The organism is Glycomyces sp. NPDC021274, assembly GCF_040641195.1.
Classification (GTDB): domain Bacteria; phylum Actinomycetota; class Actinomycetes; order Mycobacteriales; family Micromonosporaceae; genus Glycomyces.
In genome coordinates, this window is record NZ_JBFADC010000001.1 from 171769 (window position 1) to 284803 (window position 113035).

A 113035-nucleotide genomic window follows, 5' to 3' on the forward strand; every position below is an offset into this window, starting at 1 on the left:
GCGTCGAGTTTCTTGCGGCGCTGGCCCAGCTGGGTGAGCTGGGTGTCGACCGCCTGGAGTTCGAGCAGTCGGCGCTGATCGAAAAGGTCGGCTTTCAACCTAGTTCACCCCGGTTTTCTGGTGGATGGTCCACGGATCGGTGTCGAGGTCGGAGACGAGGACGTCGTCGACCAGACGGGACAGTTGCTCGGCAACGATATCGAGCCACGGTCGCTCGGTGGCCCAGTGGGCGGCGTCGATGAGTGCCGGGCCGCTCCGGGCGAGGTGCTCGCTGGCCGGGTGGTGGCGCAGATCGGCGGTCAGGTAGGCGTTCGCGCCGGCCGCGGCGGCGTCCGCGAGGTACGAGTCGCCGGCCCCGCCGCAGACGGCGACGGTGCTGATGAGCTGCCCGCCGTCACCCGCGGCGCGGACGCCGCTGACGGTGGGCGGGAGGGCTTTCGCGGCGCGTGCGAGCAGTGCGTCGAGGGTGAGCGGTGCGGGCAGGCGGCCGATGCGGCCGATGCCGCGGCCGGTGCCGTGGTGCTCGGCGTCGGCGAGCGGCCGCAGAGGCCTGAGGTCGACGAGGCCGAGCCGGTCGGCGAGGGCGTCGGAGACGCCCGGGTTGGCGACGTCGGCGTTCGTGTGGGCCACGTAGAGGCCCATGCCGGACTCGATGAGGGTGTGGACGAGGTCGCCCTTGTAGTCGGCGGCGGGGTCGAGGCTGGAGACCCCGCGCAGGAGGAGGGGGTGGTGGGCGACGATGAGGTCGCAGTCGCTCTCGATGGCCTCGATGACGGTGGCGGGCACGACGTCCACGACGCACAGGATCCTGCGGACCGAGTTGCCGCCGCGGCCGCAGACGAGCCCGACCCGGTCCCAGTCCTCTGCCCAGTGGCGCGGGTACAGGTCGTCGAGTGCAGCGGTGATCTCGCTGAGCGTGCGCATCTTTGCAGTTTAGGACGGTGTCCGGAGCTCGAGCAGCGTGGCTCCGGACACCGTCGCAACGCACCTTGCCGGTGCAGCCGATGGGCGGCTAGTTCAGGGCGCCGACCTCCTCGGCGAGGCGGCGCAGGTCCGGGGCGGGTTCGCCCTTGGTGCGGTGCAGGATCTGGTCGATGAGCTCGATCGCGACCGGGCGGCAGCGGACCTCGGCCGGGGCGTGGCGGTCGGCCGTGACGAGGTGGCGGCTCGCCCGTTCCATGTCCCCCACCTGGACGCACGCCCGCGTCATGTCGAGGTGGTGGTGCGCGCGCCGCTCGGCCACGAGGTCGGCCAGCGCGGCGGGCGGGATGCGGTCGTGGACGGCGAGGGCGTCGGCGCCTTCGCCGAGTTCGACGAAGGCGGCGGCGCGGTGGAGCAGGACGTTGGTCGGTCCGAAGGACGTGTAGTAGTAGTTGGCGTCGCGGCCGAGGATGTTGGCGGCGCGGGAGGCGCTGTCGAGCAGGTCCTCGCTGGTGGTGCTGTCGCCGGCGAGTGCGGCGGCCATGGCGCCTTGGAGGAGGAGCGCGCCGTAGACGCTGATCTGGGCGGGTGTGGAGTGCTCGCCGCCGGTCTCGGAGATGAGGCCGTGGGCGACTTGGACGTTGAGGTCGAGTGCGGCCTGGTGGCGTCCGAGTGCCCTGAGCGCGTTGGCGACCCGGGTCGTGGCGATGCCGGCGAGGAGCGGGTCGTTGCCGCGGTTGGCGGCGGAGATGGCGCGGTCGGCGGCGAGCCAGGCGAGTTGGGCCTCACCGAGTTTGCGCAGGACGGTGGAGGCGATCTGGTAGACCTGCGTCATGAGTTCGGCGGCGTCGGCGCTGGTGCCGCCGACGGGTCGGTCTTCGGCGACGGGCGTGTCGCGCAGGAGCTGGATGAGCGAGCGGGCGACGACCGGGTAGTGGCCTTTCTCGAAGGCGAGCCAGCAGTAGTTGACCGATCCGCGGAGTTCGGGGATCGGGGTGGAGTCGATCGGGGCGGCTTCGAGGAAGCGGCCGAGGCGTTCGTAGCGTTCGAGGGATTGGCGGATGGATTCGACCTCGACCTGGTCGAGGCAGCCGCCGAGCCCGGGGCGGCGTTTGGGTTCGCGGCCGAGCAGCTGCCCGGCGTCGATGCTGAGGGCTTCGGCGAGTTCGGTGATGACCGAGTACTTGTCGAGGCGGCGGACGCCGCGTTCGATCTTGTCGACCCAGCTCTTGGACTTGCCGATGCGGTCGGCGAAGACCTGCTGGGACATGCCGCGGCGTTGTCGCCAATAGGCGACGCGCCGCCCCATGGGTTGCGTTTCGGACTCCATGTCAGACCCCACCGTCTATAGGAGTTGGATGCGGATTGTCGGGACGTGCTGCTGTTCGGTTGTGCGGCGGCCGTTCCTCCGGCCATGAGGCGCGGCCGCCGTGTCGGAGCGCCGGCGGTTGTCAGCTGTGCTCGGTTGTCTTGACCCCGCACGGTCCGGTCCTCTTCGAGCGGTGCTCTTTGGAGGCTCGGGTGTCGCCTTTGGCGCTCCGACCCTAACTGTTTACCGTCTTTTTCCTTCCGGCACAACGGCCGCCAGCTGCCAAGATGACGCTGCGCTTGAATCCGCTTACAGTCTGACTCGATCGCGCGGGCGGGTAGCCGGTTATCTGGGGTTATGCCGGGTTTCGGTCGCCCGAACGCGGGAAATCTGCACATGCAACGTGTCGATTCAAGGGCCTGCATCGTTGTGTCAGATATGAGACACAACCGAGTCATCGCGCGCCGCGAACATCGACGCGCCTTCCGCAGGGCCTTCCTGACGGCCGCCTTCGCCACCGCGGCGGCGGCCGCGCTGGGCTATGCGATCGCCTTCTCCCCGCTCGCCGGGTGGGTGACGATGGGCCTCGCGGCCGCGGTCGCCGCGACCTTCTGGGTCGAGTCGCGCGCCGGCCGGGCCGCCACGGCGCCGCCGGTCACCCCCGTCTACTTCATGAAGGAGTAGGCCGGGTGCACGGGCAGCGGCGGCCGCTCCACCAGGCGGCCGCCGCGTCCCGGTCCCGGATCAGTTGAGGCGGACCACCAGGCACTTGCCGCCCTGGTAGACGCCGCCGTCGACGTTGAGCACCAGCCCGTCGCAGTAGCGGCGGGCCTGCGTCACCTGGCTGGGCGCCAGCTCGGTCGTGTCGGGGATCGTCGAATGGCCGTGCACGAGCTCCTCGCCGCCGAACGAGCGGAGCATCCCGCGCACCCGCGCGGGCCCGTCGACGCCCATGAACTCGTGGCGGCGGGTGAGTTCGCGGAACAGCTGCCACCACTCCTCCGGCTCGTCCCCGGCCATGATGGTGCGGACCGCGGAGTTCACCGCCTCCTCACTGCGGCCGTACCCGAGGTAGGACTCGGTGTCGGCGTGCACGAGGAGGACGTTCCCGGCGACGTGGAGCACGCGCCGCGTCTCGAGCCACTTCACCTCGTCGTCGGTGAGGTCGCCCAGCTCGTCCTCGAAGCCGCCGTTGAGGACCCACCAGTGGAGGAACTGGCGGTCCTGGCCGTCGACGTCGGTGAAGGCCACGTCGCCGAAGCGGCGGGAGCCGAGCAGCAGCACCTCGTGGTTGCCGATGAGCGTGTCCACGTGCCCGCCTTCGGCGGCCGCCTGCCCGGCGAGCCGGCGCAGCAGACGCACGACCGCCACGCCCTCCTCGCCGCGGTCGAACAAGTCCCCGAGAATCCACAATCGAGCGGAGCCGCCGGTCCACTTGGCGTCCCCGTCCACCAGTCCCCGGCCTCGCAGCGACTCGACGAGCGCGTCGTAATGGCCGTGGATGTCGCTGGCCACGTATAGCGGACTGGATTCAGACATGGGCTCGATATTAATCCGGCACGGCCCCGTTCGGTGAAGTTGCGGGCCGCTCCGTTCCCGGGCCCGGCGCCCGGCGGCCCTATCGCGCTTGCCGGACGGCTAGGGCCCGGAATAGGATTCGGCCACCACCGTTCTTTCGGCGACAGCCGATGGGCCCCTCCGCGGGCCCGCCGACCGCCGCCACCGCCGGCGCCGGTTCGACCGCAGCGAGGAGCCTCCGTGACCGAGAACCCGTTCCTGTCCCCATCCGACCTCCCCTACCAGCTCCCGCCGTTCGCGGCGATTGCGACCGAGCACTACCTGCCCGCGTTCGAGCAGGGCATGGCCGAGCAGCTCAAGGCCGTCGACGACATCGTGGACAACCCGGAGGCGCCGACCTTCGCGAACACCGTGGTGGCCCTGGAGCGGTCCGGTCTCGGCACGCTCAAGCGGGTCGCGCTCGTGTTCTTCAACAAGGTCTCCTCGGACACCGACGACGACCTGAACGACATCGAGTCCCAGATCAGCCCCAAGCTCGCCGCACATGCGGACAAGATCCTGCTGAACGCGGCGCTGTTCGCGCGCATCGAAGCGGTCTGGGAGCAGCGCGCGCAGCTGGGCCTCGACGAGCAGGACGAGCGGCTGCTGGAGCGGTACCGGACCGAGTTCGTGCGCGGCGGCGCCGCGCTCGACGCGGACGGGAAGGCGCGGCTCTCCGCGATCAACACCGAGCTGGCCGAGCTCGCCTCCAAGTTCAACCAGCAGATCCTCAGCGACATCAACGACGCGGCCGTGCACGTCACCGACCGCGCGGAGCTCGAAGGGCTCGGCGAGGACCAGATCGGCGCCGCCGCCGCGGCCGCCAAGGAGCGCGGCCTCGAGGGCTGGCTCATCACGCAGTCGAACTTCTCGCGCCACCCGCTCCTGGAGGACCTGAAGGACCGGGGCCTGCGCGAGCGCCTGTACAAGGCCACGATCGGGCGCGGCGCCGCGAACGCCGCCACACTGCTGCGCATGGTGCGGCTGCGCGCCGAGAAGGCGCAGCTGCTCGGGTTCGAGCACTTCGCCGCGTACATCGCCGCGGACCAGACCGCGGGGGACGCCGGGATCATCGCCGAGCGCCTCGCCGGGCTCGCCGAGGCCTCAGTGCGCAACGCCCGCCGCGAGGCCGCAGAGCTGCAGGAGGTCATCGACGCCGACGGCGGCGGCTTCCAGCTCGCCGCGTGGGACTGGTCGTTCTACGCCAAGCAGGTGCGCCAGGCCAAGTACGGCTTCGACGCCGAGGCCCTCAAGCCCTACCTCGAGCTCGACCGCGTCCTCGTCGACGGCGTCTTCTACGCCGCCGAACAGGAGTTCGGCCTCACCTTCGCCGAGCGCAAGGACCTCGTCGGGTACCACCCCGAGGCGACGGTGTGGGAGGTCTTCGACGGCGACAACCCCCTGGGCCTGTTCGTGGGCGACTTCTTCACCCGCGACTCGAAGAAGGGCGGCGCGTGGATGAACCCGCTCGTCGTCCAGTCCGAGCTCACCGGCGACAAGCCGGTGGTGGTCAACAACCTCAACATCGTGAAGCCCTCCGAGGGGCAGCCCGCGCTGATCACCGTCGACAACGTGACGACGCTGTTCCACGAGTTCGGGCACGCCCTCCACGGGCTGCTCTCGGCCTGCCGCTACCCGAAGACCTCGATGACCTCGACGCCGCGCGACTTCGTCGAGTACCCGTCGCAGGTCAACGAGATGTGGGAGGACTGGCCTGAGGTCACCGCGAACTACATGCGGCACTACGAGACCGGTGAGGCCGCGCCGGCCGGGCTGATCGCGCAGTGGAAGGCCGCCGGGCAGTTCGGCGAGGGCTTCGCGTCGACCGAGTACCTCGGTGCGGCCCTGCTCGACCAGGCCTGGCACCGGCTCACCCCCGAGGAGGTGCCGGACGGCGGCGACGACCCGCACGCGGCCGTGGAGGCCTTCGAGCGCAAGGCGCTCGAGGACGCCGGGATCTACATGCCCGAGATCGCCCCGCGCTACCGCTCGGGCTACTTCGCGCACATCTCGATCGGCTACGCCGCCGGGTACTACTCGTACATCTGGTCCGAGATCCTCGACGCCGACACGGTGGAGTGGTTCAAGGAGCACGGCGGCCTCACCCGCGAGAACGGCGACCACTTCCGCGCCACCCTGCTCAGCAAGGGCGGCTCGATCGACCCGATGGAGTCCTACCGCCGCTTCCGCGGCCGGGACGCGCTGATCGATCCGCTGCTGGAGCGGCGCGGCCTGCAGTAGCAGACAGACGTGTGTGGGGCCCGAAGCTTTCGCTTCGGGCCCCACACATTTCCGACATATACGATATGTCCCCTAAGGGACCCCTGGTTCAACACTACGCGACGGGTACGACACGAACCGTTCGCGAGGAACCCTCAGTTCCCTACAGCGCCATGGCCTTCTCCCAAGGCGACGGCACCGGGAAGTACGACTCCAGGAAGCGCCGCATCATGGTCGAGCGCTCCTCCACCAGGTCCTCGGGCAGGCCGGCGTCGTTGATGCAGAACGTGTCGCGGTCGCGCCGCTCCAGCAGCAGCTCCAGCCGCTCGGCCACGTCGGGCATCCCCAGCTCCACGTAGGCGTCCTGCGCCTCGCCGTGGACCGCGCGGCCGGTGAAGCACGCGTAGTAGTGCTGCAGGGTCACCGTCGACACGTCCGTGACGTTCCGGAAGGCGCTCTGCGCGGTCCGCGCCAGGTCCTCCTCGAACTCCTTCGCGACCTCCGCGAGCACGCTGCGCTGCAACGGGTACGGCACGTGCTTCATCATCCGCGAGATCGTCCGCCCGAAGGCCCGCTGCAGCAGCGCCCGGTCGTTCTTGAACGCCGCGTTCGGCGGCGAGTCGGCCGTGCTCACCGGGTCCATGCCGATGAACGTCTGCGCCGGGAAGAACCGCGCGATCCCGCTCGGCTCGAAGAACAGGCGCGGGTCCACGGGCTTCCCGACGAACATGTCGTCGTTGAAGTACAGGAAGTGCTCCGAGAGCCCCTCGATGCGGTGCAGCTGCGTCTCGATCGCGTGCGAGTTGAAGGTGGGCAGGCAGTCCGGGTCGTCGAACAGGTCCCGGTGGTCGACCACGGTGATCCCCGGGGCGTCCGCGTCGAGCCAGTGCGGGCGCTGCCGGTCGGTCACCAGGTACACGTGCCGCACCCAGGGCGCGTTCAGGTGCAGGGAGCGCAGCGAGAACCGCAGCTCCTCGCGGTCGTGGAAGCGGGCCGCGTTCGCCGATTCGGCGTGGTACGGCGACTGGTCGGCCTCGGCGCGGCGGCGCAGCCACGCGTGGTCGGCCCCGTCCACCCACGTGTACACGACGTCGATCGGGAAGTCGACGAGGTCGAGCCCGGGGCGGGCGAACTCCGGCCGGGTCGAGACGCGCGGCAGGGCGGCGCGCGGACCGGATGCCAGGGCCGTGAAGAGGCGCCCGGGCGCTGAGACCCGGGCGCCGTCGTCGCGGACGACGGGACTGATCCGGTTGTGCCTGGGGGCCAGGAGGTGCCCGTCGCCGGTGCCGGACCAGAACTCGACGTCGCAGCCGCTGTCGGCGCCGAAGAGGAGGTCGTGCCCGGGGTCGGACCACAGCCAGGAGGCGCGGACCAGCGGCACGTCGCCCATGTCGGCGCTGCGGGCCCACTGCGGGCGGTCCAGGCCGAGCTCCGATTCGCGGAAGGCCGGCTCGGGCACCGAGAGGCGCCCGCCGGTGGCGTCGCAGAGGATCGCGAGCGCGGTGCAGGCGCGCTGGCGGTCGGCGGCGTTGACGGCGAGGACGGGCCTGGTCAGGCTGAAGCCGGGGACGGCGAAGTGGTCGACGCCGGCGGCGGTGAGGATCGCGGTGACGATCTCGAGGTTGCGGCGCCAGACTTCGAGCGGCGTGGGCTCGGCGAGCGTGTAGGCGGGGCGGATCTCGCCCTGGTGCAGGAGGTGGGCGACGTCGAGGTCGGAGAAGTACCCGTACGGCTCGGTGACCTCGGTGCGGTGCTTCGCGGAGGGCGGCTCGACGGGTCGGGGGGCGGTGAGTTCCGCCGCTTCGTCAAGCGGGGGAAGGAATTCCGTAGCTCGGGTTGCGATGCGACGGTCATTGTCTGCGAACAAATCGACACCTCCTGACACGTACGGCGTGCGCCGTTGCGGGGTGGACCGGGACTGGTACCGGCAGGTGAAAGGCAGGTCGTCGCTGACCACGCCTGAACGTCACGTGGCCGGACATTGACACTGATACCAACAGTAGGCCACATGCCAGTGACAGAATGGTGTCAGATTCGCTTCCGGTGCGTCAACCGCAACGGGCGCCGCCTGAGGCGACGCCCGTTCACAGATTGAGTTCGCTACTCCCCCAAGGGGATTCGGGCGATGTGTTCCCAGGTGTAGGTGCTGGCGCCGTCGGATTGGATGACTCGGACGAGATCCACTCCACTGACGGTGATTTCGGTCCTACCTGGTCGAACGTCGCGGAGCTTGTTCTGGATGGCGCCGCGGCTGGTGTCGGCGTCGACGTCGGCGGACCGGTAGGAGAGCGAGACGTGGCCGGGGCCGCCGCAGGGGCGGCCGTAGTCGCCTTCGACGATCTCGTTGACGGCCTCCACGCAGGCGTTCACCAGCCTGCGGAACTCGGTGTCGGGGAAGGTGTCGAGCATGATCGCGCCGGTCGCGGCGAGCGCGGGGCCGATGGTGAGCGGGAAGGCCTTGATCTCGGCGGTCTTCTCGCGGAGCCGGTTGACGAGCTTCTCTCGGGTGGAGTCGTCGATCGATGCGGCGTCGCATTCGACGGAGGCGACGGTGGCGTGGAGCCATTCGAGCGGGACGTGCCGGTCGCCTTCGGCCCGGTCGATGACCTCGCGGTACGACTCGGCGACCGCCTTGACCTGGTCGAGGTCGGTCAGGTACACGTGGAGTTTGGTCCACCCTTCGGGCCAGCGCTGCCCCGAGTTCGGGGCTTTCGGTCCGGTTGCGGGTGCAGATGTGTTCACTGCTGCATCAATGCCTTAGCGCGATTCAGGTGTGACGGGCGCCCGGACGGGCGCCGTCGGTCGTTTCCACCGGACGTCGTTGCAAGTACGCATCCTGGTAGCACCGTTCCGGGAGTCTACCCAGGAGGAGCCACGCCCAATAGCCGGTTGTTCGGCGCGTCACGTCGGGGAGTCGGGACCGGGCCGCGCAGTTGCACGACGCGGTCGACGACGCCCGCGGGCAGCGGCCGGTGGGTGATGACGATGGTGGTCTTGCCTTCAAGAGCGGCGGCGGCGGTCCTGAGTACACGTTCGGCGGTGGCGGCGTCGAGGTGCGCGTCGGGTTCGTCGAGGATGAGCACTTCGCGGTCGGCGAGGAGGCAGCGGGCGAGGGCGATGCGGCCGCGTTCGCCGCCGGAGACGGCGCGGCCGTGCTCGCCCAGGCGGGTCTGGAGGCCGTCGGGGAGTGCTTCGAGCCAGTCGCGGAGGCCGGCCCAGCGCAGCGCCCGGGCGAGGTCCTCGTCGGCGGCGGTGGGCCGGGCGAGGCGCAGGTTCTCGGCGAGCGTGGTGTCGAAGACGTGGGCGTCCTGGGAGCAGAGGCCGACGGTGCGGCGGATATCGTCGCCGTCGTATTCGGCGAGGTCGACGCCGCCGAAGCGGAGTGTGCCCTCGTAGGGGAGGAAGCCCATGAGGGCGGCGGCGAGCGTCGATTTGCCGGAGCCGGACGGGCCCATGACGGCGACGCGCTCGCCGGGTTGGACGGTGAGGTCGAAGCCGTGCAGTGCGGGGGCCTCGGCGCCGGGCCAGGTGACCGAAAGGCGTTTGATCTCGATGCTGGGTGCCCTCTTCTCGCCTCCGGCGCTGAGCAGCTTCTTCTCGCCTCCGGCGAGGTGCGGCCCGCCGAGCGGGTTCGGCTCGTACTCCGTGGGCTCGGCCGGGTCGGGGCGCGGTTCGGGGGCCTGGGTGATCTCCAGGAGGCGGCGGCCGCAGGCTTTGGCGACGGCGGTCTGCTGGGCGGCGGCGGGCAGCGCGAGCACGGGTTCGAAGGCGGCGAGCGGGACGAGCGCGATGACGGCGAGCAGGACCCCGTCGAGCCGGCCGGAGGCGACGGCCGGGATGCCGGCGGCGAGTGCGCCGGTGAGGGCGGCGGCGAGGGCGAGGAGCCCGGCGGCTTCGCCGAGTCCGGCGGTCCAGGCGATGCGGGCGTGGGCGCGGCGGAGCCGGTCGTCGCCTTCGAGGACGCGTTCCAGCGCTGCGGCGTCGGTGCCGGCGGCGACGAGTTCTTCGCGGCCGTGGAGGAGGGCGCGGACGCCTTCGGTGAGGTCGCCGCGGGCGTTCGTGGTGGCGCGCACTGCGTACCGGGAGGTCCAGGTCGCGAGTGCCGGGCCGGCGAGTGCGGCGGCGAGGAGGCAGGCGGCGAGGATGAGGCCGGCGGCGGGCAGCAGCGCGGTCTGCAGGACGACCGCGCCGACGGCCACGATGACCGCGGAGGCGAGCGGGAGCGCGCCGCGCAGCCACCGGTCCCCCACGCCGTCCACGTCGTCGATGAGGCGGGCCTGGAGGTCGCCGGAGCGCCACACGGGGACGCCGGCGGGTGCGAGGCGCACGAGCTTGCGCCACACGGCGGTCCGCAGCCGCTCCAGGCCGCGGAAGGCGGCGTCGTGCGAGACGAGGCGTTCGGCGTATCGGAGGACGCCGCGGCTGATTCCGAACAGCCGCACCGAGGTGATCGCGGCCATCAGGTAGAGGATCGGCGGCTGCTCCCAGGCGCGCGAGATCAAGTAGCCGGAGACGGCCAGGAGCGCGAGCGCGCTGAGCTGCGCCAGGGCGCCGAGTGTCGCGCCGAGGCCGAGCCTCAGGGCGATCGGGTTGCGCAGAAGGCTCACCATTCCACCTCTCTGTCGGCGATCGCGCGCACCGCGGGGCGGTGGGAGGCGATCAGGACGGTCCGCTGTGCGCGGTAGGGCGCGAACGCGTCGAGCACGGCCTGCTCGGTGTCGGAGTCGAGGTGCGCGGTCGGCTCGTCGAGGAGGAGCACGGGCGGGTCGAGCAGGTCGACGCGGAGGAGGAAGCGGGCCAGGCCGACCCGGGCGGCCTCGCCGGCCGAGAGCCCGGAGCCGTCGGCGGCGACGGTGCGGGTCGCGGCGGGCGCGTGGGCGGCGGCGATCGCCTTGGCCACAGCGGGATCGGAGACGCGCACATTTATGGCTCCGCGAGCTCCGCCATGGCTATCGGGGACGGCGAGGCGCACGTTCTCGGCGACCGTGCCGTCGATGAGGACCGGCCGCTGCGGGAGCCACGCGATCGAGCGGCGCACCGCGGCGAGGTCGAGGTCGGTCAGTTCGGTGTCGTCGAACGCGATCGAGCCGGAGACGGGCTGCCGGAAGCCGACGAGGGACGCCATGAGGGTCGACTTCCCGGCCCCCGAGCGCGCGGTGAGGACCGTGGTCTGCCCGGCCGGGACCGTCAGGCTCAGCTCCGGGAGCGGCCGGCGGTCCGGGTAGGCGAAGACGGTGCGGCGGAACATGATCGTCGGGGCGCGGCCGAGCGGCGGGTGCCCCAGGGCCGCGGCACTCGTGAGGGCGGTGGAGCCGTGCTTGCTCGGCCGTTCGGGAGTGGCCCTGCCGGACCAGCGCGCCAGTGCCGAGGCGCCCTGGCCGGTCGCCGCCGGTTCGGGCGCGGTCGCGACGTGCTCGGGGGTCTCCGCGAGGATCGCGAAGACCTGTTCAGCGGCGGCGAGGCCTTCGGCGCTGGCGTGGTACTGCGCGCCGACGTTGCGCAGCGGCAGGTACGCCTCGGGGGCGAGGATCAGGACCAGGAGCGCGGTCCGGAGGCCGGCTTCGCCGGTGAGGCCGCCTTCGACGAGGTCGACGCCGACGGTGACGGCCACGACGGCGACGGACAGGCTCGCGGCGAGCTCCAGCACGAGCGCCGAGCAGAACGCCACGCGCAGCAGCGCCATCGAGCGGCGCCGGTACGCGCCGGTGGTGACCTCGATGGCCCCGGCCTGCTTGGAGGCGCGGCCGAAGGCCTTGAGCGTGGGCAGTCCGGCCACGAGGTCCGCGAAGTGGTGCGCGAGATGGGCGGTGGCCGCCCACTGCTGTGCGGCCCGCGAGCGCGTGTAGAGGCCGATGAGGACGCCGAACAGCGGGATCAGCGGCAGCGTGAGCAGCACGATGAGCGCGGCGGTCGGGTAGGCGACGAGCATGACCACCAGCACGCCGACGGGCACGACGACAGCGAGCACGAGCTGCGGCAGGTAGCGGGCGAAGTAGCCGTCGAGCGCGTCGATCCCGCGCACCAGCAGTGCGGCCGTCTCGCCGGTGTGGCGCTTGCCCGACGGCAGGCGCATGAGCTGCTCGAGCGCCTGGCGGCGCAGCCCGGACTTGACGCCCGCACTCGCGCGGTGCGCGGCGGCCTCCTGCACGGAGGCCAGGAGCGCCCGCAATGCGAGCACGCCCGCGAGCGCGATGAGTTGGGGCGCAAGCGCATCGAGGCTGCGGCCTCCGGCGAACGCGCCCGCGATGAGGCTCGCGGTGAGCCACGCGCCAGCGACGACGCACGCAGTGCGGGCGACGCCGAGGGCGGCGCAGACGCCGATGAAGACCGCGGCCCCGCGGGCGCGGTGGAGGAGGCGCCGGTCGACGCCGGCTGGTTTCGGTGCGAGGGTCGTCATGCGACCGGGATCCTCTCGACGATGACGCGCTGGCGGAAGACCCAGTAGGTCCATCCCTGGTAGAGCAGGATGAGCGGCAGGAAGATCACGGCGGCCCAGGTCATGATCCCGAGCGTCTTCTGCGTCGCGGCGGCGTTCTCGTGCGTCAGGCTGTTCGCCGCATCCGAAGTGGACGGCAGCACGTTCGGCCACAGGGCGCAGAACAGCGCCGCGGAGGCGAGCCCGATCGTCAGCGCGGTGGCCGCGAACGCCCAGCCGCCGCGGCCGGTGTAGTCGAGCGCGAGGCCCGCCAGGAGCGCCATCACCGCGAGGACGATGAGGACCAGGGTGGTCCAGTTCCCGTGCGCGGCCTGCGTCCAGACCAGGAACGCCAGCGCCGGGACGGCCGTGGCGGCCCCGAGTCGCAGGCCGGTGGCTCGGGCGCGTTCGGCCAGGTCCCCGGTGGTCCGCAAGTGCAGGAAGTACGCGCCGTGCGTCGCGAAGAGCAGCAGGGTCGTCAGGCCGCCCAGGAGCGCGTAGCCGTTGAGCAGGCCCCAGATCGAGCCGGTGTAGTCGAAGTTCGCGTCCAGCGGGACGCCGCGCACGAGGTTGGCGACCACGACGCCCCAGCAGAACGCCGGCACCGCCGAGCCCGCGATGAGGCAGCGGTCCCAGTTGCGCCGCCACCGGTCGGTGTCGCCCTTGCCGCGGTACTCGAAGGCGGTGCCGCGCACGATGAGTCCGACGAGGATCGCGAAGAGCAGCAGGTAGAAGCCGGAGAAGAGGCTGGCGTACCAGTGCGGGAACGCGGCGAACATCGCCCCGCCGGCGGTGATGACCCAGACCTCGTTGCCGTCCCAGACCGGGCCGATCGTGTTGATGAGGGCGCGCCGCTCCCGCTCCTCGCGGCCGAGCACCGGCAGGAGCATCCCGACGCCGAAGTCGAAGCCCTCGAGGATGAAGTACCCGGTGAACAGGACCGCGATGGCGATGAACCAGATCGTCGTCAAATCCATGCTGTGCGTCCTCAGTAGGCGAAGGCCATCGGCTGGTCGGGTTCGTCGGAGGGGCTGGAGGTCGCCAGCGCGCCCTCCGCGTCCGGCGGCCCGGCCTTGGCGTACTTCAGGAAGAGCTTGAGCGCGACCACGGCCAGCACCAGGTAGACGAGGGTGAAGCCGATGAACGAGATCGCGACGGTGGGCACGCCGACGCGCGGCGAGACCGCCTCGCTCGTCTCGTAGAGGCTGAACACCACCCACGGCTGGCGGCCCATCTCGGTGAAGATCCAGCCCGCGGAGTTCGCGAGGAACGGGGTCGCGGCCATCCACATCGCGACCGGCCAGAACAGGCGGTGCTCGGGCATGCGGCCGCGCCGCGTGCACCACCAGACGATGACGGCCATGGCGACCGCGAGCATCCCGAAGCCGATCATCGCCCGGAACGACCAGTAGGTGAGCGGGATGTACGGCGCGTACTCCCCCGGCCCGTACAGGGCCTGGTACTGGGCGTTCAGGTCGTTGATGCCCTGCACTTCGCCGTTGAACGAGCCGGTGGCGAGGAACGAGAGGAGGCCGGGGATCTCGATGATGGGCGTGCCGCGGCTGCCGTCGAGCGAGCCGATGGTGAGCACGGAGAACGGCGCGTTGTACGTGGTCTGGTAGAGCGCTTCGGCGGCGGCCATCTTCATCGGCTGCGTCGCGGTCATGACCTTCCCGAGCGAGTCGCCCGAGAGGACCAGGCCGAGCCCGCCGACGAGCGTGGTGAGGATGCCCAGGCGCATCGCGGGCCGGTGCACGTCCAGGTCGCGGCGGTGCATGAAGTGGTAGCCGGAGACGGCGATGACGATCGTGCCGGCGGTGAGCCAGGAGGCGAAGATCGTGTGCGGGAACGCGGCGAGCGCGACCGGGTTGGAGAGGACGGCGCCGAAGCTGGTGAGTTCGGCGCGTCCGGCGGTCTCGTTGAGCTGGTAGCCGACCGGGTTCTGCATGAACGCGTTGGCGGCGAGGATGAAGTAGGCGCTGGCGAGGCCGCCGATGGCGACGAGCCAGATCGCGGCGAGGTGGAGGCCGGGTTTGAGGCGGTCCCAGCCGAAGATCCACACGCCGATGAACGTCGATTCGAGGAAGAACGCGACGAGCGCCTCGAACGCGAGCGGCGCGCCGAAGACGTCGCCGACGAACCGCGAGTAGGCCGACCAGTTCATGCCGAACTGGAATTCCTGGACGATGCCGGTGACGACGCCCATGGCGATGTTGATGAGGAAGAGCTTGCCCCAGAACTTGGTCGCGCGCAGGTAGGCGGTCTTGCGGGTGGTGCGCCACAGGGTCTGGAGGATCGCGACGAGGAGCGAGAGGCCGATGGTGACGGGCACGAAGAGGAAGTGGTAGACCGTCGTGACCCCGAACTGCATCCGGGCCAGGTCCAGAACGTCCATATCGCCCCAATCGCGCATTGAGTGCCTGAGTGTGATTATCGTGGCAGCTCGACCGGTCCCAGGGGTTGAAACGCGCGAGTGCACGGGTTTTCGGGGCCCGGGGCGGCGAGGGACAATTGCCGGGGCCGTCGAACGGGAGGAGTGCTGATGCGCAACGTCGCAGTGCTGGGTGCGGGCAAGATGGGGCAGGCGATCGTGTCGGGCCTGCTGCGGGCCGGCTGGTCGGGCGAGTCGGTGGTGGCGACGGCGCGCAGCGCCGAGCGGGCCGCCGAGCTGCGCGAGTCGTACGGGATCCGGGTGGAGCCGAACGCCGAGGCGGTGCGGCACGCCGACGTCGTGGTGGTCGCGGTGAAACCGCAGGACGCCGGGGCGCTCCTCGAAGAGCTCGCCGGGGTGTTCGACGGCGGCGCGCCCGTGGTGAGCATCTGCGCGGGACTGCCGGTGGCGTTCTTCGAGAAGCGGCTGCCCGACCAGACCCCGGTGATCCGGGCGATGCCGAACACGCCCGCGCTCGTGGACGAGGCGATGACCGTGCTCTCGCCCGGGACGCATGCGAGCGCTGCGCACCTGGCGGCGGTCGAGGAGCTGTTCAAGCCGCTCGGTCGCACCCTCGTCGTCGACGAGAAGCACCAGGACGCGGTCACGGCGATCTCCGGTTCGGGCCCGGCGTACTTCTACTACCTGGCCGAGGCGATGACCGAGGCGGGCGTCCTCATGGGACTGCCGCGGGCGATCGCGAAGGAGCTGGTGACGCAGACGTCGCTGGGCGCGGCCCGGATGCTGCGCGAGAGCGGCCAGTCGGCGGTCGACCTGCGCGAGGCCGTCGAGTCCCCGGCGGGGACGACGATCAGCGCGGTGCGGCAGTTGGAGAACCACCGGGCGCGGTCGGCGGTGACCGACGCGATCGAGGCCGCGCGGGACCGGGCGCGGGAGATCGCGGAGGAATATGCGTAGCCGGCGGAGCACATCGGGAGGGACGGGCGCGTGAGCGTGATCAAGCGGGGGAAGTTCGCGGAGCTGGACGGCGCGACGGTGTTCGCGCTGGCGCGGCTGCGGCAGTCGGTGTTCGTGGTCGAGCAGGCGTGCGCGTACCCGGACCTGGACGACTACGACCTGGACGCGGAGACGGTCCACTTCTGGGTGGAGGGCGAGACGCCGACTGAGGCGGTCGCGTGCCTGCGGGTCCTGCGCGACCGTGCGGCGGACGGCAACGGCGCCTGGAAGATCGGCCGGGTCTGCACCGCGCTGCAGGCGCGCGGGACGGGCCTCAGCGCCAAGCTCTTCGGCGCGGCGATGGACTTCCTCGGACCAGAGGCGGAGGTGACCCTCGGCGCGCAGACCTACGCGGCGGGCTTCTACCGCAGGTTCGGGTTCACCGAGGAGGGCGAGGAGTACGACGAGGACGGCATCATGCACATCGGGATGCGCCGCCCCGCAACATGAAACCCATCAGGTCCGAAATAACGGATATATCCCCCCTTAGGGACCCCTGGTACAACAGTACGAGGAGCTGCCGACACTTTCCCCGGCGTGTCGCTCAGCCATTCGAGTGAAAGCCCGGGAGCGGAATCCCGGATCTATACATTCCGCTCCCGGACGCCTTGCCCCCTTATGCCTCCGGCATCGGCTCGAGCTTGGTCGGGTCGACCACGCCCCAGTAGGCGGCCTTCGCCTGGAGGCGGTCGTCGAAGAACAGCGGCGCTTCGTGCGGGCGCGATACGGGCCAGGTCCGCAACCATGAGACCGCGTCGTACAGGCCCCACATCGTCACCGACTCCAGGTCGTCCGCGCGCTCGCGCAGCACCTCGAAGAGCTCCTTGTAGTACCAGCCCTGGGCGATCAAGCGCTCGGGCGGCGTCGCCGGGAGGCTCTCCTCCATGTGGTCGGAGACCGAGACGTCGAGCTCGGTGACCGCCTGGAGCACCCCCAGCTCCCGGAACAGGTCGATCGACTCGCCCAGCAGGGCCGGGTCGCGCCGGTAGTCCACATGTGCCTGGTGCCCGATGCCGTCGACCGGCACGCCCTCGCACTTGAGGTGCTGCACCAGGTTGAACATCGCCTCCCGCTTGTCCGGAAACTCGGTGTTGTAGTCGTTGATGAAGAGCTTCACCTTGCGCGGGAAGGCCTTCCGGGCGATCTTGAACGCCTTCTCGATGTACTTGGGGCCGCCGAAGACCTCGTACCAGCGCGAGTGGCGCAGGCCGTCGGCCTCCTCGGGGTCGAGGACCTCGTTCACGACGTCCCAGGCCCACACGCGGTCGCCGTAGTGCGCCGCGATCGCCTTGACATGGGCCTCCAGGCGCTGCAGCAGCAGCGTCTGGTGGGCACGTGTCCTGCGCAGCGGCTCGCCGTTCGCGTCGAGGAACCACCAGGCCGGGGTCTGATTGTGCCACAACAAGGTGTGGCCCCAGATCTTCATGCCGTTGGCCTCGGCGAAGTCGACGATCTGGTCGGCCCTGCTGAAGTCGAAGACGCCCTCGGTGGGCTGGATCGACTCCGGCTTCATCTGATTGCCCGTGGTGACCTGCGCGAAGTGCTTCGCGAGGAGTTCGGCGGGCTTACCGACCACCTCGGGCGGCTCGACGGCGCAGCCGAAGGTGAAGTCGTCGGCGAGGAAGTCCTTGAGCGGCAGCAAGTCTTGGATCTCCGGTTCTGCGATGCGGGTGAGCGTGAAGGCGTCGAGGAGGATCGGGGTGAGGCTGGCGTCGGATTCGACGTAGAACTGCAGCCGGTCGGCGGCCTGGGCGATCGAGTACGTGCCGGAGAACTCGGTCCAGGCGGCGTCGGTGACGGCGGTGTTCCACCTGACGCCCTCGTAGTGCGAAACGCCGCCGACGTCGCGCTGCACGGTGGTGCGCAGGTCCGCGGCGGTCTCGCCTGCGGGGAGCCGCAGGTACACCTTGAGCTGGTAGCGGACGCCGACCTCGATGTGCGCGGTGATGTCGATGGCGGCGCCGTTCCAGGTGGCGGTGCGGCCGGTGATGAGCAGTCGCTGCTCGGGGTCGACTGCGGCGGTTGCGGCGCCGCGCCCGGCCCAGCCTTCGGTGGTGCCGGAGGAGAAGTCCGTGGCGAGCAGGAGGTCGTCGGCGTGGGCGGGGCTCGCGGCGAGGGTGACGAACCCGGCCGGGAGGAGTGCCGCGCCGCCTGCTGCGGCGGCGGCCGAGAGCACGGTGCGGCGCCGTGCGGCAGGCGTGGAGGAGGTGGTCGTCATTGATGGCGCTCCTTCGACAGTGAGGGGTCCGGCCGCTCCATCACGGGGTCGAGGAGCGGCCGGAGACTGCTTTGAAGATCCGAAACTCTCGGAAACTTTCATTCAAAGTATTGATATGTTACGATCCTCGAGTCGGGGCTGTCAAGGCGCCGACCCACCACTGTGGCGGAGATGTGAGGGGCTCTGCCGCAATGAAGAAAGGGGACCGGCCTTGCGGCCGGTCCCCTCAGAACCTCGTGCGCTAAGCGCTCTCGGGCTGCTCGATGAGCGACTGGATGTACAGCGTCTCGCCGATCTTCTCGATGATCTCGAGCTGCGTGTCCAAGTAGTCGATGTGGTGCTCCTCGTCCTCGAGGATGCTCTTGAAGAGGTCCCGCGAGACGTAGTCCTTGACCGACTCCATGTGCTCGATGCCGCGCTTGAGGCGGTCGATCGCCTCGACCTCGATCAGGCGGTCGCACTCGAAGATCTCCTTGACCGACTGGCCGATGCGCAGCGGGAACAGCCGCTGGTAGTTCGGCATGCCGTCGAGGAAGAGAATCCGGTCGGTCAGGACCTCGGCGTGGCGCATCTCGTCGATCGACTCGGACTTGGTGTACTTCGCGAGCTTCGTGTAGCCCCAGTTCTCCTGCATCTTCGCGTGCAGGAAGTACTGGTTGATCGCGGTGAGCTCCGCCGTCAGCTGCTCGTTGAGGAATTCGATGACCTGCTTGTCGCCCTGCATTGCAATCCGTCCTTCGCGGTCCGTCAAGTGCCGGCTCCGTGTCCGACGATCTCAGACTAGGACCAGGTGGGGGGCTATTTCCAGCCAGGAATGCCTAAAATAGGACAACCTATCCTAACGGAGGACAACCTAAAGCGCCCGTCATTTCCGTAGAATCCGGCGACTCGAGCGGGCTCAGGCCGCCGCGGGCACCGAGGACGTGAAGTAACTCTCGATCATGTCGACCAGGCGCTCATGGCAGGTGCCGCAGCTCGTGCCGGCGTCGCAGGCCTCGCCGATGGCCTCTTCGGTGTGCGCGCCCGCGCTGATGCAGTCACGGACTTCGTTCTCGTGGACTGCATGGCAGATGCAGGCGTACATGCACCGACCTCCGGGGCAGGTAAGGCTCGACTAATGAAGGCATGCCTAACCTACCCTGGGTTTCCGGCGATCGGCAACCCCCGTTCCGGTGGATCACTCGGACCCGAACGGGCCACCCGCCGACGTCACCGGACGAGCGTGCCGAGCACCTTCACGGCGTGCTCGATGCCGGCGTCGTCCACGTCGAGGTGGGTGACCAGCCGGCCCCAGTCGGGGCCGAGCACGGAGATCCGCACGCCCTGCTCGGCGGCGGCGTGCGCCACCTGCGCGATGTCGTGGACGCGCAAGAGCACGATGTTGGTCTCGACCTGGGCGGCATCGCAGACGCCGAAGGACTCGAGCGAGCGCGCGAGGTGCAGTGCCCGGGCGTGGTCCTCGGCGAGGCGCTCGATGTTGTGGGCGAGGGCGTAGCGGCCGGCCGCGGCGAGGAACCCGGCCTGGCGCATGCCGCCGCCCAGGCGCTTGCGGATGACGCGGGCGCGTTCAATGCGCTCGGCGTCCGCGATGAGGAGCGAGCCGACCGGGGCGCCGAGGCCTTTCGAGAGGCACACCGAGACGGTGTCGAAGAGCGCGCCGTACTCGCTGAGCGCGATGCCGGTGGCGGCGTGCGCGTTCCAGATGCGGGCGCCGTCGAGGTGGAGCCCCAGGTCGTGGACGTCGGCGAGGGCCCGGAGGGCACGCAGCTCGGCGATGGGCTGCACCGTGCCGCCGCCCATGTTGTGGGTGTTCTCGACGGCGATCGCGCGAGTAGTGGTCGAGTAGGGGTGCGGGCGGTTGATCATCGGCTCGACGAGCGCGGTCTCGAGGCGGCCGTTCGGGGCGGACCAGGTGCGCGAGCTGATGCCGCCGAGTGCGGCGGCGGCGCCCATCTCGAAGTTGACGACGTGGGCCTTGACGTCGCAGAGGAGCTCGTCACCAGGGCGCACGAGCAGCTGCAGGCCGATCTGGTTGGCCATCGAACCGGTCGGGGTGAAGACCGCGGCCTCCTTGCCGAAGAGCGCGGCGGCCTCGGCTTCGAGGGCGTTGACGGACGGGTCCTCGCCGTACACGTCGTCGCCGACGTCGGCACTGGTCATGGCTGCGAGCATGGCCGGGGTCGGCCGGGTCACGGTGTCGGAGCGGAGATCGACGATCATGGGCCGACCCTACTGCGGCCGGTGGGCCAGGATGCGGTCAGGCGGACTCGTGGACGAGCCCTTCGAGGACCAGGTCGAGCAGGAGGCCTTGGGCGCGTTCGGGTTCCCACGCATGGTGGCGGCGCAGATGCACGTAGGGCCAGCAGACGGTGTTGAAGACCAGGTCGCCCGCCTCCTCGGCGTCGGCCTGCGGCGCGAGGGACCCGTCGGCGGCCCCGTCGAGGATGAGCCGCACCAGCGGAGCGACCACGTCCTCGAAAGGCTCCTCGAACAGGCCCGTCTCATGGAAGGCCGTGTCGAACGCCGACAGGAGCGCGAGGTGGCGGTCGAAGACCCCGCACATCGCCTCGAGCGCCTGCCGGAGCCGCACGCGGCCGGAGCCCGCAGCGGTGAGCACGGGCCACAGCGAGTCGCGGTAGTCGAGGAGGAGGCGCCGGATCAGCTCCCGGCGCAGTTCCTCCTTGCCGCCCACTTGCCGCCACAGCGTGGCGCGTGAGACGCCCGCGCGGTCGGCCACATCGCCCATGGTGAGCCGGTCCCAGCCGGTCGACCCGAGCACGTCCGTGGCGGCGGCCAGCAGCTTCTCGTCCATCGTGGTCCTCCCGTGCGCGTCGCGCGCCATCATCCCATGAAACACAGTGTTGCATCATCTGGAACGGTCGGTATCATCAGCGCATGTCCCTCCGGAACCACCTCGTCGACACCACCGCCCTGCGGATCAGCCGCGACTTCCGCTGGCTCTACATCGGGCGCACCGGCCTCCTCGTCGGCGCCATGCTCACCGAGACGGCCCTCATCTGGCAGATCTACCAGCTCAGCGGCTCGAACCTGGCCGTCGGCGCGGCCGCCGCCTCCGGCGGCATCGGCATCGTCGCGGGCCTCCTCGTCGGCGGCGTCCTCGCCGACCGCTTCGACCGGCGCCGCATCCTCGTCACCGTGCGCGTGCCAGGGCTCCTGGTCGCCTTGGCGCTCTTGGTGAACGCCCTCCAGGACGAGCCGCTGCTGTGGTTCCTCTTCGCGGCCGTCATCGCGGACACGTTCCTCGCCGGCCTCAGCATCCCCGCCTCCTTCGCGGCCGTCCCCTCCCTCGTCGGCCAGGAGAACGTCGCCAGCGCTTCGGCGCTGAACGGCCTCACGGGCCAGCTCACCGGCGTCGCCGGGCCGGCTCTCGCGGGTGTGGTGATCGCGGCGGGCGGCACCGAGTGGTGCTACGGGCTCAACGTGGTCGGGTTCGTGGTGTTCGCGGTGGCGATGATCTTCGTCGGGCCGATGCCGCCCGACCGCGGCGGTGAGGACGAGCAGGAGTCGAACCCGTACTCGCTCAAGGACGCGTTCGCGTTCGTGCGGCGCAACAAGGTCGTGGCCGGGGTGCTGCTCATCGACATCATGCCGATGCTGTTCGCGTGGCCGAGGGGCCTGTTCCCGGCGCTCGCGACCGAGCAGTTCCACGGCGGGGCGGTGGCGTTCGGGCTGCTCTCGGCGGCCGCCGGGGTCGGCGCGTTCCTGGCCGCCGCGTTCAGCGGGAAGGTCACGAAGGCGGCGCAGCCCGGGTTCGTGGTCGTCATCGCGGCGAGCGTGTGGGGTGCGGCGATGGTGGGTCTGGCGCTGTCGCCTTGGCTCGCACTGGGTCTGGTGTTCCTGGCGATCTCGGGGGCGAGCGACCTCGTCTCCGAGGTGCTGCGCACGGGACTACTGCAGAACCACACCCCGGACCGGCTGCGCGGGCGCGTCACGAGCCTGTGGCTGGCCCAGGCGACGGTGTCGCCGGCGCTCGGCAACCTGCAGGCCGGGGCGCTCGCGGGGCCGCTGGGTCTCGGCGGCGCGATCCTGGCGGGCGGCGTCGCGTGCATCGCCGGTGTGGCGGTCGTGGGCTGGCGTCTCCCGGCGTTCCGGCGGGCGACCATGCTGCCCTCGGCGACGGAGCCGTATTGAGTAGAGCGCCGCAGCCGGAGGCCGCGGTCTAGTAGGGGTTGTCGCCGTTGCCGATGCCGAGGACGGGCAGGTACATCCGCTCGCCGTCGGCGGTGAAGCCGTCGTAGACGATGTCGAACAGGTCCTGGATGCCGAAGGCGCGCAGGGCGTCCACCATCATGTGCGCGGCCTGGTTGGTGGCGGTGCGGTCGGTGGAGTTGAAGCTGCGCGACCAGTTCGGCTGGGTGCCGCTGGGGGCGCGGAAGCCCATGCTGGGCAGGTTCGAGAGCCCGGAGCGCCAGGCGCCGCTCACGGCGGCGCTGGCCTCGACGCGGAGGCCGCCGTCGACGAACGCGGCCACGTACCGCGCCGACCAGTCGCCGGTGCGCAAGAGCACGGTGCCGGCGGTGTCGACGACGGGCACGTCGGCGGCCATGTCGGCCAGCAGGGACGAGAGGCGCTCGGTGAACTCGCCCATGTCCTGGCAGGCGGGCTCGGGCGGGCGCTGGCCGGTGCGGGCGTAGGCGGCCCAGCCGGAGACGTCGCCCTTGCCGACGGCGTGCGCTTCGAGCTGCTCGAAGAGTTCGGGCGAGAGGAGGCGGAGGGTGACGCCGCCGTGGAAGCGGCGCAGGTGCAGCTCGAAGATGAGGCCGTCGCGGTACCAGCGGATCCAGGGGCCGCCGTCGCCGCCGCGGATCTCGGGGGCGCCGAGTTCGCTCATCATGGTGCGCAGCACTTCGCGGAAGATGAGGGTGCGGTGCTGCTCGCCTTGGCGGCCGCGTTCGGCGGAGCGCAGGACCATGACCTCGATGGAGTAGAAGTCGGCGCGGCCGGCGATGGGGGTCTGGGGCGGGACGGAGTCGGCGATGGCGTTGCCGGTGTCGTAGCCGGTCTCGGCCCGCCACATGCCGATGTCGACTTCGGCGGAGCGCACCTGCCAGCCGAGGTCGGTCATGGCGCGCTGCAGGTCCGCCTTGTTCCAGCGCCCGAAGTCGGTCTTTCTGGCCCGGCGGAGCAGGTCGACGAGCTGCGCTTCACTGATCCGGTGTGTGCCGAGCATCCGTTACCGTGCCAATCCGTCCGTAGGTGGGGCTGCGGGCGAAGCCCGGCGTGCCACTGCGGTTAGGGTAGCCTTGCCTGCGGTAGCGGGTCGAGAGGTGAGGGTTGGCAGTTGTCCGATACTGTGCGGCAAGACACGCTAGTCAGCCTACTAGGCGGCAGGCGCGGAGCCTTCGACGCCACCGCTCCGGTGGTGGTGTTCATCCTCACTTGGATGCTCTCCGGCAACTCGATCGCCTGGGCCGCAGGGGCTTCGCTCCTTTCGGCGGGAGTCATCGCATTCGTCCGCTTCAAGCAGCGCCAGAAGCCCCGGGCCGTCATTCTCGGCCTGCTGAGCGTCGCGGTCGCCTGCCTGATCGTCCTCTACACCGGACGCGCGCAGGACATCCTCCTCCCCCGCATCGCCTCCAACGCCGCCAGCGCCCTCGTCTGGGCGGGCTTCATCGTCTTCCGCCGCCCGCTCCTCGGCCTCATCGTCGGCGGCCTCCTGGGCCAGAAGACCCGCTGGCGCCGCGACCCGCATCTGATGCGCGCCTACAGCGCGGCCTCGTGGGTGTGGGTGGCGATGTACGCGCTCCGCGTGGCGATCCTGACCCCGTTCTGGAACAGCGATGAAGAACGCCTCGCCGTCGTCGCGGGCGGTGTCGCGCAGGTGGCGCTCTCCTGGCCGCTCCTGGTCCTCTGCCTCATCGTGAGCGGCTGGGTCATCCGCGTGATCCTCCCCAACGACCACCCGGGCATCCGCCACCCGGTGGACCCGGCGGCGTCCCCCGAACCGGAGAAGACCGCGTCGTAACGCGGCTCCCTTCCGCCCCAACCGAAACGAATTCCGGTCGGTTTTCCGACAGTGGGCGTTTCGCTGACCCGATTTCGTTGTGTGCAGCCATACACTCAACTACATGGAAACGACCGCTCAAGCTCTGTGGGATCCGCTACTGAGCGATGAGGAACAGGACGCACTGAAGCCGGAGGCGCACGCCGTCTCGTACCCGAGGGGCGCGATCCTCGCGCGCGCCGGCGAGCACTCCGACTACGTCGTCTACCTCCGTTCCGGACATGTGAAGTCCTGCTCGCAGGACCCGCGGGCGATCTTCGGGATCCACGGCCCGGGCTCCGTGATCGGTGAACTGGCCGCGCTCACGGGCGAACCGCGGTCCGCCGATCTGGTCGCACTGACGCCGATCGACGTGCTGCACATTCCCGGCGACGTGTTCCTCAAGCTCCTCCAGTCGAATCCGCAGATGCACCTGGCGGTGACGCGGCGACTCGCGAAGCGCGTCCGCGAACTGGGCGAGGTGCAGGAGGAGTCGTTCCTGACGAGCGAACGGCGACTGGCCCGAGCGATCCTGAGGATCATCGACTCCGGGATAGGCGCAGCAGGAAAGTACGGGCTCACCATCGCCGGTTTCAGCCAGTCCGACCTTGCCGATCTGGCCCGCATCTCCAGGGAATCGGTGTCGGCGGTGCTCAAGCAGTTCAAAGCCCGCGGCACCCTCTCGACCGGGAGAGAGCGGTTCACCATCCACGACATTGCCGCGATCGAGGCGCTCGCCATGCGCCGCGACCGCTCCCTCATCTAGACCTCGAATGGACTGATCCGCCATGTCGGACCTCGACCCCAACTTGATCGAACTCATCACCGCGATCATCGGTTCGATAGCAGCGCTCGCCGCTACGACGGGGACGGTGATCCAACTCAAGTTGATCAGGCAGGAACGGCAGATCAGGCAAGAGCAACAGGCACTCTCCGAGACCGCGAACCGGCCGAAGCAACCGACAGATGGGATTCCACCGCAGTGAACCGAGTCCGGAGCCAGGTCTACGGGGGCCTCAAGCTGATCGACCTGCTCCGTCAGCATGTTCCGTCGGACTTCGATCCTGAAGACTTCCTACTCGCGGGCAGTGCGCGCCTGTGGGCGGGAGGCATCACCTCCCATCTCTCCGACATCGACATCCTCGCTCGACCGGGTAGCGAGACCTGGCGGCGGGCCATGGAACTCGCGTTCGATCACGCGATCATCTTCGATGCCGCGCCGTTGCGAACGAGCGAATACACCGGTGACAAAATCGCTCGTCTGTACGGAGGGGTCGTGGAGGTCTGCCAGACCTGGCTCTTGCCGCAGAGCGATACGGCGTCGCTGCTCGAGAACGCCGATCTGATAGACGGGTTGAAATACCTGCCGCTTCGCGAGGTGATCGCGTACAAGCGCATGCTGGGCCGCGCCAAGGACAGGGCCGACCTGTCTGCGATCGAAGAGCATCTGCATCGCTATGGCCCTCAACCACTATGCAGGGCCGAAGTATGCGATGCTGTTATCCAGTAGCGAAGTTGATGGAGCACACCATGGGAACCCCACCGCCCCTGGACACCGAGACCGCGCTGAACGAGGTCTACCGGCGGATCGACCACGCGCGGGTCAACGTGACGCACGCCGATACGAAGGCGGCGCTGCTGGCCGCGGGAGCCATTCCGATCACCGCGCTACTGCTCGCCGCGCCGTCGTTAACCGAGCGCATCAGCGTCTCCAGCTTCTTCGGTTGGTCGGCAGCGGCGTCCATGCTCGTCGGCATCGGCTTTCTGGGGGCGGCCGTCTGGCCGCGGCTTGCGGGTCGGACCGGCATCCGGGCGGGCGCCCGCCGCTCTCCGAATGAGATCGTCGAAACGACCTTGCGTGCGTCGCATGATCCCGAGCAGCAGTTGCTGGATGCGGCAGAAGAACTCTCCATGCTGGCCACCTTGGCTCTCGCCAAGTTCCGAAAGGTGCGCGCGGCGATGACCTGCTTCGCCATCGCCGCGCCGCTCATGGCGATAGCCGCGATCGGATTCGCCGTCTCCGGTTGAGCGGTGTCAGGCGGCGCTGCGCTCGGGCCCTTCATGCTGAAGACGCCGACGAGAGCGACGCGGGCGGCGCTAGGCGATGGACTCGGTGAGCTTTGCCGTGAAGAGGTCGGGGAACTGGAGGTTCCAGATGTGGCCGGCTTCGGGGATGACGTCGAGGCGGGCGTTGGGGAGGGTGGCGGCGAGTTCTTCGGCCGGCTTGCGGTTGTCCTTGTCCTTGGTGCCGCAGAGGACGAGAGTGGGGGTCTTGAGGTCGGCGAGGCGCGGGCGGAGGTCGAGGGCGCCGAGTTCGGCGAGGCCGGTGAGGAAGGCCTGCTTGCCGGCCGTGCGGAGGTCTTCGGCCGCTTGGGGCTTCAGGTCGGGGCGGCCGCCGGCGTACATGCCGGACATCAGGGCGGTGATCATGCCGGTGGGCATGAGGCGCATGAGGTTGCGTTGGAGGGCGACGCCGGGGGCGTGGGCCGTGCCGCCGGAGAGGACGAGGCTCGCGACCCGGGACGGGTCGTCCAGGGCCGCGAGCACGGCGACGGTCGCGCCGACGGAGATGCCGACGAGGTGGACCGGTTCCGGTTCGTGGGCGATGAGCTCGGCGATCGCGAAGGCCGCGGGTTCGAGGCCGAACGGGCCGGGCTCCCCGCCGTGGCCGGGGAGGTCGGGGGCGAGCACCTGGTGGCGCTCGCCGAGCGCCGCGATCTGGGGCTGCCAGGCGCGCGAGCTCGAACCGAGGGCGTGGACGAGGACGATCGTGGACATCAGGGGCTCCTCAGTGGGTGCTGCGGGGTCCCTGTGACAGTAGTCGACACCTGCGACGTTCAGCCTTCGCGAATCACCGCGCACTCGCCGGGTTTGAGGGAGAGCATCGGGGCCCAGGCCTTGCCGGTGAGGAGGTTGCGGCCGGTGGCCGGGACCTTGGCGGGGTCCTTGCCGTGGTTGATCGCGAAGACGTAGCTGCGACCGTCCTCATGGGAGCGCCGCACCAGTTCCAGGTCGGCGGGGGCGCCCGGGAAGTCGGGGGCGACGCCGACGCGTTCGAAGAGCGGGTCGAGGTCCGTGAGGCGGGTCGCGAGGTACCAGACCTCGCCGCGGCCGAGCTTGCGGCGGAAGACCGCGCCGGTCTCCGGGTGGCCCTTGAAGGAGGCGATCGTCTCGGCGTCCGTCGCGTGGGTGACCTCCGACCAGGTCTCGCCCGTCCAGCCGTTGTCCAGGGTCGCGGTCTCGCCCTCCCAGATCGGGCGGAACTCCTCGATGCGGACGCCCATGAGGTCACCCAGTGCGCCGGGGAGGCCGGGGAGGACGTGGTCGTTGCCGTCCACAATGCCCGAGTACGGGCCGACGACGAGGGTGCCGCCGCCTTCGACGTAGGCGCGGAGGTTCGCGTCGTCGTCGAGGAGGTACAGGTGCGGCGCGAAGACGTACTCGTAGCCGCTGAGGTCCCATGCGGGGTTCGCGAGGTCGGTGGTGACGCCGCGCCGCCAGAGGGCCGCGTGCCAGCGCCGCAGCTCCGGGTACGTGGCCATGCCGTCCGAGGGCTGGCCGGGGGTGTTCGCGGCCCAGACCGAGTTGAAGTCGAGGAGGATCGCGGCGCGTGCGTCGACGGTGGAGCCCTTGACCTCGGCGAGGTCCTTGAGCCAGGCGCCGAGCTGCTTGACCTCGCGGAAGACCCTGGAGTCGGCGCCGGCGTGGGGCACCATCGCCGCGTGGTAGCGCTCGGCGCCGTAGCGGGAGGCCCGCCACTGGAAGTACATGGCGCCTTCGGAGCCGCGGGCGACGTAGGAGAGCGAGTGGCGCTTGAGGTCCCCGGGGTGTTTGGCGAAGCCGCCGCGGCGCCAGGCCGAGGAGTTCGCGGACTGCTCCATGAGGAGCCAGGGGCTGCCCGCGGCGAGGCCGCGGGAGGCGTCGGCGCCGAAGGCGGCCTGGATCGACCAGGGAATGCCGTCGGCCTGTTCGGGGATGAGGTAGTGGTCGGTGGCGATGAGCCGGTTCGGGCCGGTCATGTGCTCGCCCCAGCGGTGGTAGTCGAGGCCGCTGAAGTTGCCGGTGACCATGAGGTTCGTGGTGATCGGCTTGTCGGGGCTGTGCTCGGCGATCGCGTCGGCCTCGGAGCGGAAGAGTGCGAGGAGCGCGTCGCTCGAGAAGCGCTGCCAGTCGAGGACGAGGCCGGGGTTCGGGGTCTCGGCGCAGGCGCGCGGGGGCAGGACCTGGGACCAGTCGGTGAAGGTCTGGGACCAGAACGTGGTGCCCCAGGCGCGGTTGAGGCCGTCGAGGTCGCCGTGGCGCTCCCGGAGCCAGTCGCGGAACGCGGCGGCGGCGTCGTCGCAGAAGCAGGACCGGTAGTACTCGTTGCCGATGTGCCACATGGCGAGCGCGGGGTGGTCCGCGTAGCGTCCGGCGAGTTTCGCGGCCATCTCGACGACGGCGGCCTGGTAGGCCGGCGAGTGCGGGCAGTATTCGGCGCGGGCGCCGTAGTTGAGCCTGACGCCTTCGGCGTTGACCGGGAGGGTCTCGGGGTGGGCCTGGGAGAACCAGGGCGGGGGCGACGCGGTCGCGGTGGCCAGGTCGGCTCTGATCCCGCCCGCTGCGAGAAGGTCCATGATGGCGTCGAGCTGGGCGAAGTCCCACTCCCCCGGGCCGGGATTGATGCCGGCCCAGGAGAAGACGTTGACGGTGGCCACATTGACGCCGGCCTCCTGCATGAGGCGGAGGTCCTCGTCCCAGACCTCCCTCGGCCACTGCTCGGGGTTGTAGTCGCCGCCGAAGGCCAGGCCTTCGATGGTGGGGATGACGTCGGTGTTCGGATGTGCCATTTCGGCTGGTCCCTCGGTGCTCGGATGGTCATCGCGGACGTTAGATAACGGTTCCTGAAAGCGCATTCAGGATTCTGCCCCGACGATCCCCCGCGAGTCAAGATCGGATCGGCGCACGCCGCGAGTCCCTTCGATGAGGTCGATCACGTTCCGGCGGTCCCTCGCCCCTTGGCCCGTCACGTCCATCGATGCGGCTAGGGCCCTTGGCGGTAGGGCGGCAGGCCGCGCTTGTACGCGTCCCAGAGGCTGCGCATCACGAAGATCTTCTCGTCGAGCTCGTCGTCGGTCGAGAGCACGCGGCCCGAGTACGGGGCCTGGAGCCGCCACGGCTTCTGCTCGGGGTCCAGGAGGTAGACCACGGGGACCGTGCGGCTCGCCCGCCGCTCGGCCCGGATGTCGGCGATGTCGGTCCACGCGGCGAAGCGCTCCGTGTGCTTCTGGGACGCAACGGCTTTGAGCGGGTGGATGCCGCGCTCGTCGAGGACGACCCCGCGTCCGCGGGCCCCGGCGTACGCGGCCCCGAGCGCAACGGCGATCGCGAACAGGAACAGCGCGAGCAGGAGGTAGCGGTACCAGTGGCCGACGGCGAGCATGTACGCGACGGCCGGGACGAGGGCGGCGAACAGCGAGAGGCCGGAGAGGAACAGCGCCCGACCGAGCACCTGGCGCGTCGTCGGTCGAAATGTGATCTTGACGGCCACGTCCACCCCCACCAGGCTTGTGCCGCTGCTGTTCAGCTGATCGTGCCACGTTCGGCGCGCACGTCAAGCGACAATCCGACAGAAACCGGACCGCCACTTTGCGTCCCCCGCACCCGGGTGTGTCAGGCTGGAGCCATGACGAGTACCGATGCCTCCACCGGTCCGATCCTCGGCGGCCCGCGAAACGGCCGCAGGCTGCGGGTCCGCCGCCCGGCGGCGGTCACCGGCGCGGCCTTCGTCGCCTGGCTGACGGTGCTGCCGCTCTCGGTGGCGCTCATCGTCGAACGGCCGGTCTGGGGCGCGTTCTCGGCGGCGGCGGGCCTGGTGCTCGTGCTCGCACCGGTCGCGGTCTCCATGTGGGCCTGGCGATCGGGCATCGACGTCACCCGCGACGGCATCGCGATCCGCGGCCTCTTCAGCAGCCGCACGATCGCCTGGAAGCACATCGACGGCTTCGCCCACGGTAACGAGGGCGTGGCGGCCATATTGGACGACCAGTCCCAGGTCCGCCTCGACCCGCTCAAGCCCGAGCACCTGCCCCAGGTGCTCGCCATCGGCGGCCAGGAGCTCCGGACGGGCGACGACGACTAGTAGCCGTCGCTGACCACGTTCTCCAGCGGCTCGCCCGCCGCGAACCGGCGGATCTGCGCGCCGATCGGCGCATAGGCGCGGTCGAGCGTGCCGTCCACTGACGCACCGGCGTGCGGGGTGATGAGCGCGCCTTCGAGGTCCCAGAGCGGGTGGTCCGCCGGGAGCGGTTCGGGGTCGACCACGTCGACGGCGCAGCGCAGCCGCCCGGATGCGACCTCCGCGACCAGGGCGTCCGTGTCGACGATCGGACCGCGGGCCGCATTGACGAGCAGCGCGCCGTCCTTCATGCAGGACAAGAACTTCGCGTCCACGAGGCCGCGCGTGGCGTCGGTCAGCGGGAGGATCAGGATCACCACGTCGAACTCGGGCAGCAGCGTCTCGATCGCATCGATCGGATGCACGCCCGGGCGTTCGCGGCGGGCCACCTTCTCGACCGCGACGCCGAGGGCGGTGAGCACCTCGGCGACCTTCTCGCCGATGTCGCCGGCGCCCACGACGAGGGCGCGCTTGCCCACGACGGTGGTCGTCCACTCGACCTTCCACTCGTGCCGGGTCTGCTTGCGCGCGAACACGTCGAAGCCGCGCATGGAAGCGATCACCGCGCCGACGGTCCACTCCGCGGTCACCCCGGTGTGCACACCGCGGGCGTCGCAGAGCAGCACCCCCGGAGGGACGGCCGGAACCCAGACCTCGGCCCCGGCGCTGAGCAACTGGATCGCCTTGAGCGAGGTCATGTCCCGCAACGGGGTCGTGACCTTCGACTGGGCCAGGAACGGCGGAACCCAGAAGTCGAGCGACGCCGGATCGGACGGGTACTCGCCGCGCCCGTCGTAGACCTCGACCTCGACGCCTTCGGGAAGCGGGCCGAGCAACGCGCGACCTTCCTCGTGTGCGATCCAAACCTTCACGGCCACAGCCTATCCTCCACCTCGACCCCTCATATCCTATAGGATCTTGACGTCGTGCCGAAAAGGGGTTAGCCCCGCCCGAACCGGGGAACCGTGGGGCGTGGAAAACTGCGCCGCCGCCCCGTCGGCACCGACCTATACTCTTGGGGCCATGCGCAGGTTGCTCTCGGCCGCGGCGGCAACAGCCGCCGCACTCACGCTCGCCTCATGCTCCTTCGGCGAGCCGCCCGAGCCCGAGTCCGGCGAACCCCCGAACCTCCCCACCCCCAGCGGCGAACCCCAGGAGCAGACCTCGTTCATGGACGTCGTCGCCGAAGGCCTCGAAGTCCCCTGGGGCCTCGACTTCCTCCCCGACGGCACCGCCATCGTCGGCGAGCGCACCACCGGGCGCCTCCTCGCCATCCCCCTCGCCGAAGACGGCACCGCCGGCGAACCCGAGACGCTCCGCACGATCGACGTCACCAGCCTCGGCGAAGGCGGCCTCCTCGGCCTCGCCGTCTCACCCACCTACGACACCGACTCGATCGTCTACGCGTACTACACCACCGCCGCCGACAACCGCATCGCCAAGATCGACACCGGCTCCGACGCCGCACCCGAGCCGATCCTCACCGGCATCCCCGCCGGACTCGACCACAACGGCGGCGCCCTCGACTTCGGCCCCGACGGCCTCCTCTACGCCGCCACCGGCGACGGCGGCTACGGCGACGCCGCCCAAGACCCGGAATCCCTGGCCGGCAAGATCCTCCGCATCACCGCCGAAGGCGAACCCGCCCCCGGCAACCCCTTCCCCGACTCCCCCGTCTACACCCTCGGCCACCGCAACGTCGAAGGCCTCGCCTGGAACAGCGCCGGCCAGCTCTACGCCACCGAGATCGGCCAGGACGTCGCCGACGAGGTCAACCGCATCGAACCGGGCGCCAACTACGGCTGGCCCTACTTCGAGGGCAACGACACCGAGGACGACTTCACCGACCCCGCCCTCACCTGGGAGCCCTTCGAGGCCTCCTGCGCCGGCGCGGTCTTCCTCGAGGACACCCTCGTCACCGCCTGCCTACGCGGCCAGCGCCTCTGGACCGTCCAGTTCGACACCACCGGCGCCGCAGCGGAGCCGCAAGCCGCCGCCGTCAACGAGTTCGGTCGACTACGATCGGTCGCCATGGGCCCCGACGGCATGCTCTGGGTGACCACCTCGAACCGCGACGGCCAATGCACCGAAGAACGCGGCTGCGCCCCGCACGACGCCGACGACCGGATCATCCGCTTCTCCACCAGCTACGCGGCCCAGGGCAGGGTCTGAGCCGCAGCACACCCGACCGCCGCGCGAGAAAGGCACTCGATGAACGACCGGCTCGCCGCCGCACTGCACCGCACCAGGGACGCCCTCCGACCCGCCGCGAGGCGCGTGAAGTCCTTGTGGGGCAGATCGAGAGCGGGCTGGTCGCGGCTGCGGCGCTCCGAGCGGGTGCGGCAGTTCCTCGTCGTCGCCGCGATCCTGTTCATGGGCACCGGTGCCGCCGCCGGAGGCCTCGCACTCGTCGGCGGCACCAAAGCCGACATCGGGCCGTTCGACACGACCGTGTCGCTCCACCCCGACCTCTCCGGCGAGACCGTCGTGACCATCCCGCCCCTGGGCGACGTCATCTTCGACAGCCACGACGGCCCCGTCGGCCTCAACCTCAGCCTCGACTCGGTCGACCCGGTCGAAGCGCAGGACATCATCAACACCCCCGGCGGCGTCACCAGCGCCTCCAAGAGCCTCGCCTCCGACGTCACGGACGCGGTCGTGCGGGTCGTCGTCGAGGCCCTGGCGATCGTCACCCTCTGCGGGCTCCTCGTCGGGGCGCTCGCGTTCCGCACGATGCGGCGGGCACTGCTCACCGGCGTCACCTCGCTCGCGGTGACGGCCGCGCTCATGGGGTACGCGGCCACGACCCTGCGCACCGAGTCGATCTCGCAGCCCCGCTACGAGGGCCTGCTCGCCTACGCGCCCAGTGTGGTCGGCAACGCCGAGGACATCGCCGTGAACTACGAGGAGTACGTGGCGAACCTGCAGAAGTTCGTCACGAACATCTCGGAGTTCTACGCGCTGGCGATGGACATGCCGCAGCTGGGCATCCAGGACGACTCGATCCGGGTCCTGCACGTCTCGGACATCCACCTGAATCCTTCGGCCTGGCACCTCATGGAGTCGGTCGTGGACCAGTTCGACATCGACGCGGTGGCCGACACCGGCGACATGAACGACTACGGCTCCGAGCAGGAGGCCGAGATCTTCTCGCAGGGCGTGGAGCAGATCAGCGTGCCGTACGTGTTCGTGAAGGGCAACCACGACTCGGTGACGACCGTGGCGGCGCTCTCGGCCTACGACCATGTGGTGGTACTCGACGGCGAGGTGCGGGAGATCGCGGGCCTGGAGTTCGCCGGGGTCGCCGATCCGCGGTTCACGCCGGACAAGGGCGCGCAGCCGTCGAGCGAGTACGCGCAGCAGATGCTCGTCGAATCCGGGGAGCGGCTGGCGCGGACCATCACCGAAGCGGGCGGGGCCGACGTGGCGATGGTGCACGAGCCGCCGATGGCGGACCCGCTCGCCGGAGTGGTGCCGCTGGTCCTGGCCGGGCACACGCACGAGCGGGCGGTGCACGACCTCGGCGACGGCACCTCGCTCATGGTCGAGGGCTCGACGGGCGCGGCCGGGCTGCGGAACTTCCAGTCCGACGACCCGATGCGCATGGAGATGGACGTCCTCTACTTCGACCCGGTCACGAAGGCGCTCACCGCCTACGACTCGATCTCGGTCGGGTCGGGCACGGAAACGGACGTGACCCTCGACCGGACGGTGATCCCGACCGAGGACCAGGTCAACGAGGCAGAGATACAGGGCAGCACGGAACCGACTGCGCCGCAGCGGGATTGACCACGGATACGCCGAAGGCCCAGAAGCGGTGCTTCTGGGCCTTCCCGTTCGTGCGTTCAGCCGGTGAGCACCGGGCCGAGGATCAGCGCGGCCACCGAGAAGTAGATGAGCAGGCCGGTCGCGTCGCAGAGGGTCGAGACCATCGGTGCCGAGACGAGGGCCGGGTCGATGCCGACTTTCTTTGCCAGTAGCGGCAGCAGCGAGCCGACGAATGTCGACCAAGTGCAGATGACCAGGAGGGTCGCCGCGATGATGAGCCCGATGTCCCAGCCGTAGACGAAGCCGACCACCGGTCCGCCGACTACGGCGAGCATGGCACCGAGCAGCAAGCCCACCCGCGATTCGCGCCAGGTGATCCTGAAGGCGTCGGAGAAGCGGACTTCGCCGACGGCCATGGCGCGGATGATCGTCACCGACGCCTGCGAACCGGAGTTGCCGCCGGTGCCGGTGAGCAGCGAGATGAACACGGCCAGGACCGTGACGTTCGCGAGGTAGGTCTCGTAGTAGTTGAGGACGGTCACGGTGAGCGACGCCGAGACGGCCAGGATGAGCAGCCACACGGCGCGCTTGCGCGCCAGCATGAACACGCCGGCCGAGAGGTAGGGCCGCTCGAGCGGTTCGGCGGCACCGGCGCGGGCGGCGTCCTCAGTGTCCTCGGCCTCGAGGATCTCCATGGCGTCGTCCCAGGTGATGAGCCCGACGAGGCGGTCCTCGTGGTCGACCACGGAGAGCGCGATGAGGTTGGCCTCCTGGATGAGGCGGGCGGCCTCTTCCTGGTCGGTGTCGGTGGAGACCTGGTAGTGCTCGTCCGCGATGAGGTCGCTGACGGGCAGGTCGGGGTCGGCGCTCACGAGGTCGGCGAGCGTGACGGTGCCGAGGAGCTTGCGGTGCCCGTCGGTCACCGGCAGCACGTCGATGTTCCGGGGCCGTTCGCGCAGGTGCCGGATGCGCTCGATCGCGGCGGCCGCGGACATCGAGGCGCGCAGCGACACGTAGTCGGGCGTCATGATGCGCCCCGCGGACTCCGGCTCGTACCCGAGCAGCTGCGCGGTGATCCGCCGGTCGGCAGCGTTCAGCTGGGACTGGAACCGGGTGGCGACCTTGGCGGGCATCTCGTCGAAGAGCTTGGCCCGGTCGTCGGCCTCCATCGAGTCGAGCAGTTCGCGGACGGTGTCGGTCTTGAGCCCGTCGATGAGCTCCTGCTGGTGGACGGTGTCGAGCTCTTCGAAGACGGCGAGCGCGCGGTCCTTGGGGAGGAGCCGGAACCGGAGGGCCTGTTCGGCCAGGTCCATGCGCGGAAGCTCTTCGGCGAGTACGACAGTCGAGGTGTCGGCGAGTTCCAGGCGGAGCGCCGCGAGCTCGTCGACCGCCGCGGGCGAAATGGGCTGGATGACCTGAGCCATGGCAGCCACCTCCATTACATGAGGAAAGGGCCGTGCCCCGACCTCATGCAGCGGTACGTTCGCCGCAGGTCAGGCTGCCCGCTTCAATGTAAGAGGACGCGGAGCACGGTAAAAGGGAAATGGGAAGAACACGTCGGTATCTCGACTAGATCCGGGGTCGTCGCCCATGGCCCTCACCTCCTCCGGTCGCGGGTGAGCCTTGCGCGGTCAAGGGTAGCAATCATCTGTGAACAACATCGCTTACTGGGGTGCCCAAAGACTCGCGGCTCACACCGGGACTGAACGGACAGTGAACGCGAAAGGGCCGGACAGCTTCGGTGAAGCTTGCGAGCCGTCAATCGGCTCGGGTCCGGCCCTTCGCTCGTTTCGTACTAGCTCAGCTTGTCCAGGATGATCTGGCGGACCGTGCCGGCGTCGGCCTGGCCCTTGGTGGCCTTCATGACCGCGCCGATGAGGACGCCGGCGGCGGCGTGGGTGCCGCCGCGGATCTTGTCGGCGACGGCCGGGTTGGCCGCGATGGCCTCCTCGACGGCGGCTTCCAGCGCGCCGGTGTCGGAGACGACCTCGAGGCCGCGCTTGGCGGCGACGTCGGCCGGGTCGCCCTCGCCGGCGAGCACGCCGTCGATGACCTGGCGGGCCAGCTTGTCGTTCAGGCGGCCGTCGTCGACCATGCCCTGGAGCTGCGCGACCTGGACGGGCGTGATGGCGAGGGCGGCGAGTTCCTCGCCGGACTCGTTGGCGCGGCGCGAGAGCTCGCCGAGCCACCACTTGACGGCGCCGGACGGCGTGGTGCCGGCGGCGACGGTGGCCTCGATGAGTTCGATGGCGTCGGCGTTGACGACCGACTGCATCTCCTTGTCGCCCAGGGACCATGCGGCCTGGAGGCGCTCACGGCGCTTGCGCGGGGGCTCGGGCAGCTCGGACCGGAGCTGCTCGACCCATTCGCGGGACGGTTCCATGACGGCGAGGTCGGGTTCGGGGAAGTACCGGTAGTCGGTGGCCTCCTCTTTGGAGCGTCCGGCGCGGGTCTCGCCGGTGGTCTCCTGGAAGTGGCGGGTCTCCTGGAAGATCCGCTCGCCGGCGTCGAGGAGCGCGGACTGGCGGCGCACCTCGTAGCGGACGGCGCGTTCGACCGAGCGCAGGGAGTTGACGTTCTTCGTCTCGGTGCGGGTGCCCCACGGCTCGCCCGGCAGGTTGAGCGAGAGGTTGACGTCGCAGCGCAGCGAGCCCTGCTCCATGCGCACGTCGGAGACGCCGAGGGAGCGCACGATGTCGCGCAGTTCGGCGGTGTAGGCGCGGGCGACCTCGGGGGCGAGGGCGCCGGTGCCGGGCACCGGGCGGGTGACGATCTCCACGAGCGGGATGCCGGCGCGGTTGTAGTCCACGAGGGACTCGGTGGCGCCGTGGATGCGGCCGGTGGCGCCGCCGACGTGGAGGGTCTTGCCGGTGTCCTCTTCGAGGTGCACGCGCTCGATCTCGACGCGGTACTCCTTGCCCTCCACGACCACGTCGACGTAGCCGTTCTCGCAGAGCGGCTCCTCGTACTGGCTGGTCTGGAAGTTCTTCGGCATGTCCGGGTAGAAGTAGTTCTTCCGGGCGAAGCGGGTCCACTCGGCGATGTGGCAGTTGAGGGCCAGGCCGATCTTGATGGTGGCCTCGATCGCGGCCTTGTTGGCGACGGGCAGGGCGCCGGGCAGGGCCAGGCAGACCGGGCAGGTCTGCGTGTTGGGCTCGGCGCCGAAGGTCGTGGAGCAGCCGCAGAACATCTTGGTGCGCGTGTCGAGCTCGATGTGGGTCTCGAGGCCGAGGACGGGCTCGTAGGTCTCGACGGCCTTGTCGTAGTCGTTCAGCTTCGTCATGACGCTAGTTCCCCTTCTCGTCGAACGCAGTGAGACGTAGATTTGCGGAGATCTCGGGCGCGGTGTCGGCGAGCAGGGTGTCCTGCGTGGACTCCAGGGCGGCCGCGACGCGGTAGGTGATGTCGTCGCCCATGACCGGGCCCATGACCTGCAGGCCCACGGGCATGCCCTCGGAGAGGCCGACCGGGACGGAGACGCCGGGGCCGCCGTAGAGGTTGGTCGGGATCGTGTAGAGGTCGGCGAGGTACATCTGGTACGGGTCGCCGGTGCGCTCGCCGAACTTGAAGGCGATGAACGGCGTGGTCGGGCTGATGATGGCGTCGACCTGCTCGAAGGCCTTCTCGAAGTCCTGCTTGATGAGGGTGCGCACGAGCTGGGCCTTGCCGTAGAACGCGTCCACGTACCCGGCGCTGAGCGCGTAGGTGCCGAGGATGATGCGGCGCTTGACCTCCGGGCCGAAGCCGGCTTCGCGGGTGAGGCTCATGACCTCTTCGAGCGAGTGCTTCCCGTCGTCGCCGGCGCGCAGGCCGTAGCGGACGCCGTCGTAGCGGGCCAGGTTCGAGGAGGCCTCGGACGGCGCGATGAGGTAGTAGGTGGGCAGCGCGTAGCTGAAGGACGGGCAGGAGACCTCGACGACCTCCGCGCCGAGCTTGACGAGCTGCTCCACGCCGGCCTCGTAGGCGGCGATGACGCCGGGCTCGGCGGCGTCGGCGCCTTCGGCGAACTCCTTGACGATGCCGAGCTTGACGCCCGACAGGTCACCGGTGGCGCCGGCCTTGGCGGCGGCGACCACGGGCGGGACGGGCGCGTCGATCGCGGTCGAGTCGCGCGGGTCGTAGCCGGAGATGACCTCGTGCAGCAGGGCGGCGTCGAGGGCGTTGCGCGATACGGGACCGGGGGTGTCCAGCGAGGAGGAGAAGGCGATGAGGCCGTACCGGGAGTTGGACCCGTAGGTGGGCTTGGCGCCGAACGTGCCGGTCACCGCGCCGGGCTGGCGGATCGAGCCGCCGGTGTCGGTGCCGATCGCGAGCGGGGCCATCTTCGCGGCGACGGCCGCGGCCGAGCCGCCGCCGGAGCCGCCGGGGATGCGCCCGGTGTCCCACGGGTTCAGGGTCTTCGCGTACGCGGAGTACTCGGTCGAGGAGCCCATGGCGAACTCGTCGAGGTTGGTCTTGCCGAGGATCGGCATCTTCGCGGCCTTGATGCGCTCGGTGATCGTCGCGTCGTAGGGCGGGATCCAGCCCTCGAGGATCTTCGAGGCGGCGGTGGTCGGGAGGCCCTTGGTGACCACGACGTCCTTGACGGCGATCGGGACGCCGGCGAGCGGGCCGAGCTCCTGGCCCGCGGCGACGGCGGCGTCGACCTCGGCCGCGGTGGCGAGCGCGCCGTCGCGGTCGACGTGGAGGAACGCCTTGACAGTGCCGTCGACGGCGTCGATCCGGTCGAGGAACGCGGTGGTGACCTCGACGGAGGTGGTGCGGCCTTCACGGATGTCCGCGGCCAGTTCGGCGGCGGTCCGGTCGATGATGCGGCTCATGTCTAGGCCTCCTCGTCCAGGATGCGCGGGACGCGGAAGCGGTCCTCGAACGTGTCGGGTCCGCCCGCGAGCGCGGCGTCGCGGGGCAGGGACGGCTGGGGCTGGTCTTCCCGGAAGACGTTCACCAGCGGCACCGCGTGCGAGGTCGGCTGGACGCCGTCCGTGTTCACTTCGGCGAGCGTCTTCATCGATTCGAGGATGACGTCGAGCTGGCCGGCGAAGGCGTCGAGCTCGTCATCGGTGACTTCGAGGCGGGCCAGCCGCGCCAGGTGCGCGACTTCCTCGCGTGAAATCGTACTCACGACAGGTGTTTCCTAACGGTTACTAGCTGCGGGAAGACCTGTCGAGTCTAGGCCGTGCGCGGTCGGGGCCCGAGGCGGGCACCGCCCAGTGTGGGGCGATCTGCGCGACGGTTGCCCGCAGGTGTGACGGAGGGATCGCGAAATTCGATCGACACCGGCGGCGTGAGCCTGAAACAGCCCCCTAGCCACTGGAGATGTGACGTGATACTCTTTCGTCACTGGTTCGGAACGGGTTTCCTGGTTTCCTTTCTGTTTCCTTGCTAAGAACGAGTCGGTGGGTGTTCCGACTTGTGGTGGTGTTCTCGAGCCAGTACAGGCCCCGGGCGGAAGCCCGGGGCCTGGTTCTTTTTGTGCTACAAGGTCTTCGTGGCAGCGGCGAACTCGCCCTCCGAAGCCGCCTCGGCATCGTTCTCAGCAGAGGTGCGGCTCGTGTCCTCCCCGGGCTCTGCAAACTTACGGCTCGTGCCCTCGCCGTGCTCTGCGAATTTACGGCTCGTACCCTCGCCGTGCCAGGCCCGCCAGAGTGCGGCGTAGTGGCCGTCGAGCGCGATCAGCTCGTCATGGTTCCCCAGCTCGGCGACCCGGCCGTCCTCCACCACCGCGATGCGGTCCGCGTCGTGCGCGGTGTGGAGCCGGTGCGCGATCGCGATCACGGTGCGGCCCTCCAGGACCGCCCCGAGCGCGCGCTCGGTGTCGCGCGCGGCGCGCGGGTCGAGCATCGCCGTCGCCTCGTCGAGGATCACCACATCGGGGTCGGCCAGGATGATCCGCGCCAACGCGATCTGCTGAGCGCTCGCCGCGTCCAGCTCCCGGTTCTTGCCGCCCAGCGGCGTGTCGAGCCCCTCGGGCAGGTCGAAGGCCCAGTCGGCGCCGACCGCGGCCAGGGCCGCCTGCAGCTCGTCGTCCTGGGCCTCGGCTTTGGCGAGGATCAGGTTGTCGCGCAAGGAGGCCGTGAAGACGTGGTGCTCCTGGGTGACGAGGGTGACGCGCTTGCGGCGCTCGTCCAGCGGGAGCGCGGCGACGTCGACGCCGCCGATCGCGGCGCGGCCCTCGCGGGGCACGTCAGAGCCGGAGATGAGGCGCGCGAGCGTCGATTTGCCTGCGCCGGAAGGGCCCACGACCGCGAGGCGCTGCCCGGCGGGGACGCTCAAGGTGACGCCGTGGAGCACGTCGCGGGGGCTGGTCGGGTAGGCGTAGCGGACCTCGGTGAGGTCCACGGTGCCGTCGGCGGGTCGCTCGGTGGTGGCGTCCGCTTCGGCGTCCTCGGCCTCGGCGACGCCTTCGATGCGGGACATGGCCGCGAAGCCGCGCTGGACCTTCTCGACCCACATGAGGATGTGGTCGATCGGGAACATGATCTGGCGGGTCAGGACCGCGCAGGACGCGACGGTGCCGAGGGTGACCGCGCCGTCGAAGTAGAACGCGCCGCCCACGAGCAGCACGGTCGCGGTCGGCAGGGCGTACGCGCCATCCAGGAACGGGAAGTAGACGCTGCGCAGGAAGAGCGTGTAGCGGGCGGCCTTCCAGTGCTTGGCCACGGTGGCGTCGCCGGCGGCGTCGCGCTGCTCGCGGAGGCGGTAGGCCTCGGTGGTGCGGGCGCCGTCGGCGTTGGCGCCGATCGTGTCGCCGATGGCCGATTCGGCGGCGCGCTCGGCGAGGTAGCCGTTGCGGCCGCGTTTGAGGTACCAGCGGGTGCCGACCCACAGCGATGGCACGACGACGAGCATGCAGAGGCCGAGGAGCGGGCTCGCGACGAGCATGGCGCCGAAGAAGACCAGGACTTTCAGGATCGAGACGGTGACCTGCGGGAGGCCGTCGCGGAAGAGGACCCCGGCTTCGGGGACGTCGGCGGAGGAGCGGGTCATGAGGTCGCCGGAGCCGGCCTGCTCGACCACGGGCATCGGCAGGCGCAGGGCGCGTTCGACGAACTGGACGCGCATGCGGGCCGAGAGCCGCTCGCCCAGGCGGTAGGAGACGTACGTGCCGGCCCAGGTGAAGGCGACGACCACGACGATCGCGGCCACGATGCCGAGCGCGAGCCGGTCGATCGCGCCCGCGCCGGAGCCGGCGGCCAGCTCGTCGAGCATCTCCCCCAGCAGGATCGGCGCGACGGCCGCGGCGACGGCCGCGACCAGGTGGAGGCTGACCGCGACGATCGCGCGGCGCCGCTCGGAGCCGAGGAGGCGGAAGAACGCGCGGCGGACCGTCCGGGTGTCGGCGATCGGCAGCTGGTTCGTCTTCTTTTCGGGCGTGGCGGTGGTGGTCATGCAGTTCCCCGGGTGACGAGTGCGCGGTAGTCGGAGTGCTCGGCGACCAGTTCGCGGTGCGTGCCGCGGGCGACCACCTTGCCGCCCTGGACGAACGCGACCGTGTCGGCGCGGCCGAGCCACAGCGGCGAGGTCGTGGCGATCGCGGTGGCGCGGCCGCCGCGGGTCTCGGCGAGGCGCTCGACGATGCGGGCCTCGGTGTGGGAGTCGACCGCGGAGGTCGGCTCGTGCAGGAGCAGGGCCTCGGGGTCGGCGGCGATGGCGCGGGCGAGCCGCAGCCGCTGGCGCTGGCCGCCGGAGAGGGTGCGGGCCTGGTTCTCGAGCTCGGTGTCGAGGCCTTCGGGGAGGGCTTCGATGACGTCGTGCGCCGAGGCGGCCTCGATGGCGAGGGACACGCGGTCGGCCCCGTCGCGGGCGGCGACCGCGGCGGCGACGGTGCCGGCGAACAGGTAGGCGTCGTGGTCGGCGACGAGCACGCGGCGGCGCAGTTCGTCCCGGTCCAGTTGCGCCACAGGGACGGTGCCGAAGCGGGCCTCGGACTCGGTGAACCCGCCGAGCCGGTCGAAGACGGCGGCGACCTGCTCGGAGTCGGAGGAGGCGACGGCGAGGAGCTCGCCGCCGGCGACGGTGAGGCCGGACTCGGGGTCGTGGAGTTCCGCGCCTTCGCGGGGGCCGGGCAGGATCTCGGCGGGGGCGTCGCGTTCGGGGGTGCCCAGCAGTTCGCAGACCTTGCCGGCGGCGACGCGGCCCTCGATGATCCGGTAGGTGCAGCCGATGAGCCAGTGCACGGGCAGCAGCAGCGCGCCGGTGAAGCCGAACGCCGCGACCATCTGGCCCGGCGTCAGGTCTCCAGAGGCGACCTGGCGTGCGGCGATCCAGATGACGACGCCGAGGAGGATCGCGGGCGTGCCCTCGCCGAGGGAGTTGAGCCAGGCGGTGGGGCCGGCGACCTTGTATCCGGCGGAGCGCAGGGCGTCGGAGTCGCGCCGGTAGGACGCGTTGAAGCGGGCCTCGCCGCCGATGCCGCGCAGCACGCGCAGGCCCGAGACGATGTCGGAGGCGCGTTCGGTGATGTCGCCGACGCGTTCGCGGTACTGCTCCTGGCGGTCCTGGAGGCGGGTGAGGAGCGGGCCGGTGACGAGGCCGACGGCGAACACGCCGATGAAGATGGTGAGGCCCAAGGCGATCGAAGTGTTGAAGAGGAGCACGCCGACCGCGATGAGGCCGACGAGGCAGCCCGCGGTGGGGGCGAGGGAGTCGACGGCCCACGAGATGCGGTTGATGTCGGTGGCGCCGACGCTCACGACCTCGCCGGTGGTGAGCTTCTTGCGCAGGTCGTCGCCGAGCCGGTTGACCTTCCTGGTCGCGAGCTGCAGGACACGGTAGGAGGCGTCGGCGCGCCAGAACACGGTGAGGCGGTGCGACCAGACGATCATCCCGGCGGTGACGAACCCGGCGAGGACCATGCCGAGCGACCAGAACGCGAGGGCGCCCCAGTCGCGTTCGCGCAGACCGTGGTCGACGGCGCCGGTGAGGAAGAACGGGAGCACCGGCAGCGAGCCGAGCGCGATCCCGGAGGTGATGAGCGCCGCGAGCATGAGGCCCTTGCGGCGGGTGGCGAGCCATATGAGGAGCCGCCAGGGCGTGCCCGGCGGCTGCTGCAATGCGGCGAGGGACGACGGGTCGCCCCTCGTCCCTTGAGGGAGCAACGGGTTATCCAATGGCAGCTCGGGGGCGCGGAGGAACCTCACTAGCCGAGCGTAAAGGGGAGGTCCGACATCCGGCAATCGATTAAGACCCGCAACGGGTGGCTACCAGCGGTTTTCACCGAGAGTCGCGGCTCGTGCGAGACCGAGGTCTCTCACCACGAGGGACGAATCGGACCCACCGGGAATTTGCCTCACATCGGCTCGTAGACTCTCCGCGTCGCACCGGTATCTGATATCGCCGAGGAGGACCGCCATCCTGCAGCAGCACGGCCCCGACGGACCGCCGACGGCCGGCCTCCGGTCGCGACGCCGCTCCCATTCCCTTGCACCGCAACGCCTGCGATGCGTTTGACCCTGCCCTGCCCGGCCGACGACACCGCCCAGGACCTTTTCGCCGACCTCCCGACAGGAGCCTCCGCCATGCCGGCGCTGCGTTTCGAAGACCTCCTCCAAGACCCGGACCGCGAGCGCGACGGCGACCGCTGGGGCGCCGAAGGTCGCCCGGTCCTCCTCCTCAACGAAGCGGGCGCCGACCGCTCGGCCTGGTGGCCCGTTGCGGCCCGCCTCGCCGACGAGCACGCCGTCGCCGTCCTGGACCTCCCCCCGAGCCGCTCGCTCACGGCCCGGGCAGAGACCCTCGCCGCGTACGTCGCCGCCATGGGCACCCGCGCCCCCGTCATCGCCGGCCACGGCCCCGCGGGCCTCGTCGCCTCGCTCTTCGCGGCCCGCTACCTCGCCCACGCCGTCGTCAGCATCGAACAGCGCCTGGACGAGCCGCACCACGACCCCGACACCGAACGCGCCCTCCAGGAGATCACCGCCGGCCCCCGCCGCCTCCAATGCCGCTACCTGGCGATCTTCGCCGCCGCCCCGCAGCCCGGCTACGAGGCCTGGCTCCAGCAGCGCCTCCCCGCAGCCGCCTGCACGACCTACCGCACCGAAGGCGACCACCCCCACCTGAGCGACCCCGTGCGCTTCACCGACGACATCAGGGCGATCGCCGCCTCGTAGGCTCGCGCGACCCGCGAGTGTCCGGAGAGGTCGCGTATCCCAATGCGACGGCGCTATCGGCGGTGCCCCAGGGCCGCAGCGGTTTCGGGGTCGGCGGGGAAGAAGGATTCGATGGCGAGTTCGGCCACGGTGATGTCCATGGGGGTGCCGAAGACCGTTGTGGTGGTGAAGAAGGAGCGCACGGCGCCGCCGATGTCGATCCGCAGGGGGACGACGAGGCTGTGCGGCGGGGCGGTGTCGATGCCGCCCGGGTAGCCGCGCAGCTCCTCCCGCAGGCGCTCGAGTTCGGGGTCGCCGGTGGCCCGGATCTGGTGGTCGAGGCGGGAGAAGAGGTGGGCGCGCCATTGCGGGAGGTTGCGGATGCGGGGCGCGACGCCGTCGGGGTGCAGGCTGAGCCGCAGGACGTTGACGGGCGGTTCGAGCAGTTCGGCCGCGCTGCCGGCGATGAGCTGGTCGATGGCGGCGTTCGCGTCGACCATGTTCCACTGCCGGTCGACCACGACGGCGGGGTAGGGCAGGTGGCCGTCGAGGATCTGGATGAGGGCCTGGCCGATGCTGCCCATCGAAGGCTGGTCCAGTGAGGACTCGGTGTAGGCGGGAGCGTGGCCCGCCGCCATCAGGATGTCGTTGCGGTCGCGCAGGGGGACGTCGAGTTCCTCGCAGATCCTGAGGACCATCGCCGACGTCGGCCTGGAGCGGCCGGTCTCGATGAAGCTCAGGTGGCGGGCGGAGATGCGGCACTGGATCGCGAGCTCCTGCTGCGTCAGGTGGCGCTGCGCGCGCCAGTGCCGGATGCGGTCGCCCGGGGTCCGGCGGGTCGCGGTCTCGGTGAGCGGTACTGCCATGCGGCCCAGCCTAAACCCACAGGTAGTGCATCCGATTACCTCCGAGGTAATCGACGGGAGCCGTGATCGCGGCGAAGCTGGTGTCGTTCCCGGGAGACGCCGGGGCAGTGAGAGACAGGAATCGACATGACCGACTTCAACGCCATCGCCGCCGCTTACCTCAACGCGTTCAACGCGACCGACGAGACCGAGCGCAAGCGCCTGGTGGCCGACCTGTTCACCGCCGACGTCAGCTACACCGACCCCATGGCGGCCGTCGCCGGCCACGACGGCGTCGACGCCTTCATCGCCGGTGCCCACCAGCAGTTCCCCGGCTGGGTCTTCACGCTCGTCGGGCCGGTCGACGGCCACGGGCGGCAGGCCCGGTTCACCTGGGGCCTCGGCCCGGAGGGCGTGGAGCCGCCGGTCGTGGGTTTCGACGTGGTCGTCCTCGACGGCGAGGGACGCATCGGCCAGGTGCTCGGCTTCCTCGACAAGGTGCCCAGCGCCTGAGTTCGCGGGGTTCCCGGTGGCCGGCTTCGGCTAGAGCGTGCGATTCGGGAATCAGTGCAGGTCGACGAGGACGACGGTGGCGTCGTCGTGCCGCTTGCCGCTCCACCGCTCCGGATCGGGGTCGGTGAGTTCGGCGCCGCGCACGGCGTCGATGAGCGCCGCCGGGCCGCGGTTGGTGGTCGCAAGGGTCATCAGGTCGGCGGCGCGGTAGTCGTACCGCTCGGTCAGGCGCGTGATGCCGTTGGTGCACAGCAGGATCCGGCGGAGCTCGGCGACCGGCTGACGGCCGGTGAAGGCGTGGTCGGCCGCTTCGGGCACCGCGCCGGCGAACCAGGCCCCGCCGGGCTTGTTGCGGTACTGGGCGATGAACGCCTCCAGGCCTGCGGCGGCTTCAAGCGGCTCGGGGAGTTCGTGGACGCGGTCGTCGGTCGCGACGGCGACCCGGCCGGTCGTGTCCTCGAAGAGGACGGCGGCATCGCCCAAGACCAGCCATTCCAGATGATCGGCGGCTCTGCGGGCCAGTGCCGCGGTCGCCCCGGGCGACCGCGGGTGGGTCGTGTCGCAGCCCGGGCCGTGGTCGGCGACCGTGGCGTGGATGGCCTCGCGCAGGACCGCCGCAAGCGCGGCCTCGCCCTCGTGCAGGCCTTCGCTGAGGTGCGCGCCGAGCCTTTCCACGATCCAGCCGACCCCGTGCGAGCACCCGACGTCGGCGCCCGCGGGCGGGTTCGCGCCGTCGAGCACCAGGGCCCAGTCCGTGCCGGTCAAGGCCAGGTCGTGGTTCTCCGTGCCGGACCCGATCGCGGTGCCGCGCTTCACTGCGAAGGTCATACCGGACGCTGCCTCTTCAAGACGTGCTCCCTCGTTCGCACTCGTCAGACACTGGTGCCGTGCCAGGTGTTCCAGAGGCGAGCATAGGGCCCGTCCGCTCGCAGGAGCTCATCGTGGCTGCCGAGTTCGGCGAGGCCGCCGTCCTCGATGACGGCGATGCGGTCGGCGTCGTGCGCGGTGTGCAGGCGGTGCGCGATGCCGATGACGGTGCGGCCCTCCAGGACCGCCGCGAGGGCGCGCTCAGTGTCGCGGGCGGCACGGGGGTCGAGCATCGCAGTGGCCTCATCGAGGATCACCACGTCCGGGTCGGCGAGGACGATGCGCGCGAGGGCGATCTGCTGGGCGGCGGCCGGGTCGAGTTCCGCTGCGGTGCCGCCGAGTTCGGCGTCGAGATCGTCGGCCCAGGTCGCTCCCACCGTGGTGAGCGCCTGGCGCAGTTCGGCGTCGTCCGCCTCGGGCTTGGCGAGGGTGAGGTTGTCCCTGAGGGTCGCGGCGAAGACGTGGTGCTCCTGGGTCACGAGGGTGACGTGGCCGCGGCGCTCCCCCAGCGGCAGCGACGCGACGTCCACGCCCCCGATCCGGACCCGGCCCGACGTGGGGGCGTCGATGCCCGAGACGAGGCGGGCGATGGTGGACTTGCCCGCGCCGCTGGGGCCCACGACCGCGAGCCGTTCGCCCGCGGGGATCACGAGGTCCACGCCGTGGAGGACTTCGGGGCCGGTCGGGTAGGCGAAGTGGACCGAGCGGAGTTCCACTGTGCCGTCGGCCGGGACGGCCGCGGCGGTGGCCGCCTCGTCGGTGTCGATGGCGGCGACGCCCTCGACGCGGGCGAACGACGCGAAGCCGCGCTGGAGCCATTCGACCATCATGAGCAGGAAGTTCATCGGGGTCATGATCTGGCGCGAGAGCACCGCGCACGCGGCGACCTCGCCGAGGCTCACGCTCCCGTCGAAGTACATCGCGCCGCCGAGCACGAGCACGGCCGACGCGGGGAGCACATAGGAGCTCTCGAGGGTCAGGAAGTAGATGCTGCGCAGGTAGAGCGTGTACTTGTTGGCGGCCCAGTGCGCGGCGATCGTGGTGTCGCCGTGCGCGATGCGGTCGGCCTCGAGGCGGTACAGCTCGGCGGTGCGGGCGCCGTCGGCGGTCGCGGCGAGGGCCTCGCCGGAACGGGACTCGGTGCGGGCCTGCGCCAGGTACCCGTCGCGGGCGCGCTTGAGGTACCAGCGGGCGCCCACCGCGATGAGCGGCACGGCGAGCAGCATGCAGAGGGCGAGGAGGGCGTTGACCCAGACCATCGCTCCGATGTAGACGAGGGCGGTCAGGATCGCCACGGCCGCTTTCGGGAGCGCGTCGCGGATGAGGTTGCCGGACTGCGGGACGTCGACGGACGCGCGGGTCATGAGGTCGCCCGCGCCGGCCTGCTCGGCGGTGTGCAGCGGCAGGCGCAGGCACTGCTCGACGAAGCGCTCGCGCAGCCGCGCCGAGAGGCGTTCGCCCACGCGGTTCGCGGTGAAGCTCGCGAGCCAGGTGAGCGCCACCGCGGCGGCGATGGCGGCGGCCATCCCGGCGGCGAGCATGTCGATGTCGCCGATGCCCTCGCCCGCGGCGAGAGCGTCGATCATGCGGCCCATCAGGAGCGGCGCGGCGGTCGAGGCCCCCGCAGCGGCCACGCGCAGTGCGATGGCGACGCCCACGCGGGTCCGTTCGGAGAGCAGGAGCGCGACGAAGGCGCGGCGGACCCGGTCGGGCTCGGCGACCGGCAGCTCGGTCGACTCGGATGCGGTGTCCCCTGCGGCGCCTTGGGTCTTGAGTGCGGCGGTCATGAGAGCTCCCGGTTCACTAGGGCCCGGTAGTCGGGGCGGGACGCGGCGAGTTCGGCGTGGGTGCCGGTGGCGGCGACCTTGCCTTCTTGGACGAAGACCACCTGGTCGGCGCGGCCGAGCCAGAGCGGCGAGGCGCTGACGACCGCGGTGGTGCGGCCGTGGCGGAACCCGGTGAGGCGCTCGGTGATGCGCGATTCGGTGTGGGAGTCCACTGCGGAGGTCGGTTCGAGGAGGAGCAGCACCTCGGGGTCCGCTGCGAGGGCGCGGGCGAGTCGCAGGCGCTGGCGCTGGCCGCCGGAGAGGGTGCGGGCCTGGTCGTCCATCTCGGCGGCGAGGCCGCCGGGGAGGGCGTCCACGACATCGTCCGCGGCGGCCGTGGTGACCGCGGCCTTCGCGTCGCGCCCGCCGATGACGGCGGCGAGGGTGCCCGCGAAGAGGTAGGCGTCGTGGTCGCCCGGGAGGATGCGGCGGCGCAGCTCCTCGGAGGCCATGCGCGCCAACGGGACCCGGCCGAACACGGCTTCGGAGGGGGCGAGGCCCGCGAGGCGGTCGAAGATCGCGGCGGCGGCATCGGTGTCGGCGGTCGCGACGGCGGTGAGGCCGGGGGCGAGGGTGAGCTCGGATTCGGGGTCGTGGAGTTCGGCACCGCTCTCGGGCCCCTGCAAGGGGTCCCGCGGTGCGTCGCGTTCGGGGAGGACGAGCAGTTCGCAGACCTTCGCGCAGGCGACCTCGCCCTGGATGATGGTCATGGCGGTCCCCATCAGCCAGCGCACCGGCATGAGCAGCGCGGCCGTGTACCCGAATGCGGCGACCATCTGGCCGACGGTGATCTCGTCGGCGGCCACGAGGCGGGCGGACATCCAGACGACCGCGCCGAGCAGGATCGCCGGGGCGCCTTCGGAGATCGCGTCGATCCAGGCGCCCGGGGCGGCGAGGCCGAAGCCGGACCGCTTGAGGCGCTGGGAGTCCCGGCGGTAGGCGGCGTTGAAGCGGTCTTCGCCGCCGACGCCGCGCAGGACGCGGAGGCCGGCGACGATGTCGGCGGCGCGGTCGGTGACGGTGCCGATGTCGCGGCGGTAGGCGCCGTACCGGGCCTGGAGGTGGCGGAGCATCGGGCCGGTGATCGCGGCGACGGCGATGACACCGATGAAGACGGTGAGGCCGAGGGACGCGGACATGCCGAAGAGCAGCACGGCGACCGCGACGATCCCGGTCACGCAGCCGACGGTGGGCGCGAGCGATTCGATGGCGCGGCCGATCGAGACGACGTCGGTGACGCCGACGCTGACGACCGAGCCGGTGGTGGTCTGGCGGCGCAGGCGCGAGCCGAGGCGGGCGGTCTTGCGGGTGGCGAGCTGGAGGACCCGGTACTGGGCGTCGTGCCGCCACCAGACGGTCAGTCGGTGGTGCAGCACGATGCTCACGGCCGCAACGGATCCGGCGAGGGTGAGGGCGCCGGCCCAGGCGAGGAGCGCGCCCCAGTCGCGGCCCCGGATGCCGTCGTCCACTGCGCCGGTGAGGAAGATCGGCATGACGGGGACGAGGCCGAGGGAGAAGACCGCGGAGACGAGGACGGACGCCGCGAGGCCTTTGCGGCGGGTGGCGAGCCAGGTGAAGAGCCGCCAAGAGGTGGTGGGCGGTTCGCCGGGGTCGTCTACGGGGAGTTCGGGCGCGCGGAGGAGTGACACCAGGCCAACGTAGTCACGCGCCGTTCCGATTGGCAAGCGGTTAACTGCCTTGGGCGGGCCTCAGCCGTTGCCGAAGAACAGGCCGCCCAGGTTTGATCGGGGCGCCTGGTTCATGGCGTTCCTGCGGTGGCCCACCAGGTCCACGACGTGGTTGACGAGTTCCTCGGGGCTGTTGGTGGTGGCGGCGGCGCGCGGGTGGGACATGGTGCGCACCTGCGGGTTGTCGGAGAAGACGACGGCGGGCGTCGGGAAGCCGCGGGCGACCATGCGGTCGAGCAGCACCATCCCGGCGACCCGGTCGCCCGGGTCGCGCTCGCGGCGCAGGTCGGTGATGACGAGGTCGTAGTCGTCGCGGTCGAGGTACCGCAGGGCCTCATCGGTGGTGCCCACGGGGTCGACCCGCATGCCGGCCGTGCGGAAGAGGCGGATGAGCGGCTCGTTCCAGTGCGGGTGGTCGTCGATCCACAGGATCGCGCCGCCTTGCAGGAGGTCCGCTGAGGCCGCGAGGCGGGTGGCGGCGCGGAGGCCGCGCTGCGGGTCGGCGGTGGCGGCGAAGTAGGACGGCGGCCGGTAGGCGGTGGTGCCGGTCGGCGGGGACGGCGGCGGGTACATCCCGGGGAGGCCCTGCTGCGCCGGGATCACCGGGTAGACGGGGCCGGTGTTGGGCGGCGTCGCGGCCGGGTGCGGTTCGCGGGCGGCCGGGGCGGTCTGGACGCCGTCGCCTTCGTTCTCGGCGTCCTCCGCGGCAACCTCCTCCAAGAGCGCGTCGAAGTCGATCTCGTCCTCATCGGCCGGTTCGTCCGCGCCCCGCCCGGGCCGCAGCAGGTGCGTCGCGTCGTTGTCGTCGGACGGCGGGTTCCAGGCTCCGGGCGTCGCGGGGCCGCCAGGGGTGCTGACCCAGCCGCCGGGGGTGAGATGGGCGCGGCGGCGCCACTGCGACTCGTCGACGCGCTCGGGCCCCTCCGTCGGGGAGGAGCCGGGAGTCGCCGACGTTTCGGTTTGCGGCGCAGCGGTATCGGGGCCGCGGTTGAAGGCCTGGGCGATGGCGTCCTGGGCGAAGTCGACGGACACGAACGGCGATTCGACGCGGGTCATCCGGTGCGCCTGCTGGGTGAGCAGCCGCTTGGCGACGACGAGCGCGGCGAGGCCGAGGCCGAGCCAGACGAAGGTGGGGATGATCTTGATCAGTTCGATCCAGATGGCTTCGCTCATCGTTGGCTCCAAAAGAGGGGGTACCGGGGCCGGGCGTCTTCCACCTTAATCGGCCTTTGCCCCGGTACCTCCGGTGGCTCAACGGGTGAGGGCGTGGAAGAGGGCGATCCACCGGTCGGGCGGGACGTGGCCGACGACCGCGTCGCGGGCGATGCCGGCTTCGGCGCAGGCCCGGTGCGCGAGCCGTCGGGGGACGGCGCGGCACAGGGACGCGGCGAGCGAGCCGCCGACACCGCTGAAGCCGAGGTCCACGAGGTCGCGGTAGTCGGGCATGGCGCCCTTGGGCACCAGCGGCTCCGGGCGGCGGTTGAGGTGGATCACGGCGGCGTCGACCTGCGGCACGGGCCGGAACTCGCGGCGGTCGATGTGCATACCGAGCGCGAACGCGAACTCGGGCCAGTGCGCGACGGTCAGGCGGCTCCAGCGGCCGTAGTCGCCGGTGTGCTTGCGCGCGAACTCGAGCTGGGTGACCAGGGTGGCCGCGGTGAGGGTGCGCGCCCGCAGGCACCACCGGACGATGTCCGTGGTGATCCCGAAGGGCGCGTTGGACACCACCGTGAAAGGCTCGCGCGGGGGCGCGACTTCGCGGAAGTCGGCCTGGTGGCAGCGGAAGTGCTCGTGGTGGCCGAGCCGCGAGCGCAGGCGCTCGACGAAGTGGCCGTCCTTCTCGTAGGCGGTGACGCGGCGGGCGCGGTGGAGCAGCGCTCTTGTGACCATGCCGTCGCCGGGGCCGACCTCGATCACGAGGTCGTCGGGGCGGACGTCGGCGGCGTCGACGAGGGCGCGTGCGATCTGCGCGTCGCGCAGGAAGTTCTGGGACAGTGCCTTGCGGTTCGCGGTCCGGGCGCTGTTGGTGTGCGGAGTCCGGGCGCGCGGGAATTGGCTGCGGGACATGGGAGTGCTCCATGGGACGAGTCGAATCAGGACGATCGATTCGCCTAGGCCCGCGCAGGGCGCAGCCGCTGCGGAGACAGCGGTCGAGTTGCAGCGCTTGCGGTGGCCTAGGCCGCCGCGCGCAGCCGAATGAAGCTCGGGCAGCACGCGAAAGCCGCGAACTGCCCTGGATTCCCGTACATGCCCGCGAGGCTATCCGGTTTCGCCCGGAGCGTCCACCCGGTTGTCGCGCCGCTCGCGCGGGATCGCGCCGGTGTCGCCCGAGGAGTAGCGGCCGGGCACGTGGAGGCGCAGCACGGCCTCGCTGGCCCAGTCGGGGACGGAACCGGGCCGGGACGCGGCGATCATGACGGTGAACGCGAGCGGGACCGTCCACAGTGCCGGTTGGGCCAGCAGGACGGACACGATGCCGGGCTCGAGGCCGAGGACCACCGAGGCGAGCGCCGCGCCGGTGGAGGTGACCGCGCCGACGAGCAGGCCCGCCGTCGCGCCGGTCGCGGTGAGGCCGCGCCACCAGATGCCGAGGGTGAGCAAGGGGCAGAACGTGGAGGCGGCCACCGCGAAGGCCCAGCCGACGAGCACGTTGATGTCCACATCGGCCGCCGGGAGCGAGAGCGCGACCGCGAGGGCCGTGCCCACGACGACGCCGAGGCGCAGCCGCGAGAGCGAGCCGCCGAACAGGTCGTGCGAGAGGCCCCCGGCCAGCGCGAGGAGCAGCCCGGACGAGGTGGAGAGGAACGCGGCGAACGCGCCGGCGGCGACCAGCGCGGTCAGGACCGCGCCCACGGTGCCCGGGGCGATCGCGCTCGGGACGAGGAGCGGGACCACGTCGGTCTCCTCGGGGTCGGGCGTGGTGACGCGGCCGAGGAGCCCGTAGACGACCGGCCACAGGTAGAAGAGGCTGAGCAGGACGATCACCGAGACGGCGACGCGGCGGGCCGCGCGGGCTCCGGCGACGGTGTGGAAGCGCATCACGACGTGCGGGAGTCCCATGGCGCCCAAGGTGGTGGCGACCAGGACGGAGATGGTGGCCAGGAGCGGGTGCCCGGAGCCGTCGAGGTCCAGGAGCGGGCGGGACCAGTCCGCGTCGGCGCTCGGGTCCAGGGCCGCCTCGCGCTGCGCAGGCTCGGCGAGGGCGATGAGGAAGACCGCGGGGCCGGCGATGAACGCGAGCTTCACGATGTAGTGGAAGGCCTGCACGTAGGTCGCCGAGCGCATCCCGCCGACGGCGATCGTGGAGGAGACCACGAGTCCGGCGCCGACCACGCCGATCCAGTAGGGGATGCCGGAGACGAGTTCGAGCACGACACCGGCCGCTTTGAACTGCGGCAGCAGATAGAGCAGCATGATGACGAGCACGACGAGGCCGCACATGCGGCGGATGCGCGGCGAGCCGAGGCGGTACTCGGCGAAGTCGGGCACCGTGTAGGCGCCGCTGCGGCGCATCGGCCCGGCGGCGAGCGCAGCGACGAGCACGTACCCGGCGGTGAAGCCCACGGCGTACCACATGGCGCCCACGCCGTTCTTGACGAGCAGGCCGGCGAGGCCCAGGACCGAGGCGGCGGAGACGTACTCGCCCGCGATGGCCAGGGCGTTCCAGCCGGGCACGATGCTGCGGGAGGCGACCAGGAAGTCCGGGGTGGAGCGGGCGGCGCGCACGCCCCAGACGCCGATGACGACGCTGGAGGCGAGCACCAGGCTGATCGCGGCCAGGCCGAGCATCAGTCGTCCTCGCAGTATTCGGCTTCAATGCGCTCGGCCCGGCGCACGTGGACGGCGGCGAGGACCAGCAGGACCGGGTAGGGCGCGAAGAAGAGCACGGCCCAGCCGAGGCGGCCGGGGGTGAGCACTGCGGCGGTGAGCAGGGCGGCGAGGGCGAACAGGAGCAGGGTGGCCGTGCGGATGGCGAGGCGGCGCTGGCGGCGGAGGGCGCGCTCGGCGTCATCGAGGTCGATCGCGCTGCGGCCGACCTGCGGGAGGCCCGCGAGGCGGCTGAGGCGGCGCGTGGCGTCCGACCGGCGGCGCAGGGCGAGCCGGGTCTGGGGGCTGGTGACGCGCACGCGCTGGTTCACCGGTGCGCGCCGCCTTCCCTTGCGGCCTGGAGGAGCCGTTCGCGCAGGAGCCGGGAGTGGCGGCGGCTGACAGGGACCTCGCCGGGCTCGGTGACGGCGACGAGGCCGGCGGTGGAGGTGACGCGCAGTTCGGTGACGGCGGCGAGGTTGATGAGGAACGAGCGGTGCGCGCGCACGAAACCGGCGGCGTCCCAGACCTGTTCGAGGTAGGTGAGGGACTGGCGGAGCAGGTGCGAGCCCTGGCTGGAGTGGAGGCGCACGTAGTCGCCGTGGGCTTCGGCGTAGGCGATGTCGTCGCGGCGCACGAACACGGTGCGCCCGGCGAGCTCGACCTGGACGACGGCGAGGTCGTCGGCCTTGTCCCCCACCACGGGTCCGGAGCGGCGGCCGCCGATGCGGGCCACGGCCTCGGCGAGGCGTTCGGGCCGGAAGGGCTTGAGGAGGTAGTCGGCGGCGCCGAGGCCGAAGGCCTCCACGGCGTGGTTGTCGTAGGCGGTGACGAACACGATCTCGGGCGGGTCGGAGAGGCGCCGGAGGATGCGGGCCACGTCCATGCCGGTGAGGCCGGGCATCGCGATGTCGAGGAACGCGGCGTCGAACGAGCCGGAGCCGAGGAGGCGCACGGCCTCGTCGCCGCCGGCGGCGGCCACGACCTCGCCGACGGCGGGCAGCTCGGCGAGCTGCCCGGCGAGTTCGATGCGGGTGGAGGGCTCGTCTTCGACGACGAGCACGCGCAGCAGGCTCATCAGCGTCTCTTCCGGTTCGGGGAAAGGGCCGCGAAGCGGACCGGATCGGTGGTGCGGGCGGGGCGGCCCCTCCGGCGGGCGCGAACCGAGTTCGCGTTCGGCGGGATGTCGGACCCGTGTGGGAGCGTCGTCCTATTTCCCTGGTTGGTCGGAGGTGGATGCGGGTGGGAAGGGGCATGCCCTATGGCCGCGGCGCCGCTCATACGTGCACCCCTCTCGCGTAGCGGGGGATCCGCACCGTGGCTTTGGTCCCCTCCCCCGGGGCGGTGTCGAGCCACAGGCCGTACTCGGGGCCGTAGACCGCGCGCAAGCGCCGGTCCACATTGGCCAGACCGATGCGGCCGGCGCCCTGGCGGCTCCCCGCGAGGATCGCCTTCGCCGTCTCCGGCTCCATGCCGGCGCCGTCGTCCTCGACCTCGATGACGCACAGCGCGCCCTCGGAGAACCCGCGCACGGCGATGTGCCCGGTGCCGGGCTTGGACTCGAAGCCGTGGCGCACGGCGTTCTCCACGATCGGCTGCACCACCAGGAACGGGATGGGCACGGGCAGGACCTCCGGGGCGATGCGGACGGTGATGTCGAGGCGGTCGTCGAACCGGGCACGCTGCAGCTCGAGGTACGTCTGCACCGCCTGCAGCTCATCGGCGACCGTGGCGTAGTCGCCGGTGTTCGCGAACGAGTACCGCAGGTAGTCCGAGAAGTCGGTGAGCAGTTCGCGGGCCCGCTCGGGGTCGGTGCGGGTGTGGGCGCTGATCGCGGCCAGGGCGTTGTGCATGAAGTGCGGCGAGATCTGGGCCCGGAGCGTGCGCAGGTCGGCCGCCGCGATCCGCTCGCGGGCCCGGTCCAGGTCGGCGTGGTCGAGCGCGGTCGCCACGAGATGCGCGGCCTCGGCGACCTCCGCATCGCTCACGTCCCCCGCCACGAGCAGGCACCCGGCCAGGTCCCCCGAGACGATCAGCGGCGAGGCCCGCAGCGGCGGCGCCGTCACCGGCTCCAGTACGTCCAGGGTCTCGACCAGCAGGCTCTGGGCCGCGGCCGGGTCGAGGTTCCCGGCGACGGTGATGACCCGGTCGCAGTCGGCCAGCGCCACCGCGTCGGCCGCGAGGAGCTTCGCGAGGCGGCGGGCCGCGAGCGGCGCGCCCTTGCCGTTGAGGCCGTCGACGAGGGCTTCGCCGACCTGGCGGGAGAGCCGCAGGGCCGCGAGCGCGCCGGAGCCCAGCGCGCGTCGGCGCGTCGAGGCGAGCCTCGAAGCGCGGATCGAAGCGGAAAGGCGACCGGGGATCACCCGTTCACTGTAACGGGGCCCACAATGAGAGCGGGGAGGGCCGCCCCGGCCCTCCCCGCCCCTGGGGCGGCTCAGTGACTCGCGGCCCGCTCAGAGCCCGCGCCGGTCAGCGCCCTCACCTGGAGGGTCGCGAACTTGTCGGTGCGGGACTCGTCGCTCATCAGCGTGCCGACCACGGCGCAGACGAGACCGAGCGGGATGGAGACCAAGCCAGGGTTCGACATCGGGAACCATGCGATGTCGACCCCTTCGCCGAGCAGCGAAGTTTCGGTTCCGGAGAACACCGGAGAGAACACCACCAGGGTGAGCGAGGCGATCAGGCCGCCGTAGATCCCCCACAGTGCGCCGCTGGTGTTGAACCGCTTCCAGAAGAGGCTCAGCAGCAGCGTCGGCAGGTTCGCGGAGGCGGCCACCGCGAAGGCGAGGCCCACCAGGAACGCGACGTTGAGGTTCTGGGCGAAGATCGCCAGGACGATCGCGACGACGCCGATGCCGATCGAAGCGAGCTTCGCGACGCCGACCTCCTCGCGTTCGGTGGCCTTGCCGTGGCGGATGACGCTGTTGTAGAGGTCGTGCGCCAGCGAGGACGACGAGGCGATCACCAGGCCCGAGACCGTGGAGAGGATCGCCGCGAACGCCGCCGAGGCGATGACCGCGAGCATGACCGCGCCGAGCGTGGACCCGCCGACGTCGCCGCCGACCACTTCCGCCAGCTGCGGTGCCGCCGTGTTCCCGGCCGGGTTCTGGGCGGTGATCGCCTCGACTCCGACGATCGCGGCCGCGCCGAAGCCCAGCACGAGCGTCATGAGGTAGAAGGCGCCGATCAGGCCGATGCCCCAGTTGATGGAGCGGCGGGCGACCCGGGCGTCCGGGACCGTGTAGAAGCGGATGAGCACGTGCGGGAGCCCGGCGGTGCCGAGGACCAGCGCGAGGCCGAGGCTCACCAGGTCGAGCTTGTTCCACATGGTCTGGACCGCGTCGCCCGGCACCTCCACGCCGTAGCGCAGCCCCGGTTCGAGGAAGGCCGCGCCCTGGCCGGAAGCGTGTGCGGCGTCGCCGAGCAGCTCGGAGACGTTGAAGCCGTACTGGCCGAGGACCATGAGCGTCAGGACGGCCGCACCGCCGACCAGGACCATCGCCTGGAAGATCTGCACCCAGGTGTTGCCCTTCATGCCGCCCAGGGCCACGTAGAGGGTCATGATGAGCCCGACGAGGACGATGCCGGCGATCTTGGCGGTCGCGGCGTCCATGCCGAGGTACGTCTCGCCCTCCTTGATGCCGAGGAGCAGCGCGATGAGCGCGCCCGCGCCGACCATCTGGGCGAGCAGGTAGAAGATCGAGACGCTGAGGGTCGACACCGCGGCGGCCGTGCGGACCGGGCGCTGGCGCATCCGGAACGACAGGACGTCGGCCATGGTGAACCGGCCGGTGTTGCGGAGCATCTCGGCGACGAGCAGGAGCGCCACGAGCCACGCGACGAGGAAGCCGATCGAGTACAGGAACCCGTCGTAGCCGAACAGGGCGATCGTGCCGGCGATGCCGAGGAACGAGGCGGCCGACATGTAGTCGGAGGCGATCGCGAAGCCGTTCTGCCACGCCGAGAAGCTGCGGCCGCCGGAGTGGAAGTCGGTGGCGGTGCGGGTGTAGCGGTGGCCCCAGACGGAGATCGCGATGGTCACGGCCACCGTGAGCAGGAACAGGACCATGGTCAGGGTGCGGCCGGTGTTGTCGGCCTGTGCGAGGAGGTCCATCAGCGGTCCTCTCCGTAATGGATGGCGTCGTGGAGCTCGATCGCCTTCGGGTCGTAATTGCGGGCGGCGTAGCGCGAGTAGCCCCACGCGATGCCGAAGGTGGAGAGGAACTGGCCGAGGCCGAGGAGCAGCGCCACGTTGATGTTGCCGAAGAGGACGGTGCCCATGAAGTCCCGGGCGTACGCGGAGAGGAAGACGTACAGCAGGTACCAGGCGAGGAACGCGATCGTCGCGGGCACGATGAAGCGGAAGAGGCGGCGCTTGAGGTCGACGAAGCGGGGGTCGTCGTGCATCGCCGCCAACTGGTCCTCGGAGACCTCGGGCGGGGGTCCGTCGCGGGTGGGGGTCGTAGCCATCGGGCCGTTCCTCCTTGAAGGGCTTGATGCTGGGCTTGTCCCAGTCCTTGCCCGGGCCGACGTTTCTGGCGCGAGTCGGTCCGGTGACGGGTTTACAAGCAACCTAGGAGGCGCACGGGGCAGAGTGAAGCATTGCTGTGACGCGTGTCGCCGGGGGGCTCGCTTCCTGCGGTGAAGGCCCCGATGAGCGGTCGGCGAACGGTCGGCGAACGGTACTCCGGGTTTCGGCGGCGCGAACGATGAATCCGGCGAAGGGATCTCGTCTGTACCGGTGAAGGCGTTGGAACACCGAAAGGACCGCACGATGGCGAGCAAGATGATCTTCCTGAACCTGCCCGTGAACGACCTGGACGCCGCCAAGGCGTTCTACGAGGCGCTCGGCTGGAGCATCAACCCGGACTTCACCGACGAGAACGCCGCCTGCGTCGTCGTCGACGACAACATCTGCCTGATGCTGCTGACCAAGGAGTTCTACTCCACGTTCGCCGAGCGGCCGATCGCCGACACCACCGCGTTCTCGGCCGCCGCGTACGCGCTGGCGCTGCCGGACCGCGAGGCCGTCGACGAGCTCACCGACGCCGCCCTCAAGGCCGGCGGCACCGAGGAGACCTCCAAGCAGGACCGCCGCGCCCAGGAGGCCGAGGTCGGCATGTACGGCCGCACCTTCCTCGACCTCGACGGCCACCAGTGGGAACCGTTCTACATGCCGTACGGCTCCTGACGCCGCTCCGGTTCGGCTCGGCCGTCAGGCCGAGTCGCCGGTGCGCCCGGAGCCGTCTCGGGCCGGGAGACCCGAAGGGCCGCCACGCGAACGCGTGGCGGCCCTTCGGCTCGCTGTCAGCCGGGCGGCGGCTGCGGTGGGGCTCCCGGCGGGAACTGCGGCGGTTGCGCCCCAGGCGGATACGGCGGCTGCCCGGGCGGCGGGTGTCCCTGCCATTGCTGCTGCGGTCCGCCGGGCGGCGGGTACATCTGCGCTGCGTAGGGCTGCTGCCGCTTCTTCGACGAGTTCGCGACGAGCACGACCGTCAAGACGACCCCGACGATCACCGCGAACAGGCCGAGCAGGATGAGCACATGCCAGGGTCTCAGGGCGCCCAAGTCGCGGCCTCCGCTCGGGGACTCTTGCAGATCGGAACGCTCATCCTGCCACCCTTCCACATCGGTGCTCCGTGCGAGGCCGGCGGCAACGCACTTACATCATGTCAGTCGCAGCAACCGGATCGAGGTCCGCACGCGCCACAATCGGCAGGGCTCGGCGCGAATCCCTAAGAGTGGACGCAGAACTCGTTGCCCTCGGGGTCGCCCATGACGATCCAGGCGGCGCCGTTCTCGTCGAAGCGGTCGCTGAGGCGGGTGCCGCCGAGGGCTTCGAGGCGTTGGACCTCGGGTTCGATGTTGTCGCGGCCCACGTGGAGGTCGAGGTGGAGGCGGTTCTTCACGGTCTTGGCCTCGGGGACCTGCTGGAAGAGGATCCGCATGCCCTGGCCGGCGTCCGAGGCCGGGTCGAAGGGGTCGTCCGGGTTGCGGACGGCGGCGAGGGTCTTCCAGGCGTGGTGTCCGTCGACCTCGGTGAGGAGGTCTGCGGTGACGACCCCGTTCGCGAGCAGGCCCGCGATGAACGACGAGTGGTCCTCGACCTGGTAGCCCATCGCCTCGGCCCAGAAGGCCGCGAGGCGGTGCGGGTCGGTGCAGTCGACGACGATCTTGAAGTGAACAGGCATACCGCCCACGGTAAGCCCGGGGTACGACAGCCGCCCCGCTCCTTGCGAAACCGTCGCGGGGCGGCCCTCGGCCTACTCGCGGTACTCGTTCGGAAGGCCGAAGAGCGGGAAGAGCTTCGGGGTGTCCAGGAAGTAGTTGAGGCCCGAGATCTTGCCGCCCTCGAGTTCGAGGACGGTGATCGACCACGGCTCCCAGAGTCCGGGCGTGCCGCTCGGCTTGTAGTGGCCGAACGCCGGGAGGCCGTTGGCGCTGACCGGGACGAGCTTGGAGCCCTCGCAGCCCTTGCCGGCGGTGAGCATGAACTCGGCGACGCTCGCGTGCCCTTGGACCCACAGCGGGATCGGCGGCATCGAGAGGGCCACGTCCTGCGTGCACAGGGCCGTGAGCGCGTCCATGTCGTACGCCTCGAAGGCGCTCACGTAGCCGTCGACGAGCTTGCGGAGCTCGGCGTCGTCGATCGTGTAGGACGCCTCGGGGGTAGCGTGCACCTGCTCCATGGTGGCCTTGGCGCGCTGCAGCGCCGAGTTGACGCTCGCGGGGCTCAACTGGAGGGCCTCGGCGGTCTCGGCGGCCGAGAAGCGCAGCACCTCGCGCATGAGCATCACCGCGCGCTGCTTCGCGGGCAGGTGCTGGACGGCGGCGACGAACGCGAGCCGCAGCGTGTCCTTGGCTTCGGCGGCCGCCGCCGGGTCGGCCCCGAAGGCCATCGAGTCGGGGATCGGCTCGACCCACAGGTAGTCGGGCTCGGGCGCGGGCAGGGGCGTGCCGGCGTCGGAGGCGGGGGCCAGGTCCATCGGGCGGGCCCGGCGCTGCGGGCCCTTGATCATGTCGAGGCACACGTTCGTGGTGATCTTGTAGAGCCAGGAGCGCAGTGAGGAGCGGCCCTCGAAGGCGTCGTGGGACTTCCACGCCCGCGTGAAGGCCTCCTGCACGGCGTCCTCGGCCTCGAACGAGGAGCCGAGCATGCGGTAGGCGTACGCGCAGAGTTCACGCCGGTGGGGTTCGAACTCGGCGAGCACCTCGTCTTTGATCGCAACGTTCATGATCACAGCCTCGCACAGGCCACCGACATCCGCCGAGACGGTTTCGGAAATCTGATTCGCCAGGCCGTAAGGTGCCCGAATACACCCTTGTGGTGCAACGAAAGGCTATTTGTCCCGGCGGTGGTCGACCATCCAGCGCTCGAACGCGTCGGCGTCCATCGGCCTGGCGAAGTGCCAGCCCTGCCCGGCGTGGCAGTTCCAGTCCTCCAGCTGCTTGCGGACCTTCTCGTCCTCCACGCCCTCGGCGACGACCTCGACGTCCAGGGCCCGGCCCAGGTCGATCGTGGTCGAGACGATCGCGGCGTTGTCCGGGTCGTCGATCAGCGTGGTCACGAAGGACTTGTCGATCTTGATCTCGGTCACCGGCAGCCGCCGCAGGTGCTGCATCGAGGAGAACCCCGTGCCGAAGTCGTCGAGGCTGATGCCCACCCCGAGGTCGGAGAGGCGCTGCACGTTGACGACGACGCGGCGCGGGTCGGCCATGAGCGCGGACTCGGTGATCTCCAGCTGGAGCTTCGCCGCGTTCACCCCGTAGGCGTCGATCCGCTCGGTCAGGAAGTCGGTGAACTCGGGCGACTGGAGGTCGCGCACCGAGACGTTCACGGCCATGCGCAGGTCGTAGCCCGACTCGTTCCAGGACCGGAGCTGGCGCAGGGCGATGTCGACGACCCGCTCGGTGAGCATCCGCATCACCGAGGAGTGCTCGGCGGTCTCGATGATCTCGGCGGGGTTGACGATCCCGCGCTCGGGGTGGTGGTAGCGCAGCAGGGCCTCGGCACCGATGACCTCGCCGTCGGCCAGGCGCACCTGCGGCTGGTAGTAGAGGTTCACGCCCGGCGAGTCGGGGTGGTCGAGGGTGCGGCGCACGTCGCCGAGGAGCAGCAGCCGCTCGGGCGAGTTGTGGTCGAACTCGGGCGCGTAGCGGGCGAACGAGGAGGCGCGCTGCTTCGACTCGTACATCGCGATGTCCGCGTGGCGGAACAGGGTCTGGAAATCGGAGCCGTCGTCGGGATAGACCGCGACGCCGACCGACCCGTCCACTTCGACGCTGGCGTCGCCGAGGACGATCGGGGCGTCCAGGCGGGCGCGGATCTCGCGGGCGCACTCCATCGGGTCGGTCATGCCGTCCAGTTCGGACCACATGAACGCGAACTCGTCGCCGCCGAGGCGCGCGATCGCCTTGCCCTTGGGCTTGTCCGCCTCGAAGCGGTGCGCGAGCTCGATGAGCAGCTGGTCGCCGACCACGTGGCCGAGCGCCGAGTTGACGTCGGCGAACCGGTCGAGGTCGAGGATGAGGACCGCGACGGCGGTCCCGGTCTCGGCGGCGTCCGTGAGCTTCCCGTCGACGGCCTGCTGGAAGCCCTTGCGGTTGAGCAGGCCCGTGAGCGGGTCGTGGTCGGCCTGGCGCTCGCGGTCGGCGGCGGTCTGGAGGATGCGGTACACGGCGAAGATGGGGATCGCCGAGGCCGCCACCAGCCACCAGGAGGACATTGCGGCGGTCGCGACGATGGGCGCGATCGCGATCTGCGTGGCGCGCAGCGCCCACTCGCTCTTGAACCACTGCCAGAACGGGGAGACCCACCCGTCCCCGGTGCGGAGGCCGTGCCGGGCCGCGACGAGCGCGAAGCTCGTCAGGGTCCAGACCGATCCGGCCGCGAAGATGGCGAGCAGCTGCTCAGCCGTACCGGACCAGGCATGGGGCCCGGTGAAGGCCGCCCAGACGCCCCAGGCGAGCACCAGCGCCACGCCCTGCTGGGCGACGTTGAAGACCGCCCGCCACAGGGAGGCCTTGAGCTGCACCATCAGCATGCCGATGGCCGCCGACTGGACGATCAGCGCGGGAAGGAAGCCCCAGGTGATCATGGTGGCGAGGACGTACACGAGGTAGATCGAGGCCATCGGCGACATCCACAGCCCGCCCCAGCGGGTCGGGCGCAGCTCCGCGACCATGGCCAGGCCGGCGGTGAGCCAGAAGGCGAAGGGCACGCCGAACCAGCCGCCCGCAGGCGCGCTGCTCGTCACGGTCACGGCGACGGCACCGGCGATCGCGACTATCGCGACCGCCGACATGAAGCCGTAATACCGGCCCGGATGCTCCTTAGGCGCAGTGTTGCGCATGAGCGTCGTGGCCATTTCGCTCCTCCCACTGCCGCGCCGTCTCCGGGAGACGCGCCAGAATCCCCCGGGGTCGGTCGCGGCCGACTCCTCTGTCATATCGCGAATTCCGCTCCCAGACAACGCCGGGAGCACATGCGGCACACTTGTGACCAGGCGCGACATGCCAATTACAGAAACCGTTATCCGGTGTTCACTGCTGCGTCTCCCGTGGTCGGTTCCAGGCGTCGGCGGCCCTTTCGGGCGATGGGTGCCGGCCCGTTGGTACGGCAAGGGGCGAGCTCCACGAGATGACTCTGCCCTGAACTAACGAGTCTCCCCCCGTAGAGGAATACGGATCGTTACCGACTTGTGATCATTCTGGTTCGTTCTCGGCATCGGAAGTTTCCGGTGCGGACAAGCCGTCTGCAAGCAGCGCCGCGAACTCCTCGCCGCGCACGATCCGGACGCCGAGCGCCACGGCCTTGTCGTACTTCGAGCCGGGCTTGTCCCCCGCGACGACCGCGCTGGTCTTCTTGGACACCGAACCGGAGACCTTGCCGCCGCGGGCCTTCACGGCGGCCGCGGCGCCCTCGCGGGTGTAGTCGGGGATGCCGCCGGTGATGACCAGCGTGAGGCCCTCGAGGGTCTGCGGGAGCGCCTCCGAGGGGTCGGGGGCGTCGTCCTGCATCCGCACCCCCGCCTCGCGCCAGCGCTCGACGATCGCGCGGTGCCAGTCGACGGCGAACCAGTCCTTGATGGCGGCGGCGATGGTGGGGCCGACGCCGTCCACTGCGGCCATCTCGGCCTCGTCGGCGTTGGCGATCAGGTCGAGGTCGCGGAAGTGCTCGGCGAGGGCCTGGGCGGCGACGGGGCCGACGTGGCGGATCGAGAGGGCGTTGACGACGCGCCACAGGGGCTGCTTCTTGGCGGTCTCGAGGTTCTCGAGCATCTGGACGGCGGTCTTCTTCGGCTCGCCGTTCTTGTTGGCGAAGTAGGCGACGACCTTGTCCTCGCCGGTCTTGGGGTCGGGTTTGGGCAGGCCCGTGTCGGGGTCGCGCACGACCACCTGGATGGGCAGGAGGTCCTCCATCTTGAGGTCGAAGACGCCGCCCTCGTCGACCAGCACGGGGTCGGCGCCGAGCGGTTCGACGAGCGCGGCGCAGGCGATGTAGCCCATGCGGTCGACGTCGAAGCAGGAGCGGCCGGAGAGGTAGGCGAGGCGTTCGCGCAGCTGGCCGGGGCAGGAGCGGGCGTTCGGGCAGCGCAGGTCCACGTCGCCTTCGGCGGCCGGAGCGAGCACCGAGTCGCATTCGGGGCAGCGCTCGGGCATCACGAACTCGGTCTCGTCGCCGGTGCGGGCGGCTTCGACGGGCGCGACGACCTCGGGGATGACGTCGCCGGCCTTGCGGACGACGACGGTGTCGCCGATCCTGACGCCCTTGGCCTTCACCTGGTCGGCGTTGTGGAGGGTCGCGAACTCGACTTCGGAGCCGGCGACGCGCACGGGTTCGAGCACGGCGTAGGGGGTGGCGCGGCCGGTGCGGCCGATGGAGACCTTGATGTCGAGGAGTCTGGTGTTGACCTCCTCGGGCGGGAACTTGTACGCGACGGCCCAGCGGGGGGTGCGGGAGGTCGCGCCGAGACGGCGCTGCACGGCGATCCGGTCGATCTTGATGACGACACCGTCGATCTCGTGGACGAGTTCGTGGCGCTGCTCGCCGAACTCGGCGATGTAGTCGAAGGCCTCGTCGATCGTGGCGACGACGCGCCAGTAGGGGCTGGTGGGCAGGCCCCAGGCGTCGAGCGCGGCGTAGGAGTGGGACTGCGACTCGGGTTCGAAGCCGCGCAGGGCGCCGAGGCCGTGGGCGATGAAGCTGAGGGGGCGCTCGGCGGTCTTCGCGGCGTCCTTCTGGCGCAGGGAGCCGGCGGCGGCGTTGCGCGGGTTGGCGAACGGGGCCTTGCCGGCGGCGACCTGGGACTCGTTGAGGCGCTCGAAGTCGGCGCTCGGGAAGTAGACCTCGCCGCGGACTTCGAGGAGTTCGGGCACGTCGTAGCCTTCGGCGGCGGTGAGCCGCTGGGGGACGGCGCTGATCGTGGCGACGTTCGCGGTGACGTCCTCGCCGGTGACGCCGTCGCCGCGGGTGGCGGCGCGGGCGAGGCGGCCGTGCTCGTAGACGAGGTCGACGGCGAGGCCGTCGATCTTGACCTCGCAGAGGTAGGGCTCGCCGGGGACCTCGGCGGTGATGCGGTCGGCCCAGGTGCGGACCTCGTCGAGGCTGAACACGTCTTGGAGGCTGAGCAGCTTCTCGAGGTGGGTGACGGGCGTGAACGCCTCGGAGAAGGTGCCGACCTGCTGCGTGGGCGAGTCGTTGCTCTGCAGCTCCGGGTAGGCCGTCTCGATGTCGATGAGCTCGTGGAAGAGCTCGTCGAACTGGCTGTCGGAGATCGTGGGCTCGGCGAGGTAGTACCGCTTCCGATGCTCGGTGATCTCCGCGGCCAGCGTCTCGTGGCGCTCGCGGGCGCGGGAGAACTCGGGGTCTGCGGTCCGGTCGGTGCCGTCCAGGTCTGCGTCAGTCGTGCTCACGGCCCCATTGTGTCAGCTGGGTCCGACGTTTCGGGGAGGCCGAAGCCTTATGCAACCGGTCACCTCGCGTTCACGTCGTGATTGCCTCACTTACCCCGGGGACCGGAAGGATCGGCCGCGTACGGCCCGTACGACCCCCGAAACGCCCCTTGCAAGACCCAGTCTCGAAAGCCCAGTCTCAAAGGAGTCCGGATGGCGATCACGTCGATCGGCGGCTCGAACCGCCGCAGCTTCCTGCGCCGAGGCGCGACCGCCGCCGGTGCGAGCCTCTTCGCGGTCGCCGCGATGGAGGGCCTGTCGATCCGCGCGGCCAACGCGAAGGACGGCGAGAAGGACCGCGGCTGCCCCGACAACGGCGGCTACGGCGAGCTGCGGGAGCGCACGCGCACCGACCCGGAGACCGGGTTCTCGCAGACCCTCTGGCTCCCCGAGGACTTCGACTTCAAGGTGTTCGCGGTGGCCGCGTCCCCGATGCGGGACGGCAACCGCACCCCGCTCGCGCACGACGGCATGGCCTGCTTCCCGACCGGGCGGCGCGGCGAATGGCGGCTCGTGCGCAACCACGAGGAGCGCAACGAACCCGGCGTGGGCGTCCCGGCCGGGAGCCCCGAGCGTCGCTACGACGAGCTCGCAGGCGGCGGGACCACGACGATGAGCGTCCGCTGGGAACGCGGCGAGCCGCACTTCGAGGAGGCCTGGCAGTCCCTGTCGGGCACGATCGTCAACTGCGCGGGCGGGCCGACCCCGTGGGGTTCGTGGCTCTCCTGCGAGGAGACCACGGCCGGCACGGGCGCCGGCTGGGCGGCCGAGCACGGCTACGTGTTCGAGGTGCCCTCCGCCGAAGAGGGCGAGACGAAGCCGGTGCCGCTCAAGGAGATGGGCCGGTTCGTGCACGAGGCGGTGGCCGTGGACCCGCGCTCGGGCGTGGTCTACGAGACCGAGGACCAGCACACTTCCGGGTTCTACCGGTTCCTGCCGAACGTGCCCGGCGACCTCGCCGAGGGCGGGCAGCTGCAGATGCTCAAGATCGTCGACTCGTGGAACTACGACACCCGCACCGGCCAGCGCGCCGGGAAGGGCCTGTACGCGGAGTGGGTCGACATCGACGACCCGGACCCGGCCGGCGCCGAGGAGGACCCGCTCGCGGTGTTCAACCAGGGCTGGGCTCGGGGCGCGGCGGTGTTCGGGCGGCTCGAGGGCTGCTTCTACGGTGACGGCGCGGTGTACATCGCGTCCACTTCGGGCGGTGACGAGGGCGAGGGCCAGCTGTGGGAGTACCGGCCGCGCGGGCACAAGGGCGGCACGCTCAAGCTGGTGTTCGAGTCGCCTGACGCGGAGCTCTTGTCCTATCCGGACAACATCACGGTCTCGCCGAGCGGGAATCTGATCCTGTGCGAGGACACGAGCCGGGACCTGCCCGCGATGCGGGGCCTGACGCGGGACGGGGAGATCTTCCCGCTGGTGTACCACGAGGGCAGGACCGAGTGGTGCGGCGCGACGTTCTCCCCTGACGGCAAGGTGCTGTTCGCGAACATGCAGGGCGCGACGCGCGGCGAACTGGGCGACCCGGCGCTGGAACCGGGACGCACCATCGCGATCTGGGGGCCTTGGAGCATGGGCGTCCTCTAGGACTGAACCTCCCGAGAACTGAACCTCCCGAAAAGGCCGGCCGCGCAGCAATCGTCCCCGCTGCGCGGCCGGTCCTCGCTGTCTTCACCCATGGACGCGGCCGGTGTCGCGAGCGGCGCATCGGGCGCGTCGGACGGTGGTTTCGCCATGAGCGGGCATCGGTTCGGGATAGTATTTCACCATGCGATGAATTACGTGGTACGGTGAATTCATCAACCATTGAATTCCTGGAGGCTCCCATGCCACCCACCCCGCAGACCGCCATAGCCGTCGACGACCTCGTCGTCGACCGCGGCGGGCAGCCCGTTCTCAAAAGCGTCTCGACCCGCATCGCGGCAGGGTCGGTCACCGGCCTGCTCGGGCCCTCGGGCTCGGGCAAGACCACGTTCATCCGCGCCGTCGTCGGCACGCAGAAGGTGCGGTCCGGCACCGTGGAGGTGCTCGGCCGCCCGGCGGGCTCGAAGCCGCTGCGCAGCCGCGTCGCCTACGTGACCCAGGACGCCTCGATCTACCGCGACCTCTCGGTGAAGGCCAATGTGGCCTACTTCGCGGCGCTCTACGGCCGCAACCGCTCCGAGGCCATGGCCGCCATCGAGCGCGTCGGCATGGGCGACCATGCGCACAAGCTCGCCGGGAACCTCTCCGGCGGCCAGAAGACCCGCACCTCGCTCGCGTGCGCGCTCGTCATCGAACCTGAGGTGCTCGTCCTCGACGAGCCGACCGTCGGGCTCGACCCGGTGATCCGCGAGGAGCTGTGGGACCAGTTCCGCACCCTCGCGAAGCAGGGGGCGACGCTGCTGGTCTCCAGCCACGTGATGGACGAGGCCGACCGGTGCGACCGGCTCCTGCTGCTGCGCGAGGGCCGCTTCATCGCCGACGACACCCCGGCCGACCTGCGCGCCGCCACGGGCACCGCGAATCTCGAAGCGGCGTTCCTCCACCTCATCCGCGAACTCGAGAAGGCGAACTGACATGTCGCTGCGCATCACCTTCATCACCGCCGGGCGGATCCTGCGCCAGCTCCTCAACGACCGCCGCACGGTCGGGCTCGTCCTCGCCGTGCCCGCGCTCATCATCGCCCTGATCAGCGCCATCATGGACGACGCTCCCGAGGTCTTCGACAAGATCGGCCTGATCCTGCTGGCCGCCTTCCCGTTCATGCTGATGTTCATGATCACCTCGATCACGCTGCTGCGCGAGCGCACCGGCGGCACGCTGGAGCGGCTCATGACGACGCCGACCGGGAAGCTCGACCTCGTGAGCGGGTACGCGCTGGCGTTCGGGGCCGCGGCCGCAGCGCAGACGGCGGTCGCCGCGGCGGTCGCGTTCCTGTTCCTCGACCTCGACACCGCCGGCCCGACCTGGGCGGTGTTCCTCATCTGCATCGTGACCGCCGCGCTCGGGATGGCCTTGGGGCTCTTCGTGTCCGCGTTCGCGACCACCGAGTTCCAGGCCATCCAGTTCATGCCGGTGTTCGTCGTCCCGCAGCTGTTCCTGTGCGGGCTGATCTGGCCGGCCGACCAGATGGCCGGGTGGCTCCAAGCGGTCTCGGACGCGCTGCCGCTCACCTACGCCGTCAAGGCGCTCACCGAGGTCCAGTTCAACCCTGAGGTCACCGCCGACATGTGGGGCGATCTCGCGATCGTGGCCGCTGCGGCGCTCGTCGCAACGGCCCTCGGAGCCGCGACCCTGCGGCGGCGCACGAACTAGGGTGCATGCGTGGCCAGAACGAAGCGCGCCGGACGGCGGACCGGCAATCCCGACACCAGAGCCGAGATCCTGGCCGCCGCCCGGCGGCTGTTCGCCGCCGAGGGCTTCGAGTCGATATCGATGCGGCGCATAGCCGCCGAGGCCGGGGTGGACCCTTCGCTGATCCACCACTACTTCGGGTCGAAGGACGACCTGTTCCTCGCCGCGATCGAGCTGCCGCTGGACCCGGCCCCCGAGGTCGCGGCCGTGCTCGCGCAGGGCGGCGTCGAAGGCGCCGGCGGGCGGCTCATGCACGCGTTCGTGACGATCTGGGACGGCCCGCACCAGGACAAGCTCCTGGCCGTGGTCCGCACCAGCCTGTCCAAGCCCGCGATGTCGTTCGTACTGCGGCAGCTGTTCGAGCACCGGATCGTGAAGGCCGTGGAGAGCATCCTCGGCGGCGAGGTCGACCACATTCCGGCACGTGCGAGTTTCATCGCCAGCCAGGTGTTCGGGCTGGTCGTGGCCCGGTACATCCTCAAGCTCGAACCGGTCGCGTCCCTGAGCGCGGACCAGCTCGCGGTGACGATCGGCCCGACCATCGACCGGTACCTGACGATGCCGATCGAGCACCTCCTGGCCGGCAAGGAGAAGTGAGCCGCGCTCGCGCGGTTCGGGGCCTGAGGCGGGCCGACCTTAGACTGGCCGCATGCCGATCGTCGACAGCGCCATCTACCGCAAGGGCGTGCGCGAGTCGCACCACGTGACCCTCGACCAGACCTTCGAGGACCTCCACGAGCACGGCGGCTTCGCCTGGATCGGCCTCTACCGGCCCACCGGGGCCGAGCTCGCCGCCGTCGCCGAGGAGTTCGAGCTGCACCACCTCGCGATCCACAACGCCACCACCGGCCACCAGCGCCCCAAGCTCGAGCGCTTCGGCGACAGCACCTTCGTGGTCCTGCGCCCGGCCCGGTACCTGGAGGCGACCGAGCAGGTCGAGTTCGGCGAGGTGCACCTGTTCATCGGCCCGAACTTCGCCATCACCGTCCGCCACGCCGAGTCCCCCGACCTCGCGCAGGTCCGCAGGCGGCTCGAGGCCGACCCGGAGCTGCTGGCGCTCGGGCCGCAGGCGGTCCTGTACGCGGTGCTGGACGTGGTCGTGGACGGCTACAACCCGGTCGTCGACGGCATGGAGGACGACATCGACGAGATCGAGGACGAGCTGTTCTCCGGCGATCCCGACGTCGCCCGCCGCATCTACGAGCTCGCCCGCGAGGCGATGGCGTTCCAGCGGGCCACGCACCCGCTCGTGCGGATGTTCCGGGCCCTGGAGGCCGGGTACGACAAGTTCGACGTCGACATCGAGCTCCGGCGGGACATGCGGGACGTGCTCGACCACGTGCTGCGCATCGTCGAGCGCGCCGACACCTTCCGGGCGCTGCTGGAGAACGCGCTCACCGTCCACTCCACACTCGTGACGCAGGCGCAGAACGAGGAGATGCGGCAGCTCTCGCACGCGAGCATCGAGCAGGGCGACCAGGTCAAGAAGATCTCCTCCTGGGCGGCGATCCTGTTCACGCCGGGCCTCGTGGCCGGGATCTACGGCATGAACTTCACGCACATGCCGGAGCTGTCCTGGGCGCTCGGCTACCCGATGGCCATGGGGCTGATGCTGCTCTCGGCCGGGCTGCTGTACGTGGTCTTCAAGCGCCACAACTGGCTCTAGGGCCGCCTAGGCCGTGGCGACGTCGAACGCGGAGCCGATCAGGTAGGTCGCGGCCATCGTCGCCGCGCCGACCGACATGACCCGCAGCATCGCCTTGCCGCGCGGCGCGCCGCCGAGCTTCGCCGACGTGAAGCCGGTGAGCGCCAGCGCCGCGATGACCGCGACCGCGCAGCCGATCACGCGAATGCCGTGGGGCAGCAGGGTGATCGCCAGTAGCGGGAGCAGTGCGCCGCAGGTGAAGGCGAGGAACGAGGAGAGCGCGGCCTGCCAGGGGTTCGTGAGCTCGTCGGGGTCGAGGCCGTATTCGACCACCGCGTGGGCGCGCAGGGGGTTGCGGCTGGACAGCTCGCGGGCCGCGTTCCGGGCGGTCTTCTCGGAGAGGCCGCGGTCCTGGAGGCTGGTGGCGAGCTCGGCCTCGGCCGCTTCGGGCCGCTCGTCGAGTTCGCGCTTCTCGGCTTCGACCAGGCTCGCCTCGGTGTCGCGCTGGGTCGAGACGGAGGTGTACTCGCCGCCGGCCATCGAGAACGCGCCCGCGACGAGCCCGGCGACGCCCGAGACGAGGATCGTCGTCCGGTCGGCGGTGGCACCGGCGACGCCGATGACTATGCCTGCGACCGAGACGATCCCGTCGTTCGCGCCGAGGACGCCCGCCCGGAGCCAGTTGAGCCGGTTGCCGATCGAGCCGGGGCCGCCGCCGTTGTGCACCGCCGCTTCGTGGTCGTGGTCGTCGTGTCCGCTTTGCGCCATCACGATTCCAGTGAACCACAAGGTTGCAGCCGGTGGGAGTTCTCACAAGACCCCGAGAATTGCGGGGAATCAGGGGAATTGTCCGCCACCTTCAGGCGACGCTCTGTAGTGGACACTTCCCCTGGTTGACGACGGCCGCTATTGTCGGCACTCCCTCCGAAAAGAAGGGGCTCATTTCATGAGCGATCCCGCTGACTCCCCAGCTCCCCGGCCCGAAGACGCCGAAACGGCGCAAGGCGGCACGCCGAGCGTTCCTCCCCAGGATGCGGCGCCGAGCGAAGCGGCCCGGCCCGAGACGCCGATGGGCGACTCCCGCCCCGAAGCCGATGCGACTCCCGGACCCGTTCCGGCGCCATCGGCTCCGCAGCCCCCGGACCCGGCCGAACCGACTCCCCCGCAAGCGGCTCCGCAGCCGCCCGCCGCGGCTGGTCCTGCTTCCCAGCAGGCCGCTCCCGAACCTCCGCCCGCGGCCGAACCGACTCCCCCGCAGGCCGCTGCGCAGCAGGCGCCCGCCGCGACTCCCGCGCCGAGCACTCGCACTCCCGCGCGCGTCCCCGCACCGCCGCAGCAGCACCACCCCGCCGGGCCGCTGACCGCCGCCGAATACCACCGGCAGGCCGCCTACTACGAGCAGATGAACCGGCAGCGGGCGATCGCGCTGCCGCCCAACCCCCGCTGGTACCGCCCCGAAGCGGTCCCGAAACCGGCCATCGTGGTCCTCGTCATCGCCGTGGCCCTGTTCGGCGGCTGGGCCGCGTTCCACTCCACCGGGGTCGGCATCGGCCTCTCGCTCACCGGCATCGCGCTCCTCGCCGTGCCGCTCGCGGCCGGCGACCGGGCGGACCTCGTGCCGCGGCTGCCCGGCGCGGTCCTCGTCGCCGCCCTGTACTCGGTCGCCGCGATCCGCGACGCCGGATGGGTCGTCTTCCTGTGCACGGCCGCCGCGGTCCTCCTCACCCCGCTGGTCCTCACCCCGCAGCGCCGCTTCAGCGGCACCGCCATCACCGTGTTCATGGGCTGGCTCGAAGGCCTGGCCGAAGCGTTCCGGTGGGCCAAACGCGGCCGCCGCGCCAAGGACGGCCGCAGCGACGAACGCAACGCCGCCGGCATGCGCAACCTGTGGGTCGCGCTCATCACCGCCGCGCTGCTCGTCGTCTTCGGCGGGCTCTTCGCCGCCGCCGACAGCACGTTCGCGGACCTCGTCGTGAAGCTCCTGCCCGAGGTCAGCGCGGCCGAGGTCATCCTCAGGCTGCTCTTCGCCGCGTTCCTGTTCCCGCTCGGGCTCCTGTGGGTCTACACGGCGGTCGCGAAGCCGAACTACGACTCCACGCGCCCCGAGGGCGAGCACCGCACGGTCTCGCGGTTCGAGCTCTCAGTGCCGCTGGGGGCGTTGAACCTGCTGTTCGTCGCGTTCATCGCGGTGCAGCTGCGGGTGTTCCTCGGCGGCGAGGCGTACGTCCTGGAGACCAACGGGCTCACCTTCGCCGAGTACGCCCGCAGGGGCTTCTGGCAGTTGAGCTTCGTGTCGGCGCTGTCCCTCGTCGTGATCGCGGTCGCGGCCTGGCTCGCGCCGAAGCGCTCCTACGCCGACCGCTGGACGGCCCGCATCCTCCTCGGCACCCTCTGCGCACTGTCCATGGTGGTCGTCGCCTCGGCGCTGTACCGCATGTACACGTACGCCGAGACGTACGGGCTCACCCGGATGCGCGTGTGGATCTTCACCGTCGAACTCTGGCTGGCGGTCCTGTTCGCACTCGTCATCGTGTGCTGCTGGAAGCTCCGCGCCGCATGGCTGCCGCGCGCAGTGCTCGCCTCGGGAGCGCTGGCGCTGCTCGCCCTGGCCGCGTCGAACCCGGACGCGCTCATCGCCCGCTACAACATCGAGCACGAGCGCCGGCTCGACATCGACTACCTCAGCGGGCTCTCCGACGATGCAGTTCCTGAACTCGCGGCCCTGGAGGGCGATGAGCGCGACTGCGCACTCCAGCGGCCCAGGGACGGCGACGACGACGAGCGCGACCTCATGGCCTGGAACCTCGGCCACCAGCGCGCTGCGGGCATCCTGAAACCGTACGAGGACAGTCGGCTCTGCGACTGGGGCGACACGTACGGCCTCGGCGAGGACGGGATCGACGACGAAGGCGGCGACCCGCCGTCCGCGGACGCGCAGGAGACGGTCGCGCCGGTGGAGCCGGAGATGGAGACGGACATCGCGGCGGCCCCGCCGGCCGCCGGGTTCTTCCAGATCGCGACCTGCGACTCCCTCGACCACGAGACGACGAGCGAATGGCTCGGCGACGAAGTGGACGAGTGGGGCCTCTCGCCCAGCGGTGCCACGAACGCGTTCATCGACACGACGTCCCCTGGCTCCGCGTGGCTCACCTGCGGGTTCTTCGCCGACGGCGTCGCGATCGAGGCGAAGCTCGAGTACACCGATTCGTGGGAGGCCGCCTACGACCGGGTGACGGCCTCGCTCAGCGCCTACAGCGCCGAGGACTGGCTCGTCCAGGAACGCTCGGACAGCTACGTCCTCTCGACCGGCTCCGACGAGGAGCGGCAGTTCCAGTACTACCGGACCACCGAGAACCTGGTCCTCTACGCGTACATCTCGGGCGTCGCGCGCGACGTGGTCTCCGAGGCGGCCGCCGACGACCTCACCGGGCAGATGGAGTCCCTGTACGCGACGTTTGCCTGAGCGAATGTCCAAAGTCACCCTGGGTGGCGCGGCGGCCACTGAGCTGCCGCGCCACCGGCACACGCACTGTCCCGTCTAGACGCGAGCGTGCATCGCTCTTGCCAGTTCCGTTGCGGCCGAATAGCTTCGATGGATGCTGCGAGTGATCGGCGCGGGACTCCCGCGCACAGGGACCATGACCCTCAAGAACGCCCTCGAGACCCTCCTCGGCGCCCCCTGCCACCACATGGCCGAGGTGTTCAACAACCGCGCCGAGACCGACCCGCCGGCCTTCCTGGCGGCCGCGCAAGGCGACTACCCCGACTGGGACGAGCTGTTCACGGGCTACGCCGCCGCAGTCGACTGGCCCTCGTCGGCGTTCCACGCCGAACTGGCCGCGCACTATCCCGACGCCGTCGTCGTGCTCTCCAGGCGCGACAGCTTCGACACCTGGTGGAAGAGCGCCAACAACACCATCCTCAAGGACATCCACGCCGCCGCCGACCTCGTCGGCCCGATCTGGATGGGCATGATCGACGCCATCTGGGACAAGACGTTCGAGGGCGCGGCGCGCGACGACCGCGACGCCGTGGAGGCCGCGTACCACCGCTACCACGACCGCGTGCGCGAGACGATCCCCGCCGAGCGGCTCGTCGAGTTCGAGACCGGCGCCGGCTGGCAGCCGCTGTGCGAGGCGCTGGACCTGCCGATCCCCGAAACGCCGTTCCCGTACCTGAACACGACCAAGGACTGGAACGACCGCGCGAACGCAGTGCCGCCGGGCGGGGTACCCGCTGACGAACCGCAGTCCTGAACGGAGCGTCAGCCGCGGAGCCGCTCGGCGGCTTCGCGGCTGGCCTCCATCGCGAACCGCGCGTAGTCAGGACTGGCCCCGGCCATGCCGCACGTGGTCGCCACGCTCACCTGCTGCGGCAGCTGCTCGGGGCTGAATCCGAGGCGGTTCCACAAGCCGAGCACCCGTTCGGCCGCCTCCTTGGCGACGCCCGGATGGGGCTTGCCGAGCGAGGGCACTACCCCGGCGATGAGGCGGCCGCCGCCGTCGAGGTACTCCCCCAGGGCGTCGACCTTCGGCACGTCGTCGAGGTCGAGCAAGGTGAGGTCGACCGAGAGCGCCTGCGCCCCGGCCTCCTGCAGCAGCTTCACCGGCGCGTCCGGCGAGCAGCAGTGCACGACCACCGGCACGCCGACCTGCTCGATGAGCTCCCGCAGCCGCTCGCGGGCGACCTCGATCGGCACGCGGCGGTAGAAGTCCAGGCCCGACTCGGTGTTCACGCGGCCCGCCAGCGCCGCCGGGAGGCTCGGCTCGTCGATCTGGATCGACAAGGCGGCGTTCGGCATCCGCGCCTGCGCGGCGGCGATGTGGTGGCGCAGGCCCTCGGCGAGGGAGGCGGTGAGGTCGGCGACCGCGCCGGGGTCGGCGAGCATCGCGCCGCCGGTGCGCCGCCACAGGTTGGCGGCGAGGGTGAACGGGCCGACGGCGGTCAGGCGGACCGGACCGGCAATGTCCACTTCATGGAGGGCGTCGAGGTCGCGTTCGAGGAAGTCGAGGGCGCGCCTCGCGTCGCGGCCGGGCAGGTCGGCCAGTTCCCAGCGGAACGCCCACCACTGCACGGGCAGGCCTTCGAGGAGGGCCGCGCCGCGGCCGATCATGTCGGCGCCGAGCCCGCGTCCGGGCAGCTCGGGCAGGAACGGCCATTCGGGGAGCTCCCCGAAGACGATGTTGACGGCCTCTTGGGCGTCCGTGCCGGGCAGGGAGCCGATACCCGTGGCGATCCCGGTCGGCAGCGCGGCTGCTGACAGGTCTTCGGCGGCGAGGTCAGGCACGCGCGGCCTCGCCCGATTCGGCGTTCGCTGCGGCGTAGCCCTGCGTTGCGTCGATGGTGCCCGACGCGAGGACCGCGTCGCCTCGGGCCGCATCGGGGTCGTAGACGACGAGGGCCTGGCCGGCGGCGACGCCGAACGCGGGCTTGTGGAGTGCCGCGGTGAGGCCGCCGTCCTCGGGGGTCACCGTGGCCGGGTAGACCTCGCCGTGGGCGCGGAGCTGGACCTCGGCCGCGAAGGGGCCGGTGCGCTCTTCGGCGAGCCACACCGGCGCGCCGGTGCGGATGCGGTCGACGCGCAGGGCCTCGCGGGGCCCGACCTCGACCCGGTTGTCGACGGGCGTGATCGAGAGGACGTAGCGGGGCTTGCCGTCGGCGGCGGGCCGCTTGAGGCCGAGGCCGTGGCGCTGGCCGATGGTGAACTGGTGGGAGCCGTCGTGGCTGCCGAGGACCTCGCCGGAGGCGGCGTCGACGATCGCGCCCTTCTTCGTGCCCAGCTTGTTCTTGAGGAAGCCGGAGGTGTCGCCGTCACTGATGAAGCAGATGTCGTGGCTGTCGGGCTTCTGGGCGACGGCGAGGCCGCGGGTCTCGGCCTCGACGCGGACCTGGTCCTTCGGGGTGTCGCCGAGCGGGAACATCGAGCCGGCGAGCTGGGCCGGAGTGAGCACGGCGAGCACGTACGACTGGTCCTTGCCGGGGTCGACGGCGCGGCGCAGGAGGCCGTCATTGCCCTTGCGGGCGTAGTGGCCGGTGACGACGGCGTCGAAGCCGAGGGCCATGGCGCGGTCGAGGACGGCGGCGAACTTGATCTTCTCGTTGCAGCGCAGGCAGGGGTTCGGGGTGCGCCCGGCCGCGTACTCGGCGTAGAAGTCCTCCACGACGTCCTCGTGGAAGCGCTCGGCCATGTCCCAGATGTAGAAGGGGATGCCGATGACGTCGGCGGCGCGGCGGGCGTCGCGGGAGTCCTCGATCGTGCAGCAGCCGCGGGCCCCGGTCCGGTAGGTCTGGGGGTTCTTGGAGAGCGCCAGGTGGACGCCGGTGACGTCGTGCCCGGCCTCGACGGCGCGGGCGGCGGCGACGGCCGAGTCGACTCCGCCGCTCATGGCGGCCAGTACTCGCAGTTTCACGCCTTCAACCTTAGGCCGGTGATCCGCGGACGCTAGGAGAGCCCGGCGGTCTTCGCGCGGCGCACGGCTTCGGGCAGGGCCGCCACGAGCGCGTCGACGTCCGCCTTCGTGGTGGGCCAGCCGAGCGTGAACCGCAGGGAGGAGCGGGCGTCGTCGGCGTCGGTGCCCATCGCGAGGAGCACGTGCGAGGGCTGCGCGATGCCCGCCGAGCAGGCCGAGCCTGTGGCGCATTCGACACCGGCGGCGTCGAGGAGCATGAGGAGGGCGTCGCCCTCGCAGCCGGGGAACGAGAAGTGCGCGTTCCCGGGCAGGCGCGCTTCGGGGTCGCCGTTGTAGACCGCCTCGGGGACCGCGGCGCGGATGCGGGCGACGAGGTCGTCGCGCAGCAGCGCGAGCCGCTCGGACTCGGTCTCCTGGGTGCGCACCGCGTGCCCGACCGCTTCGGCGAGCGCGGCGATGCCGGGCACGTCGAGGGTGCCGGAGCGGATCTCGCGCTCCTGGCCGCCGCCGTGGAGGAGCGGGACGGCCTTCACGTCGCGGCGCAGGATGAGCGCGCCGGTGCCGGTGGGGCCGCCGAGCTTGTGGCCGGAGAGGGCGAGCCCGGCGGCGCCGGAGGCGGCGAAGTCGACCGGGACGTGGCCGACGGCCTGGATCGCGTCGGTGTGCACCGGGATGCCGTGGACGGCGGCGAGTCCGGCGATCTCGGCGATGGGCTGGAGGGTGCCGACCTCGTTGTTCGCCCACATGCAGGTGAGGACGGTGATCTCCGGGCCGTGCTCGGCGAGCAGTTCGGCGAGGGCGGCGGTGTCGACGCGGCCGAGCTTGTCGACCGGGAGCTCGCTGACGTCGGCGCGCTCGTGGTCGCCGAGCCAGGCGACGGCGTCCGCGACGGCGTGGTGCTCGATCGCGGTGGTCACCACCCGGTTGCGTCCGGGCGTGCGGCGGGACCAGTGGACGCCCTTGACGGCGAGGTTGTCCGCCTCGGTGCCGGAGCCGGTGAAGATGACCTCCCCGGGTTTGGCGCCCAGGGCTTCGGCGATGCGCTCGCGGGCCTCCTCGACCGTGCGGCGGGCGCGGCGCCCGGAACCGTGCAGGGACGAGGCGTTGCCGAGGGCGCGGGCGGTGCGCACATAAGCGTCGAGTGCCTGGGGGAGCATCGGCGTGGTCGCGGCGTGATCGAGGTAAGCCATGGCCCTTTCAGTCTACGTTCGATTGACGGCTCGCAGCCTTCGCCGTGGCCGGTTCGATCTGCGGCTCGCGGCCTTGGCCGTGTCGGGTTCGATCTGCGGCTCGCGAGCTTCGCCGTGGCCGGCGCTCCGGCTCACTCGGGCGGGGCCGCGGCGGCGCTGCGGCACAGGGGTCCGCACCGTTCCGAGGGGTGGGATTCGCGCGTCGGAATCTTCCGCATTAGTCGGCGTAATGCGTCGTGGTGCCCGCGAGATAGAATCTGACGAATCCTCCTACCTTTCCGATCAAAAGGGGTCGCCGCCCCGAGACCGGTGCCGAAGAAGGTCGAGTCTTCGACGCCCGTGTCGAGAGAAAGTGTGTGTGCCGATGACGCCTGAGCTCGCCGAAGCGCTACGTGCCGGGCCGTTCCACACTGCCCTGCGCGTGGCCATCCAGACCAGCGGGCTCGGTCTCGACCGCATCCGCCACCGCCTCGCCATGCGCGGCATCACCGTGTCGACCACGAGCCTGAGCTACTGGCAGTCGGGCCGGTCCCGGCCCGAGCGCGCCGAGTCCCTCGCCGCCGTCACGGCCCTGGAGGACCTCCTGGAGCTCCCCGCCGGGTCCCTGCGGGTCCTCTTGGGCCCCAAGCGGGCCCGCGGGCCGCGCTCGATCCGGGGGCAGCTCCCCCGGCCCGACGCGGTGCTCGGCGGCGACGCGGTGCGCGAACTGTGCGACCAGGTGCCCGCCTCCCGCGAGCACACTCTGGACATCCTGAGCCAGCAGGTGATCGTCCACGTCGACTCCGAATGGCAGGAGTCCGTGTTCGAGCTGTCGATGCTGGTGCGGGCCAGGCGCGACGACGTCGACCGCTACATCCTGCTGTACCGCGGCGACGAGGGCTGCGACATCGACGACATCGAGTTCAAGCCGGTGCGCGACTGCACGGTGCCGAACATCCTGCGGCACCCTGAGGCGCCGGTCGCGCTGGCGGAGATCGTGTTCGACACGCCGCTGCCGAAGGGCGCCACGCACCTGTTCGAGATCGTGGTGCAGGGCAACGGCGGCACCTCGAGCGGGCACGGGAACGCGTTCCGGTACCCGGTGGACCAGTACTCGCTGCAGGTGCGGTTCGCGCCGGACGCGATCCCGAGGCGCGTGTACCGCTTCGCGCAGTCGAGCCTGCAGCGCGAGAAGCGCGAGACCGGGGACCTGCAGCTGGGCCCGAACCGCACGGTCGCCTTGGCCGAGCCGGTGCCCCGGCCGGGCGCGCTCGGCATCGGCTGGGAGATCGAATAGCCCAGATCCTATAGGATATATGGTATAGGAAAAGGGCGCCCGCGGCCGAAAGCCGTTGGCGCCCTTCCTGTTGCGTTCTAGTCCTCCGCGTTGCGGAACTTGTTGACGAGTGCCCAGCTGCCGGGCAGGAGCAGCGCGGCGACGACGAGCTTGACGGCGTCACCCGCGAGGAACGGGGTCATGCCGGCGGCGATCGCGTCCGCGGCACCCATGTCGAGGGCGAAGGCGAGGTAGGGCACGCCGAAGGCGTACATGAGCACGTTGCCGACGACCATGAGCCCCACGGTCTTCGCGATCGTGCGGTCCCCGCCGCGCTTGGCGAGGAAGCCGACCGCCACGGCGGCGGCCAGGAAGCCGATGATGTAGCCGAAGGTCGGCATGGCGAAGCCCGAGGTCCCCTCGGTGAACCACGGCACGCCCGCCGCGCCGGCGGCGAGGTAGAGCGCGAGGGTCAGGCCCGCCCGGAGCGGCCCGTAGGCGGCGCCGAGAAGGAGCACGGTGAACGTCGTGAGCACGAACGGCACCGGGCTGATCTGCGGGATGGTGATCGCGATCTGCGCGGAGGCGCCGACGGCGGCGGCACCGCCGAGCACGAGCACGGCGTCGCGCGCGTACGCGGCGGCCTTCGTGCGAGCGGGCAGGAGATCGGCGAGAACGCTTGGCGCGGCAATCGCGGCAGCTGGGGCGACCATTGCGGATTCCTCCAACATCGTCTGTAGGTTCTATATAACGAGAGGCTTCCGGAAGCCTAACGCACCGCTGTTACGACCGCGTGACGGCCCGGCGGGCGCCCAACAGGAGCGTCCCGAAAATCGTGTCGGTCCCTGCCGTCATCATCGAACCGGGGGCGCCTGCGAATGCCCGATTTGCCGGCAACCGCCGTGAACCGCCCGACTCCCCCAAGCGAATCGCCCGCCTGTCGTACCCGGGCGGCATCCTGGAAAACGGGGGCGGCACCGAACACGAGACCCACTCGCCAAAGTCCTGCCCCGCGTGCCCGACCCGACCCGAGCGACGGTGCATGCACGCAGCACGGCCCGGCCGCCCCGAAGGGCCGACCGGGCCGCGTCGCACGTGCTTACTTGCGCTTCTCGATCGCCTCGAGCGCCTGCGGGAGCACCTGGAACAGGTCGCCCACGACGCCGAAGTCGGCCATGCCGAAGATCGGGGCGTCCGCGTCCTTGTTGACCGCCACGATGACCCGCGAGGTCTGCATGCCCGCGCGGTGCTGAATCGCGCCAGAGATGCCGGCCGCGACGTACAGCTGCGGGCTCACCGTCGTGCCGGTCTGGCCCACCTGGAACTTGTGCGGGTAGTACCCGGCGTCGGTCGCCGCGCGCGACGCGCCCACCGCGCCGCCCAGCGCATCGGCAACGCGCTCGATGAGCGCGAAGTCCTCCGCGGAGCCCACGCCGCGGCCGCCGGAGACCACGACACCGGCGTCGGCCAGACCCGGACGGTCGCCCGCGGGCTCGTCGATCCGCTCGGCGACCCGCACGCGCCGGTCGGCTTCAGCGACCTCGGCGGCGACGGCCTCCACAGTGGGGGCGCCCGGAGCGGGGGCGGGCTCGGTCGAGCCGGTCTTCACCGTCGCGAGCGTGAACCCCTTGGTGGCCTTGGACTTCACGACCGTGGCGCCCGCGAAGGCGTCCTGCGTCGCGGTCCCGTCGGCCTCCAGGCCCGAGACGTCGGTCAGCAGGCCGTTGTCCAGCGCCACCGCCACGCGGGCCGCGAGGGCCTTGCCCTCGTCGGTGCTCGGCAGCAGGAAGAAGTCCGGTGCGGCGGTGCGAGCCAGGTCGGTGAGGACGGTCGCCTTCGGGTCCACGAAGTAGTCGTCGATGCCGGCGGCGTCGACGCGGTAGACCTTCGCCGCGCCGTACTCGCCCGCGAGCGCCGCCGCGGCGTCGTCGAAGGCGACGGCCGAGACGTCGCCGAGGGTGCGTCCCAGCGTGAGGACCTCGGCGGCGTGCTTGCCCGAGTTCGGTACGTACACGAGGATGTCAGTCATGATCGGCTCCTATGCCCTTCAACCAGCTCAGATGAACTTCTCGGCGGCGAGGAATTCGGCGAGCGCGTCGCCGCCCTGGCCCTCGTCGGTGACGATCTGGCCGGCGGTGCGCGCGGGGCGCTCAGCGGCGCTCAGCACCTCGTTGCGCGCGGCGGCGGGCCCGGCCTCGGTGACGCCGAGGTCGGCGAGAGTGAGGGTCTCGACGGGCTTGCGCTTGGCGGCCATGATGCCCTTGAGCGACGGGTAGCGCGGCGTGTTGATGGTGTCCCAGACGGAGACGATCGCCGGGAGGTTCGCGTTGAGCACGTCGTAGCCGTTGGCGCGCTGGTGCTCGACGGTGACGGTGGTGCCGTCGGTGTCGATCTTGCGGGCGCCGGTGAGTGCCGGGGCGCCGGTGCGGGCGGCGAGCAGCTGGGGCATGACGCCCATGCCGGAGTCGGTGGACTCGGCGCCGGCGATCACGAGGTCCCATTCGAGGCGGCCGAGGGCCGCGGCGAGGATCGCGGAGGTGGTGAGCGCGTCGGAGCCGCCGACGGCGTCGTCCTCGATGTGCACGGCCTTGTCGGCGCCCATCGCGAGGACCTTGCGCACGGTCTCCGTGGCCTGGCTCGGCCCGAGGGTGAGGACGGTGACCTCGCCGCCGTGGGCCTCTTTGAGCTGGAGGGCGGCTTCGACGGCGTATTCGTCGAGCTCCCCCATGACGTTGTTGGCGCCGTTGCGGTCGACCCGCAGCTGGGCGTCCAGCTGTCTCGCGAGTCCCGAGTCCGGGACCTGCTTGACCAGAACCACGATGTTCATCGACAACCTCCGAGGTCGTACTAGAGGACGCTTGTTGGCCTTAGGTTTAGTTCAGGCGTCTCGGCTGAAACTATATCCTACGAAGTTACTTACGGGTAACCACCCGAGGCGTTGTTGTCCCCGGCGCGGCGGACAGGCATGATTGGACCATGATCCGCGCGTTCGTGTTCCTGGTCCTCGCCCACCTGGCGCTGGTCATCGCAGCGGTCGCGGACTGCCTCGGCGGTGAACATGCTCCCAGGAAGCTCACGCGCGCCTGGTGGGTGCTCATCATCGTGATCGTCCCGATCGCGGGCGGCGTCCTGTGGTTCACCGTCGGCCGGGCCAAGCCCCCACGGCCGCAGCCGGGTTCGCCGCGCGGCAACGCCGGTCCGCGTCCGAAGGGCCCGGTCGCGCCGGACGACGACCCCGATTTCCTGCGGGACATCGACCGCCGCCTGCGCGACGACAAGAAGGACGACTGAACCTCAGGCCGACTTCTCGCGGCGCGGGCGGATGGCCCGGCGCGGAGTGGCCTTGGTCCTCGGCACCAGTGTGGGGTTCACGTTGCGGCGCACCACGTCGGCGGTGATCTCCACTTTCGCCACCTCGTCGGCGCGCGAGGGGATCTCGAACATGACGGGCTGGAGCACTTCCTCCATGATGGCCCGCAGTCCGCGCGCTCCGGTGCCGCGCAGCATCGCGGACTCCACGATGGGCTCCAGTGCGTCCTCGGCGAACTCGAGTTCGACGCCGTCGAGTTCGAGGAGGCGCTGGTACTGCTTCACCAGGGCGTTCTTCGGCTCGGTGAGGATGCGCAGCAGCGCCTCCTTGTCGAGGTGGTCCACAGTGGTCAGGATGGGGAGGCGCCCGACCATCTCGGGGATGAGCCCGTACTTGAGCAGGTCCTCGGGCATGACCTGGGAGACGATCGCGTCTTCGGCGGACTCCTCGCCGTCGTGCAGTTGGACCGCGAAGCCGACGGTGCGCTTGCCGACGCGGGCCTTGATGATGTCCTCGATCCCGGCGAACGCGCCGCCGCAGATGAAGAGGATGTTCGTGGTGTCGATCTGGATGTGCTCCTGGTGCGGGTGCTTGCGCCCGCCCTGCGGCGGCACGGCCGCATGGGTGCCCTCGAGGATCTTCAGGAGCGCCTGCTGCACGCCCTCGCCGGAGACGTCACGGGTGATCGAGGGGTTGTCGGCCTTGCGTCCGGCCTTGTCGATCTCGTCGATGTAGATGATGCCGGTCTCGGCGCGCTTGATGTCGAAGTCGGCGGCCTGGATGAGCTTGAGGAGGATGTTCTCCACGTCGTCGCCCACATAGCCGGCCTCGGTGAGGGCCGTGGCGTCCGCGATCGCGAACGGTACGTCGAGCATCCGCGCGAGGGTCTGCGCCAGGTGGGTCTTGCCGGAGCCGGTGGGGCCCACCATGAGGATGTTCGACTTCTGGAGCTCCACGTGGTCGCCGCCGCGGATCGAGCCGAGCTCGTCGAGCTGCACGCGCTTGTAGTGGTTGTAGACCGCGACCGCGAGCGAGCGCTTCGCCGAGTCCTGGCCGATGACCCACTGGTCGAGGAACTCGACGATCTCCTTGGGCTTGGGCAGGTCCTCCCAGGCGACGTCGGCCTCTTCGGCGAACTCCTCTTCGATGATCTCGTTGCACAGGTCGATGCACTCGTCGCAGATGTACACGTTGGCGGGTCCGGCGATGAGCTTGCGGACCTGCCGCTGCGACTTCGAGCAGAACGAGCACTTCAAGATCTCGCTGTCACCCAGGCGAGGTGCCATCGCGGTAACTCCCTCCCTCGGCGGGCCCGTGGGCTGCTGCCGAGCGTGCTTTCGTGCTCCATCGTTGAAAGGTCAACCGGTGACACCGATCCGGCTCCGTTGATTCAGGACGAACCGGTGTCTCGATCCAGTATTTCGCATTTGCCGCCACCGCGCCACCCTTGCGGGCCCGAGGGCCTCCGCCGCTCCCTGGAGCGGCGCGCGGGCCCTGGGCCACGGTATCGCGGCCGGGCGACATCGGGGGGCGGATCGATCGGAGGTGAACTTCCATCGGATGGCGGGGAGGCGGCGGGCCGGGTGCCGCGGGCCGGACGCCCGGACCGTCGCCTCCTGCGTCGTGCTACGCCGCGACCTCGGCCGGCAGCGCGTTCTTCTTGCGGTAGGTCAGGACGTTGTCGACGATGCCGTACGCGACGGCCTCCTCGGCGGTGAAGATCTTGTCGCGCTCGATGTCGCGGCGCACCTTGTCCACGGGCTGCCCCGTGTGGCGGGAGAGGATCTTCTCCAGCTGGTCGCGCATGCGCATGATCTCGCGGGCCTGGATCTCCATGTCAGAGGCCTGGCCGAAGGTGCCCTCGGTGGCCGGCTGGTGGACGATCACGCGGGAGTTCGGCAGCGCGGTGCGCTTGCCGGGGGTCCCGGCCGCGAGCAGCACGGCCGCGGCCGAGGCGGCCTGGCCCATGCACACGGTCGCGATGTCGGGGCGCACGTACTGCATCGTGTCGTAGATGGCCATCAGCGCCGTGAGCGAACCGCCCGGCGAGTTGATGTACATCGTGATGTCCCGGTCGGGGTCGTTGCCCTCGAGGACGATCAGCTGGCTCATGATGTCGTTCGCGGAGGTGTCGTCGACCGGGGATCCGAGGAAGATGATCCGGTCCTCGAACATCTTGTTGTACGGGTTCATCTCCTTGACCCCGTACGAGGTCTTCTCCGTGAACGACGGGACGATGTAGCGGGCGCGCGGGTCGAAGCCGCCGGCCTGGGCGTGGATGTCCATCATCTGGTTCCCCTATTCCTTACTCAGTTGGCCTCGGCGGGGACGTCGGCCACCCGCTTGACGACATGGTCGATGAAGCCGTAGTCCTTCGCCTCGGCGGCGGTGAACCAGCGGTCGCGGTCGGAGTCGCGCTCGATCTCCTCGATCGTGCGGCCGGTGTGCTCGGCGACGCGCTCCTGGAACATCTGCTTGGTGTAGAGCATCTGCTCGGCGAGGATCGCGACGTCGGAGGCGGTGCCGCCGATGCCGCCGGAGGGCTGGTGCATCATGATGCGCGCGTGCGGGAGCGCGTAGCGCTTGCCGGCGGTGCCGGCGCACAGCAGCAGCTGGCCCATGGAGGCGGCCATGCCCATGCCGACGGTGGCGACGTCGTTCTTGATGTACTGCATGGTGTCGTAGATGGCCATGCCGTCGTACACCGAGCCGCCGGGCGAGTTGATGTAGAGCTTGATGTCGCGCTGGTCGTCCTCGGCCTCGAGCAGGAGCAGCTGCGCGCACAGGCGGTTGGCGATCTCGGAGTTGACGTCCGAGCCCAGGAACAGGATGTGCTCCTTGAGCAGGCGGTCGAAGACCATGCTGTCGAGGCCGATCGAGGAGGCGTCGCCGCCACCGCGCCGGGCCACCGCGCTGACGACGTCCTTCTCCAGCTGCGAGGAGAATGGAATCGAACGGTCCATGTCTTGCACCTTCATTCTGTCTCGGCGATATGCACTCGGCGTTGCGGTTACCATCCCAGACCTTAGCCCGTCGGGGCGACGATCGGACGCGCCTGGGCGCCGTGTTCGCTGCGAGCGGAGCGCGGGCCCCGGCGACGCTTGCGGGCCGCAAACGAGCCGGCCCTCGGCGAAGCTCGCGAGCGGGGCCGGAGGCGCCGGGGCGGGGGCTAGGCTCAAGGAAAAGTTGCAGTTCAATACCACCTAACGCGCGCTACTGTCGCGCGTTAGGAGATATCTGCTATGGTCGGGCAAGCGCATACCCGGGTGACTTGGCACACGTGGCGGCGCACCGGCGAACGCACGGCTCCGGCCCGCGCTCGCTCCGAACCCCGACGGGTCCCTCACCGGCCCGCATTCTGAAGAGAGAGCTCAATGAAGAGAAGACTCATCCTCACCGCCGGCACCGCCGGTGCGGCGGCCCTGCCCCTCAGCGCCTGCGGCTTCATCGGCGGCGGCGACGAGACTGACGCGAAGACCGTCAAGTTCTGGCTCTCGGGCGACGCGAACCAAGGCGGCGGCTTCCAGAAGATGGCCGACAAGTACCTCGAGGAGACCGGGGTGACGATCGACATCGACGACATCCCGTACGACGACTTCAACACCCGCCTGCGCAACGCCGCCCAGGCCGACGGCCTCCCCGACTTCGCCCGCGTCACCGCCATCGACCCGATCTGGATGGACCAGCTCGAGGACCTCGGCCCCGTCGCGAGCGAGCACGGCGTCATGGAGAACCTCCTCATCGAGAACGAGGACGGCGAGGTCCCGACCTTCCTCACCGACCTCACCGCGGTGGGCCTGTACGTCAACAAGTCCCTGTTCGACGAGGCCGGGGTCGCCTACCCGACCACCGCGGACCAGGTCTGGACCTGGGACGAGTTCATCGCGGCCGTCAGCGAGGTCAAGGCCGCGACTGGAGCGCGCTACGGACTCGTCATGGACCCGTCCTCGCACCGCCTGCGGTCCCTCATGTACCAGTTCGGCAGCAACGACTTCGAGCTCGGCGAGGACTGCACGTACTCCACGGACGAGGCCGCCACCTCGGCCGCGCTCGAGTTCTTCGCGGGGATCAACGACGACGACGTGATGCCCCGCTCGGTGTGGGTCTCCGGCGACGACCCGAACGCGCTCTTCAAGAGCGGCCAGGTCGCGGCCTACTACTCCGGCTCGTGGCAGGTGGCCGACTTCCAGGCCAACATCACCGACTTCGAGTGGGCCTCGGCCCTCATGCCGGCCCAGACGCGCCGCGCCACCAACCTCGGCGGCGGCTACATGGTCGTCTACAAGGGCGAGAAGTCCCAGGCCGCGCTCGACTTCGTCAACTGGCTCTTCACGCCTGAGAACTACACCGAGATCTGCGAGATCTCCGGCTTCCTGCCGGTGATCCAGGGCCTCGACATCGACTACGGCGCCGCGCAGGCCAGCTTCGACCTCTACAACGAGGAGATCGCCGCCTCCGACCCCATCTCCAGCAAGCAGAGCAACGACCAGTTGGAGATGGTCTACACCGGCCGGAGCTCGGGCGGCGACGCCGACCCGCTCAAGGACGAGGCCGTCAAGCTCGCCAACGGCGACCAGGACGTGCCCACCACGATCGCGAACATCATCGCCGGTCTCAACGAGAACATCAACTGCGAGTAACCCTTGACGGCCACCGCCATCCGATCCGAAGCCCCCGCCGGGCCGCGCAAGCGGCCCGGCCGGGGCCGCCGCGCCCAGTACCGGCTCGCGCCGCTCGCACTCGCCGGCGTCAGCATCGTCCTGTTCCTCGTGTTCTTCGTCTGGCCCGGCGGGCTGGGCCTGATCTACTCGTTCACCGACTACTCCGGCATCGGCACGCCCGAGTTCATCGGCACGGACAACTACGAGCGGCTCTTCGCCGACCCGACCTTCTACGACTCGCTCACGCGCACCCTGCTGTTCGCGGTCCTCAGCGTCCCGCTCATGTACGTCCTGTCGCTCGCGATCGCCTCGCTCGTGGTCTCCAACTACGCCAAGGGCTCCGCGTTCGCGAAGGTCGTGTTCTTCTTCCCCTGGCTCATCTCCCCCATCGTCGCGGGCGTGGTGTGGCGCTGGATGTTCGGCGAAAGCTTCGGCTTCGTCAACTACGTGGTCTCCCGGCTCGGCGCGGACCCGCTCGCCTGGCAGACCGACCCCGACCTCGCGCTCATGGTCGTCGTCATCGCCGCGACCTGGGGCGGCACCGCCTTCAACATGCTGATCTTCATCGCGGCGCTCAAGAACGTGCCGCGCGCCTACTACGAGGCCGCGCAGATCGACGGCGCGAACGCCTGGCAGCGCTTCCGCCACATCACGCTCCCGTCCATCGCGCCCACCTCGTTCCTGGTGATCCTGCTGTCCTCGCTCGGGGCCATGAAGGAGTTCGCGATGGTCCAGGCGCTCAACGGCGGCGGGCCCGGCACCTCCAACGTCATGATCATCCAGTACATCTACGAGACCGGCTTCAAGCGCGCCGACATCGGCTACGCCAGCGCCGTCTCCATGATCCTGCTGCTCATCCTGCTCACCATCGCCCTGGTGCAGATGGCCGTCAACCGGAGGCGCTCGGCATGAGCACTGCGACCGTTGCACCGCGAAAGCCCGTCCGCAAGGCGCGCAAGGCGAAAGAGCTCGGCACCGTCGTCCCCGTGACCACGTTCATGTGGCTGCTGGCGGCGCTGTACGCGTTCCCGCTCGTCTGGTTCCTGCTGAGCGCCTTCAAACCCGGCTCGGAGCTGTTCCAGTACCCGCTCACGATCCTCCCGGAGAACCCCACCGTCGCAGGGTTCGAGAAGGCCTGGGACCGGTTCGACTTCATGCTGTACTTCTCGAACACGCTCGCGGTGGCGCTCACGACCACCGTGCTGACCGTGTTCGCCAGCGCGATGACCGGGTACGCGCTCGCGAAGTACCAGGACAAGGCCTGGATCCGGATCTTCTTCGTGTGCCTGCTGGCGACGACGATGCTGCCGACCGAGGTCATCCTCTCGCCCACGTTCCTGGTGATCCGGGACCTCGGCATGTACGACTCGATGGCGGGCCTGGTCGTGCCGTCGATCCTCACGGCCACCGGCGTGTTCATGTTCCGGCAGTTCTTCGTGTCGATCCCGGACGACATCATCGAGGCGGCCCGCATCGACGGGGCGCGCGAGGTCGGGATCTTCTTCCGGATCATGCTGCCGATGTCGCGGCCGATCATCATGACGCTGGCGATCTTCTCGTTCCAGTGGCGGTGGAACGACTACATCTGGCCGCTGATCGTGGTGGGCGACGAGCGGAAGTTCACGCTCCAGATCGCGCTGCGGTCCATTGTGGGGGCCGAGAACATCGACTGGCCGCTGCTGCTGGCGGCGTCGGTGATGTCGATCCTGCCGCTGGTGCTCATCTTCATCGTGTTCCAGAAGTACGTCATGAACGAGGACATCAATGCCGGGCTCAAGGACTGACACCGCTTTTCTGGTCGCCGTCACCGCGGCGGCCGACGAGCGGGCGCGGGACGTGCTCGCTGGGGTCGACGGGCTCCTCGCGGGCGCGCCGCACCACCGGCAGGTGATGTCCGCTGCGAAGACGCTGGTGGCGTGCGCGGTGCATCCGGCCTCAGCGCTCTTCGCCTCGGCGGAGGCGGCCGGGGCCGCGGTGCGGCTGGTGGGGTTCCTGGCCGGGATGCAGGGCGCGAACGGGCTGTTCGACGGCGAGAACCTCGCTTCACCGCCCGACACGGCGTTCACGATCAACGACCTGTGCGACACGTACGCGCTGCTGCAGGGCGATGCGGTGCCGGAAGCGTTGCGGCCCTTGGCCGGAGCGCTGGCAGACATCGCCGCGGCGGCGGCCGGGCCGCTGCGGCTCGGCGGCGTCCACACGCCGAACCACCGGTGGGAGCTGAGCGCGGCGCTGGCGCGGCTGCACGCGCACTGGCCCGACGAGCGCCTGGTCGCGCGGGTCGACGAGTGGCTGGCCGAGGGCATCGACATCGCCCCGGACGGGATGTACTCGGAGCGGAGCCCGAACTACTCGCTGTACGTCTCGAACCCGTCGTTGACGGCGATCGGCACGCTGCTGGACCGGCCGGCGCTGCTCGACGCGGTGTGCCGGAACCTCGAGGCGGTGGCCGCGACCGCGCTGCCGGACAGGACCGTGGAGACGGTGCATTCGCGGCGGCAGGACCAGCGGGGCGCGATCCCTCTGGCGCCGTTCCTGATGCAGTTCCGGCGGTACGCGATCGTACGGGGGCGCGGCGACTTCGCGGCCGTGGTGGCGCGCCTCCGCAAGGAGCCGATCGCCGCTCCGGCGGATGCACTGGCGGAGATCCTGCTCGAGCCGGCGCTGGCCGGTTCGCTGCCCGAGGGCGCGGCGCCGCAGGCGGTGAGCACCGTGTTCCCCTCTGCCGGACTGGCGGTGGTGCGGGACGGCGGGTTCGCGGTGACGGTGTTCGGCGGGACGGACTACGCCGAGCACGGCTGGATCCGCTCGGGGCTGTCGAGCAATCCGACGTTCCTGCGGGTGTACGCAGGCGACGCCGTGCTGGACTCGGTGCGGCTCTCGCGGGACTTCTTCGGCATGGGGCCCTTCAGGGGCGGGTTCGCGCAGGAGGACGGCGAGTACGTCCTCCGCGAGCGAGTGGCGGCGGCCTACTACCAGCCGCTGCCCGCGGAGTTCCGGCGCGCGGACGGCGATTACGCGCTCATGGACGACGGCCGGTTCTCGGCGTCGATGGACTTCGCGCACCGGCCCAATGACGCGTTCGCGCTCGCGACCGAGGCGCGGGTGCGCGTCGGCGAAGGCGAGGTGCGCCTCGGCATCGAGGTGAGTCCGGGCGGGGTGCGGCACGTGCTCGAACTGGCCTTCCGGGACGGCGGCGAGCTGGAGGGCGTGCGGCCCTTGGCGGGCGGCGGTTTCGCTCCTGTTGACGGTGCGTTCACCTACCGGCGGGGCGGGGACGCGATCGCGGTGCGTGTGGACGAATGCGGTCCGGCCGGTCTCGGCTACCACCCGGGCGAGGACTACACGCACCTCTCGGGAACCGATGCGGCCCAAGGGCTGCGCGTGTACGTCCCGATTCCGGCGTCCGGTCGCTCCACGGTGGTCTTGCGGTCACACTAGTCCGTTGTGCGACAGCAATGGAAACATTGGCCATACGCAAGCGTAATCATTTGTCAATAGCATAATCTGTGATTGCAGACACACAACCAACTAGATGGTTGCGACGGCCTGATTACTCCTATAGGTTGGGGTGCAACACGCTTCGTTACCCTCTGATCCCTTTGCGGAGCAACGGTTCTTCTTGACACCCTCTATCTAAAGAGGTCAATGCCATGTTGACTGACCACTCCACCCTGCTCCTCGTGGGCAATCGATTCTCCGGATTCAGCGCCGCTCACCCCGGAGTACTCACCGTCAGTGAGTTCATCCGTCGCCTCCGCAATGACGCGGGCAGCACTGCATCCGAGCACCTCACCCTCCAGCCCGGACAGGGCATCGGCGAGTCCCAATGGGACCTGCTGCGGATCGAGATCGCCGAACGCGGCCTCGCACACCGCATCCACCTCATGCCGGCCATTCCCGCCCCGGCCGCGCGCCGCGAGACCCACAAGCACGTCGAGGCCAACCGCCTCATCAGTCGCCCCCGCCGGACCGGCCCCGGCCGGTACCGCGCGGACCTGCGGGTGCACAACGACAACGAGCTGCTCATCGACCACCAGACCGGCCAGCACGTGCAGGGCATGGTCGCGGTCGAGGCGGCCCGCCAGATGTTCCTCACCGTCACCGAGCGCTTCCTGCTCCCCGACGACCGCGAGCGCTACTTCGTCATCAACTCCATGGCCACCGAGTTCGAGAACTTCCTGTTCCCGCTGGCCGCCGAGATCGACTACCTGATCATCGAAGCGGACACCGCGAACCCCGACCGGCTCGCGTTCTCCGTCGAGATCGCCATCGAGCAGGCCGGACGGCGCTGCACCCGCACTTCGGTGCGGTTCACCGCCTTCGAGAACCGGCTCATCGAGTCCAAAGAGCAGCGCCGGGCCGAGCAGGCCGTCGCCGCGGTCGTGGCACAGCGCGAAGGGGCCCTCGCCGATGCAGCGGTCCACTGAGCGCACCGTCCCCTACGACGCCGCGTTCTTCGACGTCGACGAGACGCTGCTGGCGCACAAGAGCATGTTCCGGTTCCTCCGGTTCTACTTGCAGCGCAAGGGTGAACCGGAACTGCTGTACGAGCGGCTCGCCGCCGAGCTGAGCGCGCTCGCCGCCGCGGGCGTGCCCCGCGAGGAGGTCAACCGCGCGTACTACCGGCTCTACGCCGGGGAGTCCGCCGAGTACCTCGCCGCGGTCGGCCGGGAATGGTTCGACGCCGAACTCGCCGACCCCGGCTTCCTGCTCGAGGCACCCGTCGCCGAGCACGCGGACCTGCGCGAGCAGGGCGTCCCGACCCACTTCGTCTCCGGATCGTTCTTCGCCTGCCTGGAGCCCGCCGCCGCGCTCCTGGGGGCCTCCGAGACGCACGGCGCGCCGGTGAAGATCCGCAGAGGACAGCTCACCGGCGAGATCGACTACCCCGTGATCGGCGAAGGCAAGGCCGAGACCGTCCAGGCCGTGGCCCGGCTCCGCGGCTACCGGCTCGACCACTGCATCGCCTACGGCGACCACGCCACCGACCTGCCGATGCTCGAGACCACCGGCACCGCCGTCGTCGTCGGCGACGACCCGGTGCTGCGCCGGCGCGCCGAAGCCGCCGCCTGGCGCACCCTGCCGCAGACCCCGCGCACCGCCGCGCGGCTCCCCGCCTGAGCGGGCGCGTTCACCCGGCTCTCACCCCCGAATCCGGTCCCCCGCACCGAATCCGAACACCTCTGGAGGCACCGCCATGTCCGCGACCTATCTGCTGACCACCGAACTCCCCGTGCAGCCCGACCGCGCCGACGAGGCCGCCGAGGCCTGGAGCGGTCTCCTGGCCGCCGCGGCCGACAAGGACCGCGTCCTCTACCGCTGCCTGGAAGCCGACACCCTGCTCGAACTGCGCGCCCTCACCGGACTCGACGAGATCGCCGCCGCCGACGCGGACTTCGAGACCCAGTGGCACGCGGTCGGCCCGTACGCCGCCGGCGACTTCCGCCGCCAGGCGCTGCGCTTCGTCGAGGCGCCCAAGGAACCCGGCACCGCGCTGCCGGTGACCCCGTACGTGCAGCTGCGCTACGTCGAGGTCAAGCCCCCGGCGTACGAGGCGTACCGGGCCTGGCGCGAGGCCACCATCTTCGACGTCGTGCGCGGCGCCGAGGAGGTGGAGTCGTTCAGCGCCTACCACACCGTGGTCAGCACCCAGCCCGGCGTGCTCTTCGTCAGCGGCTTCTCCTGCGCCCCCGAGCAGTACCAGGCTCCGTTCACTTCGGACCGGTACCGCGAGATCGTGCAGCAGGCCGGCGACCGCTACATCACCGGCGGCCCCGGCGGGCTCTACACCCGCTGCTACGAGCGCGTCGAAGCCTGAGCGAGGAACGAGCACCCGTGAACGCCCACGTCCTGGACCTCAGCGTCACCACCCAGGGACCCGCCTACCCGCCCAGCGAGATCATGGACAAGGACGGGAACTTCGTCACCATCGGCCGGATCAACCGCGCCGGTGAGGACGGGAACGTCAGCGCCGCATGGGGATCGGCGCTCGTCGCGCAGGACAGCCCGCTCCCGCCGTTCGGCGCCCACGCGCCGTACCGCATCCTCCGCGAGCTGACCGGCGATGACGACGACATGGAGCTGTACACCCTGCCGCTCCCGCTGCCGTGCAACAACTACCCGATGCTGTTCGCCCCCGAGCAGCGGCCCGACGCGCACGAGGTCGTGCGGCCGAGCCACCCGCTGCACGAGGTCCCGATCCCGGACCTGCGCGAGGCCGACGGCCCGCGCCGGCGGGACCCGATCACCCTCGGGCAGTGGCGGCGCGCGCGCGGCCAGGTCGAGGTCACGGTGACCGAGGGCGGCACGGCCGCCGAGTTCGAGTTCTGGTTCACCGGCCTCATCCCCGACAGCGTCTACACCGTCATGTCCCTGCGCCAGAAGGACCTCGACCCGGCCGGGCCGACCCGGCCCGGGCCGCTCGGGATACCGAACGCCTTCTACGCCGACCGGGGCGGCGCGGGCCACTACCAGGCCCGCCTGCCCGACCCGTTCCCCGAACCCGACCGGCCCGGTGCCAACCGCGTCATCAACGTCGTGGTCCTGTGGATGAGCTACCAGCAGAACTACGGCGGCGCGATCGGCCACTTCGGACTGGGCGGCGACATCCACGCCCAGCTGAAGCTGACCGGACCGTCCTTTCAAGAGCTGATCACGCGCTCATAGCGCCGCGCTCACAGCCGAGCGAGGTGAGCGATCCCCGGGGCCCCGGGGCCGCGACGACGCGGCACCGGGGCGAACACCCTCCCACCACCGATCGCCGACCCGATTCGAGGTGACCGACCATGGCCATGCCCTTGTCGACCTATCCCACCAGCACACCCGACTCCCCCAGCGCCGCAAGGCGACCCGTGGGCGTCCTAGGCACCGGCTCCTACCTGCCCGCCCGCATCGTCGGCAACGACGAGGTCGCGGCCAAGGCGGGCGTCGACGCCGAATGGATCCTCCGCAAGACCGGTATCGGCGCCCGCCGCTACGCCGCGGCCGACGAGGCCACCTCCGACCTCGCCGCCCGCGCCGGGAAGGCGGCGCTCGAGGACGCCGGCGTCGACCCCGCCACGCTCGACTGCATCATCGTCGCCACGTCCACACCGGACCACCCGCAGCCCGCGACGGCCGCGATCGTCCAGCACCGGATCGGCGCCGACGGCGTCCCGGCGTTCGACGTGAACGCCGTCTGCACCGGCTTCCTGTTCGCGCTCGCCGCGGCCTGGCGGCTCGTCGCCGACGGCGGCCGCGCGCTCGTCATCGGCGCGGACATCTACTCGCGCATCATCAACCCCGCCGACCGGCGCACCGCGGTGCTCTTCGGCGACGGCGCGGGCGCGGTCGTCCTCGGGCCGGTCCCCGAGGGGCGCGGCATCACCGCCGCCGCCCTGCGCACCCACGGGGCCCACCACGAGATGATCAACGTGCCCGCGGGCGGCAGCCGCTACCCGTCGCGCCTGCGCGGCGCCGACGACGAGGCGCACTACTTCGCCATGGACGGCAGGGCCGTGCGCGCCTTCGTCACCGAGCAGCTCCCGCTCTCGGTGAAGGAGGCCGTCGAAGAGGCCCGGACCACCGCCGACGACATCCGGCACTTCGTGCCGCACCAGGCGAACGGCCAGATGCTCGACGAGATCCAGCCGAGCCTCGGCCTGGTGAACGCCGCCAGTCACCGCACGGTCGCCGAGTACGGCAACACCGGGTCCGCCTCGGTCCCGGTCACGCTCGACCGGGCCAACCGGTCGGGCGCGCTGAAGGACGGCGACCAGGTGCTGCTCTCGGGCTTCGGCGGCGGCATGTCGATCGGCAGCGCCGTCCTGCGCTGGAGCCGCGGATGAGGCCCTGCCCGGCCGGCGTTCCCGCCGGCCGGGCCCGCGGCCGCTCCCGCGCGTGCGGGAGCGGCTCGGGCCGAGTCCGTCGGTCCGCTCGCAAGGCGGAACCCGTTGTCGCGCTGAGGACACCGCAGCCGGGCGCGTCGGCCGGTCCCGGACCGCTGGGGTCCGCGGGACCGGCGCTAGCCCTGCAGCAGTCGCGCGGCCCCGGGCGGGAAGTCGTCCGGGGCGCTCGCGACCGCTTCGATGCTCGCGCGCCCGAACGCGTTGAGGGAGGCCCGCAGCGCCTCGATCGTGGTGACCTCCGGTCGCAACTCGATGAACAGCAGGTTCCGCTGCTGCGGCATCACGAACGGCCAGGAGGAGATCCCGATCAGCGTGATGAGGAGCGCGGCCACCGCGGGCGCGTTGTCGACCCCCAGCGCGCGCTGGAGGGCGGCGATCTTGTCCTCGTAGAACGCCTGCCGCTCTTCGCGCCACGGCAGCGGCGAGTCCCCGAACGTCAATCCCTCCCAGGCGATGAGCCGCACCATGCTGGGGTCGCGCAGGTGGAAGTCGAAGACGGCGCCCACGTACTCGTCGAGTCCGGCGCGGTCGGTCGGCAGCGGCACGGCCTCGCCGAGCCGCCGGTGCGCCTCCCGCAGCACCTCCGCGAACAGGTTCTCCTTGCTCTGGAAGTACGCGTAGAGCCGCTGCTTGTTGCAGCCCGCGAGGGCGGCGATGCGGTCCACGCGGGCGCCGGCCGGGCCGTGCTCGGTGAACTCTTCGTAGGCGGCTTGCAGGAGGGCGTCACGAGTCCGGTTCGAGGCCGGTCGGGCGATGGATTGAGCGGGCATCGCGGCATTGTATCGCGCCAACTAACCGGTTGGGCGGCCTCGGCCGTCCGAAACCCCGTCTGATAGAACAACCCGGACGGCCCGCACCGGCCGCCCGGTCCACGAGGGCCGCATCCTCCGCAATGGAGGGTCCGGCCTCGAGACCCGAACGGAGCACCATGTCCGCACAGCACACCACCGACACCGCCCAGGACACCGCGGTCGACACCACTCCCGACATCGCCCTGGTCAGCGGCGCGACCGGGGGCATGGGCGGGGCCATCGCCGCCCGCCTCGCCGCCGACGGCGCCCTCGTCGTCATGCTCGGCCGCGACGCCGACCGCCTCGACGCCGCCCGCGAGCGCCTCGCCGACGCGCTCGCCCCCGAAGCCGCCGAGCGCCTGCACAGCCTGGTGCTCGACATCAACGACACCGCCTCGGTCGAAGCGGGCGTCGCGTCCGTCGTCGCCGAGCACGGGCGCGTCGACATCCTGGTGAACGCCGCGGGCGACGGGCCCGTGGCCCCGCTCGACCAGGCCGGCGACGACATGTGGGCGGCCACCTTGGGCGGCAAGCTCCTCGGCGCGATGCGCCTCACCCGCGCCGTCGCCGCCCCGATGACCGCGCAAGGCAGCGGCCGCATCGTCTTCGTCAACGGCGTCTTCCGCTCCGAGCCCGACCCGATGTTCGTCGTCAACTCCGTCGCCAACGCCGGCCTCGGCGGCCTCGCCAAGGCGATCTCCAAGGACTTGGGCCGCAAGGGCATCCGCGTCAACACCGTCGATCCGGGCGCGACCGACACGCCGCTGTGGTCGGACATCGTGGCCGACCTCGGCGCGAAGCTCGGCGTCGACCCCGACGAGCTCAACAAGCAGATCCAGGGCGGCGTCCCGCTGGGCCGCCTCGTCGACCCCGAGGAGGTCGCCGCCGCCGTGGCGTTCCTCGTCTCGCCGGGGGCCGCGATGGTCAACGGCGCCTTCATCACCGTCGACGGCGGCGCGCGGGCCTCGGTGTAGCGCCGTGACCGCCGTCAGCGCCCTGCCCACCGCGGACGACGCCGACCTCCTCGTCGTCCCCTGGCCGGCCGCGATCACCGCCGCCGCCGTCACCTGCGTCGCGGTCGCCTCCGTGTACCTGACGCAGCCGATCTTCCCCGAGATCGCCGCCCACTTCGGGGTCGCCGACGAGCAGGCCCGCTACGCCTTCACCGGCGCGAGCTTGGCCTACGCCCTGTCGTTCTTCCTCTTCGGACCGTTGACCGACCGGGTCCCGCTGCGGCTCATGGGCTCCGCCGGAGCCGTCGTCATGGCCGCGCTCCTGGCGGCGGCCGCGTTCAGCCCCGGGTTCGGCGTGTTCGTGGCCGTGCTGGCGCTGGCCGGGATCGCCGCCGCCGCTGTGCCTTCGGCGATGATCGCGCTGATGCCCCGCCTGGCCCCGCCGGGGCTGAAGGGGATGCTGTTCGGCCTCGTCATCGGCGCCTCGGTCGCGGGCATCACGCTGGGCCGCTCGGTCACGGGCGTCGTCACCGAGTGGACCGACTGGCGCACGGCGGTGGTGAGCGTCGCCGTGCTCAACCTCCTCGGTGCGGCGGCGATGCTGACGCTGCCGCGCCTGGCCTCGCCCGGCGACACCGGCAAGCCGCTGCGATCGGCGTACGCGGCGGTCCTCGGCCTGTTCCGGATCCCGGCCACCGTGCGCCTGCTCGCGCTGGGCGTGTGCCTGTTCTTCGGGTACCTCGGGGTCGCCACGTTCCTGACGTACCGGCTGCAGGCCGCGCCGTTCGGGTACGACGTGGCCGCGATCGGCCTGCTCAACCTCGCCGGGCTCGTCGGCGTGGTGGGCGCCCCGCTCGCGGGCCGGCTCGTGCCGCGGATCGGCGCGCCCGCAGTGGTGTTCGCCGGCCTCGGCACCGTGCTCGCGGGCATCGCACTGCTCGGGTTCGCCGCGCACCCCGCGGTGGTCGCGGCCGGGACGCTGCTGCTGTTCGCGGGCGTCTTCGCCTGCCAGCCGGCGGTGCTGGTCATGCTCGCCGCCGCCGCGCCGCCCGGCAGCCAGGGCGGCGCCTCCTCGCTGTACATGCTCGTCTGCCTGCTGGCCGGTTCCGCCGCCAGCGCCGCCCTCGGTCCGGTGTGGACCGGCGGGGGCTGGGCGGGCGTGGTGCTCACCGGGATCGCCGCGGTCCTGGCCGCGGCGGTCCTCGCCTCGGCCGCGCGGTCGGGGCGTCCCGTTCCGGAACCGAGTCAAGGAGGAAACTGATGCCGTTCATCACCGTCACGACCTGGCCCAACCAGACCGACGAGCAGTGCCAGAAGCTCATCGAGGCGCTGACCGCGACCACGCACGAGGTCACGGGCGCGCCGCTGGACAAGATCACCGTGGTCGTCCACGAGGTGCCGCAGGCCCGCTGGGGCGAGGCCGGGATCATGGCCACGAACCCGGACTTCCCCGAGCTCAGCCGCCGCCGTTAACAAGTCGAAGGGACTGTCTGCAATGGACGAGCAAGCCGAACTCGGTCGCTACGACCGGGGCCTGGAGATCCTGCGGCGCCTGGCCGGGGAGGACGAGCCCGCGGTGACGCGGGACTTCAACGATGTCGCGCCGGACCTGGGGCGCCTCACCGTGGAGTTCCCGTACGGGGACGTGTACCACCGCTCCGAGCTGGACCTGCGCGAGCGGCAGCTGGCGACGATCGGCGGGCTGGCCGCGCTCGGCTATGCGCTGCCGCAGTTGCGGTTCCACATCGCGGGGGCGCTGAACATCGGCTGCAGCAGGCGCGAGATTGTCGAGGCGATCATGCACCTGGCGTCGTACACGGGGTTTCCGGCGGTGCTCAACGCGATCACCGTGGCGAAGGAGGTCTTCGCGGCGCGGGACGACGACGAGCCCGGTTACGCGGACGCGGCGCCCGAGCCGGAGGGTTCGCGCTACGAGCGCGGCTGGAAGGCCCTGTCGGAGATCGACGGGCACGCGGGCGAGGCGGTGATCGAGAACCTGAAGTCGATCGCGCCGGACCTGGGGCGGTACATCATCGAGTTCGCGTTCGGCGACCTGTACGTGCGCGGCGGACTGGACCTGCGCTCGCGCGAGATCGTGACGATCGCGGCGTGCACGGCGCTGGGCAGTGCGCTGCCGCAGTTGAAGGTGCACATCCACGGTCTGCTCAATGTGGGCGGGACGCGGGAGGAGGTCGTGGAGACGATCCTTCAGATGGCCGTGTACGCGGGTTTCCCGGCGGCGTTGAACGCGATGAACGCCGCGAAGGAGGTCTTCGCCGACCGCGATTGACGTGCCGTGAGCGAAGGCCGGTCCGCACGGGGACCGGCCTTCTGTCGTGTCTCAGGCGAGGAGCAGGAGCACACTGATGAGGACCATGGCCGCGGCGGTCGCGAAGTGGACGCCATAGGCGGCCGCGCGGGGTCCCTTGGCACGCAAGACGATCAGGCCGTCGAAGACCGGCATCACGGCGGCGGCGAGCATGACCCAGCCGGCGAGCGCGGTGGTGCCGAGCAGGGTGGCGACCAAGAGCATAAGGCCGGTGCCGACGTCGCGTCCGCCTTTCACCGTGAGCCAGTGATTGAGGACCGGGTCGTCCTCGGGGGTGCCGGGGATGCCGAAGCCTGCGAAGAACTGGGGCTTGAGCATGCCGGTGGCGCCCATGGCGACGACGGCGAGGCCGATGAGTGCGGCGAGGGCGGTGGCGATGATGTCGAGCATGGGGGTGGTTCCTTCCGGAAGGCGTGTATGAGCTCTAGCAGTGCTAGATTCAGGTGCAACGATAGACTGTCTCTGATCGAAAATCTAGCAGTGCTATACTTCTGTGGTGACCGCCACTGAACGCCGTGAACGGCAACGCGCCGAACGACACCAGCTGATCATCACCGCCGCCCGCGAACTCGCCGAGGCTGAAGGCTGGGACGCCGTGACCACCCGCAAGCTCGCCGACAAGGTCGAGTACAGCCAGCCGGTCCTCTACGGCCACTTCGCGAACATGGAGGCCATCCGCGATGCCGTCGCGATCGAGGGCATCGCCGAGATGGCCGAGCAGCTGCGGGAGGCGCGCCTCGCCGTCCCCGAATCGGAAGCCGTCCGCGCGATCTGCACCGCGTACCTGGCGTTCGCGGCCGCGCACCCCGCCGCCTACCAGGCCATGTTCTCGCTCCCGACGCAGGTCAAGTGGGCCCATGCCGAGACCCCGGCCCCGCTGCGGGCCGCGTTCGGCGAGATCGTGAGCGCCTTCGGGACGTACAACGAGCAGAATGCAGCGCTGGCCGAGCTCATCTGGGGTTCCCTGCACGGCATGGCGGTCCTGCTGCGCAGCGGCCGGATCCCGCAGGACGTGCAGGAGCAGCGGCTCGACCTGCTCGTCGCGCTGTTCGCGAACGCCCCCGCCTGAGCCGGGCCGCCGGGGCCGCCACGTTCCTATACTGGCGGGCATGGCATCGCGCATCAGTGAGCTCGTCCTCGACTGCGAGGACCCGGAACGGTTGGCCGCGTTCTGGAGTGCGGTCCTCGACTACGTCGAACTCGACCGCGAGCCTGACGGCAGCATCGAGATCGGCCCGGCCGGCGTCGGCTTCGGCGGGCTCCAGCCGACCCTGATCCTCAGCCCCAGCACCGATCCGAAGCCCTGGAAGCTCCCGCTGCACCTCGACGTCAACGCGACCGACCGCGACCAGGACGCCGAACTGGAGCGCCTGCTCGCCCTGGGCGCCAGGCCCGCCGACGTCGGCCAGACCGGCGACGAGAACTGGCACGTGCTGCAGGACCCCGAAGGCAACGTGTTCTGCCTCCTCCACCGGCGGCTCAAGCCCGCCTGACCGCACCGGCCGGCAGGCGGTGCTCCCCCGCCGCTATAACGCGAAAAGGGGCCCACCGCAGCAGCGGTGGGCCCCTTGGAAAACCGTAACGAGGAACTAGTCCTCGGTCTTCTCCTCTTCAGCGTCCTCGGCCTCGGCGTCGGCCTCGGCGGCCTTGCGGCCCGGGAAGAGGTCCTCCTCGGTGAGCTCGGTGCCGGAGGCGTCCGTGATGGACGCTTCCTTGACGACCTCTTCGAGGGCGAGCTGCTGGCGCAGCGACGCGGCGATCTGCTGGAGGCCGCCGTTCGTGCGCAGCTCGTCGACGAACTTCTGGAACTGGTCCTGCGGGACCCCGCGCTGCTGGGCCTGGCGCACGACCTCGGCGGTCATGAGCTCGCCGGAGACCTCGAGCTCGCGATCACGGGCGATCTTGCCGAGGATGATCGACTGGCGGAGGCGGGCCTCCGAGTCGGCGACCATCTCGGCCTTGAACTCGTCCTCGGTCTTGCCCATCATCTCGAGGTACTGCTCGAACTGCGCGAGCGCCTCGGCGGTCTCGCCGTCGTGGCCGCCCTTCATGTGCATGATCTCGTGCTCGACGTCCTCGGCCACGACCTTCTCCGGCAGCGGCAGTTCGACGGCCTCGAGCAGCGCCTCGAGGGTCTTCTGGCGGGCCTCGTTGGCCTTGCCGGTGCGGGCCTGGGTCTCCAGGCGCTCGCGGGTCGCGTCGCGCAGCTCGGCGAGGGTGTCGAACTGGCTGGCCATCTCGGCGAAGTCGTCGTCCAGCTCGGGGAGCTCGCGCTCCTTGACCTGGGTGACCTTGACCTCGACGTCGGCGGTCTCGCCCTCCTGCTCACCCGCGAGGGTGGACTGGATGGTCTTCTCGTCGCCCGCGGACATGCCAATGAGGGCCTCGTCCAGGCCGTCGAGCAGGTTGCCCGAGCCCACCTCGTGGCTCATGCCGGTGACGGAGCCGCCCTCGACCTCGGCGCCGTTCTGGGTGGCGAGCAGGTCGAGCACGACGAAGTCGCCCTCGGCCGCGGCGCGCTCGACGGTCTTCAGCGACGAGAAGCGCAGACGCTGGGACTCGAGGTCCTTGTCCACGTCCTCTTCGCTGACGCCCTCGGCCTCGACCGTGACCTTCAGCGAGGCGAAGTCGGGGAGCTCGAACGCGGGGGTCACGTCGGTCTCGACGACGAACTCGAAGGGCTTGCCCTCTTCGATCGGCTTGACCTCGGTCAGTTCGGGGCGGCCCAGCGTGTTCACGTCGTTCTCGGTGACGGCCTTGTTGAGGTTGGCCTGCACGGCCGGGTCCATCGCCTGCGCGTAGACCGACTCGCGGCCGATGCGCTGGTCGATGACCTGGCGGGGCGCCTTGCCGGGACGGAACCCGGGGACGCGGACCTGCTGCCCGACCGTCTTGTACGCCTCGTTGATGAACGGCGCCAGCTCCTCGAACGGCACCTCGACCGACAGCCGCACCCTGGTCGGGCTCAGGGTCTCGACAGTGCTCTTCACAGACGTACTCCTAGATCATTTCGCTCGATTGCCTTGCGACATTGACTTGCGTCGGGGCGGGGGGAAGCCAAAGGCCGCATCGGTCCGCCGGCAGCGCAGCATCGACCCCCGCTCCGACCGAGTCTAGGCCGCCGCACCACCGCGGCCCCGGCGGGTGTGGTCGATATCGCCGCTCGCCACCCGTAGCGGGGACTGCGGCCAGGCCGAGCCGCCGGTGCCGAGATCGCCTAGACTACGCCCTGCAATCGTTCTCAGGAGGAGTCGGACGGCCCGGCACCCGGCACCGGGAGCGACGCCCCACCCCGAACAGGAGTGAACGCTGTGGTTTCACCCGCAATCCTCGTCTTCACCAAGACGACCGGTTTCCGCCACGACTCGATCCCGGCCGGCGTCGCGGCGGTCGAGCGCATCGCCGCCGAACTGGGCTTCGCGACCGAGCACACCGAGGACGCGGCCGTGCACAACCCGCTCGACCTCGCCCGCTTCGCCGCCACCGTGTGGCTCTCCCCCTCCGGCGACGTCCTGGACGAACTCGAGCGCGCCGCGCTGGCCGACTTCGTGACCGGCGGCGGCGGCTGGTGCGGGGTCCACGCCGCCTCCACCGCCGAGCGCTCCTGGCCGTTCTTCCGCGAGCTCGTGGGCGCCCGCTTCATCGGCCACCCGCCCGGGTGCACCCCCGGTGAGATCGACGTGGTGGATCAGGGGCACCCCGCGACCGAGCACCTGCCGAAGCGCTGGTCGTGGACCGACGAGTGGTACAGCTTCGACGAGCGCCCGCAGGGCTGGGAGATCCTCCTGGAAGCGGACGAGGACACGTACGACACGGCCGACCTCGCCATGGGGAACCCGCACCCGATCGCCTGGCACCGCCGCCTCGAGGCCGGCCGGTGCTTCTACACGGCCCTGGGCCACGCCGCGGAGGCCTACGAGGACGACGTGTTCCTCGCCCACCTCGAGGGCGGCCTCAGAAGTGTGTTGCCGCCCCGCTGAGGCGATGCGCTACACTCGTTTGCGTCCGCTTCGGCGGGACGCGCGGGTGTAGCTCAATGGTAGAGTCTCAGTCTTCCAAACTGATTGCGCGGGTTCGATTCCCGTCACCCGCTCAAGCGATCGAAGCCCTCGGCCGGCAGGCCGGGGGCTTTCGCCGTGCCCCGGCCCGCGGGCGCGGTGCATGAAATCCGCGCGCGGCGGGTATCTCCGTTCCGCTCGCCTCGCCAGGAGGCGACCGACGCACGGAGGGGGCAGGCCATGAGTGGCGATGTCGTAGACCTGATCATGCAGGACCACCGCGAAGTGGAACGTCTGTTCGACAAGATGCGGCAGTTCCCGGACACCCGCGCCCTGGCGGCTCCGGTCCTGTCGGCGCTGCTCATCGCGCACAGCCGCGCCGAGGAGTCCGCGGTCTACCCGGCCGCCAAGGACGAGGCGGGCGAGACCGAGGAGGTCGCGCACAGCCAGGAGGAGCACACGCAGGCCGAGCAGATGCTCAAGCAGCTGATCGAGACGGACCCCGAGTCGTCCCGGTTCGAGGAGGTGCTCGCCCAGCTGGAGGAGGCGGTCACCCACCACGTCCAGGAGGAGGAGTCCACGGTCCTCCCCCACATGAAGGAGCACCTCTCCGAGCAGCGGCGGATGGAGCTGGGCGCGGCGTTCGCGGCCAGCCGCGCCGAGCACCTCGGCGAGCGCCCCGGCGAGGCCACCAAGGAGGAGCTCCAGTGGCAGGCGCACAACATGGGCATGACCGGGACGTCGAGCATGGGCAAGGCGGAACTCGCCAAGAAGCTGAAGGCCAAGGCCGGCTGACGCCGCCGGACTCCGGGCCGGGCCCCGTCCTCATCGCCGCGCGCGCGGCGGGGGCGGGGCCGTCGCTCGCCTTGGGGCGGAACGGCACAGCTATGCGCCCGAAGTTGTATCCGTAAAGCCCGGAAGCGCTTGCCCCAAGCGTTGTGCATCGAAGTACGTCAATGTAATCTGTTGGGACCCTCACGGAAGTCTCACTCGCAATCCCGGCATGAGTGGTCTCACCGTTGACGCCGGCCCGCGCTTCCGAGCCGCGCCCTCCTCACCGTCGATGATGGACTGTGCCTCTGGTCAGACAAGGAATCTGCCATGGCATCATCGATCGACCCCCCGTTCAGCGCACGACGCGCACTCCGATACGTCCTCGTCCTGGCCGCCGCGATCGCGGTCGCCGCCACTTTCGCGCTCGCACCGCAGTTCAACCGGGCGGAGGCCCAAGTGACCGCCGCTTCGGAGTGGGACGGCGCGAACTGCGATGTCGCCGTCCCGGGCAGCTGGGCCTCGAGCTCGCTGCTCCCCGACCCGTTCACCAGGATCGACGGCACCCGCGTCGCCTCCCAGAGCCAGTGGGAGTGCCGCCGGTCCGAGATCAAGGAGCTCGCCGAGCGCACGGTCTACGGCGACAAGCCGCAGCCCGACAGCGTCACCGGTGCCGTGACCTCCTCGCGGATCACCGTCAACGTCAGCGACAACGGCCGTTCTACGAGCTTCTCGGCGAGTGTGCAGCTCCCGAGCGGCACCGGTCCGTTCCCGGCCGTCATCGTCTACGGCGGCTTCGGCGCCGACACCAGCACGATCCTCGCCACCGGCACCGCGGTGATCAACTACGACCCCGGCGCCGTCGGGGCCGAGGGCACGCCCCGCAACAACAAGCAGGGCGCGTTCTACAACCTCTACGGCGCGACCAGCACCACCGGCGTGCTCATGGCCCAGGCCTGGGGCGTCAGCCGCATCATCGACGTGATCGAGCAGTCCGGCGGGAGCATCCTGGAGCCGACCACCGGCGTCACCGGCTGCTCCCGGTACGGCAAGGGCGCGTTCGTCGCCGGGGCCTTCGACCAGCGCATCGCCCTGACGATGCCGATCGAGTCCGGCAGCGGCGGCGTCTCGGCGCTCCGCTCGATCCCGCAGGAGAGCGGTTCCCAGCCGCTGAGCAGCACGTACAACGAGCAGCCGTGGCTCGGCGACGCGTTCAGCGCCTACACCGGCAACCCCGCCGGGCTCCCGGTCGACACCCACGAGGTCGTCGGCATGATCGCCCCGCGCGGCCTGTTCATCATGGACAATCCGCACGTCGAATGGCTCGGCGCGCGCTCCGGCGCGGTCGCGGCCCTCGGCGGCGCGGAGGTCTACAAGGCGCTCGGCGCGGGCGGCAACCTCTCCTACCACTCGAACGTCTCGGACGGGACCCACTGCGCTACGCGCAGCGAATGGCGGACCCCGCTGCAGCAGAGCATCAACAGGTTCCTGCACGGCACCGGCAACCCGCCCGCGCTCATCAACATGCACGCGAGCAAGTCGGCGAACCTGTCGCAGTGGCGCAACTGGACGACGCCCACGCTGACGCCGGGCGGCCCGACCGAGACGACCACCCCGGCCCAGACCACCACGCCCGCCGAGACCACCTCGCCGCCGCCGGGCGGTTCGGGCTGCACCGCAACGGTGCAGGTCGTGAACGAGTGGGGTTCGGGCTGGCAGGGCAACGTCCGCATCACGGCCGGGTCCAGCGCGATCAGCGGCTGGACCCTGACCTGGACATGGCCGGGCGGCCAGCGCATCACCAGCTCCTGGAACGCGTCCGTGACGAGTTCGGGCGCCGGCGTCACGGCCGAGGACGTCGGCTGGAACGGCGCGATCGCCGCCGGGCAGACGGCGACCGCGTGGGGCTTCGTCGCCAGCGGCGCGAGCACGGCACCGGCGGTGACCTGCACGCCCGCTTAAGCGAGAGGGCCGGGGCGCTGCGGCGCCCCGGCCCGAACGCGTCACAGGATGCTCCCGTGACATGAGTGGTCTGCATGCCCGCTTGGTACGTTCCGGGCGTGTCCGACCCCGTCCCGTCGCTCAGGCTGCGCAGGCTGGCCGTCCCGATCTACGGCCCGAACCTGCTCATCGCCGTCGGCATGGGCGCGGTCGTGCCGCTCATCGCCCTCTCCGCCCTCGACCTCGGCGCCAGCGTCACGCAGGCCGCGATCATCGTGGGGCTCATCGGATTCGGGCAGCTCGTGGGCGACCTGCCCGCCGGGTCGCTCGTGCAGCGGTTCGGCGAGAAGCGGGTCCTGCTGGTCGCGTGCACCGTGGAGGCCGCAGCCCTGCTGGTGGCCTCGCGGACCGAGTCGCTCGCGGTGCTGTCGGCGTCGGTGTTCGTCGTCGGGCTGACCTCGGCGGTGTTCGGGCTGGCCCGCCACGCGTATCTCTCGGAGGCCGTGACGCTCGCGTTCCGCGCCCGCGCGATGTCGCTGCTCGGCGGGACGTTCCGCATCGGCGGCTTCATCGGCCCGTTCGTCGGGGCGTTCCTCATCGAGCAGTACTCGTTCGAGGCGACTTACGCGTTCGCGGCCGGGACGAGCCTGGCGGGCGGGCTTCTCAGTCTCGCGCTGCCGGAGCTGCGGGCTGCGGGGCCGACCGTGGCCGTGCCGGAGAAGCGCAGCATGTGGTCGGTCCTGGTCGCGCACCGCAGGGTGCTGGCCACGCTCGGGGCCGGGGTCCTCTTCGTCATGATCGCCCGCGCCTCCCGTACGGCGATCATTCCGCTCTGGGCCGCGCACCAGGGCCTCGACGCGACGACCACGAGCCTCATCTTCGGTGTCGCGGCCGGGGTGGACATGCTGCTGTTCTACCCGGGCGGGGCGATCATGGACCGCTTCGGCCGCATGTGGGTCGCGCTGCCCGCGATGCTCGTCATGGGGGCGGGGTTCCTGCTGCTGCCGCTGTCGGGGACGGCGCTGGCGATCGGCTCGGTCGCCTGCCTCATGGGGCTGGGCAACGGCATCTCCTCCGGCATCGTGCTCACCCTCGGGGCCGACGTGGCCCCTGACGAGGGCCGCCGCCAGTTCCTCGGCGGCTGGCGGCTGTGCGGCGACCTCGGCGGCATCGCCGGGCCCGGGCTCATCAGCCTGGTCTCGCTGGTGTTCCCGCTGGGCGCGGCCGCGATCGCGCTCGGCCTCATCACCTGGTTCGGCGCGGCCTGGCTCGCGAAGTGGGTCCCGGTCTACGACCCGGCGCGGGAGCCGCGCGAGAAGGCGCCGGTCTAAACCTGTTGGCCCGCAATCGGTCCCGGAGCGCATACTCGTGCGAACGGGAGGAGGCCGGTGCGGCTCGAAGGCAGGGAGTGGCGCACGCTCGTCGGCACTGCCCGACTGGGCGCGGCCTCGTATCGGGTGATCCGGCCCGAACGCCTGCCCGCGCACGCGGTGCTGCACGACGATCGTGCGGGCCACCAGTTGTCGGTGGACAAGGCCGCGAGTGTCGAGCTCGTGATCGCGTGGTGGCTCGCGGCGAACTCCCCGCGGAGCCTGATCTGGTTCCCGTTGCGGACAGGCGCCTTGGACTGCGGTGCCTCGCCCGGGTCTCGGCGGCTCGACCTCGTACTGCTCCACCACAGCCTGGGTTTCCGTGTGTCCGAATGGAAGCAGGTGCGCTCGCGGTTCGCGGCGCCGAAGGTCCACAAGGTCACGATGCCCGCCGGAGCGCTGCCCTCCTACGAGGCGGGCTTCCCCGATGAGCGGTTCCACCGGGAGTTCCGCGACCACCTCGACGCGAAGATCGCGGCCGACACCCTCTTCGTGATCGGCAGCCGAGTCGCCTTCGAGCGGGCGGGCGCTTACCTCCGCGAGTTCGCAGAAGCGAGCCCGGCCTTCCTCGCCGGGAAGCCCGAGGCGCACTGCTGCGCCGAGATCGGCATGGGCCGCTACGGGTCGCATTCGTACGCTGAGCTGCACGTCGAGTGCTGCAACCGGCACTGGTGAGGCACGTCAGCGTCGCGACAGGGGCGCGACAGGTCCGGCGCGCAGTCTAGGGGCACAGCGGGAGCCCCCGCCGACAACGCCTCTCAGCGAAGGACACGAACGATGAACGCCCTCGAAACCGCCTGGTCCGGCCTGGTTCCCGTCGACGACACCGCCCTCTACGTCACCGACACCGGCGGCGACGGTGTCCCCGTCGTCTACTGCAACGGCCAGTTCGCGACCATCGGCTACTGGAAGCACGTCGTCGAGGAGCTCGGTTCGGGCTTCCGGCACATCAACTTCGACGAGCGCGCCCGCGGCAAGCATTCGCAGCGCTCCTCGGACTACTCCTTCGAGGCCTGCGTGCGGGACGTCGACGCCGTGCTCGAAGCGCGGGGCGTCACCGGCCCGGTGCTGGTCGTCGGCTGGTCGTACGGCGCGTTCGTGGCCGCCCACTGGGCCAGCCGCAACCCCGAGCGGTGCATCGGCGCGGTGCCCGTCGACGGCGCCCAGCCGCACGACTGGCTCGACGACGCCATGGAGATCCGGATCCGCAAGCTCTTCAAGCGGCTCAGCCCGGTCACGGCGATCCTGCGGCCGACCGGCCTGACGCCGAAGCTCAGCGCCGCGCAGCAGGCCGAGTGCAACATCGAGCTGGGCCGGATCTCCCTGGAGCGCAACCTCGGTCCGGTGCTCGACGCGATCACCGTCCCGACCCGGTACGTGCTCGCCTCGGGGGCGTCGTTCGGCAGCAAGGGCGACGAGCAGGAGCAGATCCGCGCGAGCCTGGACAAGGTGGTCGAGCGCAACCCGAACATCGAGGTCTTCGCGAAGGTCGCCAGCAACCACGACCTGATCTTGAAGAAGGACTTCGCCTCGGTGGCGGACGCCGTGCGCGAGGTCGCCGTCCTCGGCGGCGCGACCGAGTGACCGGGGGTCGTCACGGCGGGCCGGCGGCCCGCCGTGACGTGCGGTCAGCGCAGCCCGTAGGAGCGGATGGTGGTGTGGGTGACGGTGTTGCCCGCCTCGTCGGCGGCGGTGAAGCGCACCGACACGAACGCGGCGTCTTCAGGGTGCTCCAGCTCCGCGGTGGCGCTGTCGCCCTCGCGGTCGATGTCGACGAGGTCCCAGGTGGCGCCGTCGTCGTACGACACCTCGAAGGTCATGGCCGTGCAGACCTGCTGCTCCGCGCCCGGCTGGGTGGCGAACTCGAGCTCGACGTCCTGGTCGTCGTCGGCATCGGCGTAGCCGTTCTCGATGTCCTCGGCGTCGAAGTTCACCACCGAGACCGGAAGGATCACGTCGGTCCCGCCCGACGGGACCGTGAACTCCCACTCGGCGGTCGCGGCGGTGCCGAGGTTCGTCCACGGCACGTCCCGAGTCGCTTCGGTGTAGAGCTCGTACCGGCCCTCGCCGACGAGCGCGAGTTCAGTGGCGAGCGAGCCGCCGTACTCGGATTTGCTGACGCCCAGGCCGTCCTGGCTCAGCACGGTCTGGCCGGGGCTCTCGTAGGAGTTGATGGCCTCGCCGGGCGCGCCGCTGGAGAACAGGGACGGGTTGGTGAGCAGCACTTCGTAGGAGTCCATCCGGGCGAAGCGCGGCAGGAAGTACTCGACGCCGGCGAGGTCGACGCCCGCGGTGATCGGCCCCTGGTTCCAAGTGGACTTGGCGCTCGAGCCGGGACGCAGCGTGCCGCTGTGGTGCAGGACGTCGGCGTACGGCTCGTCCCCCTCGGCGTCGAATCCGAAGGTGCCCATGTGGGACCAGTCGACCTCCGGGTGCGCCGAGTAGTACTCGGTCCGCTTCGACGGCGCTGCGACGATGCCGCTCTGCCGGTACCCGGACGCGGAGTGGATCGGGTGGTACGACAGGTTGGACCGGCCCATCAGCGTGTCGACGCCGAGGCTCTGGTAGTCCATCTTCATCTTCGCGAGGTCTTCGTCCTCGTAGGAGAACACGGGATTGGCGGGGATGCCGTCGTCGTGCAGGCCGAACAGGCTGTAGCTGTAGGGCTTCCGGGCGTCTTCGGGGCTCACGAGCTCCTGGCGGAGCACGAAGCCGACGTCGCGGCCGGTCGTGTCGAAGTCGGTGGGCACCACCGAGACGGACCATTCCGGTCCGGCGAGGAGGCCGCCCCCGTTGCCGTCGCGGGTGCCCGGCACGTTGCTGAAGACGTCGACCTCGATGGCCTGCGCCTCGGCCTCGCGCTCGACCGCGAACCCGGTCGCTTCGGCTGCGGCGCCGTCGAAGACGACCGGTTCGGTGTCGGCGCCGACCTCGAGTTCGATCACTCCGGCGATCGTCGCGGGAAGGTCGAACTTGTCCATCAGGACGACGACGTGGTAACGGCCGGGCGCCATGTCGACGGTGGCCGTGCCGCCTTCGAACATCTCGCTGCCGAGCTCGCCGGTGTCGATCTCGGCCCAGCGGAGGGACACGACCTCCGGTGCCGATCCGTCCGACCACAGGGCGGTGAAGTCGACCGGCACGGCATCGGCGGCCACGGCCGCCGCGTCGGTCTCGTCCGCGAGCAGCTCGGCCGCCCCCGGATCGCCCGCATCGCTGATCCCGTTGCGGGCCAGCGCGTCGATGTTGAACTGGGCCGTGGTGAGGGTGCCGTCGGCGAGGTCGCCGAGTGCTTCCACGGGAATGAGGAGGCGGTCGCCGTCGGGCTCGGTCGCGGTGTGGAACGCACCGCCGGCGGGATCGGTGAGGAAGGAGCCGTCGGCGGTCAGGCGGACCTGGTCGCCGGTGGGGAGGGTGATCGTGCCCGAGTCGGCGGGCGGGGCCGCGTCGGCTTCGGCGGCGGTCGCGGCGGGTGCGGGACCGGCGGCGGTCAGCGCGCCCGCCAGTACGAGGGCCGCGAGTGGGTGGTGCAGTCGCAAGGCGTCTCCAAGATCGGTGGGGGGCCAACGAATGTTGCCCGTACTGGAGACTCCGCATACCGCGTATGTGGTTGCATCGGGACTCAGGCCGAGTCGGGCAGCCGTTCGCTCCAGGCGGCGATGCCGTTCTCGGTGAGGATCATGTCCCAGGCGGCTTCGGAGGCGCCGAGGATGGGGGCGTCGGGGCCGAGGGCGGAGGGGAGGACGCGGGGCGGGTCGTCGCGGCGGAAGCCCATGAGGCCGGTGCTGTAGGCGTGCTCGAACGGTTCGCGTGCGGCGCGGCGCAGTTCGGGGGCGAGGCCGCCGAGGCAGACGATCTCGGGGTCGAGGATGTTGACGAGTCCGGCGGTGCCGCGGCCGAGGACGGCGGCGCATTCCTCCACTGCCGCACGGGAGTCGGGGTCGACGAGCGCTTCGATGAGGTACGCGCGCGGGTCCTCGGGTTCGTCCTCGCCGCGCAGGCGCGCGACCGCGCGGCCGTCGACCGCCACATCCCAGCAGCCGTGCGCGCCGCACGGGCAGGCGACGAGAGGGTCGCCCAGGGGCGCGTGGCCGAATTCGCCGCCGGCACCGGTGGCGCCGGTGACCGCGTGGCCTTCATCGACGAAGATCCCGCCGATGCCGACCTCGATCGTGAGGTAGAGGACGCTCTTCCCCGGATGCGAGAGCCGCGCTTCGGCGAGGCCCGCGAGTGTGGCGTCGTTGCCGAGGGCTTGGGGCACACCGGGGAGCAGCGGTTCGACTTCGAGGTCGCGCCATCCGAGCACACTGGACTGCACGATGGCGTTGCGGCGGACGGTGCCGGTGGCGGAGATCGAGACGGCCTGGACGCGTCCGTCGTAGCGGCCCGCGAGGTCGCCCACGGCGGCGCGGATGTCGGCGAAGACGCGTTCGGGGCGTTTGGAGGCGTGGCGGCCGGTGGTCGTGTCGACCAGGGTCCCTTCGAGGTCGGCGATGGCGACGACCCAGTCGGCGTAGCGGACGTCGACGACGGCGGCGAGGGGCCCGTCGGGGTGGGCGTGCAGCGTGGTGGTGGGCCGGCCGCGGCCGGTGGGCGGGGCGGGGGCCTCGGCGAGGAGGCCGAGGGCGCGCAGGCGCGCGGAGATCTCGGTGGCGGTGCCGCTGCCGACGTGCATGGCGCGGGCGGCCTCGGCGCGGGTGACGCCGGGCCGGGAGCGCACGAGTTTGAGGAGGTCGAGTGCGCCGCTCCAGCGGGCGGCCTCGGCGCGGCCGACTTTGGCCGGGCTCGCGTCGTCTGCGGGAGCAGGGGTTCTGGCTTGCACTCGGGGACCTCCAGGAATTATCCTCGCGTTACGAGTTTATTTCTACCCCGGAGGGCTTCATGCGAAGCTACAGCAACCCCGAAGCGGTCCTGCTCGACATGGACGGCACTTTGGTCGATTCCGACGGCGCGGTCGAACGCGCCCCCTCGGCGACGCTTGCGAGCCGTAAATTGGCACTGTCCGCATGGGCGGTGGAGTACGGCGTCGACCCGGCGCTGGCATTGGTGAACGCCCACGGCAGCCCCGCCTCGATCACCGCCGCCCGCCTCCGGCCCGATCTCGATGCGGCGCAGGTCGACACGGCCGCCGCGCGGCAGCTGGAGCTCCAGTACGACGACCTCGCCGACGTCGTCCCGATCGCAGGCGCCGAGCGGCTCCTCACCGCATTCGAGCGGATCGGGATGCCGTGGGCGGTCACCAGCGCCGACGACCGGCTCGCCAAGGCCCGCCTCGCCGCCGCGGGCATCCGCCCGCCGCTGCTGTTCACGTTCGAGGACGTCGCGCGCGGCAAGCCCGACCCCGAGGGATACCTCCTGGCCGCCAAGGCGCTCGGCGTCGACCCCGCCGCGTGCCTCGTGGTCGAGGACTCCGAGCCGGGCCTGGCGGCGGGCCGCGCCGCGGGTGCGATGACCGCGTCGCTGCGCGGGCTCGACGCCGACGTGCAGCTCACCGACCTCGGCGACCTCGCGGAGCTGCTGGTGCCCGATGGCCGTTGACACCGAGGTCCAGCGGACGGCCGCCTCCCGCGACCTGAGCCGCGTGGTCGCGTTCGCGCAGATCGGGCTCGGCCTCCTGGTCAGCTCGTACGGCCCGTA

General features: G+C 70.7%; 106 protein-coding genes and 1 tRNA gene (2 of these 107 running past the window's edge). 49 read left to right on the forward strand and 58 right to left on the reverse strand.

The annotated features are described in order from the left end of the window. The 3 genes from AB0I03_RS00715 to AB0I03_RS00725 form a co-directional block, all read right to left on the reverse strand. Window positions 1–98, reverse strand: partial view of a hypothetical protein gene (locus AB0I03_RS00715; protein WP_360404181.1) — the 5' portion only. 685 nt of this gene lie to the left of the window's left edge; the window shows 98 of its 783 coding nt (coding positions 1–98); its start codon is at window positions 96–98; the stop codon falls past the left edge of the window. Window position 99: 1 nt separating this feature from the next. Further along, window positions 100–924, reverse strand: a complete 825-nt coding sequence (locus AB0I03_RS00720) for a Nif3-like dinuclear metal center hexameric protein (RefSeq protein WP_360404184.1) — start codon at window positions 922–924, stop codon at window positions 100–102. Between the two features lie 88 nt (window positions 925–1012). Further along, window positions 1013–2251 carry a helix-turn-helix domain-containing protein gene (locus AB0I03_RS00725; protein ID WP_360404187.1) on the reverse strand — a complete coding sequence of 413 codons (1239 nt, stop codon included), beginning with the start codon at window positions 2249–2251 and terminating at the stop codon, window positions 1013–1015. A 417-nt stretch (window positions 2252–2668) separates the two neighbouring features. Between AB0I03_RS00725 and AB0I03_RS00730 the strand changes: the two genes are divergently transcribed. Continuing rightward, window positions 2669–2914: a hypothetical protein gene (locus AB0I03_RS00730; RefSeq protein ID WP_360404190.1), complete on the forward strand. Its 246-nt coding sequence runs from the start codon at window positions 2669–2671 to the stop codon at window positions 2912–2914. A gap of 60 nt (window positions 2915–2974) precedes the next feature. On the opposite strand, the gene AB0I03_RS00735 is transcribed toward AB0I03_RS00730, so the two are convergent. Continuing rightward, window positions 2975–3769, reverse strand: a complete 795-nt coding sequence (locus AB0I03_RS00735) for a metallophosphoesterase (protein WP_360404193.1) — start codon at window positions 3767–3769, stop codon at window positions 2975–2977. Window positions 3770–3988: 219 nt separating this feature from the next. Between AB0I03_RS00735 and AB0I03_RS00740 the strand changes: the two genes are divergently transcribed. Then, window positions 3989–6028 carry a M3 family metallopeptidase gene (locus tag AB0I03_RS00740; RefSeq protein ID WP_360404196.1) on the forward strand — a complete coding sequence of 680 codons (2040 nt, stop codon included), beginning with the start codon at window positions 3989–3991 and terminating at the stop codon, window positions 6026–6028. A 142-nt stretch (window positions 6029–6170) separates the two neighbouring features. On the opposite strand, the gene AB0I03_RS00745 is transcribed toward AB0I03_RS00740, so the two are convergent. From AB0I03_RS00745 to AB0I03_RS00770, 6 genes are all read right to left on the reverse strand, one after another. Beyond that, window positions 6171–7874, reverse strand: a complete 1704-nt coding sequence (locus AB0I03_RS00745; protein WP_360404199.1) for a stealth family protein — start codon at window positions 7872–7874, stop codon at window positions 6171–6173. Between the two features lie 233 nt (window positions 7875–8107). Next, window positions 8108–8749, reverse strand: a complete 642-nt coding sequence (locus tag AB0I03_RS00750; RefSeq protein ID WP_360404202.1) for a 2'-5' RNA ligase family protein — start codon at window positions 8747–8749, stop codon at window positions 8108–8110. A 116-nt stretch (window positions 8750–8865) separates the two neighbouring features. Further along, window positions 8866–10614 carry a thiol reductant ABC exporter subunit CydC gene (gene cydC / locus AB0I03_RS00755; protein WP_360404205.1) on the reverse strand — a complete coding sequence of 583 codons (1749 nt, stop codon included), beginning with the start codon at window positions 10612–10614 and terminating at the stop codon, window positions 8866–8868. Beyond that, window positions 10611–12404 (reverse strand): thiol reductant ABC exporter subunit CydD, encoded by a 1794-nt coding sequence (cydD, locus tag AB0I03_RS00760; RefSeq protein ID WP_360404208.1) that lies wholly within the window; start codon window positions 12402–12404, stop codon window positions 10611–10613. Before cydD ends, cydC begins: the two co-directional genes overlap by 4 nt. Continuing rightward, window positions 12401–13399, reverse strand: coding sequence for a cytochrome d ubiquinol oxidase subunit II (cydB, locus tag AB0I03_RS00765; RefSeq protein WP_360404211.1), 999 nt, complete (start codon window positions 13397–13399; stop codon window positions 12401–12403). The genes cydD and cydB overlap by 4 nt, the downstream gene beginning before the upstream one ends. 11 nt (window positions 13400–13410) lie before the next feature. Continuing rightward, window positions 13411–14817, reverse strand: coding sequence for a cytochrome ubiquinol oxidase subunit I (locus tag AB0I03_RS00770; protein ID WP_360404214.1), 1407 nt, complete (start codon window positions 14815–14817; stop codon window positions 13411–13413). A gap of 147 nt (window positions 14818–14964) precedes the next feature. Between AB0I03_RS00770 and proC the strand changes: the two genes are divergently transcribed. Both proC and AB0I03_RS00780 read left to right on the forward strand, forming a co-directional pair. Continuing rightward, the gene (proC, locus tag AB0I03_RS00775) at window positions 14965–15771 is read left to right on the forward strand and encodes a pyrroline-5-carboxylate reductase (RefSeq protein WP_360404217.1); all 807 of its coding nucleotides are present in this window, start codon (window positions 14965–14967) and stop codon (window positions 15769–15771) included. A 30-nt stretch (window positions 15772–15801) separates the two neighbouring features. Continuing rightward, window positions 15802–16260, forward strand: coding sequence for a GNAT family N-acetyltransferase (locus tag AB0I03_RS00780; protein ID WP_360404220.1), 459 nt, complete (start codon window positions 15802–15804; stop codon window positions 16258–16260). A gap of 166 nt (window positions 16261–16426) precedes the next feature. Here AB0I03_RS00780 and AB0I03_RS00785 read toward each other — a convergent pair whose 3' ends face one another. The 5 genes from AB0I03_RS00785 to AB0I03_RS00805 form a co-directional block, all read right to left on the reverse strand. Next, window positions 16427–18028, reverse strand: a complete 1602-nt coding sequence (locus AB0I03_RS00785) for an endo-1,4-beta-xylanase (protein ID WP_360404223.1) — start codon at window positions 18026–18028, stop codon at window positions 16427–16429. Between the two features lie 241 nt (window positions 18029–18269). Then, window positions 18270–18752 (reverse strand): bacterioferritin, encoded by a 483-nt coding sequence (gene bfr, locus AB0I03_RS00790; protein WP_360404226.1) that lies wholly within the window; start codon window positions 18750–18752, stop codon window positions 18270–18272. Between the two features lie 174 nt (window positions 18753–18926). Next, window positions 18927–19112, reverse strand: a complete 186-nt coding sequence (locus tag AB0I03_RS00795; protein WP_270121742.1) for a (2Fe-2S)-binding protein — start codon at window positions 19110–19112, stop codon at window positions 18927–18929. A 125-nt stretch (window positions 19113–19237) separates the two neighbouring features. After that, a complete protein-coding gene (locus tag AB0I03_RS00800; protein WP_360405867.1) occupies window positions 19238–20245 on the reverse strand; it encodes a GntG family PLP-dependent aldolase in 1008 nt (335 codons plus the stop codon). Window positions 20246–20285: 40 nt separating this feature from the next. Next, on the reverse strand, window positions 20286–20840 hold the full coding sequence (locus AB0I03_RS00805) for a helix-turn-helix domain-containing protein (protein ID WP_360404230.1): 555 nt from the start codon (window positions 20838–20840) through the stop codon (window positions 20286–20288). A gap of 83 nt (window positions 20841–20923) precedes the next feature. Here AB0I03_RS00805 and AB0I03_RS00810 point away from each other — a divergent pair, with 83 nt between their 5' ends. Then, window positions 20924–22180 carry an MFS transporter gene (locus AB0I03_RS00810; protein ID WP_360404233.1) on the forward strand — a complete coding sequence of 419 codons (1257 nt, stop codon included), beginning with the start codon at window positions 20924–20926 and terminating at the stop codon, window positions 22178–22180. A gap of 28 nt (window positions 22181–22208) precedes the next feature. Here AB0I03_RS00810 and AB0I03_RS00815 read toward each other — a convergent pair whose 3' ends face one another. Next, window positions 22209–23219 (reverse strand): hypothetical protein, encoded by a 1011-nt coding sequence (locus tag AB0I03_RS00815; protein ID WP_360404236.1) that lies wholly within the window; start codon window positions 23217–23219, stop codon window positions 22209–22211. A gap of 123 nt (window positions 23220–23342) precedes the next feature. Here AB0I03_RS00815 and AB0I03_RS00820 point away from each other — a divergent pair, with 123 nt between their 5' ends. The 5 genes from AB0I03_RS00820 to AB0I03_RS00840 all read left to right on the forward strand — a co-directional run bounded on the left by AB0I03_RS00820 (window position 23343) and on the right by AB0I03_RS00840 (window position 26060). Next, window positions 23343–24014: a DUF3159 domain-containing protein gene (locus AB0I03_RS00820; RefSeq protein ID WP_360405870.1), complete on the forward strand. Its 672-nt coding sequence runs from the start codon at window positions 23343–23345 to the stop codon at window positions 24012–24014. A gap of 103 nt (window positions 24015–24117) precedes the next feature. Beyond that, on the forward strand, window positions 24118–24798 hold the full coding sequence (locus AB0I03_RS00825) for a Crp/Fnr family transcriptional regulator (RefSeq protein ID WP_360404239.1): 681 nt from the start codon (window positions 24118–24120) through the stop codon (window positions 24796–24798). 22 nt (window positions 24799–24820) lie between these two features. Continuing rightward, complete coding sequence (locus AB0I03_RS00830; RefSeq protein ID WP_360404242.1) at window positions 24821–25018, forward strand: hypothetical protein; 198 nt, start codon at window positions 24821–24823, stop codon at window positions 25016–25018. After that, window positions 25015–25542 (forward strand): hypothetical protein, encoded by a 528-nt coding sequence (locus AB0I03_RS00835; RefSeq protein ID WP_360404245.1) that lies wholly within the window; start codon window positions 25015–25017, stop codon window positions 25540–25542. Before AB0I03_RS00830 ends, AB0I03_RS00835 begins: the two co-directional genes overlap by 4 nt. A gap of 20 nt (window positions 25543–25562) precedes the next feature. After that, window positions 25563–26060: a Pycsar system effector family protein gene (locus AB0I03_RS00840; RefSeq protein WP_360404248.1), complete on the forward strand. Its 498-nt coding sequence runs from the start codon at window positions 25563–25565 to the stop codon at window positions 26058–26060. Between the two features lie 69 nt (window positions 26061–26129). Here AB0I03_RS00840 and AB0I03_RS00845 read toward each other — a convergent pair whose 3' ends face one another. The 3 genes from AB0I03_RS00845 to AB0I03_RS00855 all read right to left on the reverse strand — a co-directional run bounded on the left by AB0I03_RS00845 (window position 26130) and on the right by AB0I03_RS00855 (window position 29562). Beyond that, window positions 26130–26810 (reverse strand): alpha/beta fold hydrolase, encoded by a 681-nt coding sequence (locus AB0I03_RS00845; protein WP_360404251.1) that lies wholly within the window; start codon window positions 26808–26810, stop codon window positions 26130–26132. 59 nt (window positions 26811–26869) lie between these two features. Then, window positions 26870–28861, reverse strand: coding sequence for a beta-galactosidase (locus tag AB0I03_RS00850; protein WP_360404254.1), 1992 nt, complete (start codon window positions 28859–28861; stop codon window positions 26870–26872). A gap of 194 nt (window positions 28862–29055) precedes the next feature. Beyond that, the gene (locus AB0I03_RS00855; protein ID WP_360404257.1) at window positions 29056–29562 is read right to left on the reverse strand and encodes a hypothetical protein; all 507 of its coding nucleotides are present in this window, start codon (window positions 29560–29562) and stop codon (window positions 29056–29058) included. A gap of 135 nt (window positions 29563–29697) precedes the next feature. On the opposite strand from AB0I03_RS00855, the gene AB0I03_RS00860 reads away from it, so the two are divergent. Next, window positions 29698–30153: a hypothetical protein gene (locus AB0I03_RS00860; RefSeq protein ID WP_360404260.1), complete on the forward strand. Its 456-nt coding sequence runs from the start codon at window positions 29698–29700 to the stop codon at window positions 30151–30153. Here the strand turns inward: AB0I03_RS00860 and AB0I03_RS00865 are convergent. After that, a complete protein-coding gene (locus tag AB0I03_RS00865; protein WP_360404263.1) occupies window positions 30150–31061 on the reverse strand; it encodes a 2-hydroxyacid dehydrogenase in 912 nt (303 codons plus the stop codon). The genes AB0I03_RS00860 and AB0I03_RS00865 overlap by 4 nt on opposite strands. 151 nt (window positions 31062–31212) lie before the next feature. Between AB0I03_RS00865 and AB0I03_RS00870 the strand changes: the two genes are divergently transcribed. Further along, window positions 31213–32361: a PQQ-dependent sugar dehydrogenase gene (locus AB0I03_RS00870; protein WP_360404266.1), complete on the forward strand. Its 1149-nt coding sequence runs from the start codon at window positions 31213–31215 to the stop codon at window positions 32359–32361. Between the two features lie 39 nt (window positions 32362–32400). Next, complete coding sequence (locus AB0I03_RS00875) at window positions 32401–33978, forward strand: metallophosphoesterase (protein WP_360404269.1); 1578 nt, start codon at window positions 32401–32403, stop codon at window positions 33976–33978. A 56-nt stretch (window positions 33979–34034) separates the two neighbouring features. Here AB0I03_RS00875 and mgtE read toward each other — a convergent pair whose 3' ends face one another. From mgtE to AB0I03_RS00905, 6 genes are all read right to left on the reverse strand, one after another. Continuing rightward, the gene (gene mgtE, locus AB0I03_RS00880; protein ID WP_360404272.1) at window positions 34035–35381 is read right to left on the reverse strand and encodes a magnesium transporter; all 1347 of its coding nucleotides are present in this window, start codon (window positions 35379–35381) and stop codon (window positions 34035–34037) included. A 371-nt stretch (window positions 35382–35752) separates the two neighbouring features. Beyond that, window positions 35753–37240 carry an Asp-tRNA(Asn)/Glu-tRNA(Gln) amidotransferase subunit GatB gene (gatB, locus tag AB0I03_RS00885; protein WP_360404275.1) on the reverse strand — a complete coding sequence of 496 codons (1488 nt, stop codon included), beginning with the start codon at window positions 37238–37240 and terminating at the stop codon, window positions 35753–35755. Between the two features lie 4 nt (window positions 37241–37244). Beyond that, window positions 37245–38777: an Asp-tRNA(Asn)/Glu-tRNA(Gln) amidotransferase subunit GatA gene (gene gatA, locus AB0I03_RS00890; protein WP_360404278.1), complete on the reverse strand. Its 1533-nt coding sequence runs from the start codon at window positions 38775–38777 to the stop codon at window positions 37245–37247. A 2-nt stretch (window positions 38778–38779) separates the two neighbouring features. Next, complete coding sequence (gene gatC / locus AB0I03_RS00895) at window positions 38780–39079, reverse strand: Asp-tRNA(Asn)/Glu-tRNA(Gln) amidotransferase subunit GatC (protein WP_289956196.1); 300 nt, start codon at window positions 39077–39079, stop codon at window positions 38780–38782. 353 nt (window positions 39080–39432) lie between these two features. Beyond that, on the reverse strand, window positions 39433–41346 hold the full coding sequence (locus AB0I03_RS00900; RefSeq protein WP_360404282.1) for an ABC transporter ATP-binding protein: 1914 nt from the start codon (window positions 41344–41346) through the stop codon (window positions 39433–39435). Beyond that, window positions 41343–43097, reverse strand: coding sequence for an ABC transporter ATP-binding protein (locus AB0I03_RS00905; RefSeq protein WP_360404285.1), 1755 nt, complete (start codon window positions 43095–43097; stop codon window positions 41343–41345). Before AB0I03_RS00905 ends, AB0I03_RS00900 begins: the two co-directional genes overlap by 4 nt. Before the next feature lie 378 nt (window positions 43098–43475). Between AB0I03_RS00905 and AB0I03_RS00910 the strand changes: the two genes are divergently transcribed. Next, window positions 43476–44066, forward strand: coding sequence for a hypothetical protein (locus AB0I03_RS00910; RefSeq protein WP_360404288.1), 591 nt, complete (start codon window positions 43476–43478; stop codon window positions 44064–44066). Between the two features lie 53 nt (window positions 44067–44119). Here AB0I03_RS00910 and AB0I03_RS00915 read toward each other — a convergent pair whose 3' ends face one another. Then, window positions 44120–44911 carry a helix-turn-helix transcriptional regulator gene (locus tag AB0I03_RS00915; protein WP_360404291.1) on the reverse strand — a complete coding sequence of 264 codons (792 nt, stop codon included), beginning with the start codon at window positions 44909–44911 and terminating at the stop codon, window positions 44120–44122. Window positions 44912–45037: 126 nt separating this feature from the next. Here AB0I03_RS00915 and AB0I03_RS00920 point away from each other — a divergent pair, with 126 nt between their 5' ends. Further along, on the forward strand, window positions 45038–45403 hold the full coding sequence (locus tag AB0I03_RS00920) for a nuclear transport factor 2 family protein (RefSeq protein WP_360404294.1): 366 nt from the start codon (window positions 45038–45040) through the stop codon (window positions 45401–45403). A gap of 51 nt (window positions 45404–45454) precedes the next feature. Here the strand turns inward: AB0I03_RS00920 and AB0I03_RS00925 are convergent, their stop codons facing one another. The 11 genes from AB0I03_RS00925 to AB0I03_RS00975 form a co-directional block, all read right to left on the reverse strand. Continuing rightward, on the reverse strand, window positions 45455–46231 hold the full coding sequence (locus AB0I03_RS00925; RefSeq protein WP_360404297.1) for a protein phosphatase 2C domain-containing protein: 777 nt from the start codon (window positions 46229–46231) through the stop codon (window positions 45455–45457). A gap of 44 nt (window positions 46232–46275) precedes the next feature. Next, complete coding sequence (locus AB0I03_RS00930; protein WP_360404300.1) at window positions 46276–48057, reverse strand: ABC transporter ATP-binding protein; 1782 nt, start codon at window positions 48055–48057, stop codon at window positions 46276–46278. Continuing rightward, window positions 48054–49745, reverse strand: coding sequence for an ABC transporter ATP-binding protein (locus AB0I03_RS00935; protein WP_360404303.1), 1692 nt, complete (start codon window positions 49743–49745; stop codon window positions 48054–48056). The genes AB0I03_RS00930 and AB0I03_RS00935 overlap by 4 nt, the downstream gene beginning before the upstream one ends. 60 nt (window positions 49746–49805) lie before the next feature. Beyond that, window positions 49806–50957, reverse strand: coding sequence for a response regulator (locus tag AB0I03_RS00940; RefSeq protein ID WP_360404306.1), 1152 nt, complete (start codon window positions 50955–50957; stop codon window positions 49806–49808). A gap of 78 nt (window positions 50958–51035) precedes the next feature. After that, window positions 51036–51851, reverse strand: a complete 816-nt coding sequence (gene erm, locus AB0I03_RS00945; RefSeq protein ID WP_360404309.1) for an ErmE/ErmH/ErmO/ErmR family 23S rRNA (adenine(2058)-N(6))-methyltransferase — start codon at window positions 51849–51851, stop codon at window positions 51036–51038. A 192-nt stretch (window positions 51852–52043) separates the two neighbouring features. Continuing rightward, a complete protein-coding gene (locus AB0I03_RS00950; RefSeq protein ID WP_360404312.1) occupies window positions 52044–53573 on the reverse strand; it encodes a cation acetate symporter in 1530 nt (509 codons plus the stop codon). Then, window positions 53573–53923 carry a hypothetical protein gene (locus AB0I03_RS00955; RefSeq protein WP_360404315.1) on the reverse strand — a complete coding sequence of 117 codons (351 nt, stop codon included), beginning with the start codon at window positions 53921–53923 and terminating at the stop codon, window positions 53573–53575. The genes AB0I03_RS00950 and AB0I03_RS00955 overlap by 1 nt, the downstream gene beginning before the upstream one ends. Next, window positions 53920–54672 (reverse strand): LytTR family DNA-binding domain-containing protein, encoded by a 753-nt coding sequence (locus tag AB0I03_RS00960; protein ID WP_360405873.1) that lies wholly within the window; start codon window positions 54670–54672, stop codon window positions 53920–53922. Before AB0I03_RS00960 ends, AB0I03_RS00955 begins: the two co-directional genes overlap by 4 nt. 196 nt (window positions 54673–54868) lie before the next feature. Continuing rightward, window positions 54869–55864, reverse strand: coding sequence for a histidine kinase (locus AB0I03_RS00965; RefSeq protein WP_360405876.1), 996 nt, complete (start codon window positions 55862–55864; stop codon window positions 54869–54871). Between the two features lie 161 nt (window positions 55865–56025). Next, window positions 56026–57705, reverse strand: a complete 1680-nt coding sequence (locus tag AB0I03_RS00970) for a cation acetate symporter (protein ID WP_360404318.1) — start codon at window positions 57703–57705, stop codon at window positions 56026–56028. Next, window positions 57705–58061, reverse strand: a complete 357-nt coding sequence (locus AB0I03_RS00975) for a DUF485 domain-containing protein (protein WP_360404321.1) — start codon at window positions 58059–58061, stop codon at window positions 57705–57707. Before AB0I03_RS00975 ends, AB0I03_RS00970 begins: the two co-directional genes overlap by 1 nt. A 304-nt stretch (window positions 58062–58365) precedes the next feature. Between AB0I03_RS00975 and AB0I03_RS00980 the strand changes: the two genes are divergently transcribed. Further along, the gene (locus tag AB0I03_RS00980; protein WP_360404324.1) at window positions 58366–58782 is read left to right on the forward strand and encodes a VOC family protein; all 417 of its coding nucleotides are present in this window, start codon (window positions 58366–58368) and stop codon (window positions 58780–58782) included. Between the two features lie 116 nt (window positions 58783–58898). Here the strand turns inward: AB0I03_RS00980 and AB0I03_RS00985 are convergent, their stop codons facing one another. The 5 genes from AB0I03_RS00985 to ligA all read right to left on the reverse strand — a co-directional run bounded on the left by AB0I03_RS00985 (window position 58899) and on the right by ligA (window position 65486). Continuing rightward, window positions 58899–59159 (reverse strand): hypothetical protein, encoded by a 261-nt coding sequence (locus AB0I03_RS00985; protein ID WP_360404326.1) that lies wholly within the window; start codon window positions 59157–59159, stop codon window positions 58899–58901. Window positions 59160–59326: 167 nt separating this feature from the next. Next, entirely contained in the window at window positions 59327–59782 is a 456-nt protein-coding gene (locus AB0I03_RS00990; protein WP_360404329.1) for a VOC family protein, read from the reverse strand. A 72-nt stretch (window positions 59783–59854) separates the two neighbouring features. Beyond that, window positions 59855–60826, reverse strand: a complete 972-nt coding sequence (locus AB0I03_RS00995) for a sigma-70 family RNA polymerase sigma factor (protein WP_360404331.1) — start codon at window positions 60824–60826, stop codon at window positions 59855–59857. 105 nt (window positions 60827–60931) lie between these two features. Further along, entirely contained in the window at window positions 60932–62959 is a 2028-nt protein-coding gene (locus tag AB0I03_RS01000; protein WP_360404334.1) for an EAL domain-containing protein, read from the reverse strand. A 337-nt stretch (window positions 62960–63296) separates the two neighbouring features. Continuing rightward, entirely contained in the window at window positions 63297–65486 is a 2190-nt protein-coding gene (ligA, locus tag AB0I03_RS01005; protein ID WP_360405879.1) for an NAD-dependent DNA ligase LigA, read from the reverse strand. A gap of 213 nt (window positions 65487–65699) precedes the next feature. Here ligA and AB0I03_RS01010 point away from each other — a divergent pair, with 213 nt between their 5' ends. The 5 genes from AB0I03_RS01010 to AB0I03_RS01030 all read left to right on the forward strand — a co-directional run bounded on the left by AB0I03_RS01010 (window position 65700) and on the right by AB0I03_RS01030 (window position 70551). Then, window positions 65700–67136 carry an alkaline phosphatase PhoX gene (locus AB0I03_RS01010; RefSeq protein ID WP_360404337.1) on the forward strand — a complete coding sequence of 479 codons (1437 nt, stop codon included), beginning with the start codon at window positions 65700–65702 and terminating at the stop codon, window positions 67134–67136. Between the two features lie 239 nt (window positions 67137–67375). Then, the gene (locus AB0I03_RS01015; RefSeq protein WP_360404340.1) at window positions 67376–68107 is read left to right on the forward strand and encodes an ABC transporter ATP-binding protein; all 732 of its coding nucleotides are present in this window, start codon (window positions 67376–67378) and stop codon (window positions 68105–68107) included. A 1-nt stretch (window position 68108) separates the two neighbouring features. After that, entirely contained in the window at window positions 68109–68846 is a 738-nt protein-coding gene (locus AB0I03_RS01020; RefSeq protein WP_360404343.1) for an ABC transporter permease, read from the forward strand. Between the two features lie 9 nt (window positions 68847–68855). Beyond that, complete coding sequence (locus AB0I03_RS01025; RefSeq protein WP_360404346.1) at window positions 68856–69482, forward strand: TetR family transcriptional regulator; 627 nt, start codon at window positions 68856–68858, stop codon at window positions 69480–69482. A 52-nt stretch (window positions 69483–69534) separates the two neighbouring features. Then, window positions 69535–70551 (forward strand): magnesium and cobalt transport protein CorA, encoded by a 1017-nt coding sequence (locus tag AB0I03_RS01030; protein ID WP_360404349.1) that lies wholly within the window; start codon window positions 69535–69537, stop codon window positions 70549–70551. Window positions 70552–70557: 6 nt separating this feature from the next. On the opposite strand, the gene AB0I03_RS01035 is transcribed toward AB0I03_RS01030, so the two are convergent. Further along, entirely contained in the window at window positions 70558–71298 is a 741-nt protein-coding gene (locus tag AB0I03_RS01035; RefSeq protein WP_360404352.1) for a VIT family protein, read from the reverse strand. 178 nt (window positions 71299–71476) lie between these two features. Here AB0I03_RS01035 and AB0I03_RS01040 point away from each other — a divergent pair, with 178 nt between their 5' ends. Together AB0I03_RS01040 and AB0I03_RS01045 are read left to right on the forward strand one after the other, a co-directional pair. Further along, window positions 71477–73993, forward strand: coding sequence for a DUF4153 domain-containing protein (locus AB0I03_RS01040; protein ID WP_360404355.1), 2517 nt, complete (start codon window positions 71477–71479; stop codon window positions 73991–73993). A 133-nt stretch (window positions 73994–74126) separates the two neighbouring features. Next, window positions 74127–74786, forward strand: a complete 660-nt coding sequence (locus AB0I03_RS01045; RefSeq protein WP_360404358.1) for a sulfotransferase family protein — start codon at window positions 74127–74129, stop codon at window positions 74784–74786. A gap of 8 nt (window positions 74787–74794) precedes the next feature. Here the strand turns inward: AB0I03_RS01045 and AB0I03_RS01050 are convergent, their stop codons facing one another. Genes AB0I03_RS01050 through AB0I03_RS01060 form a run of 3 tightly spaced genes read right to left on the reverse strand, consistent with a single transcriptional unit; the run spans window position 74795 to window position 78130 of the window. After that, window positions 74795–75817 carry a methionine synthase gene (locus tag AB0I03_RS01050; RefSeq protein WP_360404361.1) on the reverse strand — a complete coding sequence of 341 codons (1023 nt, stop codon included), beginning with the start codon at window positions 75815–75817 and terminating at the stop codon, window positions 74795–74797. Next, a complete protein-coding gene (gene mnmA, locus AB0I03_RS01055) occupies window positions 75810–76934 on the reverse strand; it encodes a tRNA 2-thiouridine(34) synthase MnmA (RefSeq protein ID WP_360405882.1) in 1125 nt (374 codons plus the stop codon). The genes AB0I03_RS01050 and mnmA overlap by 8 nt, the downstream gene beginning before the upstream one ends. A gap of 38 nt (window positions 76935–76972) precedes the next feature. After that, window positions 76973–78130 (reverse strand): cysteine desulfurase family protein, encoded by a 1158-nt coding sequence (locus AB0I03_RS01060; RefSeq protein ID WP_360404364.1) that lies wholly within the window; start codon window positions 78128–78130, stop codon window positions 76973–76975. 364 nt (window positions 78131–78494) lie between these two features. Here AB0I03_RS01060 and AB0I03_RS01065 point away from each other — a divergent pair, with 364 nt between their 5' ends. Continuing rightward, entirely contained in the window at window positions 78495–79406 is a 912-nt protein-coding gene (locus AB0I03_RS01065) for a hypothetical protein (RefSeq protein ID WP_360404367.1), read from the forward strand. A gap of 77 nt (window positions 79407–79483) precedes the next feature. On the opposite strand, the gene AB0I03_RS01070 is transcribed toward AB0I03_RS01065, so the two are convergent. The 3 genes from AB0I03_RS01070 to AB0I03_RS01080 all read right to left on the reverse strand — a co-directional run bounded on the left by AB0I03_RS01070 (window position 79484) and on the right by AB0I03_RS01080 (window position 82212). Beyond that, a complete protein-coding gene (locus tag AB0I03_RS01070; protein WP_360404370.1) occupies window positions 79484–80098 on the reverse strand; it encodes a biotin transporter BioY in 615 nt (204 codons plus the stop codon). 386 nt (window positions 80099–80484) lie between these two features. After that, window positions 80485–81414, reverse strand: a complete 930-nt coding sequence (locus AB0I03_RS01075; RefSeq protein WP_360404373.1) for an electron transfer flavoprotein subunit alpha/FixB family protein — start codon at window positions 81412–81414, stop codon at window positions 80485–80487. 27 nt (window positions 81415–81441) lie between these two features. After that, complete coding sequence (locus tag AB0I03_RS01080; RefSeq protein ID WP_360404376.1) at window positions 81442–82212, reverse strand: electron transfer flavoprotein subunit beta/FixA family protein; 771 nt, start codon at window positions 82210–82212, stop codon at window positions 81442–81444. A 149-nt stretch (window positions 82213–82361) separates the two neighbouring features. Here AB0I03_RS01080 and AB0I03_RS01085 point away from each other — a divergent pair, with 149 nt between their 5' ends. Further along, window positions 82362–82676, forward strand: coding sequence for a PLD nuclease N-terminal domain-containing protein (locus AB0I03_RS01085; RefSeq protein WP_360404379.1), 315 nt, complete (start codon window positions 82362–82364; stop codon window positions 82674–82676). A gap of 3 nt (window positions 82677–82679) precedes the next feature. Here AB0I03_RS01085 and clpX read toward each other — a convergent pair whose 3' ends face one another. The 3 genes from clpX to AB0I03_RS01100 all read right to left on the reverse strand — a co-directional run bounded on the left by clpX (window position 82680) and on the right by AB0I03_RS01100 (window position 85658). Next, window positions 82680–83981 carry an ATP-dependent Clp protease ATP-binding subunit ClpX gene (gene clpX, locus AB0I03_RS01090; RefSeq protein WP_360404382.1) on the reverse strand — a complete coding sequence of 434 codons (1302 nt, stop codon included), beginning with the start codon at window positions 83979–83981 and terminating at the stop codon, window positions 82680–82682. Window positions 83982–84321: 340 nt separating this feature from the next. Beyond that, window positions 84322–84984: an ATP-dependent Clp protease proteolytic subunit gene (locus tag AB0I03_RS01095; RefSeq protein ID WP_360404385.1), complete on the reverse strand. Its 663-nt coding sequence runs from the start codon at window positions 84982–84984 to the stop codon at window positions 84322–84324. Between the two features lie 20 nt (window positions 84985–85004). Beyond that, window positions 85005–85658, reverse strand: coding sequence for an ATP-dependent Clp protease proteolytic subunit (locus AB0I03_RS01100; RefSeq protein WP_289956281.1), 654 nt, complete (start codon window positions 85656–85658; stop codon window positions 85005–85007). A 411-nt stretch (window positions 85659–86069) separates the two neighbouring features. On the opposite strand from AB0I03_RS01100, the gene AB0I03_RS01105 reads away from it, so the two are divergent. From AB0I03_RS01105 to AB0I03_RS01145, 9 genes are all read left to right on the forward strand, one after another. Beyond that, on the forward strand, window positions 86070–87335 hold the full coding sequence (locus tag AB0I03_RS01105) for an extracellular solute-binding protein (protein WP_360404389.1): 1266 nt from the start codon (window positions 86070–86072) through the stop codon (window positions 87333–87335). A gap of 3 nt (window positions 87336–87338) precedes the next feature. Continuing rightward, window positions 87339–88268, forward strand: a complete 930-nt coding sequence (locus AB0I03_RS01110; protein ID WP_360404392.1) for a sugar ABC transporter permease — start codon at window positions 87339–87341, stop codon at window positions 88266–88268. Window positions 88269–88354: 86 nt separating this feature from the next. Next, window positions 88355–89140, forward strand: coding sequence for a carbohydrate ABC transporter permease (locus AB0I03_RS01115; protein ID WP_360405885.1), 786 nt, complete (start codon window positions 88355–88357; stop codon window positions 89138–89140). After that, complete coding sequence (locus AB0I03_RS01120; RefSeq protein ID WP_360404395.1) at window positions 89121–90797, forward strand: hypothetical protein; 1677 nt, start codon at window positions 89121–89123, stop codon at window positions 90795–90797. The genes AB0I03_RS01115 and AB0I03_RS01120 overlap by 20 nt, the downstream gene beginning before the upstream one ends. Window positions 90798–91009: 212 nt before the next feature. Next, complete coding sequence (locus tag AB0I03_RS01125; RefSeq protein WP_360404398.1) at window positions 91010–91786, forward strand: AfsA-related hotdog domain-containing protein; 777 nt, start codon at window positions 91010–91012, stop codon at window positions 91784–91786. Next, on the forward strand, window positions 91770–92480 hold the full coding sequence (locus AB0I03_RS01130) for an HAD-IB family hydrolase (RefSeq protein WP_360404401.1): 711 nt from the start codon (window positions 91770–91772) through the stop codon (window positions 92478–92480). Before AB0I03_RS01125 ends, AB0I03_RS01130 begins: the two co-directional genes overlap by 17 nt. A 76-nt stretch (window positions 92481–92556) precedes the next feature. After that, the gene (locus AB0I03_RS01135) at window positions 92557–93177 is read left to right on the forward strand and encodes a hypothetical protein (protein ID WP_360404404.1); all 621 of its coding nucleotides are present in this window, start codon (window positions 92557–92559) and stop codon (window positions 93175–93177) included. Between the two features lie 17 nt (window positions 93178–93194). Further along, on the forward strand, window positions 93195–94025 hold the full coding sequence (locus AB0I03_RS01140) for a hypothetical protein (protein ID WP_360404407.1): 831 nt from the start codon (window positions 93195–93197) through the stop codon (window positions 94023–94025). A gap of 119 nt (window positions 94026–94144) precedes the next feature. Continuing rightward, the gene (locus tag AB0I03_RS01145) at window positions 94145–95185 is read left to right on the forward strand and encodes a beta-ketoacyl-ACP synthase III (protein ID WP_360404410.1); all 1041 of its coding nucleotides are present in this window, start codon (window positions 94145–94147) and stop codon (window positions 95183–95185) included. Between the two features lie 176 nt (window positions 95186–95361). On the opposite strand, the gene AB0I03_RS01150 is transcribed toward AB0I03_RS01145, so the two are convergent. After that, complete coding sequence (locus tag AB0I03_RS01150) at window positions 95362–96015, reverse strand: TetR family transcriptional regulator (protein ID WP_360404413.1); 654 nt, start codon at window positions 96013–96015, stop codon at window positions 95362–95364. A gap of 158 nt (window positions 96016–96173) precedes the next feature. Between AB0I03_RS01150 and AB0I03_RS01155 the strand changes: the two genes are divergently transcribed. The 4 genes from AB0I03_RS01155 to AB0I03_RS01170 are packed head-to-tail and all read left to right on the forward strand — an operon-like array spanning window position 96174 to window position 99279. Beyond that, window positions 96174–97010: an SDR family oxidoreductase gene (locus AB0I03_RS01155; protein WP_360404416.1), complete on the forward strand. Its 837-nt coding sequence runs from the start codon at window positions 96174–96176 to the stop codon at window positions 97008–97010. A gap of 4 nt (window positions 97011–97014) precedes the next feature. Beyond that, entirely contained in the window at window positions 97015–98250 is a 1236-nt protein-coding gene (locus AB0I03_RS01160; protein ID WP_360404418.1) for an MFS transporter, read from the forward strand. Beyond that, entirely contained in the window at window positions 98250–98462 is a 213-nt protein-coding gene (locus tag AB0I03_RS01165; protein ID WP_360404420.1) for a tautomerase family protein, read from the forward strand. Before AB0I03_RS01160 ends, AB0I03_RS01165 begins: the two co-directional genes overlap by 1 nt. A gap of 22 nt (window positions 98463–98484) precedes the next feature. After that, window positions 98485–99279 carry a carboxymuconolactone decarboxylase family protein gene (locus AB0I03_RS01170; protein ID WP_360404422.1) on the forward strand — a complete coding sequence of 265 codons (795 nt, stop codon included), beginning with the start codon at window positions 98485–98487 and terminating at the stop codon, window positions 99277–99279. 51 nt (window positions 99280–99330) lie between these two features. Here AB0I03_RS01170 and AB0I03_RS01175 read toward each other — a convergent pair whose 3' ends face one another. Then, window positions 99331–99708 carry a DUF4267 domain-containing protein gene (locus tag AB0I03_RS01175; RefSeq protein ID WP_360404425.1) on the reverse strand — a complete coding sequence of 126 codons (378 nt, stop codon included), beginning with the start codon at window positions 99706–99708 and terminating at the stop codon, window positions 99331–99333. Window positions 99709–99814: 106 nt separating this feature from the next. On the opposite strand from AB0I03_RS01175, the gene AB0I03_RS01180 reads away from it, so the two are divergent. Then, window positions 99815–100387 (forward strand): helix-turn-helix domain-containing protein, encoded by a 573-nt coding sequence (locus AB0I03_RS01180; protein ID WP_360404428.1) that lies wholly within the window; start codon window positions 99815–99817, stop codon window positions 100385–100387. A gap of 40 nt (window positions 100388–100427) precedes the next feature. Then, entirely contained in the window at window positions 100428–100811 is a 384-nt protein-coding gene (locus AB0I03_RS01185) for a VOC family protein (RefSeq protein WP_360404431.1), read from the forward strand. A 96-nt stretch (window positions 100812–100907) separates the two neighbouring features. Here the strand turns inward: AB0I03_RS01185 and tig are convergent, their stop codons facing one another. After that, on the reverse strand, window positions 100908–102308 hold the full coding sequence (gene tig, locus AB0I03_RS01190) for a trigger factor (protein ID WP_360404434.1): 1401 nt from the start codon (window positions 102306–102308) through the stop codon (window positions 100908–100910). A gap of 321 nt (window positions 102309–102629) precedes the next feature. Here tig and AB0I03_RS01195 point away from each other — a divergent pair, with 321 nt between their 5' ends. From AB0I03_RS01195 to AB0I03_RS01225, 7 genes are all read left to right on the forward strand, one after another. Continuing rightward, on the forward strand, window positions 102630–103298 hold the full coding sequence (locus AB0I03_RS01195) for a ThuA domain-containing protein (protein ID WP_360404437.1): 669 nt from the start codon (window positions 102630–102632) through the stop codon (window positions 103296–103298). Window positions 103299–103340: 42 nt separating this feature from the next. Then, window positions 103341–103411: transfer RNA gene (locus AB0I03_RS01200), tRNA-Gly, on the forward strand. A gap of 145 nt (window positions 103412–103556) precedes the next feature. Beyond that, entirely contained in the window at window positions 103557–104111 is a 555-nt protein-coding gene (locus tag AB0I03_RS01205; RefSeq protein ID WP_360404440.1) for a hemerythrin domain-containing protein, read from the forward strand. Window positions 104112–104417: 306 nt separating this feature from the next. Then, window positions 104418–106049, forward strand: coding sequence for a cellulose binding domain-containing protein (locus AB0I03_RS01210; protein ID WP_360404443.1), 1632 nt, complete (start codon window positions 104418–104420; stop codon window positions 106047–106049). Window positions 106050–106147: 98 nt separating this feature from the next. Continuing rightward, a complete protein-coding gene (locus AB0I03_RS01215) occupies window positions 106148–107359 on the forward strand; it encodes an MFS transporter (RefSeq protein WP_360404446.1) in 1212 nt (403 codons plus the stop codon). Between the two features lie 57 nt (window positions 107360–107416). Next, window positions 107417–108073 carry a hypothetical protein gene (locus tag AB0I03_RS01220; RefSeq protein ID WP_360404449.1) on the forward strand — a complete coding sequence of 219 codons (657 nt, stop codon included), beginning with the start codon at window positions 107417–107419 and terminating at the stop codon, window positions 108071–108073. Window positions 108074–108175: 102 nt separating this feature from the next. Continuing rightward, window positions 108176–108982 carry an alpha/beta hydrolase gene (locus AB0I03_RS01225; RefSeq protein WP_360404452.1) on the forward strand — a complete coding sequence of 269 codons (807 nt, stop codon included), beginning with the start codon at window positions 108176–108178 and terminating at the stop codon, window positions 108980–108982. Window positions 108983–109026: 44 nt separating this feature from the next. Here AB0I03_RS01225 and AB0I03_RS01230 read toward each other — a convergent pair whose 3' ends face one another. After that, window positions 109027–110937: a hypothetical protein gene (locus tag AB0I03_RS01230; protein ID WP_360404455.1), complete on the reverse strand. Its 1911-nt coding sequence runs from the start codon at window positions 110935–110937 to the stop codon at window positions 109027–109029. Between the two features lie 83 nt (window positions 110938–111020). Beyond that, entirely contained in the window at window positions 111021–112220 is a 1200-nt protein-coding gene (locus tag AB0I03_RS01235) for an ROK family protein (protein WP_360404458.1), read from the reverse strand. Between the two features lie 59 nt (window positions 112221–112279). Between AB0I03_RS01235 and AB0I03_RS01240 the strand changes: the two genes are divergently transcribed. After that, window positions 112280–112936: an HAD-IA family hydrolase gene (locus tag AB0I03_RS01240; RefSeq protein WP_360404461.1), complete on the forward strand. Its 657-nt coding sequence runs from the start codon at window positions 112280–112282 to the stop codon at window positions 112934–112936. Then, on the forward strand, window positions 112926–113035 hold the 5' end (the start) of the coding sequence (locus tag AB0I03_RS01245) for an MFS transporter (protein WP_360404464.1). Its footprint extends 1006 nt past the window's final position; the window shows 110 of its 1116 coding nt (coding positions 1–110); its start codon is at window positions 112926–112928; its stop codon lies off the right edge, out of view. Before AB0I03_RS01240 ends, AB0I03_RS01245 begins: the two co-directional genes overlap by 11 nt.

Excerpts from the sequence above, each read along its gene's own strand:
- gatA (WP_360404278.1), bottom strand. The coding sequence starts at position 38,777 with ATGAGCCGCATCATCGACCGGACCGCCGCCGAACTGGCCGCGGACATC.
- AB0I03_RS00970 (WP_360404318.1), bottom strand. The coding sequence starts at position 57,705 with ATGGACCTCCTCGCACAGGCCGACAACACCGGCCGCACCCTGACCATG.
- mgtE (WP_360404272.1), bottom strand. The coding sequence starts at position 35,381 with ATGGCTCAGGTCATCCAGCCCATTTCGCCCGCGGCGGTCGACGAGCTC.
- AB0I03_RS01105 (WP_360404389.1), top strand. The coding sequence starts at position 86,070 with ATGAAGAGAAGACTCATCCTCACCGCCGGCACCGCCGGTGCGGCGGCC.
- AB0I03_RS00920 (WP_360404294.1), top strand. The coding sequence starts at position 45,038 with ATGACCGACTTCAACGCCATCGCCGCCGCTTACCTCAACGCGTTCAAC.
- AB0I03_RS00990 (WP_360404329.1), bottom strand. The coding sequence starts at position 59,782 with ATGCCTGTTCACTTCAAGATCGTCGTCGACTGCACCGACCCGCACCGC.
- AB0I03_RS01065 (WP_360404367.1), top strand. The coding sequence starts at position 78,495 with ATGACGCCTGAGCTCGCCGAAGCGCTACGTGCCGGGCCGTTCCACACT.
- AB0I03_RS01015 (WP_360404340.1), top strand. The coding sequence starts at position 67,376 with ATGCCACCCACCCCGCAGACCGCCATAGCCGTCGACGACCTCGTCGTC.
- AB0I03_RS01060 (WP_360404364.1), bottom strand. The coding sequence starts at position 78,130 with ATGGCTTACCTCGATCACGCCGCGACCACGCCGATGCTCCCCCAGGCA.
- AB0I03_RS01185 (WP_360404431.1), top strand. The coding sequence starts at position 100,428 with ATGGCATCGCGCATCAGTGAGCTCGTCCTCGACTGCGAGGACCCGGAA.
- AB0I03_RS01170 (WP_360404422.1), top strand. The coding sequence starts at position 98,485 with ATGGACGAGCAAGCCGAACTCGGTCGCTACGACCGGGGCCTGGAGATC.
- AB0I03_RS01205 (WP_360404440.1), top strand. The coding sequence starts at position 103,557 with ATGAGTGGCGATGTCGTAGACCTGATCATGCAGGACCACCGCGAAGTG.
- AB0I03_RS01085 (WP_360404379.1), top strand. The coding sequence starts at position 82,362 with ATGATCCGCGCGTTCGTGTTCCTGGTCCTCGCCCACCTGGCGCTGGTC.
- AB0I03_RS00720 (WP_360404184.1), bottom strand. The coding sequence starts at position 924 with ATGCGCACGCTCAGCGAGATCACCGCTGCACTCGACGACCTGTACCCG.
- AB0I03_RS01080 (WP_360404376.1), bottom strand. The coding sequence starts at position 82,212 with ATGAACATCGTGGTTCTGGTCAAGCAGGTCCCGGACTCGGGACTCGCG.
- AB0I03_RS01075 (WP_360404373.1), bottom strand. The coding sequence starts at position 81,414 with ATGACTGACATCCTCGTGTACGTACCGAACTCGGGCAAGCACGCCGCC.
- AB0I03_RS00840 (WP_360404248.1), top strand. The coding sequence starts at position 25,563 with ATGGGAACCCCACCGCCCCTGGACACCGAGACCGCGCTGAACGAGGTC.
- AB0I03_RS01020 (WP_360404343.1), top strand. The coding sequence starts at position 68,109 with ATGTCGCTGCGCATCACCTTCATCACCGCCGGGCGGATCCTGCGCCAG.
- erm (WP_360404309.1), bottom strand. The coding sequence starts at position 51,851 with ATGTCCCGCAGCCAATTCCCGCGCGCCCGGACTCCGCACACCAACAGC.
- AB0I03_RS00870 (WP_360404266.1), top strand. The coding sequence starts at position 31,213 with ATGCGCAGGTTGCTCTCGGCCGCGGCGGCAACAGCCGCCGCACTCACG.
- AB0I03_RS01225 (WP_360404452.1), top strand. The coding sequence starts at position 108,176 with ATGAACGCCCTCGAAACCGCCTGGTCCGGCCTGGTTCCCGTCGACGAC.
- bfr (WP_360404226.1), bottom strand. The coding sequence starts at position 18,752 with ATGCAGGGCGACAAGCAGGTCATCGAATTCCTCAACGAGCAGCTGACG.
- AB0I03_RS00925 (WP_360404297.1), bottom strand. The coding sequence starts at position 46,231 with ATGACCTTCGCAGTGAAGCGCGGCACCGCGATCGGGTCCGGCACGGAG.
- AB0I03_RS01125 (WP_360404398.1), top strand. The coding sequence starts at position 91,010 with ATGTTGACTGACCACTCCACCCTGCTCCTCGTGGGCAATCGATTCTCC.
- AB0I03_RS00860 (WP_360404260.1), top strand. The coding sequence starts at position 29,698 with ATGACGAGTACCGATGCCTCCACCGGTCCGATCCTCGGCGGCCCGCGA.
- cydD (WP_360404208.1), bottom strand. The coding sequence starts at position 12,404 with ATGACGACCCTCGCACCGAAACCAGCCGGCGTCGACCGGCGCCTCCTC.
- AB0I03_RS00825 (WP_360404239.1), top strand. The coding sequence starts at position 24,118 with ATGGAAACGACCGCTCAAGCTCTGTGGGATCCGCTACTGAGCGATGAG.
- AB0I03_RS01070 (WP_360404370.1), bottom strand. The coding sequence starts at position 80,098 with ATGGTCGCCCCAGCTGCCGCGATTGCCGCGCCAAGCGTTCTCGCCGAT.
- AB0I03_RS00810 (WP_360404233.1), top strand. The coding sequence starts at position 20,924 with ATGTCCCTCCGGAACCACCTCGTCGACACCACCGCCCTGCGGATCAGC.
- AB0I03_RS00950 (WP_360404312.1), bottom strand. The coding sequence starts at position 53,573 with ATGCTCGGCCTGGCCGCGATCAGCCTGGTGCTCGCCTCCAGCGTCGTC.
- AB0I03_RS01100 (WP_289956281.1), bottom strand. The coding sequence starts at position 85,658 with ATGGACCGTTCGATTCCATTCTCCTCGCAGCTGGAGAAGGACGTCGTC.
- AB0I03_RS01120 (WP_360404395.1), top strand. The coding sequence starts at position 89,121 with ATGCCGGGCTCAAGGACTGACACCGCTTTTCTGGTCGCCGTCACCGCG.
- AB0I03_RS01210 (WP_360404443.1), top strand. The coding sequence starts at position 104,418 with ATGGCATCATCGATCGACCCCCCGTTCAGCGCACGACGCGCACTCCGA.
- cydB (WP_360404211.1), bottom strand. The coding sequence starts at position 13,399 with ATGGATTTGACGACGATCTGGTTCATCGCCATCGCGGTCCTGTTCACC.
- AB0I03_RS00785 (WP_360404223.1), bottom strand. The coding sequence starts at position 18,028 with ATGACGACCACCTCCTCCACGCCTGCCGCACGGCGCCGCACCGTGCTC.
- AB0I03_RS00845 (WP_360404251.1), bottom strand. The coding sequence starts at position 26,810 with ATGTCCACGATCGTCCTCGTCCACGCCCTCGGTTCGAGCTCGCGCGCC.
- AB0I03_RS01035 (WP_360404352.1), bottom strand. The coding sequence starts at position 71,298 with ATGGCGCAAAGCGGACACGACGACCACGACCACGAAGCGGCGGTGCAC.
- AB0I03_RS00805 (WP_360404230.1), bottom strand. The coding sequence starts at position 20,840 with ATGGACGAGAAGCTGCTGGCCGCCGCCACGGACGTGCTCGGGTCGACC.
- AB0I03_RS00875 (WP_360404269.1), top strand. The coding sequence starts at position 32,401 with ATGAACGACCGGCTCGCCGCCGCACTGCACCGCACCAGGGACGCCCTC.
- AB0I03_RS01000 (WP_360404334.1), bottom strand. The coding sequence starts at position 62,959 with ATGGCCACGACGCTCATGCGCAACACTGCGCCTAAGGAGCATCCGGGC.
- AB0I03_RS00930 (WP_360404300.1), bottom strand. The coding sequence starts at position 48,057 with ATGACCGCCGCACTCAAGACCCAAGGCGCCGCAGGGGACACCGCATCC.
- AB0I03_RS01095 (WP_360404385.1), bottom strand. The coding sequence starts at position 84,984 with ATGATGGACATCCACGCCCAGGCCGGCGGCTTCGACCCGCGCGCCCGC.
- AB0I03_RS00940 (WP_360404306.1), bottom strand. The coding sequence starts at position 50,957 with ATGAGCGAAGCCATCTGGATCGAACTGATCAAGATCATCCCCACCTTC.
- AB0I03_RS00995 (WP_360404331.1), bottom strand. The coding sequence starts at position 60,826 with ATGAACGTTGCGATCAAAGACGAGGTGCTCGCCGAGTTCGAACCCCAC.
- AB0I03_RS01115 (WP_360405885.1), top strand. The coding sequence starts at position 88,355 with ATGTGGCTGCTGGCGGCGCTGTACGCGTTCCCGCTCGTCTGGTTCCTG.
- gatB (WP_360404275.1), bottom strand. The coding sequence starts at position 37,240 with ATGACGAAGCTGAACGACTACGACAAGGCCGTCGAGACCTACGAGCCC.
- AB0I03_RS00980 (WP_360404324.1), top strand. The coding sequence starts at position 58,366 with ATGGCGAGCAAGATGATCTTCCTGAACCTGCCCGTGAACGACCTGGAC.
- AB0I03_RS00915 (WP_360404291.1), bottom strand. The coding sequence starts at position 44,911 with ATGGCAGTACCGCTCACCGAGACCGCGACCCGCCGGACCCCGGGCGAC.
- AB0I03_RS00735 (WP_360404193.1), bottom strand. The coding sequence starts at position 3,769 with ATGTCTGAATCCAGTCCGCTATACGTGGCCAGCGACATCCACGGCCAT.
- AB0I03_RS00770 (WP_360404214.1), bottom strand. The coding sequence starts at position 14,817 with ATGGACGTTCTGGACCTGGCCCGGATGCAGTTCGGGGTCACGACGGTC.
- AB0I03_RS00850 (WP_360404254.1), bottom strand. The coding sequence starts at position 28,861 with ATGGCACATCCGAACACCGACGTCATCCCCACCATCGAAGGCCTGGCC.
- AB0I03_RS01240 (WP_360404461.1), top strand. The coding sequence starts at position 112,280 with ATGCGAAGCTACAGCAACCCCGAAGCGGTCCTGCTCGACATGGACGGC.
- AB0I03_RS00730 (WP_360404190.1), top strand. The coding sequence starts at position 2,669 with ATGAGACACAACCGAGTCATCGCGCGCCGCGAACATCGACGCGCCTTC.
- AB0I03_RS01150 (WP_360404413.1), bottom strand. The coding sequence starts at position 96,015 with ATGCCCGCTCAATCCATCGCCCGACCGGCCTCGAACCGGACTCGTGAC.
- AB0I03_RS00725 (WP_360404187.1), bottom strand. The coding sequence starts at position 2,251 with ATGGAGTCCGAAACGCAACCCATGGGGCGGCGCGTCGCCTATTGGCGA.
- AB0I03_RS01045 (WP_360404358.1), top strand. The coding sequence starts at position 74,127 with ATGCTGCGAGTGATCGGCGCGGGACTCCCGCGCACAGGGACCATGACC.
- AB0I03_RS00910 (WP_360404288.1), top strand. The coding sequence starts at position 43,476 with ATGCCGGCGCTGCGTTTCGAAGACCTCCTCCAAGACCCGGACCGCGAG.
- AB0I03_RS01040 (WP_360404355.1), top strand. The coding sequence starts at position 71,477 with ATGAGCGATCCCGCTGACTCCCCAGCTCCCCGGCCCGAAGACGCCGAA.
- proC (WP_360404217.1), top strand. The coding sequence starts at position 14,965 with ATGCGCAACGTCGCAGTGCTGGGTGCGGGCAAGATGGGGCAGGCGATC.
- AB0I03_RS01175 (WP_360404425.1), bottom strand. The coding sequence starts at position 99,708 with ATGCTCGACATCATCGCCACCGCCCTCGCCGCACTCATCGGCCTCGCC.
- AB0I03_RS01155 (WP_360404416.1), top strand. The coding sequence starts at position 96,174 with ATGTCCGCACAGCACACCACCGACACCGCCCAGGACACCGCGGTCGAC.
- AB0I03_RS00830 (WP_360404242.1), top strand. The coding sequence starts at position 24,821 with ATGTCGGACCTCGACCCCAACTTGATCGAACTCATCACCGCGATCATC.
- AB0I03_RS00795 (WP_270121742.1), bottom strand. The coding sequence starts at position 19,112 with ATGTACGCCTGCATCTGCCATGCAGTCCACGAGAACGAAGTCCGTGAC.
- AB0I03_RS00975 (WP_360404321.1), bottom strand. The coding sequence starts at position 58,061 with ATGGCTACGACCCCCACCCGCGACGGACCCCCGCCCGAGGTCTCCGAG.
- AB0I03_RS01010 (WP_360404337.1), top strand. The coding sequence starts at position 65,700 with ATGGCGATCACGTCGATCGGCGGCTCGAACCGCCGCAGCTTCCTGCGC.
- AB0I03_RS00900 (WP_360404282.1), bottom strand. The coding sequence starts at position 41,346 with ATGACCACCACCGCCACGCCCGAAAAGAAGACGAACCAGCTGCCGATC.
- AB0I03_RS01030 (WP_360404349.1), top strand. The coding sequence starts at position 69,535 with ATGCCGATCGTCGACAGCGCCATCTACCGCAAGGGCGTGCGCGAGTCG.
- AB0I03_RS01135 (WP_360404404.1), top strand. The coding sequence starts at position 92,557 with ATGTCCGCGACCTATCTGCTGACCACCGAACTCCCCGTGCAGCCCGAC.
- AB0I03_RS01130 (WP_360404401.1), top strand. The coding sequence starts at position 91,770 with ATGCAGCGGTCCACTGAGCGCACCGTCCCCTACGACGCCGCGTTCTTC.
- AB0I03_RS00815 (WP_360404236.1), bottom strand. The coding sequence starts at position 23,219 with ATGCTCGGCACACACCGGATCAGTGAAGCGCAGCTCGTCGACCTGCTC.
- AB0I03_RS01165 (WP_360404420.1), top strand. The coding sequence starts at position 98,250 with ATGCCGTTCATCACCGTCACGACCTGGCCCAACCAGACCGACGAGCAG.
- AB0I03_RS01145 (WP_360404410.1), top strand. The coding sequence starts at position 94,145 with ATGGCCATGCCCTTGTCGACCTATCCCACCAGCACACCCGACTCCCCC.
- clpX (WP_360404382.1), bottom strand. The coding sequence starts at position 83,981 with ATGGCACCTCGCCTGGGTGACAGCGAGATCTTGAAGTGCTCGTTCTGC.